Raw genomic sequence first — 90,936 nt, forward strand, 5'->3', positions numbered from 1 at the left:
CAGTGCTACATCGCACTGTACGGTGAGCCGGTATGAGCCCGGCCAGCTCCAAACCGGTGTCGGCGCAGGTGCTGGATGCCGCCATCGCCTGGCAACTGACCCTGGATGGCGGCAACCCGGTCGATCGCGAAGAATTCGCCAAGTGGCACGCCGCCCACGAAGAACATGCCCGGGCCTGGCGCCAACTGGGCATGCTCGATGCGCGCTTCAGCGTTGCCAACGGGCCGGCCCGCGCAGCCTTGCTGCAATCGCGCGAAAGCATTCGCCGACAGGTACGCAAACTGGGCAGCGGCCTGGCGAGCGTCGTGGCCGTGATCGGCCTGGCGCTGTTCGCCGGTGATCGTTATCTGCCGCTCGACTATTGGCTGGCCGACCAGCGCACCGCCACTGGCGAGCAACGCACCCTGCGCCTGAGCGACGGTACGCTGGTCAGCCTCAACACCCACAGTGCCATGGACGTGCGCTTCGATGACAAGCAGCGGCTAATCATTCTGCAGGAAGGGGAAATCCTCGTCGAAACCGGGCATGGCGATGCCCGGCCGTTCATCGTCGAAACCCGCGAAGGCAGCATGCGCGCACTGGGCACGCGGTTCCTGGTCAAGCGCGAGGAACAAGGCACGCGCCTGAGCGTGCTGCAATCGGCGGTGGCCGCCCATCCGCAATCACGCCCTGAAGAACAGATTCTGCGCGAAGGCCAGCAAGTGCTGATACGCAACAACGGCCTCGACCCGATCATCGCCCTCAACCTCGGTGCCGATGCCTGGACCCGCGGCATGCTGGTCGTGGACAACATGAGGCTGGAAGACTTGATCAAGGAACTTGGCCGTTATCGCCGCGGGCATCTGGGCGTTGCGCCCGAGATTGCCGACCTGCGAATCACCGGCAGTTTCCCGCTGCACGACACCGACCTGGCCTTGACCGCCTTGCTGCCGACCCTGCCGGTGCAGATCGAACAGCACACGCCGTGGTGGGTGACAGTGGCGAAGGCTCAAGCCAAGCCCTGAGCAATGTTGTGCCTGCCAAGCCGCTTGTGTCTTGCGGTCAACACCAAACCTGTAGGAGCCGGCTTGCCGGCGAAGGCGTCCTCATTGGCTATGCAAGGCTCGAGGCCGCCTTCGCTGGCAAGCCAGCTCCTACAGGGTTTTGCGTTGAACAGTAACGCTGTGAACATCACAGAACCTGTGGGAGCGTGGCTTGCCCGCGAAGAGGCCGGCAGCTTCACCGCAATTGATGAATCGAAATTATTTTCATCCACCCCTGTCACTTTTGCATTCTCGTTCGGCACCTAGGCAATTGAGAAATATTTACATTCAGGAGCCGCCGTATGTCCCGCTCGCTAGACACCTTGTTGCGCCCCGGTTTGCTGGCCGTCGCCATTGCCCTCTGTGCCCCTCTGGCCAGCGGTCAACTGATCGCCGCCGAACAGGCGTCCAGCGTTCGCGCCTACAACCTGCCGGCCGCGCCACTGGCCAGCACGCTGAACCAGATCGCCAGCCAGGCCGGCCTGGCGCTGTCGCTGAATCCATCCCTGGCGGCAGGCAAAACCTCGGCCCCGGTCCAAGGCCAGTTCGACGCTGCCGGCGCCCTGCGCGAAGCCCTGCGTGGCACCGGCCTGCAGCTGGAACAGAGCAGCGCTGGCACCTATAGCCTGGTGGCCGTGCCCGAGGGGGTGATGGCGCTGCCGGAAACCGCCGTCATCGGCGTGGAAAACACCGAGAGCGCCTGGGGCCCGGTGGAAGGCTACCTGGCCACCCGCACCGCCGCCGGCACCAAGACCGACACCGCCCTGGTCGAAGCCCCGCGTTCGATTTCGGTCGCCACCCGGCAGCAGATGGACGACCGCAAAGTGCAAAACATCGATGATGCCGTGCGCTACATGCCCGGGATCACCGCCAGCAGCTACGGCAGCGACACCCGCGCCGACTGGCTGCGGGTGCGCGGTTTCGAACCGACGCAATTCCTCGACGGCCTGCCGCTGCCCAAAGGCGTGTACGCCAACCCGAAACAGGAAACCTGGAACCTGGATCGCCTCGCCCTGCTGCGCGGCCCGGCTTCGTCGGTGTACGGCCAGACCCCGCCAGGCGGTTTGCTGGACATGGTCAGCCGCCGCCCCAGCGCCGAGTCGAGCAACGAAATCCAGGTGCAATACGGCAGCGACAACCATCGCCAGATCAACTTCGCCAGCACCGGCAAGATCGACGAGGAAGGCCGCTTTCTCTACGGTCTGAGCGGCGTGATACGCGACAGCGGCACCCAGATCGACCACGTCGACAACAAGCGCTACAACATTGCGCCGAGCCTGACCTGGAACATCGACGACGACACCCGCTTCACCCTGCTCACGCAGTTCACCCGTGACGATACCGGAACCACCAGTCAGTTCTATCCCATCCAGGGCACCAAGATCGACATGCCCTTCGGCAAGATCTCCCACCACAAGAATCTGGGTGATCCGAATTACGAATACTACGACCGCACCTACTACGCACTGGGCTATGCCTTCGAACACCGGCTGAACGATGTATGGCAGTTCCGGCAAAACCTGCGCTACACCAAGTCTGACCTGTCGTTCCAGGCAATCACCGTCAACAGCTACTTCCCGGAGTTCGGAATGGTCGTCGACGATGAAGGCAATACCGGGCGGGGCACCACCAATGTGGACGAAGATATCAGCCAGTTCGCGGTGGATAACAATTTCCAGGGCGACTTTGCCACTGGCGATATCCAACATACGCTGCTGATCGGGCTCGACCACCAGCGTAACAACACCAACTACACCTCAATCTTCGGTTCCGCCCCAAGCATCAACGTCAATCACCCGGAATATGGCTTACCGATCACACGCCCACCTCGCTCTGCCGCATTCTATGACTACGACCAAAAAACTCGTCAGACCGGTCTGTACATCCAGGACCAGATGGCTCTGGACCAATGGCGCCTGACCGTGGGTGGGCGTGAGGATTGGGTCCACACCGGGACTAAATTCTTTAACAAAGGCGATGCCACCAACACCGAGCGCGACAAGAAATTCAGCGGCAACGCGGCAATCAGCTACGTGTTCGACAACGGTTTCGTGCCCTACTTGTCCTACGCCGAATCATTCCAGCCGACCAGCAACGCCACGGCGTCACCGACCGACTCGTTCAAGCCGACCGAGGGCAAACAATGGGAACTGGGCATCAAGTACCAACCGCCTGGCAGCAACACCCTGCTGACCGCTGCGGTGTACAACCTGACCCAGAAAAACGTCTCCGTCACTACCACCAACTCGGACAACGTGCCGATCACCAGCCAAACCGGTGAAGTCAAAGTCAAAGGCCTGGAACTGGAAGCCGTTTCAGACGTGACCGACAACCTCAAGGTCATCGCCGCCTACACCCTGGCCAAGTCCGAAGTGCAAAAAGGCGACTTCAAAGGCAACCGCCTGCAACTGATGCCCAACCAACAGGCCTCGCTGTGGGCCGATTACACCTGGCACAACGGCGTGCTGGACGGCTTCGGCATCGGCGCCGGCGCGCGTTACACCGGCAATACCTACGGCGATCAGGGCAATACCTGGCTGGGCAAGGCCGACGCCTACACCGTGTTCGATGCAGCGGTGCATTACGACCTGGGGCGTCTGGATAACAGCCTGAAAGGCGCCTCCCTGGCACTCAACGCGACCAACCTGTTCGACAAGGACTACATCTCCACCTGCGACAGTTTTTATTGCTACTACGGCGACCAACGCAGTGTCGTCGCCAGTGCCACGTACAAGTGGTAATTGCTTGATCTGACACGCTCGATACCCAGGCCGTCCTACGAGGACGGCTTTGGTATTTCTGAAGGCCATGAAATGAAAAGTAAAACAATTCGCCGCTGGTCCTTCGTCCACACCTGGACCAGCCTGATCTGCACCGTGTTCCTGCTGATGCTGGCGCTGACCGGCCTGCCGCTGATCTTCCATCACGAGATCGACCACCTGTTGGGCGATGCCGCCGAGTTGAAGGCAATGCCGGCGGACACCCCGCAGCTGAACCTGCAGCAGTTGGTGCAGGCGGCCGAAAAACATCGTCCCGGCGAAGTCATGCAGTACTTCGGCTTCGAAGAAGACGAGCCCAACGCCGCGATCGCGATCATGGCGGCCACGGCCGGCACCGAGCCGAACTCGTCGCACACCTTCATGCTCGACGCCCGCACCGGCGAAGCGCTGGAGATGCCGTCGGCCAACGGCGGTTTCATGATGGTGATGCTGCGCCTGCACGTGGACATGTTCGCCGGCCTGCCGGGCAAGCTGCTGCTGGCGTTCATGGGGCTGCTGTTCGTGGTCGCGATCGTCTCCGGCACCGTGCTTTACCTGCCGTTCATGCGTCGCTTGAAATTCGCCACCGTGCGCCAGGACAAATCCACCCGCCTGCGCTGGCTCGACTTGCACAACCTGATCGGCGTGGTCACCCTGACCTGGGCCCTGGTGGTCGGCGTGACCGGCGTCATCAGCGCCTGCGCCGACCTGCTGATCGCCGCCTGGCGCAACGACAGCCTCAGCGCCATGATCGCACCGTACCGCGATGCGCCAGCGCTGACGCAACTCGCTCCGGCGACACGTTTGCTCGACATCGCCAAAGACGTCGCGCCCGGCATGCAACCGGACTTCATCGCCTTCCCCGGCACCCGGTTTTCCAGCGAGCACCATTACGCCGTGTTCATGAAAGGCAGCACGCACCTGACTTCGCATCTGTTGACACCGGTGCTGATCGACGCCAGCACCCTGCAAGTCACCGCCGTGGCCGAACGGCCGTGGTACATGGACGCCATGGGCATGTCGCAGCCCCTGCACTTCGGTGATTACGGTGGCATGCCGATGAAAATCCTCTGGGCGACCCTGGATGTGCTGACCATCATCGTGCTCGGCAGCGGTGTTTACTTGTGGGTCGTGCGGCGCAAGGCCGCCAGACCTGTCCATGAAAACGCGGAGGCTCAAGCGTGAAGCCACGGCAGTCGAACTTCTGGAAGGTCTTCGCCACGCCCACGGTCATTGCCCTGCTCAGCGGCGCGGGGTTGTTTGCCGCGTTGCTGGGCGACGGTGTATGGGATGCCTTGAGCTGGCTGGGGCTGGGCGTCCCCGCAATCCTAGCCCTTCGCGGCTTGATGCAACGCCCCTGACGTTTTGCATGGTCATCACATCCCCCCTGTAGGAGCCGGCTTGCCGGCGAAGGCGCCCTAGAGCCTGGCGCAAGATTCGAAGACGCATTCGCCGGCAAGCCGGCTCCTACAGAGTTCGGTTCGCGAAAATTACGCGCTATGCTGCCGACACTGCCACTGACCGAGACGCTGCCATGTCCGCCCCAAGCATGACCCTCTACCACAACCCCCTATCGCCCTTCGTTCGCAAAGTCATGGTGTTGCTCCACGAAACCGGCCAACAAAACCGCGTGGCCCTGCAAAACTGCGTGCTGACGCCAGTCGACCCGGACCTTGCACTGATCGACGACAACCCCCTGGGCAAAATCCCGGCCCTGCGCCTGGCCGACGGCAACGTCATCCATGACAGCCGGGTCATCCTCGACTACCTCGACCACCAACACGTCGGCAACCCCCTCATCCCCCGCGACGGCTCGGCCCGCTGGCGGCGCATGACCCTCGCCTCCATGGCCGACGGGATCATGGACGCGGCGGTGCTGACCCGCTACGAAGTGGCCCTGCGCGCACCGGAAAAACACTGGGACGAATGGCTGGACGGCCAACGCGACAAGATCCGCCGCACCCTGGCGCTGCTGGAAAAAGACGCGATCGCCGAGCTGACCAGTCATTTCGATGTGGCGGCCATCAGCGTGGCCTGTGCATTGGGCTATCTGGACTTGCGCCAACCGGACCTGGACTGGCGCGAGGCGAATCCAAAGCTGGCGGGCTGGTATTTCGAGGTGAGCCAGCGGCCGTCTATGTTGGCGACGATGCCCAAGGTTTGACGCCAGCAAGAGCAGATTTATTGATGAGCATAAACAGCGGGACAGATTTGAACCAAACAAAACTGTCCCGCTTCGTATTCTAAAAAACCGTCCTTACCTGTCATTATTTTTTGTGCTCGCCTCAACTTCCCTGTGGGAGCGAGCTTGCTCGCGATGGCGGTATCACCGTCGCCTAATGACCTGGATCAGACTCAGCTTTCTTCATCCCCAGACAATCAATCGACCGATCAACCATGGCCTTGGCAATCTCCAGCAAATGCCAGACAGAAAACACCATGGCCCTGTCCGCGCCTGTGAGGTGGTCGCCACATTGATAGGCAGTGACCGAGGCACAGCGCAGCAGGTCGGCGACATAGAGTTGGGTGTCTTCGAAACTCACATCATCACTGACGTTGTAGAACCGGAGTTCATCCGGTGCCGACGGTTGTTCGCCGGTCAGGTAGAAATCGATCGCACGGTAAAGTGCGGAGCGGTCTCTGAGGGGATCGTCGTTTCTATTTGAATTGGAGGGTGGATCGGGGACTGGTTTTTTCATTGGTAAAACTCCTGAGCATAAATTGGAGCCAACCGATATCGCGACTAAACGAGAAGAGGTGGCGGCTGCACACAGGTTAGTCGACCGGCCGTCAGGCAAAACCGGCGCACCCGAAGGTGCCCTGCGCACAGCCACCATAAATTTCAGGCGATAAAAAACACCTGAGAAGAGATGACGCTGTACGCCCGACGGAATCCGGGCGACTAAACCCGATCACTGGTAAGCAGTGACGGACGTAGACTAGGCACGGAAATCTGTCGGCGCAAGCGTGCGGAATAATCTAGGAAACGTCCTGCAAAGGGAAGGGATTAGCCCTGTAGGAAGCCTGTTTTTCCTGTAGGAAAACTTACTTTTTTACGAGAGAAATCCTCTGTGCGAAGCAACGACGGAACAGATTTATTTAACCCGTCACCAGGCAGCTCCCCTCACTGACCCCTTGGTGAACAAACCCGCACACACTTCATCTTTGTGGAAGCGAGACCGGCTTGCCGGCGAAGGCACCAAACCGAATCTGCTGGAAACAACATCGCAATCCGCGTCGCCAACGTTTCCCCCTCCCGCTGATCTTCGCGCAATCCCACGGACCGGCTCATTCCACCGCCCCGATGTCGAACGCCAGTGGCTTGGCAGTCTTCTGCCCAACCCCATACCAATCCAGTTTCCGCGTCAGCACCATAAACACGCCCAGCAACCCGAACAGCAACAGCGAGCCCATCAACAGCGCGTAATCCTCTGCACTCAACAACCCATAGAGCAAGCCATACAAGGCCGCCAACCCGGCCGAAAAACTCAGCCCGTGACGCACGCTACGCAGTACGTGGCATACATAGAAGCCGATCAGCAACACACAGGCGCTCGCCGATAACAGATACGCCAAGGCAAAGCCGATATGTTCGGCAAGCGACAACAGCAGCAGATAAAACAACGCCAGGGCCACGCCGACCAGGGCATATTGCACCGGGTGCACCGCCAGGCTTTTCAGCACTTCGAAGAGGAAGAAACCCGCGAACGTCAGGACAATAAACAACAGCGCGTATTTGATCGCCCGATCGCTTTTCAGGTACTGGTCCACCGGGTCGATGAAGCTCACGCCAAAGCTGCGGCCGCTGAATGCTTCGCAACCGCTGCCCGACACGCAGCTGTTCAGGGCTTCTTGCAAGTTGGTGGAGAAAAACGAGGTTTGCCAACTGGCAGTGAACCCCTGGTCGGTGACTTCGCGCTGAGCCGGCAGGTAGTTGCCGATGAAGCTCGGATGCGGCCAGTTGGCGGCCAGCGATACCTTGCTGGTTTTGCCCACCGGCACGACTTGTAACTGACCGGTGCCTTGCAGGCGCAGGTCAAAACCAAAGGTCAGTTCCGTTGGCTGCCCGGCGTCCAGGGCCGGCAGCGTTACGTGTACGCCTTCACCCAACCAGCGAACCTGGGTGCCTGGAATGAAGTCCAGACGTTGGCCGTCCAGCTCCAGTTTCAAGGCGTTCTCGATGCCGCGAATATCGCTGATACCGACGGCAAGGAACGGCTGATCGAACTGGTAATCGTTGAAGTCTTCCTTGATCCCCAATTGCGCTGGCAGCGAAAAATGCCCACTGATGCGATTGTCGGCGTGGAACAGTCGCGCTTCATAAATGCCCCGTTTACGCAATTCAGTCTGAACCTGGCCATCGAGCTCGAAGCGCTCAGGCAGGAAATACAGGCGACCTCGTTCCTCACCGAGTTCCTGATAGCGCTGGTTGGTTTTCTCGTTGAGTTTCCAGGTGCGGACCACCTTGCGATAGGGCACCACCATCAGCGGGCCGCTCAGTAGTTGGCTGTAACTGGAGCTGCGGGCGATGTCTTCGAGCACGCCATCGCGCAGTTGCTGGCGGTCCTGGATTACGCCACTGATCATCAGCAACGGGATGAGCAACAACAGCATCAGCAGGGCAATGGCCCCGAGTTTGAGGGTCAGGCTTCGGTTCATGGGACTCTCCCTGTTTGGATGGGGAGAGTCTGATGTGGGTGTGTGGGGGTTTTATGTGGGGAATATGGAGACTGTGTGGAGACTGGGCCGGCGAAGGGGCGCAACTCGGTCCTAAGCCAGGCGCAACCTGACTTCAACCCCGCCCTCGACGTTACCGATACTCATTTCTGCGTCATGCAGCTTCACCACCTCCGCCACAAAGTTAAGCCCTAACCCGGTGCTTTTACGTCCACTGTCCGGACGCGGCAGCGAGTAAAAACGCTCGCTCAGGCGCGGCAGCGCGAAGTCGGGAATTGGCTCGGCCTGGTTGAACAGCCTGAATTCAACCCGGCCCCCAACCCGCTCGGCGCTGAATCGCAGCAGGCCCTGGGCCGGAGTGAAATCCAGGGCATTTTCAAGCAGATTGCCCAGCGCCTGACGCAACAGGAAAGGTTCGCCAAACAGCTGCAGATCCGGCGTGATCTGCTGCTCGACTCGCAACTGCTTGCCCTCGATCCGCGCCGCTTGCGCGCTCAACAACTCATCGACCAACGCCGCCAACGGCACCCTCACCCGCTCCTCCAACCCCTGCCGCTGCTCCACCTGCGCCAGGTTCAACAAGCGCTCGATCAACTGCTGCATCCGCGCACTTTCGCTGTCGATGTTGCCGACGAACCGTTGCCGCTGCGCTAACGGCATCTCGCCTTGCAGCAGCTCCGCCGCGCCACGAATCGCCGCCAGCGGGCTTTTCAGTTCATGGGTCAGCGTGTGGACATAACGCTCGACGTACGCCTTGCCTTCAAGCTGGATGCGCATCTGCTCCACCGCTGTCGCCAACTGCTCCAGCTCGCCGCCACGATAGTGCGGCACCTCGACACGCCGACCTTCGCTGACCGCCTGCGCGTACATCGTCAACCGGCGCAACGCGGCGCTCAGCCACCACGACAACAGCGCGCCGAACAACAGGCCAAGACCGATCAACCCGGCGCCGTACGCGAGCAATCGCCGTTCGGTGCGATCAACATAAGGCTGCAACGAGCTATTGGGTTTGGCCACGGTAACCACGCCGATGATCTGGTCGTTGTCGCGGATCGCGCGCCGACGTGCATCACCGAGGACTCGGGATCATCCGGATCGCTGCGGCTGGAGCGCGCACCGTATTCACCGCGCAGGGTCAGGTAGACGTCGTTCCAGCGCGAGTAATCCGCCCCCACCGCCACCCCGCTGGAGTCCAGTACCACGATGCCGTTGGCGTCGGTGACGTAAATGCGGTGGTTAACCTGATTCTTCGGCAACCCCCAAATGCTCGCCTTCGGTTGCCGCTCACCGTAGGCCTGGAGCAGTTGCGGCCAGCGGTTCTGATTGAGGGTGCCGGCCTTGAAGTCATCACGCAGAATCTCGGCCATCAGGTTGGCAGTGTCGACCAGGGTTTCTTCGGTGGATTGGCGCACGCCGGGGCGGATTTCCTCCATGACCGTGCTGAGCACGAAGTAACCGGTCAGGCCGATAAACAGCACATAGACCAGGAAGATCCGGATCCCCAGCGGCATCAACTGCGCTCCGGGCTGTAGCTATAACCCAGGCCGCGGTGGGTCTGGATTGGCTCGGCATCAGCCTTCACCAGCCGCAATTTGGCGCGCACGCTTTTGATATGGCTGTCGATGCTGCGCTCATAACCGGCATCTGCGGCGACACCCAGCGCATCGAGCAACTGCTCGCGGCTGAACACACGCTCGGGTCGCTCCAGCAGGCATTGCAGCAGACGAAATTCGTGACGGGTCAGGCTCAGCGACTGGTTGCGATAGCTGATCTGCACACGCTCGCTGTCGATGCGAAACAATGCCGCAGAGGCCTCGGTCACGGCTCGTGGCGCCATGCGCTTGAGAATCGCCCTGACCCGCGCCGCCACTTCACGGGGACTGAACGGCTTGACGACGTAATCGTCCGCGCCGATTTCCAGACCCACCACGCGATCGATTTCCCCATCCCGGGCGCTGAGGAACATCACCGGCACTTCGCTGAACCGCCGTAGCTGCTTGCAGGTTTCGAAACCGCTGATGTCCGGCAAGCCAATGTCGAGAATGATCAGGTCCGCCGGAGTCTGGCGTTGATGCTCAAGCGCCGCCGCGCCGAGACTCAACCAGGTCGTGGTGAAGCCCTCACCCTGCAGGGCGAAAATCAGGGTGTCGGCAATGGCGGCTTCGTCTTCGACTATCAGGATATGGGGCATGGCGTTCGAGCCCGGCAGTTGAGTGGGCGAACGGTGGACCAAGGTTGATGCGACGTCAATCCGCAGCGGAGGGTTAGAGGCTCGGACCTAAAAAACCTGGATAGCCAGTTGAAATAATCTCATTGCGTCCTAAAAAATGGCAAACCCAGTCTGCTCTGGGTTTACGCCATTTTTGCGAACTCTTTATTAATCAACGACTTTAGCAATCCGGCTTGTCCGCCGTAAACCGCCGAGCCGGATTCACCGCCGCCCCAAACTCACGCAACGCCTTCGCCCCAATCAGCAACGGATAGTTAAAGCTGCTGCGATCGGTCAGGTTGACCTCAACCGTGCGTTTAACATTGCCCAGGCACAGCTCCAGATCAACCACTGGCCGCTTGGTGGGTGCAACGTCTTCGTCGTCATCGTCGCCTTCTTCGGAGCGGGTCTTGATCTTGCTGATCCGCGCGACCTTGTGCTCGTAGACCTTGTTGCTCGCGTCCTTGGTGCCGAGGCGGAAGCGCACCCATTCATCGCCGTCGCGGGTGAAGGTTTCGATGTCCTTGGCCGAGAGAGACGCGGTCAGGGCGCCGGTGTCCATTTTGGCCTTGAGCACTTCGCCGCCGATTTCCGGCAAGGCGATGTATTCGTAGCGGCCGTAAAGGGTCGGCTCGGCGGCCAGGATTGGCAGGGCCACCAGGGAGAGCAATGCAAGGAGGGATTTCACGTAATGGGCTTCCTTGGGGAGTTGGGGCAATGGGGTTTTAGACCGTCGCTCTTGAATTCGTTCGGCGTGGTTGAAGATCAAAAGATCGCAGCCTGCGCCAGCGCCTGCATAGGGATGGCGTACACCCTTGGCCAAGGCTGCGATCATACCGCTGCCCAAGTGAAACATTCGTCACCCGATACGGGAAACCATCCAGAACCGGGTCAACCAGCTCTGGATCGAAAAGGACCAGCGCATCGACGCCTTGCGCGTCGAGCGCCGCTGAATCAGCTACCGATGCCGGTGCCGACACCCCAGATTCCGCCCAGGCTTTGCAGCAACGAACCGCCGACGCCCTGCTGACCGAAGTATTGCAGGATAAGCGGGGCAAACTGGGCGATCATGCCGGTGTCCATGCCCAAGGCGCTGAACGCATTGTTCAAGTCGTTGGTGTCCTTGACGGCGCCCAGGGCGTTGTCCAGGCCGGCCGCCTTGCCAGACGAACCCAGCAACCCGGCGAGCGCACCCAATTCACCACCGCCCGACAGTTTGTCGATCCCCGGTACACTTTTCGCCAGCTGCGAATAGTCGGTCGAGCTCAACTGGTTCTTCGCCAACCCCAACATCGCACTGGTGCCGCCAACGGCCTGTTGTGGCGTCACGTTCAATTGGCTGAGCGCGCTCAGCAGACCGGCCGTCTCGGAAGTAGGCGCGGCCGTGGCGGCGGCGTTATCGCCTTTCATGCCGGAAATGGCATTGGCTGCATCGTTCAGGCTGAACTGGGCAAAGACCGGGCTGGCGGCCAGGGTCATGAGCGATGCCAGTGCAAAACCGCGTGAAATCTTCATTCAGACATCCTCTTGTGCCATGAAAACCGCCTGTTGCCAGACGGAAAAACTGCCGGTTTGACCGGCTATTGGTCGACATGTTCCTCGATGCCACGTCCATTTTTGACCCACTCACGTAGATAAAATGTGAAACCCGAAAGCCTCGTGATGAATGGACCTTGTAACGAGGCCTGAACACCCGCGATGTCTCAGCGACCCTATCAGTTCTGCTAGTAGGCAAACCCGGCGAGTTGCAGCACAGTGAAAATCTCAATCGAGGGGGAGCTCAATCCATGCAGATCGACCGCGAAGCCCTGCTCTGCCGTTATCAGTACGACCCGCTGGATCGACTTGTTGATTACACGCAGTCCGCGAAAGCGAATACCCGGCGTTTCTACCTCAAAGATCGACTGGTCACCGAAATTCAAGACGAGATCCAGCGTTCGATCATGCAGCACGAAGATCAATTGCTGGCACAACAACAGCGCCAGACTGGCATCTTGGAAGTCAGCCTGCTCGCCACCGATCAACAGCGCTCGGTGTTGAGCGTACCCGATGCGTCTGGTCCGCGGCCGATCGCTCACACACCTTACGGTCACCGCCCATTAGCCAGCGGTTTGCTCAGCCTGCTTGGCTTCAACGGCGAACAGCCGGATCCAGTGACAGGGTGTTATTTGCTGGGGAATGGGTATCGGGCGTTTAACCCGGTGTTGATGCGATTTAACAGCCCGGACAGTTGGAGTCCGTTTGGAATGGGCGGGTTGAATGCGTATGCGTATTGTGGGGGAGAACCGATACTCAGGAGAGACTCAACCGGGCACTTTTCATTCTTTCCTAAAGGATACAACCCCTTCAAAGGCCTCAGAAATATGCTGCGCTCCAAGGTTTCATCACCGCCTAAAGCCACATCGGTTGCCAGGTCCCCCATTAGCCCTACCAACAAAATGGCCTTAAACCTCGGCAGCGAGCATGAGCTGGTTGGATACCATGGAACATCAGCGGAACATGCCAGAAAAATGCAAGTAACAGGACTGGACTCACGTTACATTGGCACAGGATCAGGAACTTTCTATGGCGACGGGTTTTATGCGACAACTGACATACACAAAGCGCTTCAGTACGCTAATGTTCGATCAGGAGCGTTTAACTCAAGTAACACCGAAGGCTTACTAGGGGTGTATGTAAAAAAACCCTCAGAAAAAATCTTAAACACACATTACAAATTCTTCCCCGAATCACGAGAACTATTAATAGACCCCTCCATATACAGAGATGTGCGAGTTGCCCCCGTCGAGCTTAGCTCTTACTCACCTCAACCAATTATCGAAGACATATTCAACATCCGATCAGGACGACCATCAACAGCAACCTCGCATTACAAATACTAAATAAACACACACCCCACTCACACTAATGTTATTGCGGCGCACTACAAATAATTATTGCAATTGGGCGACTTTAAGTCGCCCAATTGCAACCACAGCCCTTACGCCGCACTAAACAACTTATGCGGATCAATCACAAACTTCTTCGGCACACCCGCATCGAACTCGCCGTACCCACGTGGCGCGTCATCAAGGCTAATAACCTCAACCCCGACAATGTCAGCAATATGAATGCGGTCCCACATGATCGCCTGCATCAACTGGCGGTTGTACTTCATCACTGGCGTCTGGCCAGTGTGGAAGCTGTGGGATTTGGCCCAACCCAGACCGAAACGAATGCTCAGACTGCCCATTTTTGCGGCGGCATCCACTGCACCTGGATCTTCGGTGACGTAGAGGCCAGGGATACCGATCTTGCCAGCAACCCGAACGACGCCCATCAGGGAGTTGAGCACGGTGGCCGGGGCCTCGTGTTTCACGCCGTCATGGCCGTGACCGCGTGCTTCGAAGCCTACGGCGTCGACGGCGCAATCCACTTCCGGCTCGCCCAGCAGTGCGGCGATCTGTTCGTGCAGCGGGGTGTCCAGGGACAGGTCGGCGATTTCAAAACCCTGGGCCTTGGCGTGTGCCAGGCGGACGGTGTTGACGTCGCCGATGATCACCACGGCCGCGCCCAACAGGCGAGCGGAAGCGGCAGCGGCCAGGCCGACGGGGCCGGCACCGGCGATGTACACGGTGCTGCCCGGGCCAACGCCGGCGGTGACTGCGCCGTGGTAGCCGGTCGGCAGGATGTCGGAGAGGCAGGTCAGGTCACGGATCTTTTCCATCGCACGGTCGCGATCGGGCAGTTTCAGCAGGTTGAAGTCGGCGTACGGCACCATGGCGTATTCGGCTTGGCCACCGGTCCAGTCACCCATGTCGACATAACCGTAAGCACCGCCGGGACGGGCCGGGTTGACGCTGAGGCAGACGCCGGTGTGCATCTCCTTGCAGGAACGGCAGCGCCCGCAGGCGACGTTGAACGGTACGGAAACCAGGTCGCCGATTTGCAGGTTTTCGACGTCGCTGCCCTTCTCGATCACTTCACCGGTGATTTCGTGGCCCAGCACCAGACCGGTCTGAGCGGTGGTACGGCCGCGCACCATGTGCTGGTCGGAACCACAGATGTTGGTGGAAACCACACGCAGGATGACAGCGTGGTTAATCTTCCTGCCGCGCGGGTCCTGCATTTTTGGATAGTCGATTTTCTGTATTTCGACTTTGCCATTGCCGAGATACACCACACCACGATTGCCAGACATGCTTTCACCTCGATGTTGTTTTTATGGAGTCGCGTCGCCCGGTATCGGCGGCGCGTTGATTGCTCGGGTTGTTGCCTGTATGTCTTGTGTTGTCTGTTCGGGCCTCTTCGCGGGCAAGCCTCGCTCCTACAGTTGACCGCGTTGCCCTTGTAGGAGCGAGGCTTGCCCGCGAAGGCGATCTAAAGAACGACGGTTCTGTTGGCGTTCAAGAAGACCCTTCGTTCAATGTGATAACCCACGGCCCGCGCCAAGGTCAGCCCTTCGATATCCCGCCCCTTGGCGATCAGATCTTCGGGGTAATGACTGTGGTCCACCGCCTCCACGCCCTGGGCGATGATCGGGCCTTCGTCCAGGTCGTTGTTGATGTAGTGCGCCGTGGCGCCGACCAGTTTCACGCCCTTGTTGTAGGCCTGGTGATACGGCTTGGCGCCCTTGAAACCCGGCAGCAGGGAGTGATGAATGTTGATCGCCTTGCCGTCGAGTTTGCGGCACAGCTCTGGCGACAGGACCTGCATGTAGCGGGCAAGAATGACCAGCTCGGCGCCGGACTCTTCGATCACTTGCCAGACCTGGCGCTCCTGGGACGGCTTGTCGTTCGGGTCCAGCGGGAAATGGTGGTAGGGAATCTGGTGCCAGTCGGCCAACGGCTTGAGGTCCGGGTGATTAGAGACCACGGCGGCCACGTCCATGGACAACTGGCCGATGCGCTGGCGGTAGAGCAAGTCATTGAGGCAGTGATCGGCCTTGGAGACCATGATCACCACTTTCGGCCGGTAGTTCGGCGCGGTCAGTTCGAAGATCATGCCGAAGGCTTGGCCACGTTCTTCCAGGCCGGCGCGGAACGACTGTTCGTCGAAGCCGTCGGGCTGGCGAAATTCCACGCGAATGAAGAAACGGCCCGAGAGCCGATCATCGAAGGAATGGTGTTCGGTGACGTAGCAGCCCTGCTCGAACAGAAAGCGGGTCACCGCGTCCACGGTGCCGAGCACGCTTGGGCAGTCGGCGGTCAGAATCCATGTGTCTGGGGCGCGGCTCATAGTGCGGTGACTCCTGTTGTTATGGGGCAACCGCTGCGCGGTTGATCGCCGGCAAGCCGGCTCCTACAGGTTTGATGTCATCCGTGAAAATCCGGAACAACACGGTCCACTGTAGGAGCTGGCTTGCCAGCGAAGGCGATCTCAGGCCTGGACGCTAAGCCCGTACTCGGCCGAAGCATCCTGCAACCACAACCACCAGTAATCCGAGAAGCTGCGACGGATCAGCAGTTCCCAGGTGTCTTCGGCGGTGTGACGGATCATCAGTTGCGACTTGGCAAACACCGTGCCCACCGCCTTGCCTACCGGAAAGCTGTTGGGGTGCACGTCGTAGCTGGTGGATTTCATCAGTACCTGGCGCACGTTCGGGCCGCTCAGTTCGAGGAGCTGCTGGCCGCCGCTGACGTTGACGATGGCGATGTGCAGGTCGCCCAGCGCTTTACGCAGTTTTTGCTCGACGGCGAATTCTTCGCCAGTCGGCACGATCAGCAACCATTCATCCGGCCCCATCCATTGCAGGCTGGTTTCGCCTTTGACGATGACGGTCAGCGCACCTGGCAATTCGATGCCCAAGGCTTTTTGCACGCCCGCGGCGAAGGCCGCATCGTGGCCGTCGCCACGAATGGTCAGGTGGCCGAGCAGTTTTTTCTCGCGCACGATCACGCCGGCGCTTTTACGGCCCTTGCCCACCAGGCTGGCGAGGTCGGCATGATGCAGCGACGACTCGGCCTTGGCCCCAGTGGTTGGGCGTTGTTGGTACACATTGGCTGCGGTCATAAAGCACCTGTTCCTGAATTCTGTTGGTTCTAGCCTTGGGGTGGCTGAACTACCGCCTTCGCGAGCAAGCCCGCTCCCACATTTGACCGCGCTCCCCTGTGGGAGCGGGCTTGCTCGCGAAAGCGCCAGCCAGCCCACCACAGGAATCGAGATCATCACACGTTCTGGCGATCACCCTTTGGATCGAAGAACACCGAAGAAACGATTTCCGCCTCGATCACGCTGCCGTCGGCCAGCGGTGCGAACACTCGCTCACCCATGCGCTTCAAGCCGCCCTTGACCACGCCCATGGCAAACGAATAGCCGAGGGAGTTGTGCAGGTAACTGGAAGTCACGTGACCAACCATGGTCATCGGGATGGTTTGCTTGGTGTTGAACACCAACTGCGCACCCTCTGGCAGCCATTTGGTCGGATCGATCGGCTTCAGGCCCACCAGCTGCTTGCGCTGATCACGCACGCAGTCTTCGCGGTTCATGCCACGCTGGCCAATCCAGGAGAACGGTTTGGTGCGACCGACACACCAGCCCATGTTCAGGTCGTCCGGGGTCATCGAGCTGTCAGTATCCTGACCGACGATGATGAAGCCCTTCTCGGCCCGCAGCACGTGCATGGTTTCGGTGCCGTACGGGGTCAGGTTGTACTTCTTGCCAGCATCGACAATTTTTTCCAGCACGCCCATGGCGTAGTCGGCTTGCACGTTGACTTCGTACGACAGCTCACCGGTAAACGAAATCCGGAATACCCGCGCCGGCACACCGCCGACCAGGCCTTCTTTCCAGGTCATGAACGGGAAGGCTTCGTTGCTGATATCGATGTCGGTGACTTCGCCCAGCAGCTTGCGGCTGTTCGGCCCGGACAGGGTCATGGTTGCCCAGTGATCCGTCACGGACGTGAAGTACACCTTCAGGTCTGGCCATTCGGTCTGGTGGTAGATTTCCAGCCATTGCAGCACGCGCGCAGCGCCGCCGGTGGTGGTGGTCATCACGAAGTGGTTGTCGGCGAGACAGGCGGTTACGCCGTCGTCGAACACCATGCCGTCTTCTTTGCACATCAGGCCGTAGCGCGCCTTGCCCACGTCGAGCTTGGTCCAGGCGTTGGTGTAGATGCGGTTGAGGAACTCACGGGAATCCGGGCCCTGGATGTCGATCTTGCCCAGGGTCGAAGCGTCCAGCAGGCCGACGCTGTCGCGCACGGCTTTGCATTCGCGCTTGACCGCGGTGTGCAGGTCTTCACCGTTTTTCGGGAAGTACCACGGACGTTTCCACTGCCCGACGTCTTCGAACTCGGCGCCATTCTTCACGTGCCAGTGATGCAGCGCAGTGAAGCGCACCGGCTCGAAGATGTGCCCACAGTGACGACCGGCCACGGCGCCGAAGGTCACCGGCGTGTAGTTCGGACGGAACATGGTGGTGCCCATCTGCGGGATGGTCACGTTCAGCGAACGGGCGGCGATGGCCAGGCCGTTGACGTTGCCCAGCTTGCCCTGGTCGGTGCCGAAGCCCAGTGCGGTGTAGCGTTTGACGTGCTCGACCGATTCGAAACCTTCGCGGGTCGCCAGCTCGATGCCACCAGCGGTGACGTCGTTCTGGAAGTCGACGAATTGCTTCGGCGCTCGTGCAGAGTTCTTTTCATGAGGCACCTGGAACAGCGCCAGCGTCGGTTCTTCGACACGGCCCAGGGCTTTGGGCAAGGTGCCTTCGACCACACTGAAGCCGGCTTCGCTGGCCGCGCGAGCGCCACCCTCGAAACCATCGGCCAGGGAATCGCCGAGGCCGTAGACGCCGTTGATGCCACCGACACACACGCGTTTCTGCGGCGCTTCGCCCGGGACGAAACCGAGGATGTCGTCGCGCCAGATCGGCTTGCCGCCCAGGTGCGAGGCCAGGTGAACCACCGGGCTGTAACCGCCGGAACTGGCAACCAGGTCGCATTCGAGCCATTCACCCGGGCTGGTCACGGCGTGCGCCTTGACGTCGATCGCGGCAACGCGAGCTGCAGTCACGCGCTTGGTGCCGCGAGCCTCGATCACGGCACTGCCGGTCAGGATGCGGATGCCTTTGGCACGAGCTTCTTCAACCAAGGCGCCGCGCGGATTGCTGCGGGCATCGGCGATGGCCACCACTTGCAGGCCGGCATCGAGCCAATCCAGGGCAACGCGGTAAGCGTGGTCGTTGTTGGTCGACAGCACCAGTTTTTTGCCCGGTGCCACACCGTAACGACGGATGTAAGTCGACACTGCGCCGGCGAGCATGTTGCCCGGCACGTCGTTGTTACCGTAAACCAGTGGGCGCTCGTGAGTGCCGGTCGCCAGCACCACACGCTTGGCGCGAACCCGGTGGATGCGCTGACGCACCTGGCCAATCGGTGCGCGATCGCCGAGGTGATCGGTCAGGCGCTCGTGAATGGTCAGGAAGTTATGGTCGTGGTAACCGTTGACCGTGGCGCGCGGCAACAGCAGCACGTCCGGGGTGTCCTTGAGTTCGGCAATGACGCTGGCGACCCACTCGGTGGCAGGCTTGCCGTCGAGGCTTTCGCGGGAATCGAGCAGGCTGCCGCCGAACTCTTCCTGTTCATCCGCCAGAATCACCCGGGCGCCGCTGCGGGCAGCCGCCAGTGCAGCGGCCAGGCCGGCAGGGCCACCGCCGACGATCAGCACGTCGCAGTGCTGGTTCATGTAGTCGTAGGTGTCCGGATCGTTCTCGGTCGGCGAGCGACCCAAGCCTGCGGCCTTGCGGATGTACTTCTCGTAAGTCATCCAGAACGATTGCGGGTACATGAAGGTTTTGTAGTAGAAGCCCGGCGGCATCAGCTTGCCGCCGACCTTGCCGAGAATCCCCATCATGTCGTTGTTCACGCTCGGCCAGCCGTTGGTGCTGGTGGCGACCAGGCCTTGATACAGCGCCTGTTGCGTGGCGCGCACGTTGGGAATCTGGGTGGCTTCGGTGGCGCCGATCTGCAGCACCGCGTTCGGCTCTTCGGCACCGGCGGCGAAGATGCCGCGCGGACGCGAATACTTGAAGCTGCGGCCGATGATATCCACACCGTTGGCGATCAGGGCGGCAGCCAGGGAGTCGCCTTCAAAACCTTTGTAGCTCTGGCCGTTGAAGGTGAAGCTCAGCACTTTGTTGCGGTCGATCCGTCCGCCGTTGGACAGGCGATTGATCTGGCTCATACCTTCTCTCCCAGAGCCGTGGCGGCCGCTTTCGGGCTGTCGGTCTTGTCGGTGAATTGTGGCTTGGTGCCGATCTTGTAGGTTTCGAGAATCTCGTAGGTCACGGTGTCGCGGGTGGCGTTGAAATACTGACGGCAACCGGCGACGTGATCCCACAGCTCGTGGTGCAGACCGCGAGGGTTATCGCGGAAGAACATGTAGTCGCCCCACTCCTCGTCGGTGCAGCTGGCCGGGTCCAGTGGACGCGGGATGTGCGCCTGGCCGGAAGCGTGGAATTCCTCTTCGGAGCGCAGTTCGCCACAGTGAGGACAGAAGATATGCAACATAGGGATTTCTCCTGTTAGTGGGCGACTGCTGCAGCGCCGTGTTCGTCGATCAACGCACCGTTGTGGAAACGGTCGATGGAGAAAGGTGCAGCCAATGGGTGCATTTCACCCTTGGCCAGGCTCGCGGCAAACACGTTGCCCGAGCCCGGTGTCGCCTTGAAGCCGCCGGTGCCCCAACCGCAGTTGAAGAACATGTTCGGTACCGGGGTTTTCGAGATGATCGGGCAGGCATCCGGCGTGGTATCGACGATGCCGCCCCACTGCCGGTTCATGCGCACGCGGGACAACACCGGGAACATCTCGACGATGGCCTGGATGGTGTGTTCGATCACCGGGTACGAACCACGCTGGCCGTAGCCGTTGTAGCCGTCGATACCGGCGCCGATCACCAGGTCGCCCTTGTCGGACTGGCTGATGTAACCGTGTACGGCGTTGGACATGATCACGCTGTCGATAATCGGCTTGATCGGCTCGGACACCAGCGCTTGCAGCGGGTGGGATTCGATCGGCAGGCGGAAACCGGCGAGCTTGGCCATGTGCCCGGAGTTACCGGCAGTGACCACGCCGACGCGCTTGGCGCCGATGAAGCCCTTGTTGGTTTCAACGCCGATGCACACGCCGTTTTCCTTGCGGAAACCGATCACTTCAGTCTGCTGGATCAGGTCGACGCCCAAGGCGTCAGCGGCACGGGCAAAGCCCCAGGCCACGGCATCGTGACGGGCCACGCCGCCGCGACGCTGGACGGTGGCGCCCATTACCGGGTAGCGGGTGTTTTTCGAGCAGTCGAGGTACGGAATCTCGTCAGCCACTTGCTTGGCGTCGAGCAGTTCGCCGTCGACGCCGTTGAGGCGGTTGGCGCTGACCCGACGCTCGGAATCACGAATGTCCTGCAGGGTGTGGCAAAGGTTGTAAACGCCGCGCTGGGAGAACATCACGTTGTAGTTCAGGTCCTGGGACAGGCCTTCCCACAGTTTCATCGCGTGTTCGTACAGGTGCGCCGACTCGTCCCACAGGTAGTTGGAGCGCACGATGGTGGTGTTGCGCGCGGTGTTACCGCCGCCCAGCCAGCCTTTCTCGACCACGGCCACATTGGTGATGCCGTGTTCCTTGGCCAAGTAGTAGGCGGTCGCCAGACCATGCCCGCCACCGCCGACGATGACCACGTCATAGACCTTTTTCGGGGTCGGCGTACGCCACATGCGCTGCCAGTTTTCGTGATGGCTGAGGGAGTGTTTGAAGAGGCCGAAGCCTGAATAGCGTTGCATAGTCATTTACTCCAAAACCGCGCTCAGCGATAAACCGGGAAGTCCGCGCACAGGGCCGACACTTGCTGGGCGACATTGGCCTCGACATCGGCGTCGCCGAGGTTGTCGAGGATGTCGCAGATCCAGCCGGCCAGCTCCGTGCACTGCGCTACCTTAAAGCCGCGAGTGGTCACCGCCGGGGTGCCGATGCGCAGGCCGGAGGTCACGAACGGCGACTGTGGATCGTTCGGCACGGCGTTCTTGTTCACGGTGATGTGGGCGCGACCGAGTGCTGCATCCGCCTCTTTGCCGGTGAGGCCCTGACGGATCAGGCTGACCAGGAACAGGTGGTTATCGGTACCGCCGGACACTACATCGTAGCCGCGTTTGATAAATACGCCGGCCATGGCCTGGGCGTTGTCGATCACTTGTTGTTGGTAGGCCTTGAAACCAGGTTCCAGCGCTTCCTTGAAGCACACCGCCTTACCGGCGATCACGTGCATCAGCGGGCCGCCCTGGCCGCCGGGGAACACGGCAGCGTTGAGTTTCTTTTCCAGCGCTTCGTTGGCCTTGGCCAGGATCAGGCCGCCACGTGGACCGCGCAGGGTCTTGTGGGTGGTGGTGGTGACCACGTCGGCGTACGGCAGCGGGTTCGGGTACAGGCCGGCAGCGACCAGGCCGGCTACGTGGGCCATGTCGACAAACAGATAAGCGCCGACTTTGTCAGCGATCTGCCGGAAGCGCGGGAAGTCCAGGGTCTTCGAGTAAGCGGAGAACCCGGCGATGATCATTTTCGGCTGGTGCTCGACCGCCATGCGCTCGACTTCGTCGTAATCGATCAGGCCGGTGGCGGTGTCGATGCCGTATTGCACCGCGTTATAGAGCTTGCCGGAGAAGCTGACCTTGGCCCCGTGGGTCAGGTGACCGCCGTGGGCCAGGCTCATGCCCAGCACGGTGTCGCCGGCCTGCAGCAGCGCCAGGAATACCGCGGCGTTGGCCTGGCTGCCGGAGTGCGGCTGCACGTTGGCGTAGTCGGCACCGAACAGTTGCTTGGCGCGGTCGATGGCCAGTTGCTCGACCTTGTCGACATGTTCGCAGCCACCGTAGTAGCGCTTGCCCGGATAGCCTTCGGCGTATTTGTTGGTCAGGCCGCTGCCTTGCGCTTGCATGACACGTTTGCTGGTGTAGTTCTCTGACGCGATCAGCTCGATGTGATCTTCCTGGCGTTGCTCCTCGGCATCCATCGCCGCCAGCAGTGCATCGTCGTAGCCTTTGATCTGGTCTTGCTTGCTGAACATCGCGTCTCTCCCAGCGGCGGTGGTGCGCCATTCGTCTCGGTGAGGCACGTACCTTTCGGCAGTGCCCTTTGAATGCGATGGTATGACCGGCGCAGACAGGCCAAATGCCTACGGACGCCACGCAAAGGTGCGTTTACGACATGGCCCGAAATGGCACACTGAACACGATCTCCAATTCAGCAGAGCCCCCCGTAGGAGCTGGCTTGCCAGCGAAGGCGGTGTGTCAGTTAGTACATGTGTCGACTGACACACCGCTTTCGCTGGCAAGCCAGCTCCTACAGGGTTAAGCGGCGAGCTTGCGGATGAGTAGCAGCAATAGAAAATGCAGTGGATACAAGGCATACGCCCAACGCCGCATCGGTGGCGGCTTGAAATGCCCGGCATGTCGCAACAAGACCAGCCCCAGCAATGGCGCGACCAGACAAACGGCGATGCCCAGAATGGCAGTACCATTGCCGAGCCGGGCCGAGTAATACAGCACCTCCCACTGATTGGCCGCCAGGCACACCAGCCCCGGCAACAAGCTCAAATACCAGGGCCGCCGGATCACCAGCAACATTACCCACGGCAACAACACCCCGAAAAAACCGAACATCAGTCGTTCCGGGAACAGTGCCGCCAACACCACGGCAGCGACCGCCAGCAGTCGCGATTGCACGAGCGGTTGCTGCCAGCCACGCGCCACCACCAGGCCCAGTGCCAGCGTGGGCAATACATTGAAGGTGTCGGGATCAGGGATGAACAGCCGGTAGGGAATCTCACTGATGGCACTGAACAGCAGCAACCACCCCAGATAACGCCACTGGCCGTCGGTGGTGGAGCTTGGGGCGCGCGACAGATTGGCCGCCATCGCCAGACAGAACCACGGGAACGCCAGCCTGCCGGGCACATACAGGATATCGACGGAATAACCGACATATCGCAGGTGATCGAGCACCATGCTCAATAGCGCCAGCCACTTCAGCAGATCCAGTGCCCCGTCCCGTTGAGTCATGTGCATAATTGCCCTGTATTTTTCTTACAGAAAGATCCCGTGTGCTCCCCGAACGACCTTCGGTAAAGTACGCACCATCATTGACCACGAAGCTCTTCATCATAAGAGCCTCGTTCACGGAAGCCGGCCATGACCGACAAGAGCCAACAATTCGCCAGCGACAACTACTCCGGTATCTGCCCTGAAGCCTGGGCTGCCATGGAACAGGCCAACCACGGCCACCAGCGCGCGTATGGCGACGATGAATGGACCGCCCGCGCGGCCGATCAATTTCGCAAACTGTTCGAAACCGACTGCGAAGTGTTTTTCGCCTTCAACGGCACCGCCGCCAACTCCCTGGCCCTGTCGTCGCTGTGCCAGAGTTACCACAGCGTGATCTGCTCGGAAACCGCCCACGTCGAAACCGACGAATGCGGCGCACCGGAGTTCTTTTCCAACGGTTCAAAATTGCTCGTCGCCCGTACCGAAAACGGCAAGCTGACCCCGGAATCGATCCGCGAAGTCGCCCTCAAGCGCCAGGACATCCACTACCCCAAACCGCGCGTGGTGACCCTGACCCAGGCCACTGAAGTCGGCAGCATCTACACCCCCGAAGAAATCCGCGCCATCAGCGCCACCTGCAAAGAACTGGGCCTGAACCTGCACATGGACGGCGCGCGCTTCTCCAATGCCTGCGCATTCCTCGGTTGCTCACCCGCCGACCTGACCTGGAAGGCCGGTGTCGACGTGTTGTGCTTTGGCGGTACGAAAAACGGCATGGCGGTCGGCGAGGCCATCCTGTTCTTCAATCACAAACTGGCCGAAGACTTCGACTACCGCTGCAAACAGGCCGGCCAGCTGGCGTCGAAAATGCGCTTTCTCTCGGCCCCGTGGGTCGGGATCCTGGAAAACGACGCCTGGCTCAAATACGCCCGCCACGCCAACCACTGCGCCCAATTGCTGGCGGAACTGGTCAGCGACATTCCGGGCGTGGAACTGATGTTCCCGGTGCAGGCCAATGGCGTATTCCTGCAACTGTCGGAACCGGCCATTGCCGCGCTGACCGCCAAGGGCTGGCGTTTCTACACCTTCATCGGCAACGGCGGCGCCCGCTTCATGTGCTCGTGGGACACTGAAGAAGAACGCGTGCGGGAGCTGGCGGCGGACATTCGCGAAGTGATGTCCCGCTAACCTTCGTCACGACACGCAACCCTGTGTAGGAGCCGGCTTGCCGGCGAAGGCGTCTTCATGGGCGCTGCAAGGCTTGAGGCTTGGCAAAAACCCAAGCCCTGGTCATCCTCGCCCGCAAGCTGTGCCGGGTGGCATTCGCACTCATGAAAAACCAAAGCGAATACCAGCCGAATTTAAGGTTGCAGGGTTCCCCTGCAACATAGAATCTCCCACAGGTTGTGTGGTGTATTAGAACTCGATCCGCACGTCGCCCTTCGGCACGCTGCAGCACGAAAGAATGAACCCTTCCGCTTCGTCTTCCTCGGTGATCCCGCCGTTGTGGTCCATTTCGACCTCGCCACCCAGTTTCAACACCTTGCACGTCCCGCAAATCCCCATGCCGCAGGCTTTCGGAATCAACAGGCCCAACTTGGCAGCAGCGGCGTGCACGGTTTCCCCCGGTGCCACGCGAATGCTCTTGCCGGACGCGGTGAACTCCACCTGATGCAAATCCGCCACGTCGATGTCCGGTGCGTCCGCGGCGATTTCGGCCTGCTCCACCGCATCGGCGCGGGCTTCCGGTGGCGTCGCGCCGAAGGATTCTTCGTGATAACGCGACATGTCGAAACCGATCGATTCGAGCATGCGTTTCACCGCGTTCATGTACGGCGTCGGGCCGCAGCAGAACACTTCGCGCTCAAGGAAATCCGGCGCCATCAACTCGAGCATCTTCTGGTTCAGGTAACCGCGATAACCGGCCCATGGCTCACCCAGGCCATGCTTCTCGCAGATCAGGTGCAGGCTGAAGTTGTCGATCCGCGACGCCATGTGTTCCAGCTCGCGGTGATAAATGATGTCTTTGGGCGAACGGGCGCTGTGGATAAACACCATGTCGACGTTGCCGTTGGTGTCGTAGAACCAGCGCGCCATGGACATGACGGGCGTGATGCCGACGCCGCCACTGAGGTACAGCACTTTCGGCGCAGTGAAGTCCATCGCGTTGAACAGCCCGACCGGTCCGTGCACCGCCAGTTCCTGGCCTTCATGCAGGGTGTCGTGCAACCAGTTGGAGACCTTGCCGCCCGGCACGCGCTTGATGGTCACCGAAAAACTGTACGGCACCGACGGCGAGCTGGAGATGGTGTAGGAGCGCATGATCGGCACGCCTTCGATTTCCAGCTCCAGGGTGACGAACTGCCCCGGTTTGAAGAAGAACAGGATCGGCTGGTCGGCCATGAAGCAGAAGGTGCGCACATCCCAGGTTTCCTGGATGACTTTGACGCAACGGACGATATGTCGACCATTGGCCCAGGTCTGGGTGGTTACCGGATTCAGGAAGCTGTTGGACATGCTGTTCTCCACCGCCGATGGTCGGCCTTATGTTGGCGATTCTGCGTATACCGCGAACCACCCATTTACCTATCTGCGACATTCACATACTTATCGCGACCAGCCCCCAACTACCGGGGGTTGCGCGTCGGGAACAGATTGGGCCATGTCGCCCATGGATAAGGTTCCGGGCAGCGCCGGCCCCACACTCGCCTCAACAGATAAATACTGTTTGTGTCTTGCGTAGCAACCGTATCAGCCACTATTCGCCGGCCACACAGAATGGCCATGAGGATCAAATCGATGGACGTCACCGCAAAAATCAGCCTGGGCGATCCGCTGGAACCCGCACGCAAGGCCACCGCGCAAATGCTGCAGGAGCGCGAGCGCACTTTTTCGCTGCCGCAGCCGTTTTACTCTGACGAGCGGCTGTTTGATATCGACATGCAGGAAATCTTCCAGAAAGAGTGGTTGATCGCCGGCATGACCTGCGAGATCCCGGCCAAGGGCAACTACCTGACCCTGCAAATCGGCAAGAACCCGATCATCGTGATCCGCGGCGCCGAAGGTGTGGTGCATGCATTCCACAACGTCTGTCGCCACCGTGGTTCGCGGCTGTGCACCAGTGAAAAGGGCAAGGTCGCCAAGCTGGTCTGCCACTACCACCAGTGGACATACGAGCTGGACGGTCGGCTGCTGTTCGCCGGTACCGAAATGGGCGCCGACTTCGACATGAAGCAATACGGCCTCAAACCGGTGAGCGTGAAGACCGCCGGCGGCTACATCTTCATCAGCCTGGCGGAGAACCCGCCAGCCATCGATGACTTCCTGGCGACGCTGAACCATTACATGGAACCGTACGACATGGAGAACACCAAGGTGGCGATTACCACCACCTTGATGGAAAAGGCCAACTGGAAGCTTGTGCTGGAGAACAACCGCGAGTGCTACCACTGCAACGCCTCGCACCCGGAACTGCTCAAAACCTTGCTGGAATGGGACGACGTCACCGACCCGCGGGCCGACCAGGCGTTCAAGGACCACGTAGCCGCCTCCGCCGCCGCCTGGGAAGCCGAGAAGATTCCTTACGCCCACGCCAGCTTCGGCTTGCGTAACCGCATCGTGCGCATGCCGCTGCTCAAGGGCACCGTGTCGATGACCCTGGACGGCAAGCAGGGCTGCGCCAAACTCATGGGTCGCATCAAGAACCCGGACCTGGGCTCGATGCGCATCCTGCATTTGCCACATTCGTGGAACCACTGCATGGGCGACCACATCATCGTCTTCACGGTGTGGCCGATCAGCGCCCAGGAAACCATGGTCACCACCAAGTGGGTCGTGCACAAGGACGCGGTCGAAGGCGTGGACTATGACGTGGAGCGCATGCGCCAGGTCTGGGATGCAACCAACGACCAGGACCGTCGCCTGGCGGAAGAGAACCAGCGCGGGATCAACTCCACGGCGTACCAGCCTGGGCCTTATTCCAAGACCTATGAGTTTGGTGTGGTGAATTTTGTCGACTGGTACAGCGAGCGCCTGCTGAACAACCTCGGGGCCGAGCCTGCGCCTTACCTCAAAGGCGTCCCGGTTCAGGGCTAACTGCAAAAACATCGCGAGCTAGCTCGCTCCCACAGGAATTGAAGTCGTTCACAATATTTGTGACACCACCAATCCCCTGTGTGTGAGCTTGCTCGCGACGAGGCCGGCACATTCACTACTTTACTTTGAAGACCACCGCACGCCCCTCCTCCCCACAAACTCCTCGATAATGCTCTCCCCCACCCACCGCACCTTCACATAACCATTCAACACCCGATCCGGGTACGTTGAGGTTATCCATCGCGCGCTCTCCTTGAACCGGATGTGGATTATTGCCAGCTGTCCTTGTGCCGTGTAAGCGAACAGGTGACCGGTTTGAATCAACACATGCCTTAGAACTGTATGAAATCTGATCTATTGCGTTCAGGCCTATGCTGATCGTGGCTTGCAGGGTTTGGCGAACAAGTTATCCACAACTCCACCCACAGCTAATGGGGACAAGTGTGCAATTGGTGGAAATTTTATTCACAGAATGCGAAGAAAAACCGTGACTTATCTGGATACAGGGTTCCTGGCGATAATTGGTTATTTTTTGATCTAAAGCCTGTAAGCCACGGGTTACCTGGCCCCCAGAGGATGGCGAACACCTTATCCACAGAAGCGCCAACAGACTTTGGGGGCAACTATGGCCGATCTGTGGAAAACCACGCAAACCCGCGATAAATCGGGGTTTGCGCATAGTATTCAAGCATAAAACGCTGATTTGGCTGTTTTTTAATCAGACGTCTGAGAAGCCCGGTTTATATAGCCTGTAGCCGACAGCAAACATCTTATCCACAGAAGCGCCAACAGAGATTGGGGGCAAGTATTGGCTCGCCGACAAACTTATCCTCTGGAAAAAGCTCGAAAAAACCGTGAGTTAGGCTGAGTGTTTTTTGTACGACGGGCTGCAGGGCTTGGTTTACATAGGCTGGAGCCAGGGGCGAACAGGTTATCCACAGAAGCGCTAACAGAGATTGTGGGCAAGTAAAGCGCGCCACTGGGATAACTAGCTCTATCGACGTATTGAAGGGACAGCAACCACCCGGTCAGCGCTCACTACTGGCTGATTGACAGTGCCTGCGGATTCCGCCCCGACTCGGCTCAAAGGCACGTCTGGCATTCTGACCGGGACTCGACCAGGCGCTTGTCTGCGGACCAGGTTCCATCCGCTTGCCTCCTTGCTTGCTTCCCACAACACGCGCCATGTCGACTGCCCATTGGCGCGAGCGCTCGTGATCCATTGACTGGCGCTAGTGAAATTCTGCATGACAGCACCCGCACCGGTGGATACCTGGCTAAGAATCGTGCCCGCGTTCGATACCAGTGATCTCGAAGTGCTTGGCATCGCCTGGGCCAACGCTTCAGGTATTCCCACAGTACGAGCTGGCAGGCCTGTGGCGCCCCCCCAAAAACTGAGCGTATTACCAACCCGCGTAAGCCAAGCTGGAGTGGTGTTACTGACGATTGCCGCTGCGGCCCTATTGACCGCTGCACCCGCGAAAATCAGGTTCAACCCGGAACCTACAACACTCCCAAGCACTGACAGCCAGGATTTACCCGATGGATCGACTCGATTGATGGGGGAGCCCGAACAATAGACATAGGGATTCAGCCCGCCACGACCAAACGGACTCAACCGGTCCGGGCTATGAAAGCGCATCAACACCGGGTTATACACACGGTGGCCATTGCCCAGGTGATACCAGCCCGTTGGCCGCTCCATGGGCTGCCCACTGAAGCCAAGGCTGCTTTGCGCTGCAAGCAGGTTGCTCCGGGAACCATAGGGGGTATAGCCAAGACGGTTCGGACCCGTGCAGTCGAGTTCCGCGAGAATGGTCTGTTGCAGATCAGGCGCCAGCAACAGGGTTCGCGAAAAGGCCGCCGCAGGAGAGCGGACAAGACCTCGGGTTTGACGAAGAGCGGGCATCGGCAGCGTCCTTTTGCTGGCGTAATGGACCCGCAGTGTTACAGCAAATTCGCGGGTGAACCGGCGATCACCCCGCTCAGGGTAAGCGGGCATTAACTGTCCAGCAACGTAACAAACCACCCGTAAAACCGACACTAGCAGTTCTGCTAGGATCACCCGCAAACCCGACGAAGAGGAGCCGCACCCCCCATCCTACGGCCGATACATCAGATAGGCCTCACCCGTCACCCGAATCAGCGGATGCGGCGTTATCTGGCAGGTATCGACGATACGAAAGCCATGTCGCTCATAAAATCGGCGGGCGCCGGTGTTCGCGGCGTAATCGATCAGGCTCAAGCCATTGAGGCCGAGCTGGTTGGCACGGTCGTAGGCATAGGCGAGAAATTGCTTGCCCAACCCCTGGTTGCGCCAGCCCTCATGCAGCGCCAGGCTGGAAATGTAGAGGGTGTCGGGGATTTCCATCGTCGCGTAGGGCGCCAGGACCGGGTCCGTGGTCGGCTCCGCCAGCGGATCGTGACGCATCACGTAGCTGTGCATCATGCCAATGACCTGGTCGTTCGACTCGGCGATAAGGCAGTTCTGCCAGGAGAAGTCCACGTCGTCGCGGGCATATCGAATGGCGCCGACATCCAGCAGTTCCTGACCGGGCTGCGCCAATTGGCTCCAGATGTAATCCGCAGCCCCCTCTGATGTGATCTGAAACAAACGGGCTATTTCCCGCGCGTCCGCACGCACGGCCGAACGAAATTCAACTGCCATTTACCTGACTCCACAGGACATCGAACGTCCGTTTTTACACGGACGCTGCAGACGCTACAACGCGCCGAAGGGATGCTTATATATCTGGTTGTTGCTGTTGAAGCTCAACGCTAGCGGACCACGCCTTCTTCGATCAGCAGCTTGAGAATGGCCTCAGCCCCCGCCTCGGGACTCAGCCCTTTGAGCACCTGCCCACCGCCGCCACTGGCCTTGGCCGTGGCCGCCTTCATCCGGTCCGCGCCGCTCTTGGCCTTGATCACCTTCAAGCGCTTGGGCCGTGGCTTGGCCGGTTGCAGCGTCGCAACAGCCAGTAACTCATCATCGACCACTTCAACTTCGTCGGCCTGCAACACGCCACGCCGAGCCGGGCCGTAGGCGCTCTGCCGAGGCTTCGGCGCGGCGTTATCCACAGTGGCGAGAAACGGCAACCGCACTTTCAACCGACGACGCTGACCCCGGGGCAAGGCTTGCAGCACCAGGGCCGAACTGCCGTCGATGGATTCAACCTGGGCCAGCCCCACCACCAGCGGCCAGCCAAGACTTTCGGCCAGCAGGAACGGCAGCATGCCCGAGCCTTCGCCGGTTTCCGCCTGGCTGCCGGTCAATACGACCTGAGCGCCGGCGTCACGCAAATAGGCGGTCAATGCGGGCAGCGCATCGGCGCCTGCAGGTTGCTCCAGTACATGCAGCTGTTCCAGGCCCATGCCCAGATACGCCCGCAGCGCAGGTTCGGCAACATCGCCGGCATGCAGCACTTGCAAGTTATCCCCAGCCAGTTGCAAGCCCAGTTCCACCGCCCGCGCATCCTGCTCCGCGCGACGTGGCCGGCCGGAGGTCGGGTGGGCGCCGATGGACACCAGGCTGATGATTTTCGTGCTCATAACCCTTTCCTTCCCTTAAGCCGCATCGCGCTTGGCTTCGTTGCGGTAGGCCTCTACCGCCGCGATCAAGGCTTGAAGTATCTCGGCGCTCTCGCCGATCACCGACAGGTCGGCCCGTTTGATCATGTCGCAGCCAGGGTCGAGGTTGATCGCCACCACCTTGTCGCAGGCACCGATGCCTTGCAGGTGTTGGATCGCCCCGGAAATCCCCACCGCCACGTAGACCCGCGCAGTGACCCAGGTGCCGGACGCGCCGACCTGACGGTCGCGGGCCATGAAACCATCGTCCACCGCCACGCGGGACGCGCCTTCGGTAGCGCCAAGGGCGGCGGCGGTCTGGTGGAACAGAGCCCAATCCTTGACCCCGTTGCCGCCGGAGAAAATGAATTCCGCTTCGGCCATCGGAATGGCCGCCGGGTCCACCGCCACCGCGCCCAGATCCTCGATGCGCGACAAACTGCGCGCGATGGCTGTGGATAACTCCACCGGCAGCGCCTCATGCCGGGTTTCGCTGACCGGTTCGGCACATTCGACGGCGGCCAGAATCAAGCGCGCCACCGGGCGTGCCAGATCTTGCAGGCCGGCACCGGCGCGGCCGATGCATGCCTGATCCTTGACCTGCCAGATGCGAGTGGCCGGGCGTTCGCCAAGCGCTGCGGCAAAGCGTCGACCCAGTTCGCCGCCACCGGTGCGACTGTCCGGCAGCAACCAGTGGCGCGGGCTGAACTGGTTATCCACAGCCCGCAGGCCCTGGACCCGTTGTTCCGGTGCATAACCGCTGAATTCATCGCCATCGAGCACCAGCAAGCGATCGACGCCCGCGGTGGCGAAGGCATTTTCCTTGTGTTCACCGAAGACCACGGCCAATACCGCGCCGTCCTTGCCGGCCAGTTGATGCGCCAGGCCGAGCAGGTCGCGGTCATGGCTGCTCAAGCGGCCACCGACCATGTCCGGCACCACGCTGATGTAGAACGCAGGTGCAGGCACCTGATGCAACGGCAATTGCACTTCAACCGCGGCCGAGCGTTTGCTCGCCCCGCCTTGCTGGGCGCCGCTGCGGTCGATGCGCTTGATACCGTTGGGACCGATAAAACCGATGCCATGGGGATTCTTGCGGATGATGCCGTTAGGTCCCATCCAGCTGTGTTGCACCGGTTGCATCGCCGCATGCAGCGGATGCAGGCGGTTGCGGGCAATCCATTCGGCGCGTGGGTCGCGGCGGATAATGTCGCTCATCAGTGGGCCTCCGCAGGTTCTTCACGTTTGGCCGGCGCAATGGGTTTGCTTGGGGCACCGTCTTCGAGCAAGGCATCGGCGACCAGTTCGGCGATGTCCTTGATCAACGGACGGGGTTCGACCACGCCTTCGAGCATCGCGGTGCATTGCGGGCAACCCACGGCCACCAGTTCGGCGCCGGTTTCGCGGATGTCGTCCATGCGCATGTCGGGGATCCGTTGCTTGCCCGGAATGTCGGTGATCGGCGCACCGCCGCCACCGCCGCAGCAGCGCGAGCGGAAACCGGAGCGTTGCATCTCTTTCACCTCAATCCCGAGGGCGCGCAGCACTTCACGCGGCGCCTCGTATTCGCCGTTGTAGCGGCCGAGGTAGCACGGGTCGTGATAGGTCACGCTGCTGCCTTTGTGCTGGCCGAGGCTCAGGGCGCCTTCGCCAATGATCTCCGCCATGTAGGTGCTGTGGTGCTGCACGAGGTAGTTGCCGTCGAAGGCGCCGTACTCGTTTTTCAGCACGTGGAAACTGTGCGGGTCGCAGGTCACGATGCGGTTGAAGCTGTATTTGGCCAGGGTCTGGATGTTGCGTTTGGCCAGCAACTGGAAGGTCGCTTCGTCACCCAGGCGGCGGGCCACGTCGCCGCTGTCGCGCTCTTCGAGCCCCAGTACGGCGAAGTCGACCTTGGCCGCCTTCAGCACTTTGACGAAGGCGCGCAAGGTGCGCTGGTTGCGCATGTCGAAGGCACCGTCGCCGACCCAGAACAGCACGTCGACCGATTTCTTCTCGCTGAGCAGGTTCAGGTTCAAGTCCGCCGCCCAGTTCATCCGCCCGCCCGGGGCGAAGCCGCCCGGGTTGTCGGTGGCGATCAGGTTCTCCAGGACTTCGGCGCCCTTGTTCGGGGTCGCGCCTTTTTCCAGGGTCAGATGGCGACGCATGTCGACGATGGCATCGACGTGCTCGATCATCATCGGGCATTCTTCGACGCAGGCGCGGCAGGTGGTGCAGGACCACAAGGTTTCGGCGTCCACCAGGCCGTTGACGATCGGTTGATGCGGGTTACCGGCGTGTTCGCCGATGGCTTTGCCGGGATACGGGCTGCCGGCGAACTTGGCGTCGGTGCCACCGGCCAGGCCGACCACCATATCCTGGATCAGTTTTTTCGGGTTCAGCGGCTGGCCCGCGGCAAATGCCGGGCACGCGGCTTCGCATTTACCGCACTGCACGCAGGCGTCGAAGCCGAGCAGTTGGTTCCAGGTGAAATCCTTGGGTTTTTCCACGCCCAGCGGCGCGCTCGGATCGTTCAGGTCCAGCGGTTTCAAACCGGTGGAACGGCCGCCGCCAAAACGCTCGGCGCGACGGTGCCAGGCCAGGTGCAAAGCACCGGCGAAGGCGTGCTTCATCGGCCCGCCCCAGGTCATGCCGAAAAACAATTCCGATACGCCCCACAGCACACCGACGCCGAGGATCGCCGCCACCACCCAACCGCCGAAGTTTTCCGGAAGGATGCCGGCGACCGGCAGGGTCAACAGGAAGAAGCTCGCCGAGAATGCCAACAGGCTTTTCGGCAGACGCATCCATGGCCCTTTGGACAGGCGAGCCGGTGGGTTGCGACGACGCAGGTACATGAAAATCGCGCCGACGAACATCACCGCCGAGGCAATCAACAGGGCAGCACCGAGAATGCGGCTGTGCAGGCCGAAACCGTGAACCAGAATCGCCAGCACAATGGACGCCACCGCACCACCGGCTGTGGCCACGTGGGTGTTGGCAATGTATTTGTCCCGCGCGACGACATGGTGCAAGTCGACCATGTAGCGCTTGGGCATGGCGAACAGGCCGCCGATCAGGTCGACTTTCGAAGCCCGGCCCCGGCGCCACATAGCCACCCGCCGCAACGCGCCCAGGACAGCCAGGCCCAGGGCAGCGAACAACAGGATTGGAAGAAGGGTGTTCAACATGGTGAAGCTCCCAAAGACCGCACGGTCTTGCAGGCCAAACTACCTGGATGCCTTGCCCGATGCCCTGTGTAGGAGCGAGCTTGCTCGCGAAAAACCTGAGAACGTCGCGTTAAAACAGACTCCCCGCGTCATCGTTCACGTCCATCGCGAGCAAGCTCGCTCCTACAAGGGTTATCCACAAGCTCTTAGAAATCCTTGCACAGCCGCAGGGCGTCGTAGATCGCCGCGTGCACGTTACGCTGCGCCACGCAGTCGCCGATGCGGAACAGCAAGTAGCCGTCGCCCGGTTGGCTCAACGAAGGTTGCGGCTTGATCGCGAACAGGGCTTCGACGTCGATCTGGCCCTTGTTGCGTGAACCTTCCTTCATCGCGTAGTAGATCTCTTCGTCCGGGCGCACGCCGTTTTCGATGACCACCTGGTCCACCACCCGCTCCTCTTTGGCGCCGGTGTATTCGTTTTCCAGTACCGCGATCAGCTTGTCGCCTTCGCGGTAGACCTTCTCCAGCATCATGTCGCCGGTCATGATCACTTCTTTCGGGTACATGCTGCGGTAGTACGTCGGGAACGATGTGCCGCCGATCGCCACGCCGGGCTTGATGTCGTCGGTGACGATCTCGACCTGGCTGCCTTTGTCGGCGAGGAAATCGGCGGTCGACATGCCGGTGAACTCGCAAATGGTGTCGTAGACCAACACGTTCTTGGCCGGCGCAACCTTGCCGTCGAGGATGTCCCAGCTGCTGACCACCAGGCCTTCAGCCGCGCCCCAGTGCTCGTTCTGCTCGATGAAGGGATGACCGCCGACGGCGAGCACCACCACGTCCGGACGCAGATCGAGAATGGTCGGCGCATCGGCCGCCACGCCCAGGCGCAGGTCGACTTTCAAGCGTGCCAGCTCCAGCTGGTACCAGCGCGTGATACCGGCGATCTGGTCCCGTTGCGGTGCTTTCGACGCGGTGGTGATCTGCCCGCCGATGAACTCCTTTTTCTCGAACAAGGTCACGTCGTGGCCACGCTCGGCGGCCACACGGGCGGCTTCCATCCCGGCAGGACCGGCGCCGACCACCACGACCTTGCGTTTCACGCCCGTGGTCTTTTCGATGATGTGCGGCAGGCCCATGTACTCGCGGGATGTCGCGGCGTTCTGGATGCACAACACATCCAGGCCCTGGTATTGCCGGTCGATGCAGTAGTTGGCGCCGACGCATTGTTTGATCTGGTCGATCTGGCCCATCTTGATCTTGGCGATCAGGTGCGGGTCGGCGATGTGGGCGCGGGTCATGCCGACCATATCGACGTAACCGCCTTCCAGGATACGGGTCGCCTGGTTCGGGTCCTTGATGTTCTGCGCGTGCAACACCGGCGCCTTGACCACTTCCTTGATACCGGCCGCCAGGTGCAGGAACGGCTCCGGCGGATAACTCATGTTCGGAATCACGTTGGCCAGGGTGTTGTGGGTGTCGCAACCCGAACCCACGACGCCGATGAAGTCCAGCATGCCGGTATCGTCGTAGTACTTGGCGATCTGTTTCATGTCCTCGTGGGACAAGCCGTCCGGGTGGAACTCGTCACCGCACAGGCGGATGCCGACGCAGAAATCCGGCCCGACTTCGGCCCGCACGGCCTTGAGCACTTCGAGGCCGAAGCGCATGCGATTCTCGAAACTGCCGCCCCATTCATCGGTACGTTTGTTGACGCGCGGGCTCCAGAACTGGTCGATCATGTGCTGGTGCACAGCGGACAGTTCGACGCCATCCAGGCCCCCGGCCTTGGCCCGGCGGGCTGCCTGCGCGTAGTTGCCGATCACCCGCCAGATTTCTTCCGGCTCGATGGTCTTGCAGGTGGCACGGTGCACCGGCTCGCGCACGCCCGAGGGCGACATCAGCGTCGGCCAGTTAAAGCCGTCCCAACGCGAGCGACGACCCATGTGGGTAATCTGGATCATGATCTTGGCGCCGTGCTTGTGCATGGCGTCGGCGAGATTCTGGAAGTGCGGAATGATGCGGTCGGTGGAGAGGTTCACCGAACTCCACCACTCCTGCGGGCTGTCGATGGCCACCACCGAGGAACCGCCGCAAATCGCCAGGCCGATCCCGCCCTTGGCTTTCTCTTCGTAATACTTGACGTACCGGTCGGTGGTCATGCCGCCGTCGGTCGCGTAGACCTCGGCGTGCGCGGTGCTGAGCACGCGGTTGCGGATGGTCAGTTTGCCGATCTGGATCGGCTGGAACATTGCTTCGAAAGCCATGGCGGGATCCTCGACTTACAACGGCTTGACGGTGAATAAACCGTCGTCGTGGCCTTCTTCGGAGCCACCGTAGACTTGTTCGGCAACCGTGCGGATCTGGCTGCCACGGGCTTGCAGGATCTGGTCCATGGCCCCGGCAAACCAGCCCGTGAACATGTAGTCGACCTTGCGCCCGACCTTGCCATACACGTAGACAAATGCGGAGTGCTCGAGCTTGACGCTGGCGGTGCCTTTGTCGAGGTCGATGTCCTGGATCTTGAACAGGCCCCAGCCGCGTTGCGACAGGCGCTTCATGTAGTGCTCGAACACTGCGACGCCTTCCAGGCCATGGCATTCGGCTTCTTTTTCACACCAGTGCCAGGCGGACTTGTAGCCGGCCTTGTAGAGGATGTCGGCGTAGGCGTCGGCGCCCAGCACTTCCTCGATGCCCATGTGGTTGTTGACGAAGAAGTGCCGCGGTACGTACAGCATCGGCAGGGCGTCGGAGGTCCAGACACCGGTCTCGCTGTCGACTTCGATAGGCAATTGCGGGGCGATCTTGGCCATGGAAACTTAACTCCAGAAAAATTTTGGTGTTGCCTGCGGCGCGGATGGCCGCAGGAAAGGATTCAGAAGTGCGGCGGCTTATTCGCCCCAGACATCTTTCAAGACGCTGACCCAGTTCTCGCCCATGATCTTGCGCACCACGCGCTCGGAATGGCCGCGCTTGAGCAGGGTTTCGGTCAGGTTCGGGAACTCGCCGACGGTGCGGATGCCCAGCGGGTTGATGATCTTGCCGAAGCTGGTCAGGCGGCGGGCGTAGCCCTTGTCATGGGTCAGGTATTCGAAAAAGTCCTGGCCATGGCCCTGGGTGAAGTCGGTGCCGATGCCGATGGCGTCTTCGCCGACGATGTTCATGGTGTATTCGATGGCTTCGGCGTAATCGTCGATGGTCGAATCGATGCCCTTGGCCAGGAACGGCGCGAACATGGTCACGCCGACGAAACCGCCGTGATCGGCAATGAACTTAAGCTCTTCATCGGATTTGTTGCGCGGGTGGATTTTCAGGCCCGACGGCAGGCAATGGGAGTAGCACACCGGTTTCTTCGACTCGAGGATGACTTCCTCGGAAGTCTTGGAACCGACGTGGGACAGGTCGCACATCACGCCGACGCGGTTCATCTCGGCGACGATTTCGCGACCGAAACCCGACAGGCCGCCGTCACGTTCGTAGCAACCGGTACCGACCAGGTTCTGGGTGTTGTAGCACATCTGCACGATACCGACGCCCAGCTGCTTGAACACCTCGACATAGCCGATCTGGTCTTCGAAGGCGTGGGCATTCTGGAAGCCGAACAGGATGCCGGTCTTGCCCTGCTCCTTGGCCTTGCGGATGTCGGCGGTGGTGCGCACCGGAATCACCAGGTCGCTGTTCTCGCGGATCAGCTTCTGACTGGCGGCGATATTGTTGACGGTGGCCTGGAAGCCCTCCCACACCGACACGGTGCAGTTGGCCGCGGTCAGACCGCCCTTGCGCATGTCTTCAAACAGCTCGCGGTTCCACTTGGCAATAATCAGCCCGTCGATAACGATGCTGTCGGCGTGCAATTCGGCTGGGCTCATCAGGCTGTCCCCTATTAGCGATTCATGCGCCGAATCGTGTGCCGGCGCTTTGGGGCCAGCATATGCCTCGGTGCCTTGGCAGCCGGGTGCAAAAACGACAGGGGAATTGCCGAAAGCGTCAATCCGCGACAAAGGGCCGTCCACCGGCCGGATAAGCCACCTGTTCAAGCCCGTCCGCTTGCGCCAGAATCCGTTGCATCACTGGGTTTTTTAACTGGATTTAGGGGCGGCGACGCAATGAAATCGATCATCCTCGCTTTGGCACTGATAGCGACCGGCGCGCAGGCGGCTGAAGAGGCCGACGACAACCCCTGCGACGCCGTCGAAAACGACATCCAGACTCTGGAATGCTCGGCCTACAGCAGAACCACTGCCGAAGACCTGCTGAGCGAAAACTACAAAAGCCTGACCGAGCGCATGCAGATGCGCTACGGCAAGAACCCGGCGCAACTGACCGACATCACCGCCAAGCTCAAGGCGGCCCAGCAACAGTGGCTGAAAACCCGGGACACCGATTGCGCCGTCGAGGCGTTTCCGGCGACCAGCGGCAGCAAGGCGTTCACCATTGCGCAGAATGATTGCGTGGCGCGGATGAGTGATGAGCGGTCGGAGTTTCTGGAATCGATCGGGCAGGAGTAATCCTGATGGCCTGTGGGAAGCTGGCGCTATTGTCAGCTTTCAATCTTAGATAAGGCCCTTTTTCCTACGACATCGGTTTACTAAGACTACAAGGCCCCTCCCGCCACTGTCTAACCATACTATTCGGGCACCATGCCGACATGATTCGCTGGTTGGACGCTGTCGAAATATAAGCAAAGATTGGCAAATCTTATAAAAGACTTATATTCTCCTATGAACAGCATCCACTGGACGCGAAAGGCCGTTAAGCAACTGTTGAAATTGCACTCCGCTCATCAGATCCAGGTACGTGATGCCGTCACGGTGCTGGCTGGCATGCCTGATGTAGGCAAAGTCAAAGCACTGGTTGGTCATGACTGCTCCTATCGTCTGCGTGTGGGCAATTATCGGGTTATGTTCGACTGGGACGGCGCAATTAAAGTGATCAGTATTCAAGAGGTCAAAAAACGCGATGAACGCACCTACTGACGTTCAAATCATCAACGACGCAGAGGGAAACCCTGCGTTCGTGGTCATCCCCTACGCCCAGTATGTGGCGCAAAAGATCGAGCCCGATCTGATTCCCCACGAGGTGGTCAGTCGCATCGTCGACGGTGCAACGCCTATTCGCGCCTGGCGCGAACACCTCAGCCTTACACAGGACGAAGTGGCCAAGCGCATGGGCATTTCCCAGCCGGCCTTCGCCCAGCAAGAAACCGTCGCCAAGCCTCGCAGGGCGACCCGTGAGAAAATCGCCGCGGCGTTTGGCATCACCGCCAACCAGTTAGAGCTGTAACCTGCACGCCAGCATCGGAAAAAGGGATTGAAATGATTATCTGCGGCATCGAAATCAAAGGCAGCGAAGCGATTATCGCGTTGGCCTCCCTCGACGGTCTGGCGCTGAGCCATGTCGCCCTGGCCACCAAGAAAATCGCCTTGGAGGATGACGACGAGGCGGCAAACGTCAAAGTGTTTGCGGCTCAAGTGGCGTCGTTTGTGCGCGAACATTCCATCGATCGGATCGCGATCAAGAAACGCAGCAAGAAAGGCGAATTTGCCGGAGGGCCGACCACGTTCAAGATCGAAGGGGTTTTCCAGTTGCTGGAGAATTGCGAAGTGACGCTGCTGTCGCCGCAGACCATCAATGCGCAGAACAAGAAGTTCGATTTCGAGCTGCCGGGGACCTTGAACAAGTATCAGCATGAGGCGTACAAGGCGGCTTGTTCGGCGCTGATGAAGAAGTAAACGACACACATCTGTAGGAGCTGGCTTGCCAGCGAAGAGGCCATCACATTCAACATCAATGTTGACTGTTACGCCGCCTTCGCCGGCAAGCCGGCTCCTACAGGGGGGGGCGTTATGCTTTCTGGGTTTGTCGCCGGTCTTCCCGCGGGCACCGCGCAAACCGCGCCCGATAACTGCGGGTGAAATACGACGGCGACTCAAACCCGCACGCGATACTCACCTCCAGCACGCTCATGTCGGTCTGACGCAACAACTGCCGGGCCTTTTCCAGCCGCAAGCGCAGGTAGAAGTTGCTCGGCGTGTCGTTCAAATGCAGGCGAAACAACCGCTCCAGCTGCCGGCGCGTCACCTTGATCGATTCTGCCAGTTCCAGCGTGCTCAACGGCGGCTCACTGTGCTGCTCCATCTCCCCAATCACCTGCACCAGTTTCTTGTTCCTGATGCCATAACGCGTGGCGACTTCCATGCGCTGGTGGTCTTTGCGCGGGCGGATGCGGCCGAGCACGAATTGTTCGCTGACCTGGATCGCCAGTTCCGGGCCGTGGGCCTGACCGATGAGGTCGAGCATCAGGTCGATGGACGCGGTGCCGCCCGCTGAAGTGATACGCCGCCGGTCGATCTCGAACAGCTCCTGGGTAACGCTGAGCTGCGGGTAGGACTCCTTGAACGCGTCGATGGCTTCCCAGTGCAAGGTCAGGCGATGGCCGTCGAGCAGGCCGGCCTCGGCGAGGACGAAGCTGCCGGTGTCGATGGCGCCGAGTGTCACGCCTTCGTTGTCCAGGCGGCGCAACCAGTGCTCCAGGGCCGGGGTGGCGAATTTCAGCGGTTCGAAACCGGCGACCACCAATAGGGTTGCACCTTTTTTCAGCGGTTCCAGCGCGGCGTCGGCGTTGACCGACATGCCGTTGCTGGCCAATACCGCGCCACCGTCGGCGCTCAGCACATGCCAGCGATACAGCTCGCCGCGAAAGCGATTGGCGACCCGCAGCGGCTCGATGGCCGAGATGAAGCCGATGGCCGAGAAACCCGGCATCAACAAAAAGTAGAAATCCTGGGACATGGAGCGCACTCGACTGGCAGGTAACGAGAGGCGGAAGCGTGTCGACGTTGATACGCCAGTTGCACGCGGCATTCAAGAGCACAGGTCGCTGCAGTGCAAGAGCTGGTCGCCGTAGTGCGCTTCCACGGGGTCTATGCTGCGTAACTTGTCATCACCGGCGCACGAAGATGCCGGAACCCACAATAACGTCTGCCGAGGAACCCGACATGAAACGACTGATCAGCAGCTGTGTTCTTGCACTCAGCGGTACCGCCTTATTGAGCGCCGGTGTCATGGCGGCCGAACCTGCATCGTGCCAGAACGTGCGCATGGGCGTCGTGAACTGGACCGACGTGATCGCCACCAGCGCCATGACCCAGGTGCTGCTCGACGGCCTCGGCTACAACACCAAACAAACCAGCGCATCCCAGCAAATCATCTTCGCCGGGATCCGCGACCAGCGCCTGGACCTGTTCCTGGGCTACTGGAACCCGTTGATGACGCAGACCATCACGCCTTTCGTCCAGGCCAATCAAGTCAAGGTGCTGGAAGCGCCCAGCCTGAAAGATGCCCGCGCCACCCTCGCCGTTCCGACTTATCTCGCCGACAAGGGCCTGAAAACCTTTGCCGACATCGCCAAGTTCCAGAAAGAGCTGGGCGGCAAGATCTACGGCATCGAGCCTGGCTCGGGCGCCAACACCCAGATCAAGGCGATGATCGCCAAGAATCAGTTTGGCCTCGGCAAGTTCCAGCTGGTCGAGTCCAGTGAGGCCGGCATGCTCGCCGCGGTGGATCGCGCCGTGCGGCGCAAGGAAGCGGTGGTGTTCTTCGGTTGGGCGCCACACCCGATGAACGTCAACGTGCAGATGACTTACCTCACCGGCAGCGAAGACGCCCTGGGCCCGAACGAAGGCATGGCCACGGTCTGGACCGTCACCTCGCCGACATACGCCGAGCAGTGCCCGAACATTGGTCGTTTGCTGAGCAACCTGACCTACACCGCCGAAGACGAGAGCCGGATGATGCAGCCGTTGCTGGAGCACAAGGACGCCTTCGAGTCGGCCAAACAATGGTTGAAGGATCACCCGCAAGACAAACAACGCTGGCTCGAAGGCGTGACGACCTTCGATGGCAAACCGGCGGCTGACAACCTGAAATTGACCACCAAATAAACCCGATTGAACCACCGATTCGCAGCCCGACAGGGCTGCGGACGGAATCATCACGCCTGCAAGGAACCCCCCTCATGAACCACGACGTCATCATCACCTGCGCACTCACCGGTGCTGGCGACACGACCGCCAGAAGCCCACACGTGCCGGTCACCCCGAAACAAATCGCCGCGTCCGCCGTGGAAGCCGCCAAGGCCGGTGCCACCGTGGTTCACTGCCACGTTCGCGACCCGCAAACCGGCAAATTCAGCCGCGACGTGGCGCTGTACCGCGAAGTGATGGAGCGCATCCGCGAGGCGGACGTCGACATCATCGTCAACCTCACCGCCGGCATGGGCGGCGATCTGGAAATCGGCGCCGGCGAAAACCCGATGGAGTTCGGCCCCAATACCGACCTGGTCGGCCCGTTGACCCGTCTGGCCCACGTCGAAGCATTGCTGCCGGAAATCTGCACCCTCGATTGCGGCACCCTGAACTTCGGCGACGGCGACACCATCTACGTGTCCACCCCGGCCCAGCTGCGCGCTGGCGCCAAACGCATTCAAGAGCTGGGCGTGAAGGCAGAGCTGGAAATCTTCGACACCGGCCACCTGTGGTTCGCCAAGCAGATGATCAAGGAAGGCCTGCTGGATAATCCATTGTTTCAGCTGTGCCTGGGCATCCCGTGGGGCGCCCCGGCGGACACCACCACCATGAAAGCCATGGTCGACAACCTGCCGGCAGACGCCGTCTGGGCCGGGTTCGGCATCGGCCGCATGCAAATGCCGATGGCCGCACAAGCGGTGCTGCTGGGCGGCAACGTGCGGGTCGGCCTGGAGGACAACCTGTGGCTGGACAAAGGCGTACTGGCGACCAACGGCCAACTGGTCGAACGTGCCACGGAAATCCTCAGTCGCCTCGGTGCCCGGGTGCTGACGCCGGCTGAAGGCCGGGCAAAAATGGGCCTGACCCAGCGCGGCTAAACCCACACATAACCCCTGTAGGAGCTGGCTTGCCAGCGAAGAGGCCGGTACATCCGCCACATCTTCTGTGACAGAAACACCGCCTTCGCCGGCAAGCCGGCTCTACAGGGGATCACCAGATCTTTTCAGGATGTCGCCATGACCTTTATCACCGAAATCAAAACCTTCGCCGCCCTCGGCAGCGGTGTCATCGGCAGCGGCTGGGTCTCCCGCGCCCTCGCCCACGGCCTCGACGTGGTGGCCTGGGACCCGGCGCCCGGCGCCGAGGCGGCCCTGCGCAAACGCGTCGCCAATGCCTGGGGCGCGCTGGAAAAACAAGGCCTGGCCCCCGGCGCATCACAGGATCGCTTGCGCTTTGTCGCCACCATTGAAGAGTGCGTGCGCGACGCGGATTTCATTCAGGAAAGCGCGCCGGAACGTCTGGACCTGAAACTGGAACTGCACAGCAAAATCAGCGCGGCGGCCAAGCCAAATGCCCTGATCGGTTCCAGCACCTCCGGCCTGCTGCCGAGTGAATTCTACGAGAGCTCGACCCACCCGGAACGCTGCGTGGTCGGGCACCCGTTCAACCCGGTTTATCTGTTGCCGTTGGTGGAAGTGGTGGGTGGCAAAAACACTGCCCCTGAAGCCGTGCAGGCCGCCATGAAAGTTTACCAATCCTTGGGGATGCGCCCGCTGCATGTGCGCAAGGAAGTACCGGGCTTTATCGCCGACCGCCTGCTCGAAGCGCTGTGGCGTGAAGCCCTGCACCTGGTCAACGATGGCGTGGCGACCACCGGTGAAATCGACGATGCGATTCGTTTTGGCGCCGGTCTGCGCTGGTCGTTCATGGGTACGTTCCTGACTTATACCCTGGCCGGAGGCGACGCGGGCATGCGCCACTTCATGGCGCAGTTCGGGCCGGCATTGCAGTTGCCGTGGACTTATTTGCCGGCGCCGGAACTGACAGACAAGTTGATCGATGATGTGGTGGATGGCACCAGTGATCAGCTGGGCACGCACAGCATTTCGGCGTTGGAGCGCTATCGTGATGATTGCCTGCTGGCGGTGCTTGAGGCAGTGAAGACCACCAAAGAGAAGCATGGGATGGCGTTCGCCGAATAATTATCCAGCAGGACCGGCCCCTTCGCGGGCAAGCCCGCTCCCACAGGGATTTGCTGTGTGGCATAGATTGTATTCACACCTCAAATCAACTGTGGGAGCGGGCTTGCCCGCGAAAGCGGCAGTCCAGTCACCACACTTCTTGGATTACTCATCATGCCCACCCTCACCACCTACCAAACCGCAATCATCCCCGACTGGGTCGACTACAACGGCCACCTGCGCGACGCCTTCTACCTGCTGATCTTCAGCTACGCCACCGATGCCTTGATGGATCGTCTGGGCATGGACAGCAACAACCGCGAAGCCAGCGGCAACTCGCTGTTCACCCTCGAATTGCACCTCAACTATCTGCACGAAGTGAAGCTCGATGCCGAAGTCGAAGTGCACACGCAGATCATCGGCCACGACAGCAAACGCCTGCACCTCTACCACAGCCTGCACCTGGTGGGCGATGACAAGGAACTGGCGGGCAATGAGCAAATGCTGCTGCACGTCGACCTCGCCGGGCCGCGATCCGCGCCCTTCAGTGCAGAGACCTTGAGCAAACTGCAAGCCATCGTCGCCGAGCAGGCCGACTTGCCCGCCCCCGCCTGCGTTGGCCGCGTGATCGCACTGCCCCCGGCAAAATAACCACCCCCGAACAAGGAGATCGCCCTTGAACACTGCCGCCGCTTTTGCCGACTTCCGTACCTATCCGTTGATCAGCGCGCTGGCTGGCGTGCAGACCCTGGCGGATCGTGTCCTGGTGAAATGGGCCGACGACCGAGTCAGCCCCTTTCATCACCCATGGCTGCGGGACAACTGCCCGTGCCCGCTCTGCGTATACACGGTGACTCGCGAGCAGGTGCTGGAAATCGTCGATGTCGAAGAAGACCTGATGCCTGCAGAGACGAGCGTCGATGCTGAAGGTTGCCTTTGTGTCGCATGGCAGGACGGCCACCGCAGTCGCTTCGATCCGGGCTGGCTGCGCGCCCACGCCTATGACGATGAGTCCCGCTCCGAGCGCCGTGCGGGAAAACCGCAAGCCAGGCTTTGGAACAGCGATTTTCAGTTGCCGGTGTTCGACTACCAGGCATTGATGAACGACAACGACGCCTTGTTGCAGTGGCTGCTGGCGGTGCGCGACATCGGCCTGACCCAGGTCCGTGGCGTGCCCACCGAGCCCGGCTCGCTGAAACTGATCGCCCAGCGGATTTCCTTCATCCGCGAGAGCAATTTCGGCGTGCTGTTCAACGTGCAATCCAAGGCCGACGCCGACAGCAATGCCTACACCGCCTTCAACCTGCCGCTGCACAGCGACCTGCCGACCCGGGAGCTGCAACCGGGGCTGCAATTTCTGCATTGCCTGGTGAATGACGCCGATGGCGGCGAGAGTATTTTTGTCGACGGTTTTGCCATCGCCGAAGCGTTGCGCGAGGAAGACCCCGAAGCGTTCCAGGCCTTGTGTGAAATTCCCGTGGAGTTTCGCAACAAGGATCGTCATAGCGACTACCGCCGTCTCGCCCCGATCATCGCTTTGGATGCTGTTGGACAGGTGTCGGAGATCCGCATGGCGAACTTCCTGCGCGGCCCGTTCGATGCGTCGGTGGAACAGATGCCTAAGCTGTATCGCGCTTATCGGCGCTTTATTGCCATGACCCGCGAGCCTCGATTCCGGTTGATGCAAAGGCTCAATCCCGGGGAGCTGTGGTGTTTCGACAACCGCCGTACCCTCCATGCGCGCAATGCTTTCGACCCGGCCACTGGCGCTCGGCATTTCCAGGGTTGCTATGTTGACCGGGATGAATTGTTGTCGCGGATCCTCGTGTTGCAACGCTAGACCGCGTCATCGTTCTTCGCGGGCAAGCCACGCTCCCACAGGGGATTTGTGAACGACGCAGATCCAATGTGGCAGCGGGCTTGCTCGCGAAGGCGTCAGCCCAGACGCTACCTGCCTCCCCGATTCACAGGCAAAAAAAACCCCGATCAAGCCGTGACAGGATCGAGGCAGAGGTGGGTACTGTTGAGGAGCCGTTGCGCGAGGGTGACCAAACCTTCGTGAAGCCAGCTGAGCCCAGTGTGCCCTCTGCGCTCTTTGGAAAGTTAGCCGAAAACGACATGTTCATAGCCAATGCGGTCATTGCGACAAATTGCCCTTGCCGCCACCTCGAGCCCCAACCAGAATCGAGCCAAGACCACGTTCCCTGAAGAAGGATTTGCGTCATGATGCACGCTGATTTGATTGACCAGGAAGACCTGTTGGGCCACCTAAAGTCGTTGGGTTTTCAAGTACCGAGCGGCTCCACCGCCGAGCAGGCTTGCGAGTGTGCGGTGCGAGGCTTGAACGATGAACGGGCGATAGTGCTGCGGACCATGGTCAAGCAGATGTACACCAGCAGCGCGACCATCCTGCCGGCCGTGCGCCAGGCAATCGACAAGCAATTGCTGCCGGCATTGGCGGAGTATCAGCAAAGCCGTAGCGCCTGACAGAACGCCTTCGCGAGCAAGCCCGCTCCCACATTGACCGAGTTCTCTTAGGGGAATGCGGTCAACTGTGGGAGCGGGCTTGCTCGCGAATGCAGGCGCCTCGGTTTAGAGCCTTACGCTGGCGAAAGTCGACTCGTTACGCGCCTGACTCAACGCCGACAGCGGCCCGGACAACGGCGACAGCACCAGTGCCTGCGGCAGCGGCATCATCGCCACTTGCTGCGTGGTGTTGGAACCGACGCGTTCGTCACGCGGCGGAATACCGAAGTATTCGCGATAGCACTTGGAGAAGTGCGGCGTAGACACAAAGCCGCACACCGACGCCACTTCGATGATCGACATCGGCGTTTGCTTGAGCAACTGCCGAGCGCGGATCAGGCGCAGTTTCAGGTAGTAACGCGACGGCGAGCAGTGCAGATACTTCTGGAACAGCCGCTCCAGCTGACGACGCGACACGGCGACATACACCGCCAGTTCATCGAGGTCGATCGGCTCCTCCAGGTTGGCCTCCATCAGCGCGACGATTTCCTGCAGCTTCGGCTGGTTGGTGCCGAGCATGTGCTTGAGCGGCACACGCTGATGATCCTGCTCGTTGCGGATGCGCTCGTAGACAAACATTTCCGAGATCGCGGCCGACAGTTCACGCCCGTGATCGCGGCTGATCAGGTGCAGCATCATGTCCAGCGGTGCGGTGCCGCCGGAACTGGTGAAACGGTTACGGTCGAGGGTGAACAGACGAGTACTCATGGCCACACGCGGGAAGGCTTCCTGCATCGAGGCCAGGCATTCCCAGTGCACGCTGCAGTCGAAGCCGTCCAGCAGACCGGCGCACGCCAGGGCCCAGCTGCCGGTGCACACCGCGCCGAGACGGCGCGACTGACGCGCCTGGCTTTGCAGCCACGACACGTGTTCGCGGGTAACAGTGCGTTGAATGCCGATGCCGCCGCAGACAATGATGGTGTCCAGGGCGGGCGCTTTGTGCATGGAGCAATCGGGGGTGATCTGCAGACCATCACTGGCCCAGACCTGACCGCCGTCGACGGTGATCGTGGTCCAGCGATACAGCTCGCGACCGGACAATTGGTTGGCCATGCGCAGCGGTTCCACTGCGGAGGCCAGAGAAATAAGCGTGAAATTGTCCAGCAGCAGAAAGCCGATGGATTGAGGCGCACGGTTCTGGGGTTGAGCCCCGGAGTTGAACGTCGTCATCGCAGAATCTCCTCACACAAAGCGGGTGATGGCCTCAGGCGGAGGCTCTTGTTATTGCCATCGTTCTCGCGTGGGAGACGGGCTTTGTAATGACAGAGCAATTGCCATGCCTAAAATTGAATGCGCGTTCAATAACTCCTGAAAACGACGTCGCGATGTGTCTGTATAAGCCGCGCTGCGAGTGGGGGCTATAAGTGCCATTATTGGCGGCAGGCGCTCTGCCCCGTCAGGCGTGAGCAAATCGGTAGCACTTGTGGGAACAGGGCTACAGCGACCTGATGAAGAGTGTCACCACAAGCACAGGTGACAGGCGGTAATGGCCAACCTGGATCCGTGATCCAGGTGAAGGCGCTTATCTGTAAGCGACGCGCCAAAACGTGGCGCGTTTTCATTTCGGTGTTCACTTTGCGCGCAGTTTTGACTGGTCCGACGCTATCTGTAGGAGCCGGCTCGCTGGCGAACCGGACGGCGCGGTGTATCAGATACACCGCCTTCACCTGTAATTGGATGGACCGCCCAAGCCGAGGCGGCGGCACATTCAATATCAATGGCAACTGACACACCGCCTTCGCTGGCAAGCCAGCTCCTACAGGGGGTCGCGGCGTGTCAGCACTCGACGGCGCTAACCGCCAACCCACCCCGCGATGTCTCTTTATATTTGTCATGCATATCAGCCCCGGTATCCCGCATGGTACGGATCACCCGGTCCAGCGAGATAAAGTGCTGACCGTCGCCCCGCAGCGCCATCTGCGCCGCGTTGATCGCCTTCACCGCCGCAATCGCATTGCGCTCGATGCACGGCACCTGCACCAGCCCGCCCACCGGGTCGCAAGTCAGCCCGAGGTTGTGCTCCAGGCCGATTTCCGCCGCGTTGCACAGTTGCTCCGGGGTGGCACCGAGGATCTCGGCCAGTCCAGCCGCCGCCATGGCGCAAGCCGATCCGACCTCGCCCTGGCAGCCGACTTCCGCACCGGAAATCGAAGCGTTCTTTTTGCACAGAATCCCCACCGCCGCCGCACTGAGGAAATAGTCGACCACGTTGGCGTCAGTCACCGCTTCGCTGAACTTCATAAAGTAATGCAGGACCGCCGGAATGATCCCCGCCGCGCCATTGGTCGGTGCCGTGACCATGCGCCCGCCCGCGGCGTTTTCTTCATTGACCGCCAGGGCGAACAGGTTGACCCATTCCATGGCGCTCAGCGTCGAGCCAATCACGTTCGGCTTGTTCAACTCCTGCAGGCTACGGTGCAGCCTGGCGGCGCGTCGACGTACATTCAGGCCGCCGGGCAGGATGCCTTCGTGCTTGAGCCCCTGTTCGACACAATCTTGCATCGCGCGCCAGAGCGTCATCAGGCCGGCGCGGATTTCTTCTTCGCTGCGCCAGACCTTCTCGTTGGCCATCATCAATTCGGCCACACGCAGGTTGTGTTGCTTGCAGAGACTGAGCAGCTCGACGGCGCTGGAGAAATCGTACGGCAACACCGTGCGATCCAGGTCTACCACACCGCTGCTGGCTTGTGCCTCATCGACGACAAAGCCGCCACCGATGGAGTAGTAGGTGTCGCGATGCAGCTCACCGTCATCGCCCTCGGCAACCAGGGTCATGGCGTTGGGGTGGAATGGCAGGTTTTCGTCGATCAGGCGCATGTCCCGGGCCCAGATGAACGACACCGGCAAACGCCCATCAAGCAACAGCGTGTCGGTTTCGCGCAGGGTGGCGATGCGCAGGCCGATCTGCGACGGATCGATCGCATCCGGCCACTCGCCCATCAGCCCCATGATCACCGCGTTATCGCTGCCGTGACCGATGCCGGTGGCCGACAGCGACCCATACAGCTGAACCTCGACGCGCCGCACTTGCTCCACAAGCCCCTGCTCACGCAAACCTTGCACGAACAACGCCGCGGCACGCATGGGCCCCACGGTGTGCGAACTGGAAGGGCCAATACCGATTTTGAACAGGTCGAAAACGCTGATAGCCATTGCTGCCGAACTCCTGGATGTGCCAACTCCAGACGCAAAAGCGCCTGGTGACGGAGCTGCTACGCTCAAGCTGCAATCCGCCGGTATGGCTGCATCATCAGGCTTTTGCCGGGTCATTCGACGTCTGACACCGACGTACTCTTGTCCACAAACGCCGCGTGCGTTTTACGCTGTGTTTTCGCCGTTTTTTTGCAGTTCAGAACAGCAAACAGGGCTGAAAAAAGCTGTAAGCGACGTCACCGACACTGGATGCGACCCTCCCTGTACTGGTTACGACGCACCCTGTAGGCGTCAGATTTTCACTGGTACATGATCGTATCGACTCGATTGCAAGGCGCCGTGGTAGAGATGTCTCCAAAACGCCATCCAACCGCAACCTATAAGTGCGGTGGTCCAGTCGGAACACTGCCAAAAAAAACACCAAGGAGTCCATTCATGAAAGGTTCCCCGCCGTTGTTGTTGGCCGCCATGCTGAGTCTGCCGATTCTGGCGCAAGCCGCCGAACCGGCTCAGTGCAAAACCGTAAACTTCTCCGATGTCGGCTGGACCGACATTACCGTGACCACCGCCACCACCAGCGTCGTGCTCGATGCCCTGGGCTACAAGACCAAGACCACGATGATTTCCGTGCCGGTGACCTACAAATCCCTGGCCGATGGCAAGAACATGGACGTCTTCCTGGGTAACTGGATGCCGACCATGGAAAACGACATCAAGGCTTACCGCGATGCCGGCACTGTGGACACCCTGCGCGCCAACCTCGAAAACGCAAAATACACACTCGCCGTCCCCGAAGAGTTGTATAACAAGGGTCTGAAAGATTTCGCCGACATCGCCAAGTTCAAGAAAGAACTCGACGGCAAGATCTACGGCATCGAACCGGGCAACGACGGCAACCGCCTGATTCAGAGCATGATCGACAAGAACGCCTTCGGCTTGAAAGACGCCGGCTTCAAGGTGGTCGAATCCAGCGAGGCAGGCATGCTCTCGCAAGTCGATCGCGCCCAGCGCCGCAACACCGCCGTGGTGTTCCTGGGCTGGGAACCGCACCCGATGAACACGCGTTTCAAGATGAAGTACCTGACCGGCGGCGACGACTTTTTCGGCCCGAACTTCGGTCAGGCGACCATCTTCACCAACACCCGCAAGGGTTACGCCCAGGAATGCAGCAACGTGGGTCAGTTGCTGAAAAACCTGGTGTTCACCCTCGACATGGAAAGCACGCTGATGGGCAACGTCCTGGACGACAAAATGAAGCCTGACGCGGCCGCCAAGGCCTGGCTGAAAAAGAATCCACAGGTGCTCGATACCTGGCTCGCTGGCGTGACCACCATTGACGGTAAACCAGGCCTGGAGGCCGTGAAAACCAAGCTCGCGCAGCCTTGAATCAGGAAGCATCGCTTACGCCGGGCGAGCCAGCTCGCCCGGGCTGTTTATTCCTTGCATGCGGACGTTCACTACCATGCTGATTGATCAGAAAATACCTTTAGGCCAGTACATCGCAGGCTTCGTTGAATGGTTGACGCAAAACGGCGCCAGCACTTTCGATGCCATCGCCGTGTCACTGGAAACGATGATCCACGGCGTGACTTTCGCGCTGACCTGGTTCAACCCGCTGGCATTGATCGGCCTCATCGCGCTACTGGCACACTTTATTCAACGCAAGTGGGGCCTGACCGTTTTTGTCATCGCCTCTTTCCTGCTGATCCTCAACCTGGGGTACTGGCAGGAAACCATGGAAACCCTTGCCCAGGTGCTCTTCGCGACCCTGGTCTGCGTGGTGATCGGCGTGCCGCTGGGCATCGTCGCCGCGCACAAACCGATGTTCTATACACTGATGCGGCCGGTACTCGATCTGATGCAGACCGTGCCGACCTTCGTCTACCTCATTCCTACCCTGACCCTCTTCGGTCTGGGTGTGGTCCCGGGCCTGATCTCCACGGTGGTGTTCGCGATTGCCGCGCCCATCCGCCTGACTTACCTGGGTATTCGCGATGTCCCGGAAGAATTGATGGACGCTGGCAAGGCCTTTGGCTGCTCGCGACGTCAGCTGCTCTCGCGAATCGAACTGCCCCACGCCATGCCAAGCATCGCGGCCGGTATCACCCAGTGCATCATGCTGTCGTTGTCGATGGTGGTGATCGCGGCACTGGTGGGCGCCGATGGCCTGGGCAAACCCGTGGTCAACGCACTGAACACTGCTGATATCGCCCTGGGCTTCGAAGCCGGCCTGGCGATCGTACTGCTGGCGATCATGCTCGACCGTATCTGCAAACAACCCGAAGCCAAAGTAGGGGGTGACGCATGAGCATTATTCGCTTCGAAGAGGTCGACGTAATCTTCACCAAGGATCCACGCGAGGCACTCAAGCTGCTGGATCAAGGCATGACCCGTAACGAGATCCTGAAAAAGACCGGGCAGATTGTTGGCGTCGAAAAGGCCAGCCTGGATGTCGAAAAAGGTGAAATCTGCGTACTGATGGGCCTGTCCGGCTCCGGCAAGTCCAGCTTGCTGCGTTGCATCAACGGCCTCAACACCGTCAGCCGCGGCAAGTTGTTCGTCGAGCACGAAGGCAAGCAGATCGACATCGCTTCCTGCACCCCGGCGGAACTGAAAATGATGCGCACCAAGCGCATTGCGATGGTGTTCCAGAAGTTCGCCCTGATGCCTTGGCTGACCGTTCGCGAGAACATCAGCTTCGGTCTGGAAATGCAGGGTCGTCCGGAGAAAGAGCGGAAAAAACTGGTCGATGAAAAACTTGAGCTGGTGGGCCTGACCCAATGGCGCAACAAGAAACCCAACGAGCTGTCCGGCGGTATGCAACAACGCGTGGGCCTGGCCCGTGCGCTGGCGATGGACGCCGACATTCTGCTGATGGACGAACCGTTTTCGGCCCTCGACCCGCTGATCCGCCAAGGCCTGCAAGACGAACTGCTGGAGCTGCAAAGCAAGCTGAACAAAACCATCGTATTCGTGAGTCACGACCTCGATGAAGCCCTGAAGCTCGGTAGCCGTATCGCAATCATGAAAGACGGCCGGATCGTCCAGTACAGCAAGCCGGAAGAGATCGTGTTGAACCCGGCGGACGACTACGTGCGGACCTTCGTCGCCCACACCAACCCGCTGAACGTGCTGTGCGGGCGCAGCCTGATGCGCACCCTGGACAACTGCAAACGCATCAACGGTTCGGTGTGCCTCGATCCGGGCGGCGATTCGTGGCTGGACCTGGCCGAAGGCAACACCATTAAAGGCGCACGCCAGAACGGTGCCAGCCTGGACCTGCAGAACTGGATTCCAGGGCAAGCGGTTGAAGGGTTGGGGCGTCGGCCGACATTGGTGGACTCCAACATCGGCATGCGCGATGCGCTGCAGATTCGTTACCAGACCGGCAACAAGCTGGTGCTGCACGATAACAACAAGGTGGTGGGGATCCTGGGCGACAGCGAGCTGTACCACGCACTGCTCGGCAAGAACCTGGGGTAAGGGCCACACACCCAAAAACGCCGCGAAAGGATCGCGGCGTTTTTGTTTTAGCGCCATCTTGAAAGCGACGACTTGTCGTCGGACTTATTTTTTGTTGATTGAACGTTCAATCAAAACAAAATAGACTGGTCGTCAATTCGAGACCTTTTATGTCCGCCGGTAACGCCTAAGGAGTTGTGCAAGATGCCCAAGGTCGGTATGCAACCCATCCGCCGTCAGCAGTTGATCGAAGCCACGCTGCAGGCGGTGGACCAGGTCGGAATGGGGGACGCCAGCATTGCGCTGATCGCCCGTTTGGCCGGTGTCTCGAATGGCATCATCAGTCACTACTTTAAGGACAAGAACGGCCTGATCGCCGCCACGGCGCAGTACCTGATGAGTGTCCTCAGCGTGAACGTCACCGCGCGCCGTCAGGCGCTGGAGGACAGCAGCCCGCGGGCCCACCTCCAGGTAATTATCGAAGGCAACTTCGACGCCAGCCAGGTCAATGGCCCGGCAATGAAAACCTGGCTGGCCTTCTGGGCCACCAGCATGCACCACCCGTCACTGCACAGGTTGCAGCGGATCAACGATCACCGCCTGTATTCCAACCTGTGCTGCCAGTTCCGCCGTGTATTGCCGCTCGATGATGCGCGCAGTGCAGCTCGAGGCCTGGCAGCCCTCATTGACGGTTTGTGGTTGCGCGGCGCCCTGTCGGGAGATGCATTCGACACCGAGCAGGCGCACCGCATCGCTTACGAATACATGGATTTCCAATTGGCCAAACAGGTGAGCTAGCGCACACATAACCGCTCAGCCCCTGAACCGCCACTGACCAGCGCCGCCAACGTCATACGGCACGCCCCAGTGGTTAACGCCAACCAAACTTATGCACTTGCGAGGACTATATGGCCCGTTTCGAACTGCAAAAACTCTACATCGATGGCGGCTACAGTGACGCCAGCAGCGACGCCACCTTCGAAGCCATCAACCCGGCTAACGGTGAAGTCCTCGCAACCGTACAACGTGCGACCAAGGACGACGTCGAGCGCGCGGTGGTCAGCGCCGAAAAGGGCCAGAAAATCTGGGCCGCGATGACCGCCATGGAGCGTTCGCGCATCCTGCGTCGCGCCGTGGACATCCTGCGCGAGCGCAACGATGAACTGGCTGCCCTGGAAACCCTGGACACCGGCAAGTCGTTCTCCGAAACCAAGTACGTCGACATCGTCACCGGCGCCGACGTGCTGGAGTACTACGCAGGCCTGGTGCCGGCCATCGAAGGCGAGCAGATCCCGCTGCGCACCACGTCTTTCGTCTACACCCGTCGCGAGCCGCTGGGCGTCGTGGCCGGTATCGGCGCATGGAACTACCCGATCCAGATCGCCCTGTGGAAGTCCGCGCCAGCCCTGGCGGCCGGTAACGCGATGATCTTCAAGCCAAGCGAAGTCACGTCCCTGACCACGCTGAAACTGGCGGAGATCTACACCGAAGCTGGCGTTCCGGCGGGCGTGTTCAACGTCCTGACCGGCAGCGGCCGTGAAGTCGGCACCTGGCTGACCGAGCATCCGCGCATCGAAAAAATCTCCTTCACCGGCGGCACCGACACCGGCAAGAAGGTCATGGCCAGCGCTTCCGGCTCGTCCTTGAAAGACGTGACCATGGAACTGGGCGGCAAATCCCCGCTGATCATCTTCGACGACGCCGACCTCGATCGCGCCGCCGACACCGCGATGATGGCCAACTTCTACAGCTCCGGCCAGGTCTGCACCAACGGCACTCGCGTGTTCGTGCCAAGCCACCTGAAAGCCGCGTTCGAAGCCAAGATCGTTGAGCGCGTCGCGCGCATCCGCATCGGCAACCCGGAAGACGAGAACACCAACTTCGGCCCGCTGGTCAGCTTTGCCCATATGGAAAGCGTGTTGGGTTACATCGCCAAGGGCAAGGAAGAAGGCGCTCGCCTGCTGTGCGGCGGCACTCGCCTGACCGAAGGCGAATTCGCCAAGGGCGCGTTCGTCGCCCCGACCGTGTTCAGCGACTGCACCGACGAGATGACTATCGTGCGCGAAGAAATCTTCGGCCCGGTGATGAGCATCCTGACGTACGAGACCGAAGATGAAGTGATCCGTCGTGCCAACGACACCGACTTCGGCCTGGCGGCTGGCGTCATCACCAAGGACCTGAACCGCGCTCACCGCGTGATTCATCAACTGGAAGCCGGTATCTGCTGGATCAACGCCTGGGGCGAGTCCGACGCGAAGATGCCGGTCGGCGGCTACAAGCAGTCGGGCGTGGGCCGTGAGAACGGCATCAGTTCGCTGAACAACTTCACACGCATCAAATCGGTACAGGTCGAACTGGGCGATTACGCCTCGGTGTTCTGACCCCGGGTTTTGTATTGCCCGTGAGGCCGCTTTCGCTGGCAAGCCAGCTCCTACAGGTTTGGCGTCGTTCGCCAAATCATCGGCTACCCCGATCCTGTAGGAGCCGGCTTGCCGGCGATCGAGTGCGAAGCACTCGCCATGGCCCGACCTGACCAACTTCAAAGAGGGTGCATTCAATGTCCCAAGAATTCGACTACATCATCATCGGTGCCGGCTCGGCCGGTAACACCCTGGCGGCCCGTCTGACGGAAGACGAAGGCGTCACCGTCCTGCTGCTCGAAGCCGGCGGCCCGGACTACCGTCTCGATTTCCGCACGCAAATGCCGGCCGCCCTGGCGTTCCCGCTGCAAGGCCGTCGCTACAACTGGGCCTACGAAACCGACCCGGAACCACACATGGACGGTCGCCGGATGGAATGCGGTCGCGGCAAGGGCCTCGGTGGCTCTTCGCTGATCAACGGCATGTGCTATATCCGCGGCAACGCCATGGACTACGACAACTGGGCCAAGCTTCCAGGTCTTGAAGACTGGGACTACCTCAACTGCCTGCCGTACTTCAGAAAAGCGGAAACCCGCGACATCGGCCCGAACGACTACCACGGTGGCGACGGTCCGGTCAGCGTGACCACGCCCAAAGCCGGCAACAACCCGCTGTTCCATGCGATGGTCGAAGCAGGCGTGCAGGCCGGTTACCCCGCTACCTCCGACCTGAACGGATACCAGCAGGAAGGCTTCGGCCCGATGGACCGTACCGTGACGCCGAACGGCCGTCGCGCCAGCACCGCCCGCGGTTACCTGGACATCGCCAAGAAGCGCTCGACCCTGACCATCGTCACCCACGCCCTGACCGACAAGATCCTGTTCGAAGGCAAGCGTGCGGTCGGCGTGCGTTACTTGATCGGCGCCGCTGAAGAGCGCATTGAAGCCCGTGCCCGCAAGGAAGTGCTGCTGTGCTCCGGCGCGATCGCGTCGCCGCAAATCCTGCAACGTTCCGGCGTTGGCCCCGCCGAGCTGCTGAAAAAACTCGACATCCCGGTGGTCCACGACCTGCCGGGCGTCGGTGAAAACCTGCAGGATCACCTCGAGCTGTACCTGCAATACGCGTGCACCCAACCGGTGTCGCTGTACCCGTCGCTGCTCTGGTACAACCAGCCGGCCATCGGTGCCGAGTGGCTGTTCAACGGCACCGGCATCGGCGCCAGCAACCAGTTCGAAGCCGGCGGTTTCATCCGCTCCCGCCCGGAATTCGATTGGCCGAATATTCAGTACCACTTCCTGCCGGTCGCGATTAACTACAACGGCAGCAACGGAGTGAAAGAGCACGGTTTCCAGGCGCACATGGGTTCCATGCGCTCGCCGAGCCGCGGTCGCATCCAGGCCAAGTCCAAGGATCCACGCGAGTACCCGAGCATCCTCTTCAATTACATGGCCACCGAGCAGGACTGGCAGGAATTCCGTGATGGCATCCGCCTGACCCGGGAAATCATGCAACAGCCGGCACTGGACGCCTTCCGTGGCCGCGAAATCAGCCCCGGCATCGAGGTGCAAACCGATGAGCAGCTCGACAAGTTCATCCGCGAACACGCCGAAACCGCGTTCCACCCGTCCTGCTCGTGCAAGATGGGCACCGACGAGATGGCCGTGGTCGATGGCGAAGGTCGTGTGCATGGCATGCAGGGCCTGCGTGTGGTCGATGCCTCGATCATGCCGATCATCACCACCGGCAACCTGAATGCGCCGACGATCATGATCGCCGAGAAAATCGCCGACAAGATCCGGGGCCGCCAGCCATTGCCGCGCAGCAAGGCTGATTACTATGTCGCCGGTGATGCACCGGTGCGTGGCAAGCCGGTGCGGGATGTGAGCCTGACTGCTCAGTAAGTCATAACACCGAGGCGCGCCCTTCGCGGGCAAGCCTCGCTCCTACAGGAGAACGCGATCCTTGTAGGAGCGAGGCTTGCCCGCGAAGACGCCAGACCAAGCACCATACCTCCCGAAGTAATCCTTTCCTACACCGCCCCGCCCTTGATATCGCTCCCCGCCCAGGCCTAATCTAGCCCCACGCAATCGTTTCACCCCCCCCTCGCAACACCGATGCTCCATACCAAGGAGGTCCACGAATGTTCGATTTCCACCCCCAGCTCAAGCAGCGCTTTGCTGCCTTGCGCACGGGCGCTGAATTCTTTTCGCTGCGCTATGTGCGCGAGTCCGGCCAGTACCTGTCAGTGCGCAAGAACGTTGCCGAGCCGCCGAGCCTGAGCCGTGACGAAGGCGCGATGCTGACCGTTCGGGTCAACGGTGTGGAGACCTATGCCGCGACCAACGACCTGTCCCAATCCGGTCTGCAAGCCGCGCTGGACAACGCCGAGCAACAAGCCCGCCGACTCAAGCCCCACGCCCTGCTCGACCTGCGCGAGCAAGCCGTTTCCAGTGACCGCGCCGATTACTTCTCGCCGAACCTCGACCAGCCCTTCCCGTCCCTTAGCGATTGCTACCAGCTGCTCGGCGCCGAATCCGCGGCCGTGCCCAAGGACGAGCGACTGGTGAACTGGCAGGTGAGCATCGGCATTACTGACGTCGAGCAGATCTACCTCAACAGCGCCGGCGCCGAACTGCGTCAGGCACAGCGTTTCGTCTATCCGAGCCTGGAAGTCACTGCCTACGACGGCAGCGACAGCCAGACCCGCACCCTCGGCCGCGAGAACTTCGGCCAACAGGGTGGGTTTGATGTGATCAGCCGCTGCGGCCTGGTGGGTGCCGGCCCGAAAATCGCCGACCAGGCGCTGCAATTGTTGCTGGCGCCGAACACCCCGCAAGGCCCGCGCGACCTGTTGTTGATGCCGGATCAGATGATGCTGCAGATCCACGAGTCGATCGGTCACCCCCTGGAACTGGACCGCATCCTCGGCGACGAGCGCAATTACGCCGGCACCAGTTTCGTCAAGGCACAAGACTTCGGCAGCCTGCAATATGGCTCCGAACTGCTGAACGTGACCTTCGATCCGGACATCCCTGAACAGCTCGCCAGCTACGGTCATGACGACGACGGTACCGCCGCCAGCAAGCAATTCCTGATTAAAGAAGGTTTGCTGCTACGGCCACTGGGCGGCGCACTGTCGCAATTCCGTGCCGGCATGAACGGCGTCGCCAACAGCCGCGCCTGCGGCTGGAACCGTCCGCCGATCGACCGCATGGCCAACCTGAACATCGAGCCTGGGGATCAACCGCTGGCGCAACTGATCGGCGGGATCGAGAACGGCATCCTGATGAGCACCAACCGCTCCTGGTCCATCGACGATGCGCGCAACAAGTTCCAGTTCGGTTGTGAGTGGGGCCAGTTGATCGAAAACGGCGAACTCAAGGGCGTGGTGAAAAACCCCAACTACCGGGCGATTTCCGCGCAATTCTGGAAAAGCCTCAGCGCCGTCGGCGACGCCAGCACCGTCAAGGTCCTCGGCACTCCGAACTGCGGCAAGGGTGAACCGAATCAGGTGATCCGCGTCGGTCATGCGTCGCCGGCCTGCGTGTTCAGCAAAGTTGATGTGTTTGGGGGAGACGCCTGATGAGTACGTCCAACAATCAGGCCGAAGCGTTCAAGGCCTTGGTCCACTGGTTGCGCGATGCGGTGCGCGAGCCGGAACAATTCACCCTCAGCTACGCCGCCGAGTCGTCGGCCTTCGTGCGATTCAACCACGCGAAGGTGCGCCAGGCCGGCCAGGTGCTGCAAGCAAGCATCGGCTTCAAGCTGATCGACGATGGGCGCCATGCCGACCTGAACATTACCCTCTCCGGTGATGCGCAGGTCGATGTTCAGCGCCTGGCCGAAGGGTTGCAGCAGCTGCGCGATACCTTGCCGCTGCTGCCGCAGGACCCGTACCTGCTGCTCAACTATACCGGCTGGCAGAGCACCAATGTGCAGGACCACCCGCTGCCGGACACCGCGCAAGTGGTCGCGCAAATCACCCAGGCAGCCGAAGGGTTGGACCTCGTGGGCTTCTACGCCGCCGGCCCGATCAGTCGGGGTTTTGCCAGTTCTTCGGGCGCGTTTGGCTGGCATCAGGCCAACAGCTTCAACTTCGATTTCAGCCTGTTCCATGACAATGGCCAGGCCGTCAAAGCCAGCTACGCCGGGCACGACTGGGACAAAGAAGGGTTCGCCAGACGTTTTGCGCAAGCGCGCGAGCAGCTGGCGTTCCTGGGCAGGCCGCAACGCACCCTGGCGCCGGGTCAGTACCGCGCCTACCTGGCGCCGGCAGCCATGGGTGAAATCATGGATATGCTGGGTTGGGGCGGTTTCTCGGCGCAGTCGATTGCCAGCAAGAACAGTCCGTTGCAAAAGCTTTACGCGGGGGACAGTTCGTTCAGTGCGCTGGTGTCGCTCGAGGAAAAGGTCAGCGGTTCGTTGAGCCCGGCGTTCTCCGGCGAAGGCTATCCGCGCAGCGATCTTGAGTTGATCGTCAAGGGCAAGGCCGGCGCGCAGATGGTCAGCTCCCGCAGCGCTGCCGAATATGGCCTGACGGCCAATGGCGCCAGCGGCGGTGAAATGCCGAACGCGTTGAACATGGCGGCCGGAGAGTTGCCTGATGCAGAGATTCTCAAGCAGCTTGGCACCGGGTTGTACATCAGCAACCTCTGGTACCTGAACTACTCGGACCAGCCGGCGGCACGCCTGACCGGCATGACGCGGTTTGCGACCTTCTGGGTCGAGAACGGCGAGATACAGGCGCCGGTGAGCACCATGCGCTTTGATGACAGTGCTTACAGTCTGCTCGGTTCGCAGCTGGAAGCGTTGACCGAAGAGCGCGAATTGTTGCTGTCGGCCAGTACCTACAGTCAGCGGGACACGGCCTCGGCGTTGTTGCCGGGTGCGCTGATCAGCCGTCTGACGCTAACCCTGTAACCCCGCAAAACCCTTGTAGGAGCTGGCTTGCCAGCGAAGGGGCCGGCACATTCAACATCATTGTTGCCTGATAGCCCGCCTTCGCTGGCAAGCCAGCTCCTACAGGGAGTCGGTGTAACGCAGACACTCCCTGACAAGAGGCCCCATGCCCAACCGCCAACCTCTCGATGCTGTCACTGCCCGCTGGCTGCCCTGGGTTGTTGCCATCGCCTTCTTCATGCAGTCCCTCGACGGGACCATCCTCAATACCGCCCTGCCCGCCATGGCCCGGGACCTGGCGGAGAATCCGCTGCGCATGCAAGGCGTGATCATCGCCTACATGCTCACCGTTGCCTTGTTGATCCCGGCCTCGGGCTGGATCGCCGACCGCTTCGGTACCAAGAAAATCTTCTTTGGCGCGATCCTGCTGTTCAGCATCGGCTCCTTGCTCTGCGCCCTGTCGAACACCTTGAGCATGCTGATCGGCGCCCGGGTGATCCAGGGCCTGGGCGGTGCGCTGATGCTGCCGGTCGGGCGGCTGGTGGTGCTGCGCGCGTACCCGCGCTCGGAGCTGGTGCGGATCATGGGCTTTATCACCATTCCCGGTCTGCTCGGCCCCTTGCTAGGCCCGACCATGGGCGGCTGGATGGTGGAATACCTGACCTGGCACTGGATCTTCCTGATCAATCTGCCGGTGGGCGCCATCGGTTGCTACGCCGTGTGGAAGTTCATCCCTGATCTGCGCGGCACCGAGCGCACCCGTTTCGACAGCCTGGGCTTTTTGCTGTTTGGCGCGGCGATGGTGCTGATCACCATTGCCATGGAAGGACTCGGCGAACTGCACCTGCCGCACCTGCGTGTGATGTTGCTGCTGTTCGGCGGCATGGCGTGCCTGGCCGCGTACTGGCTGCGGGCCGGGCACATCGAGAATCCGCTGTTCGCGCCCTCGCTGTTCAAGACCCGGACGTTTGCCGTGGGCATTCTCGGCAACCTGTTCGCCCGTCTGGGCAGCGGCGCGCTGCCGTTCCTCGTGCCATTGCTGCTGCAAGTGGCGCTGGGTTATTCGCCCTCCCAGGCCGGGATGAGCATGTTGCCGCTGGCTGCCGCGGCGATGGTCGCCAAGTCGGTGGCGCGGCCACTGATTGAGCGCCTGGGCTATCGCATCGTGCTGACCGGCAACACCCTGGCCCTGGGCATGATGCTGGCGAGCATGGGCCTGGTCAGCGAGCAGACACCCTATTGGCTGTTGCTGGGGATGCTGGCGATTCTCGGTGCCATCAACTCGCTGCAGTTCACCGCGATGAATACCGTGACCCTGATCGACCTCGACGACGCCAGCGCCAGCAGCGGTAACAGCTTGCTGTCGGTGGTCGCGCAATTGTCCCTGAGCCTGGGTGTTGCCTGCGCCGGTGCCTTGCTCGGTGGGTTCACTGCGGAGGTCGGAAACGACGGTGTAGACACGGTGCTCGGGGCGTTCCAGCTGACCTTCGTGACGGTAGGAATCATGGCGATGCTGGCCGCGACTATCTTCTCCCAGCTCTCAAAGGAAGACGGACGGCGCGTCAAGCGTCCGGAAGAACACATCGAGCCTTAGGGTGAACGGCCCCGGGACTGATACACTGCGCGACATTTTGTTTTGCAGGCCAGTCCCGTGACCACCATCGCCACCGCTTTTAATACTTTGCCGCTGTCCGCCGCCATGCTGGCTAACCTCGACTCCCTCGGTTATGCCCAGATGACGCCGATCCAGGCGCAAAGCTTGCCGGTGATCCTCAAGGGGATGGACCTGATCGCGCAAGCCAAGACCGGCAGCGGCAAGACCGCCGCCTTCGGCATCGGCCTGCTGAACCCGATCAATCCGCGCTTCTTCGGTTGCCAGGCACTGGTGATCTGTCCGACCCGTGAGCTGGCCGACCAGGTCGCCAAGGAAATCCGTCGCCTGGCCCGCGCTGAAGACAACATCAAGGTCCTGACCCTGTGCGGTGGCGTGTCGTTCGGTCCGCAGATCGGCTCCCTGGAGCACGGCGCGCACATCATCGTCGGTACCCCGGGCCGTCTGCAGCAGCATTTGCGTAAAGGTTCGCTGGTGCTGCATGGCCTGAACACCCTGATCCTCGACGAAGCCGACCGCATGCTCGACATGGGTTTCTACGATTCCATCGAAGAAATCATCGCCCAGACCCCGGAACGCCGCCAGACACTGCTGTTCTCCGCCACGTACCCGACGGGTATCAAGCAGTTGGCGGCGAAATTCATGCGCACTCCTCAGATAGTGAAGGCCGAGGCGTTCCACGACGATACCCAGATCGAGCAGCGCTTCTACGAGATTTCCCCGGAAGAGCGCATGAGCGCCGTGACCAAAGTCCTCGGCCACTTCCGCCCGGCATCTACCGTGGCCTTTTGCTTCACCAAGCAGCAGGTGCAGGAAACCGTTGATCACCTGACCTCCAAAGGCATCTCTGCCGTCGGCCTGCACGGCGATCTGGAACAGCGCGATCGTGACCAGGTGCTGGCCATGTTCGCCAACCGCAGTACCTCGGTACTGGTCGCCACCGACGTCGCCGCACGCGGCCTGGACATCGATGCGCTGGACATGGTGATCAACGTCGAACTGGCCCGTGACTCGGAAATCCACATCCACCGTGTTGGCCGTACCGGCCGCGCCGGTGAGAAAGGCATCGCGATCAGCCTGGTCGCGCCGTCCGAAGCGCACCGCGCCCAAGCCATCGAGCAACTGCAGAAGTCACCGTTGAGCTGGGATCAGCTGGACAACCTCACCTCCCAGGGCGGCGCACCGCTGCTGCCGGTGATGAGCACGCTGTGCATCGGCGCGGGCCGTAAAGACAAGGTGCGTCCGGGTGACATTCTGGGTGCGCTGACGGGCGATGCCGGGATCCCGGGTGCCCAGGTGGGCAAGATTGCGATCTTCGATTTCCAGGCATTTGTAGCCGTGGAGCGCGGGATCGCCAAGCAGGCCCTGCAGCGCCTGAACGACGGTAAAATCAAAGGCCGTTCGCTGCGCGTGCGTATCCTGTAAGAACACCGCCACCCACTTGTAGGAGCGAGCTTGCTCGCGAAAAACCCGAGCTCACCGCGTTCAGCCAGGCTGCCAGCGTTATCGTTGACGTCCTTCGCGAGCAAGCTCGCTCCTACAAGGTCCGGGTTAGCCCTGAGATTTGTAAGAGGACACCGTTTTGCGCTCTACCGAAGTCGTGATCATTGGCGCTGGCGCCGCAGGATTGATGTGTGCGCTGACCGCCGCCGGGCGTGGGCGCAAGGTGATGTTGCTCGATCATGCGAACAAGGCCGGCAAGAAAATCCTGATGTCGGGCGGTGGCCGTTGCAATTTCACCAACATGTACAGCGAACCGGGCAATTTTCTCTCGCAAAACGAGCACTTCTGCAAATCCGCCCTGGCGCGTTACACCCAGTGGGATTTCATCGGAATGGTCGCCAAACACTGCGTGCCGTACCACGAGAAAAAGCTCGGCCAGCTGTTCTGCGATAACAAGTCCAGTGACATCCTCGAGATGCTGCTCAACGAGTGCGAGCAGGTCGGCGTGAGCCTGCACCTGGACACTTCGATCCAGACCATCGAGAAACTCGAACGGGGTTACCTGCTGGACACCACCCTCGGCCAAATCACCTGCGAATCGCTGGTGATCGCCACCGGCGGCTTGTCGATCCCGACCCTGGGCGCCACCGGTTTCGGTTATCAAGTGGCCAAGCAGTTCGGCCACGACTTGTTACCCACCCGCGCCGGCCTGGTGCCGTTCACCATCACCGACCAGCTCAAAGAACTGTGCACCGAGCTGTCCGGCACGTCGGTGGATTGCCTGGTGAGCTGCAACGACCAGAGCTTTCGCGAGAACATCCTGTTCACCCACCGCGGCCTCAGCGGCCCGGCGATTTTGCAGATCTCCTCGTTCTGGGAGTCCGGCGACACGGTGCAGATCAACCTGCTGCCGGATCACGACGTACCAAGCTGGTTGCAACAGCAACAAGCCGAACGCCCGAACAGCGAACTGAAAACCCTGCTCGGTGAACTCTTCACCAAGAAGATGGCCAACCTGCTGGCGGACAACTGGTTCGTCTCCAAGCCGATGAAACAGTACACCCACGCGGAAATTGCCGACATCGCAGAAAAACTGGCGAACTGGGAAGTCGTGCCGGCCGGCACCGAAGGGTATCGCACGGCGGAAGTGACCCTGGGCGGCGTCGACACCCGTGAGGTTTCGTCCAAGACCATGGAATCGCTGAAAAGCCCTGGCCTGTACTTCATCGGCGAAGTGCTCGACGTGACCGGGCACCTGGGCGGTTTCAACTTCCAGTGGGCGTGGGCCTCCGGATACGCGGCCGCGCAATTCGTCTAACCACATCGCCCCCTGTAGGAGCTGGCTTGCCAGCGAAGGGGCCGGCAAATTCACATCGTTGTTGCCTGACAGTCCGCCTTCGCTGGCAAGCCAGCTCCTACAGGGGATCGCATTTCAAATGAGGGGATGGTTCGCACGGAGAAGGGACAGATTTTGCTGTCAGATGTGATCGGCGCCATTGCGTCGACGTCATTACTGGCTCAATTTAGCGTCATTGCCTCGGAAGGCCTTCGCACTTCATGTCATCGACCCCGTTCAGTCAGTCACTGCGGCGCCTCTGGGCGCTGGATAAATTCAGCTACAGCGTGCGGGTGTTCATCGCCCTGACCGGCAGCATGGCGCTGTGTTGGTATCAGGATGAAATGGCGCTGCTGATCCCGTTGTTCCTGGGCATCATCGCCAGCGCCCTGGCCGAGACCGACGACAGTTGGCAAGGCCGTCTCAACGCCCTGGCCGTGACGCTGGTGTGTTTCAGCGTCGCCGCCCTCTCCGTCGAACTGCTCTTCCCGTACCCCATTGTCTTTGTCATTGCCCTCGCGTTGGCCAGTTTCGGCTTGACCATGCTGGGCGCCTTGGGCGAACGATATGGTGCGATTGCGTCGGCAACGCTGATCCTGTCGGTCTACACCATGATCGGTGTCGACCAGCGCGGCGGAGCGGTGACCGACTTCTGGCACGAACCGGTGCTGCTGGTGGCCGGTGCGGCCTGGTACGGCTTGCTCTCGGTGCTGTGGCAGGCGATGTTTTCCAACCAGCCGGTGCAGCAGAGCCTGGCGCGATTGTTCCGTGAATTGGGTTATTACCTGAAGCTGAAATCGTCGCTGTTCGAGCCGATCCGGCAGATGGACGTCGAAGCACAGCGCCTGGAACTGGCCCAGCAGAACGGCCGAGTGGTGGCCGCATTGAACGCCGCCAAGGAAATCATCCTGCACCGGGTAGGCAATGGTCGACCAGGGTCGAAAGTCAGCCGTTACCTGAAATTGTACTTCCTCGCCCAGGACATCCACGAGCGCGCCAGTTCCTCGCATTACCCTTACAACGCCCTGGCCGATGCCTTCTTCCACAGCGACGTGCTGTTCCGCTGCCAGCGCCTGCTGCGCCAGCAAGGCAAAGCCTGCCGCGCGCTGGCCGAGTCGATCCAGATGCGCCAGCCATTCATTTATGACGCCAGTTTTGCCCAGGCCCTGAGCGACCTGCACGCCTCCCTCGAACACCTGCGCAACCAGAGCAACCCGGCCTGGCGCGGCCTGTTGCGGTCATTGCGCGCACTGGCGGCCAACCTCGGCACCCTGGACCGCTTGCTCAGCGATGCCAGTAACCCCGACGCGCTGGCCGATGCCACCGACAGCAGCCTGCTCGACCGTTCGCCACACAGCCTCAAGGATGTGTGGATACGCTTGCGCACCCAACTGACACCGACCTCGCTGCTGTTCCGCCACGCCCTGCGATTGCCCCTGGCCTTGAGCATCGGTTACGGCATGGTGCATTTGATCCACCCGTCCCAGGGGTACTGGATCATCCTCACCACGCTCTTTGTCTGTCAGCCGAACTACGGCGCCACAAGACTCAAGCTGGGTCAGCGGATCATCGGCACCGGCATCGGCCTGACTGTGGCCTGGGCGTTATTCGATCTGTTCCCCAACCCCTTGATCCAGTCGTGCTTCGCGATCGCGGCCGGGGTGGTGTTCTTTATCAGCCGCACCACCCGCTACACCCTGGCGACGGCTGCGATCACCCTGCTGGTGTTGTTCTGCTTCAATCAGGTCGGGGACGGCTACGGGCTGTTCCTGCCGCGACTGTTCGATACCTTGCTCGGCAGCCTGATCGCCGGGCTGGCGGTGTTCCTGTTCCTGCCGGACTGGCAGGGTCGACGCCTGAACAAAGTGCTGGCCAACACCCTGACCTGCAACAGCGTTTATCTGCGCCAGATCATGCAGCAATACGCCGTCGGCAAAAGCGACGACCTGGCGTATCGCCTGGCCCGACGCAACGCCCACAACGCCGACGCCGCGCTGTCGACCACCTTGGCGAACATGCTGATGGAGCCGGGGCATTTCCGTAAGGAGGCGGATGTCGGGTTTCGGTTTCTGGTGCTGTCGCACACCTTGCTCAGCTATTTGTCAGGTCTGGGCGCGCATCGCGAAACCCGGCTACCGCCGGAGGTGCGCGAGCATTTGATCGAGGGAGCAGGGGTGAGACTGGCGGCCAGTATCGATGAGATCGCCCAAGGGCTGGCGAGCAAACTGCCGATTGCGATTCAGAGCGATGAGGAAGAGGCGCTGGCCAATGAGCTGGAACACATGCCGGATGAGATCGATGAAGGGCAGCGGCTGGTGCAGACACAGCTGGGCTTGATCTGCCGGCAACTGGGACCGTTACGCACGTTGGCGGCGCATTTGATCAAGGATACGAACGAGGCGTGAGAGGTACGAAATGCCCAGTGACATTTAGCCCCTTTGTCACTGATTTGTTCGCCATAAAGACATCTTTGGCCTGGGCGCTTAGTATCGGAGCGAGTTGATCAAGGAATGTGAAGATGACAATCGATTGGGTCTGCAAACACCACAGTGACTTGGGCAAAGAGCAGCTGTACGCCATTCTGCAGTTGCGTGCGCAGGTGTTCGTTGTCGAGCAGAAATGCGTCTACCAGGACGTGGACGGCCAGGATCTGGAAGGCGACACCTGCCATTTGATGGCGTGGGACGGTGATCGGCTGGTGGCGTACCTGCGGTTGCTTGACCCGGAGCTACAGGGTGGCGATGTAGTGATCGGACGGGTGATTACCGCACCAGAGGCACGAGGCCAGGGACTGGGTCACGAGTTGATCAATCAGGCATTGAAGCAAGCTGAAAAGCGCTGGCCTGAAGTACCGATCTATCTGTCGGCCCAGTCGCACTTGCAGGGTTACTACGGGCGGTACGGGTTTGTGGTGGCGGGGGAGGAATTTCTGGAAGATGACATTCCGCATATCGGGATGCGTCGTTCCTGAGGGCCCCTTCGCTGGCAAGCCAGCTCCCACAGGTTCCGGGCTGGATTACAAATTTGTATTCCATCCGCGATCCCTGTAGGAGCTGGCTCGCCAGCGAAGGCGTCAAATCAAACGCCGCAGAAGCTAGGGGTAATCCAACACCGCCTTGATCTGCCGCAAATGACGCTCGATCCACCCCCGGTCAATCGCCCCCCACTCGCGAATCCGGTAACGCCCGGCATGATTGCGCGCGCCTTCTTCCTGTTCGAACTCGCAAACAATATCCAGATCCGCCAGCGCCGCGATGGTGTCCTGCGCGGTGCGCCGGGGCATTCCGGTCACGTCGGTCAACGCCGGGACGCTGCTCGCCAGGCCACTGTCGATCAGGTACGCCACGTACAACCGGCGGTAGAAGCTGCTTTTAGTCTTGCTGACATCCATCCCTGCGCTCCGCATTACAGAAGATCAAAAGATCGCAGCCCGCAGGAGCTGCCGAAGGCTGCGATCTTTTGATCTTGATCCTTATTGCATATCCCGCCAAGTCAGGTACACCCGCAAGTCAAACTCCACCTGGTGATACCCCGGCAACATGTGTTCGCACAACTGGTAGAACGCCTTGTTGTGATCCGACTCTTTGAAATGCGCCAGCTCATGCACCACGATCATTTTCAAGAACTCCGATGGTGCCTCCTTGAACAACGAGGCCACGCGAATTTCTTTCTTGGCCTTGAGCTTGCCGCCCTGCACCCGGGAGATAGTGGTGTGCAGGCCGAGGGCACGATGGGTCAGGTCCAGGCGATTGTCGAACAAGACCTTGTCGATGGCCGGTGCGTTACGCAAGAACGCCTGCTTCAAGTCCAGCGCGTACGTATACAGCGCCTTGTCGCTCTGCACGTCGTGCTTCTGCGGGTAACGCTGGCTCAGATAGGCATCCAGACGACCTTCGGCGATCAGCTGGCGCACCTGGTCCTGCAATGCAGCAGGATAGGCCTGGAGGTATTTCAACACGGTCATCGGGACGGACAACATCAGAACGAACAGGTCGCCAGTGTAGCGAATTCAGCGGACCAGCGTGCTCCAGTCGAACGGCTGCACAAAATCGCCGACGTCCTCGGCCATCATCGGCCGCGCGACCAAAAACCCCTGTACGTACTCGCAGCCATTGGCGTGCAGCCACTCATATTGCGCAACGGTTTCTACGCCCTCGGCAACTACCAGCATTCCGTATTGCCTGCACAGGTCGATCACATTGCGCACCAGCGCCGCATCCCGTGAAGACGCCGGCAGCCGAGAGATCAAGTGCCGGTCGAGCTTGAGTGTGTCCAGTTCCAGGTCGCGCAGATGAGACAGCGAACACGGCCCGGTGCCAAAGTCATCCAGGGCCACCCGCACCCCCAGGTTGCGCAGCAAGCGCAGCTGTTTGCGGGTTTCGTCGGGATTGTGCATCAAGGACTCTTCGGTGATCTCGACTTCCAGATGGCGTGCCTGCAAACCGTTGCGCTCCAGCACCTGGCGCAACTCGGCGACCAGATTGGGCATGCCGAACTGCGTGCCGCTCAAACTGACACCCAGCACCAGGTCCTCGGCAAACAAGGTTTCCCAGGCCTTGCGCTGGCCTGCCCCGCGCTGGTAGATCCAGCTGCCCAACCGACTGATCAACCGCGCCTCTTCCAGCAACGGCAAAAACAACCCTGGCGGCACATCGCCGACACTCGGATGGTGCCAGCGCAGCAGCGCTTCAAAGCCACGAATCTGTCCGCTGGCAATGGCCACCTGAGGTTGATACACCAGATTGAAATCACGGTTATCGATGGCCGTGCGCACACTTTCTTCGAGCATCAACCGCGAGCGTGCCCGGCCATTCATTTCGTGATCGTAGAAGCGATACTGCTGGCGGCCGGCACGCTTGGCTTCATACATGGCGATGTCCGACGCTCGCAGCAAGCCGTCGAGATTGGCCCCGCAATCCGGGAAGGTGGCAATACCGATGCTCGCGCCCAAGGCAATATCCAGGCCGTCGATCTGTTGGCGGATCGACACACGCTCAATCAGCTTCTCGGCGATCTTTGCCGCCTGCTCGGGGAACTCCAGGTCCAGTAACGCCGTGAACTCGTCGCCGCCCATGCGCGCCAGAATGTCGAAAGATCGCAGACAGGCTTTCAACTGTTCGGAGACCCAACGCAGTGCCCGGTCACCGGCATCGTGACCGAGGGAGTCATTGACCCGCTTGAAGCCGTCGAGGTCCAGATACAGCAATACCCAGACACTGTCAGTACGTTCGCCCCGCAGCAGAAGGTTTTCCACCGTCTGGTAGAAACCCCGACGATTGAGCAGCCCGGTCAGCGGGTCGGTGACCGCTTGATACTCCAGCTGTTGGTGCAAATGACACACGACCGACATGTCCAGCACCGTCACCACCATGGCCTGTTGCTCGGCGGGTAAAGGTGCGCAGGACAGCGCGACCGGCACTTGTTGGCCGGGCGCCGTGCGCAGCAATGCATCATGCAGGCGCAGGGTCTCACCGCGCCTGTAACCGCGGAGCAATTCGGAATCGGCCCAGACCGGGATGTGTGGCTTTTGCAGGAAATCCAGGAACTCCTTGCCCTGCAGGTCTTGCACCGTGGCATTGAGCAGCCGCGACATCGCTGGATTGGCAAAGCGGATCAGCCCCTCCTCACCCACCACCAGGATGCCTTCGGCGGCGTTGTCCAAAACCGAGGCATTAAACGCGCGAGCGAGTTCCAGATCATGGCTCAGGCGCTGCAATACGCGGCGATTGCGCTGATGTTCAAGCAGCGCCTGGATTTTCGGCTTGAGGATTTGCGGGTCGAACGGTTTGAACAGGTAATCCACCGCGCCACTGGCATAGCCCTTGATCACGGCGGCCTGCGACTGTTCGTTGGCGGTGAGGAAAATGATCGGCGTGTGGCAGGTACGCTGACTGCCGCGCATCAGCCGCGCGACTTCAAAGCCGTCCATCCCTGGCATCTGCACATCCAGCAGCACCAGGTCGACATCGTATTCGAGCAACAGGTCGAGGGCTTCGAAGCCCGAGGCGGCGGTCAAGATCTGCCAGTCCTGGCGCTGGAGCAACGCGCGCATGCTGATCAGGCTTTCGGGGTAGTCATCGACGATTAAAAGAATTGAGCTGGCTTCGGCTGGCGTCGCTTGCGCGCATTCCATGCTGCTTCTCTTTTTTGGGGCGGCAGGCCGGCTTCTGATGAAAGCCGGACCGGTACTAAGCCTTCACTCTAGACCGGGATCTGTGAAAGCAGAAGGTGTCAGTACGCCATCATTTAACCATTGCGTACATTTGCCGACTAACGGTCGCCCCTACAGGCCCCTGAAACCGGGAAAGATGGCATTTCGACAGGATGTTGACGCCAATCATCTGCCCGACGGGCATTAACAAATCAGCCTGCTGCGATTATAAAGACCGCCCTCCAAGGCGCGTACTAGAGCATCTGGCACGTGCGTGCAGCAAAAAAATCGTGGAAGCTTTTTGACTATGATCGATCTCGCAACCTGGAACCTGAGTGTTCCCGTCGGCAATCCGCCGTACACCGTCGACACTCCAAAACTGGTGAACGGCTTCAAGGATCAATACTTCCACTCCAATACCGGCACACTTTTTTTCTGGTCGCCGGTGACGGGTACGCGCACTGAAAACGCAAAATATCCCCGCACTGAATTGCGCGAAACCTATAGCAACGGAACCCTGCGCAACTGGCTCTACCCGGACGCCGACAACTCCCTGCGTGCCACGCTGGCCGTCAACCAGGTACCCAGTTCCGGCAAGATCGTCATCGGCCAGATTCACGCTTATAAAAGCCAGAAGCCCCTGGTGAAGGTCGAGTACCAGTACAAGACCAGCACGAAGACAGGCAACATTGTCGCCAAAGTGCGCATGCGCCCCGATGACGGCGACGGTCGGGTGATCACCATTGCCACCGGCGTGAAACTGGATCAGCAATTCTCCTACATGATTCACCTGAGCCCTCGCGGCGCATTGGGCATCAGTGCCGCCGGTTACCAGTGGGACACCGACATCAGCAAGACCTGGAGCGTCAAGCCGCTGTACTTCAAGGCCGGGGTGTATGTGCAGGACCACACCGGGTACACCAGTGAAGGCGGGAAGGTAACGTTCACAAAGCTGGATATTGATCACGACAAGTAACTGGATCGCACAATCCAAAATAATAAAAAACCCGCATTAATGCGGGTTTTTTAATACTGCTAAAACGCTGAGGACTTAGTTGACCTTGGCGTTCAACTCACCCTTCAGGTAACGCTGATACATCCCTTCCAGCGAGATCGGCTTGATCTTCGAAGCATTGCCAGCCGTACCGAAGGCTTCGTAACGAGCGATACACACGTCGCGCATTGCAGTCACGGTCGCGCCGAAGAACTTGCGCGGGTCGAATTCGCTAGGGTTGGTGGCCATCAGGCGACGCATCGCACCGGTGGACGCCAGGCGCAGGTCGGTGTCGATGTTGACCTTGCGCACGCCGTGCTTGATGCCTTCGACGATTTCTTCAACCGGCACGCCGTAGGTTTCTTTGATGTCGCCGCCGTACTGGTTGATGATCGCCAGCCAGTCTTGCGGTACCGAAGACGAACCGTGCATCACCAGGTGAGTGTTCGGGATGCGCTTGTGGATTTCCTTGATGCGGTCGATGGCCAGCACGTCACCGGTCGGTGGCTTGGTGAACTTGTAGGCGCCGTGGCTGGTGCCGATGGCGATGGCCAGGGCGTCGACCTGCGTGCGCTTGACGAAGTCGGCGGCTTCTTCCGGGTCGGTCAGCATCTGGCTGTGATCCAGAACGCCTTCGGCGCCGATGCCGTCTTCTTCACCGGCCATGCCGGTTTCCAGCGAACCCAGGCAGCCCAGCTCGCCTTCTACCGAGACGCCGCAGGCGTGAGCCATGGCCACGGTTTGCTGGGTAACGCGGATGTTGTAGTCGTAGTCGGTCGGCGTCTTGCCGTCTTCGCCCAGGGAGCCGTCCATCATCACCGAGCTGAAGCCCAGTTGGATGGAGCGCTGGCAGACGTCAGGGCTGGTGCCATGGTCCTGGTGCATGCACACCGGGATGTGCGGGAACTCTTCGATTGCCGCCAGGATCAGGTGACGCAGGAACGGGGCGCCAGCATATTTGCGAGCACCCGCCGAAGCCTGGACGATCACCGGGGAGTCAGTCTTGTCAGCGGCTTCCATGATGGCGCGCATCTGCTCAAGGTTGTTGACGTTGAAGGCTGGAACGCCGTAGCCGAATTCGGCTGCGTGGTCCAGCATCTGGCGCATGCTGATAAGTGCCATTGTGCGTGTCTCTCCCGGTTTGGGTCGTTAATCGTGCCAGCCTGCCGGAGCGGCGGCGGCTATTCAAGTTTTTGCAGATCGGGGGTTGGTCCGGGCTGCGAATTCGGATGATGCATCAACTCTAAACGTCAGCCCTTCTGTTGGAGCGAGCTTGCTCGCGATGGTGGCCCAGACAACGCGGACACTCTGGTATCCAGCGTCATCGTTAACGACCATCGCGAGCAAGCTCGCTCCTACAAGTGGCAACCGCGGCCAATCAGATCATTGGTGGCGACCCAGTACACCAGGCCTTCCTCACCTTTTATGTGAAACGCCAGCATGTCGTTGCTGTACAGCGAACCTTCGGCGCCCGGTTCAAGCTTCAAACGGTAGACCTGATCGGCACCTCCCAGGCGAACGTCGACGTCCTTGCGGGCCGCGTCGGTGTAGCGCCAAAGCACCTTGGCCTGGCTGTCGCAGGTCCAGGTGGTCCAGCTGTCCGTCGATTCGGCAGGCTTGAACAGGTTCAGACTGGAGCAACCTGCCAGCAGGGCCAGCGCCGTAATGGCGATAAAACCTTTCATCCATGTTCCTCGACTGACGGCGCACGCCGCCAGTCCTGAGTAAAGTGTCAGACCCGTCAAGGGCAACCATGTTCCTTGGCCGGGGTCTGGGTCTCGTATTTTTCCAGGCCATCAGGCCCGGAACGCTTGTTGATCACCGGGTTGGTTTCGGCCTGCCAGTCGGCCTGGTAGCAGCCTTTGTCCTGTTCAGGCGTCTCGGGCACCGACGGGGCTTTCGGGTTACTCCCGCAAGCCGCCAGCATCCCCGCAGCGATCAACAGCGCTAACGTCTTGACCATGTGAACACTCCTTTGCCTGGTCAGATCGGCAGTCTCAGGCCTTGGCCCGGCTTTCAAGCACTTCAACGGCCGGCAGTACCTTGCCTTCGACGAATTCGAGGAACGCGCCGCCACCGGTAGAAATGTAGGAGATCTGATCAGCTACGCCATATTTATCGATGGCTGCCAGTGTATCGCCGCCACCCGCGATGGAGAACGCCGAGCTTTCTGCGATGGCCTGGGCCAGGACCTTGGTGCCGTTACCAAACTGATCGAATTCGAATACGCCCACCGGGCCGTTCCACAGGATGGTCTTGGACGACTTCAGCAGCTCGGCGAAATTCGCCGCGGTCTGTGGGCCGATGTCCAGGATCATGTCGTCTGCGGCCACGTCGGCAATCAGCTTGACGGTAGCGGTGGCGCTTTCAGCGAATTCCTTGGCCACGACAACGTCCACCGGCAGTGGCACGCTGACTTTGGCGGCGATTTCGCGCGCGGTGTCGAGCAGGTCCGGCTCGTACAGGGACTTGCCGACCGGGTGACCGGCAGCGGCCAGGAAGGTGTTGGCAATGCCGCCGCCGACGATCAGTTGATTGCAGATCTGGCTCAGGCTGTTGAGTACGTCGAGTTTGGTCGAGACCTTGGAGCCGGCAACGATGGCCGCCATTGGCTGAGCCGGGGCACCCAGGGCCTTGCCCAGTGCATCCAGTTCGGCCGCCAGCAGAGGGCCGGCAGCGGCGACTTTGGCGAACTTGGCCACGCCGTGGGTCGAACCCTCGGCACGGTGAGCGGTGCCGAAAGCGTCCATCACGAACACGTCGCACAGGGCGGCGTATTGCTTGGCCAGTTCGTCGGCGTTCTTTTTCTCGCCCTTGTTGAAGCGCACGTTTTCAAACAGCACGATGTCGCCGGCCTGCACGTCAACGCCGCCCAGGTAATCGGCCACCAGCGGCACTTCACGACCCAGCGCCTTGCTCAGGTAGTCAGCGACTGGCTTGAGGCTGTTCTCGGCCGAGAACTCGCCTTCGGTCGGACGGCCAAGGTGCGAGCAGACCATCACCGCCGCGCCTTTTTCCAGGGCCAGCTTGATGGTCGGCAGCGAGGCCAGGATTCGCGCATCGCTGGTGACAACACCGTCCTTGACTGGGACGTTGAGGTCTTCGCGGATCAGTACGCGCTTACCTTGCAGATCGAGGTCGGTCATCTTCAACACGGTCATGGGTCGCATTTCCTGGGTTACTGTTTTTAAGAAACTGAAAGCTTGGTAGCTGTTTGCAGATAGTGCTCGGCAACGTCCAGCATTCGGTTGGCAAAACCCCATTCGTTGTCGAACCAGGCCAGGATGTTCACCAGCCGTGGGCCGGAAACTCGGGTCTGACTGGCATCGACGATGGCCGAATGGGGGTCATGATTGAAATCACAGCTTGCGTGAGGCAACTCGGTGTAGGCCAGCAGGCCTTTGAGCGGGCCATGGGTGGCGGCCTCGCGCAGAATCCGGTTGACCTCGGTGGCGTCGGTGTCGCTGACGGTCTGCATCGTAATATCGAGGCAAGACACGTTAACCGTCGGCACCCGTACGGCTTTGGCCTGAATTCGCCCGGCAAGTTCCGGCAACAGGCGTTCGATGCCACGCGCCAGACCAGTGGACACCGGAATCACCGACTGGAATGCCGATCGGGTGCGGCGCAGGTCTTCGTGATGATAGGCATCGATCACCGGCTGGTCGTTCATCGCCGAATGAATGGTGGTGATCGATACATATTCCAGACCAATGGCCTGATCCAGCAGGCGCAACAGCGGCACGCCGCAGTTGGTGGTGCAGGATGCATTGGACACCAGCAACTCGTCGCCGGTCAGGCAATCCTGGTTCACGCCATAGACGATGGTGGCGTCGACATCCGCCTCGCTGGCCATCGGCTGGGAAAACAGCACCCGCGGTGCGCCCGCGTCGAGGAAACGCTGGCCATCTTCACGGGTGTGGTAAGCGCCGGAGCACTCCAGCACCAGATCGACGCCGAGCGACGCCCAATCGATGCCTTCGGGGGTGGCACTGCGCAGGACTTTCACGCAGTCGCCATTAATATGCAGACAATCGCCATCGACCTTCACTTCGCCGGGAAAGCGCCCGTGGGTGGAGTCGAAGCGTGTCAGGTATTCGATGCTGGCCATGTCAGCCAGATCGTTGATCGCGACAATTTCAAACCCGGCCGTCGAGCCTCGCTCAAACAACGCACGCAAGACGCAACGACCAATCCGGCCGTAGCCGTTGAGTGCAACTTTGTAGGGACGCGGTTGAGGCATGGGGTTCTCGATAATGCGCAGCCAGACGAAATTCTCATGTGCAACACAACCCTTGTAGGAGCTGGCTTGCCAGCGAAGGGGCCGGTACATCCATCACATATTCTGTGACAGAAACACCGCCTTCGCTGCAAGCCAGCTCCTACACAGGGACCGCGGCAGCCTGGGCAACCGCGTCGTGCTTTAGTCTTCCAGCAGCTCTTCAGCCTGACCCAGGATGTTTTCCAGGGTAAAGCCGAACTCTTCGAACAAGGCTGGCGCAGGCGCCGACTCGCCGTAGGTGGTCATGCCGATCACGCGGCCTTCCAGGCCCACGTACTTGTACCAGTAGTCCGCATGCGCGGCTTCGATCGCGATACGGGCGCTGACCTGCAACGGCAGGACCGCTTGCTTGTAGCCGGCGTCCTGGGCATCGAACACGCTGGTGCACGGCATCGAAACAACACGCACCTTGCGACCTTGCTCGGTCAGCTTGTCGTATGCCTGAACCGCCAGGCCGACTTCCGAACCGGTGGAGATCAGGATCAGCTCTGGCTCGCCGGCGCAGTCCTTCAACACGTAACCGCCACGCGCGATCTCTTCGATCTGAATCGCATTGCGGGTCTGGTGCTGCAGGTTCTGCCGGGAGAAGATCAACGCCGACGGACCGTCGTTACGCTCCAGGGCGAGCTTCCAGGCCACGGCCGATTCAACGGCATCGGCTGGACGCCAGGTGTCGAGGTTCGGCGTGCTGCGCAGGCTGGTCAGTTGCTCGATCGGCTGGTGAGTCGGGCCGTCTTCGCCCAGGCCGATGGAGTCGTGGGTGTAGACGAACACCACGCGCTTCTTCATCAGCGAAGCCATGCGTACCGCGTTGCGCGCATATTCCATGAACATCAGGAAGGTCGCGCCGTACGGCACCAGACCGCCGTGCAGGGTCACGCCGTTCATGATCGCGCTCATGCCGAATTCGCGAACGCCGTAGTACATGTAGTTGCCGCTGGCATCTTCAGCCGTGACACCTTTGCAACCTTTCCACAGGGTCAGGTTGGAACCGGCCAGGTCAGCCGAACCGCCCAGCAGCTCCGGCAACAGCGGGCCGTAGGCATTCAATGCGTTCTGGCTGGCTTTACGGCTGGCGATGGTTTCGCCCTTGGCCGCCACTTCAGCGATGTAGGCATCGGCCTTCTCGGAGAAGTCAGCCGGCAGTTCGCCGCTCAGACGACGCACCAGCTCGTTGGCCAGCTCAGGGAAGGCGGCGGAGTAGTCCGCGAAACGCTGATCCCATTCGGCTTCGGCCGCGTGACCGGCTTCCTTGGCGTCCCACTCGGCGTAGATGTCGGCCGGGATTTCGAACGGACCGTGGTTCCAGTTCAGTGCCTTGCGGGTCAGGGCGATTTCCGCGTCACCCAATGGGGCGCCGTGGCAATCTTCCTTGCCTTGCTTGTTCGGCGAACCGAAACCGATGGTGGTCTTGCAGCAGATCAGGGTCGGTTGCTCGCTTTTGCGCGCAGTCTCGATCGCAGTCTTGATTTCTTCCGGGTCGTGACCGTCGACGTTGCGGATCACCTGCCAGTTGTAGGCTTCGAAACGCTTGGGCGTGTCGTCGGTGAACCAGCCTTCGACTTCGCCGTCGATGGAGATACCGTTGTCATCGTAGAAGGCGATCAGCTTGCCCAGGCCCAAAGTTCCGGCCAGGGAGCCGACTTCGTGGGAAATGCCTTCCATCATGCAGCCATCACCGAGGAACACGTAGGTGTGGTGATCGACTACGTTATGGCCAGGACGGTTGAACTGCGCCGCCAGGACTTTTTCTGCCAGGGCGAAACCCACGGCATTGGCCAGACCCTGGCCCAGTGGACCGGTGGTGGTTTCCACGCCCGGGGTGTAGCCGAATTCCGGGTGACCCGGGGTGCGGCTGTGCAGCTGGCGGAAGTTTTTCAGGTCATCGATCGACAGGTCGTAGCCGGTCAGGTGCAGCAGCGAGTAGATCAACATCGAGCCGTGACCGTTGGACATCACGAAGCGGTCACGGTCGGCGAACGATGGATTGCTCGGGTTGTGCTTGAGGTAGTCACGCCAAAGTACTTCGGCGATATCCGCCATACCCATAGGGGCACCGGGATGGCCGCTGTTGGCTTTTTGCACGGCATCCATGCTGAGGGCACGAATGGCGTTGGCACGCTCACGACGGCTGGGCATCGCTGTTCTCCTGCGGGTTCTGAATCGAGAGTGAATAAAACGAAACGGAAAAAAGGCGAGCATTTTCCCTCACCGACACGCCTCGGGGCAATGACAGATAATCATCTGAGGAGGTTTTTCCAATGGATAACCGCGTATTCGCCTGATGAAACCTTTCCGCTATCCGTCTATTGAGTGAACCTGGGCCTGAGAAGTGCCATCTATCGAGCAATATCAAAACTTTTTGATATTGGCCTTGCGATGCTTTCTGAGCGTCACTAGACTGCCGGCCTATGAACTTACGCGCGCGCTCCATTCGACATGACCCTTGCGATGAGCTGTCGGCCCTGTGCAAGGCCGGTGGCGATCCTCTGCGCCTGACGGTATTGCGCGCGCTGGCCAATGACTCGTTTGGCGTACTGGAACTGGCGCAGATCTTCGGCATCGGCCAATCGGGCATGAGTCATCACCTCAAGGTGCTGGCCCAGGCCGACCTGGTGGCCACCCGCCGAGAAGGCAATGCGATTTTTTACCGTCGCGCCCTGCCCCACACCGACCTGCCGGGCGGCAAGCTGCATGCCGCGCTGCTGGATGAGGTGGATAACCTGAGCTTGCCTGCCGACGTGCAGTCGCGCATCGCTCAGGTCCATGGACAACGAGCCGCGGCCAGCCAGGACTTTTTTTTCACGGGTAGCGGAGAAGTTTCGCGCCCAGCAAGACTTGATCGCCGGCCTGTCGCAATACCGCGAAAGCGTGGTGGCATTGCTCGACAAGCTGAGTTTCAACCCAGGCGCCACGGCCATTGAAGTCGGCCCCGGCGACGGCGCCTTTCTGCCGGAACTGGCGCGCCGCTTCACTGGGGTCACGGCGCTGGACAACAGCCCGGCCATGCTCGAACTGGCGCGCCAGGTCTGCGAGCGCGAGTCCCTGCTCAACGTCAGCCTGCAACTGGCCGATGCATTGAATGGTGTGAGCCTCAAGGCCGATTGCGTTGTACTGAACATGGTGCTGCACCACTTTGCCGCGCCGGCCGATGCGCTCAAGCACATGGCCAGCCTGCTGCACCCCGGCGGCAGCCTGTTAGTGACCGAGTTATGTAGCCACAACCAGAGTTGGGCCAGGGAGGCCTGCGGTGATCTCTGGTTGGGGTTTGAACAGGACGATCTCGCCCGTTGGGCCACCGCCGCGGGACTCGTTCCCGGGGAAAGCCTCTATGTAGGCTTACGTAATGGTTTCCAGATTCAGGTCCGCCACTTTCAGCGACCGACTGGCGACACTCACCATCGGTAAATTCAGGAAAAAATCGAGATGAGCGAATACTCCCTCTTCACCTCCGAGTCCGTGTCTGAAGGGCATCCGGACAAAATCGCCGACCAGATTTCCGATGCAGTGCTGGACGCCATCATTGCTGAAGACAAGTTCGCCCGCGTGGCGTGCGAAACCCTGGTGAAAACCGGCGTGGCAATCATTGCCGGTGAAGTCACCACCTCGGCCTGGGTTGACCTGGAGCAGATCGTTCGTGACGTCATCACCGACATCGGCTACACCAGCTCCGACGTCGGGTTCGACGGTGCGACCTGCGGCGTGATGAACATCATCGGCAAGCAGTCTCCCGACATCAATCAGGGCGTCGACCGTGCCAAGCCTGAAGATCAGGGCGCCGGTGACCAGGGCCTGATGTTCGGCTACGCCAGCAACGAAACCGACGTGCTGATGCCCGCACCGATCACCTTCTCTCACCAGTTGGTACAGCGCCAGGCCGAAGCCCGTAAATCCGGCCTGTTGCCGTGGTTGCGTCCAGACGCCAAGTCCCAGGTCACCTGCCGTTACGAAAACGGCAAGGTGGTGGGCATCGACGCGGTCGTGCTGTCGACCCAGCACAACCCTGAAGTGTCGTACAAAGACCTGCGCGAAGGCGTGATGGAGCTGATCGTCAAGCACGTGTTGCCTGCTGAACTGCTGCACAAGGACACCCAGTTCCACATCAACCCGACCGGCCAATTCATCATCGGTGGCCCGGTAGGCGACTGCGGCCTGACCGGCCGCAAGATCATCGTCGACACCTACGGCGGCATGGCTCGCCACGGTGGCGGTGCGTTCTCCGGCAAAGACCCGTCGAAGGTTGACCGCTCGGCCGCCTACGCCGGTCGTTACGTGGCCAAGAACATCGTTGCTGCCGGCCTGGCCGAGCGTTGCGAGATTCAGGTGTCCTACGCCATCGGAGTGGCCCAGCCAACGTCGATCTCGTTGAACACCTTCGGCACCGGCAAGATCAGCGATGAGAAAATCATCAACCTGGTCCGCGAAGTGTTCGACCTGCGTCCCTACGCAATCACCACCATGCTCGACCTGCTGCACCCGATGTATCAGGAAACCGCTGCGTACGGCCACTTCGGTCGCACGCCGGCGACCAAGACCGTGGGTGACGATACGTTCACCACCTTCACCTGGGAAAAAACCGATCGCGTCGACGCCCTGCGTTCGGCTGCCGGCCTGTAAGACTTTCCTGGCAGTACAAAAAGCCCCGCCCGGTTCGCCGTGCGGGGCTTTTTATTGTCTTGCACTTGAGGCCGTGTCGCCGCTTTCGCGAGCAAGCCCGATCACTACAGAAACACCAGGCAAAACACCCGCCCATCGCGCCAGCCAATACTGACTAACCTTCGAGCATCACCCACGAGCAAGGACGCTCTCGATGCTCCCCGACCTGCGTGCATTACTCGGTTTTGTACTGAGTTTCCTCTGTCTGACCACCCACGCCACCGAATGCCCGGATTGGCCGCCGACTCGCGCCCAGGCCGAAATCAGCGCACTGCAAAAACAGATCGACCTCTGGGACGACAGCTATCATCGCGACGGTCGCTCATTGGTCGCCGACGAACTCTACGACCAGGCCCGTGTTCGACTGGACGAATGGCGAGAATGCTTCGCCGCCGGCTCCTCCCCCGAACCGTTGCGCACGGCAGGTGGCCCCGTTGCTCACCCCATCGCCCAGACCGGCCTGGGGAAACTGCATGACAGTCGCGCCGTCGAAGCCTGGCTGCAAGGTCGCAACGATGTCTGGATTCAGCCCAAGGTCGACGGTGTGGCGGTGACACTGATCTACCGCAAAGGCCTGCTGGCCCAGGCGATCAGTCGCGGCGACGGACTCACTGGCCAGGACTGGACCACCCCGGCACGCCAGATTGCCGGCATCCCCCAGCAATTGACACAACCACTGGATCTGCTGGTGCAAGGCGAACTCTATTTGCGCGTGACCGACCACGTACAAGCGCAGGCTGGCAGCCTCAGTGCCCGCGGCACCGTGGCCGGCCTGATGGCCCGCAAGGTACTGAGTGCCGAGCACGCTGCCGGGGTCGGCCTGTTTGTCTGGGACTGGCCCCAAGGGCCGGCCAGTTTGACCGCACGCACGGCAGCACTGGATGAATTGGGGTTCTCGAGCACTGCGCCCTACAGTCAACCGATCAAGACATTCGCCGATGCTGAACGCTGGCGCGATCACTGGTACCGCTCCCCCCTGCCCTTTGCCAGCGATGGCATCGTCCTGCGCCAGGAGCAACGTCCACCCGCCGAACGCTGGCAGGCCAAGGCACCTTACTGGATCGTTGCCTGGAAATACCCCTTTGCCCAGGCGCTGGCCGAGGTGCGCAGGGTCGACTTCAAGATCGGCCGGACCGGGCGCATCACGCCGGTGCTGGAACTGACGCCGCTGAGGCTCGATGACCGGCAGGTCAAGCGAGTCAGTGTGAGCTCTCTGCAACGCTGGGAAGCAATGGACATCCGGCCAGGCGATCAGGTCGCCATCAGCCTGGCGGGCCTGACCATTCCCAGGCTCGATGGTGTGGTCCTGCGCAGCACCGAACGCACTGAGTTGAAGGTGCCGCTGGCAGCGGACTTTCATCCGCTCAGTTGTTGGCAGCCGACTCCGGGGTGCGAAAGTCAATTTCTTGCACGCCTGGCCTGGCTCAGTGGCAACCAGGGGCTGGCCTTGCCCCATGTCGGTACGGGCACTTGGGAGAAACTTCTCGAAACAGGCCACCTGAACGGACTGCTGGATTGGTTAACCCTCGATGCCCAAGAGCTTGCTAACATTGACGGCTTCGGCGAGCGCAGCAGTGCGCGCCTGTTGAACAGTTTCAGCATCGCCCGGCAACGTCCGTTCGTGCGCTGGCTCAAAGCCCTGGGCATGCCGCCGACCGGCCAGGCACGCCTCGCCGACTCATGGCAGGTACTGGCGCAACGCAACACCGAACAATGGCAGGCCGAAACCGGTATCGGTCCGGGACGCGCGGCGCAATTGAGCGCATTTTTCCGCGATCCGCAGGTCCTGGCCTTGAGTGAAACATTACGTGTGGCGGGGATTGACGGGTTCTAGCGGCCGTTGATGCCCGCCACACCTGGAACCCAATGGTGTCGGCGGGCTCAAACATCCCATCGCCACATCGACCCGATTGCCTTCACATGGAGCTTTTATGAAATTTCTTTCACCCCTCGCCCTGTTGACCCTATGCAGTGTGATGGCCGCTCCGCTGATGGCCGCCGAAGAAGCTCCGGGCCTGACCGGGTGCGCCGCCAAGAAACAGGGCATCATCAACCAGATCGAACTGGCCAAGTCTCGCGGCAACGCCGATCAACAGGCTGGCCTTGAAACGGCCCTGAGCGAAGTCACCGCCCATTGCACCGAGGCATCCCTGAAGAAAGAGCGGGAGAACAAAGTGCTCGACGCCAAGCACGAAGTGAGCAAGCGCCAGGCCGACCTCGACAAGGCGATGAAGAAGGGCGATGCCGAGAAAATCAACAAGCGCAAAGACAAACTCGCCGAGTCCCGCAAGGAACTGCAGGAAGCGCTCGACGAACTGGACAAGTGACCCTGTCGGCGCCGGGCTTGCCCCGTAGGAGCTGGCTTGCCAGCGATTACGTCAGTTAGAGCACCGCAACTCAGTGATCCCGAAATTCTTTATGGCAAGCACTGCAGGCATCTTCGACTTTCTGCACGGCCGGCCCCAGGTTACTGGCCTTGTAGGGCTGGACCTTGCTGGCAATCACCAGGTCACCGGTGGCGGCTTCAAGGCTGCGGGCCAATTCCTGGAAGCGTGCCTGCTGCTGCCAGACATCGTCCTTGGCGCTGGTGTGATCTTCTTCGCGCACCTGCGGAAAATGTTTCCACGGCTCGCGGGACAGCGCATCAAGTTTCACCGCCCCGTCAGCGAATCGCCCGCCGTCGAACGCAATACGGCCACGCAACATGCCGCCAAGGTCTTCACTGGTCTTGAGCATTTGCTTGAAGATCGCCTTGCGCTGGCCCAGCGGCGAGTTGGGGTCCACACCGCCGCACGCGGACAAGGTCAGGCAGGCCAGCAATACAATGGAAAGTCTTTTGAAAGTCATGGTGGCTTCAGGTCACTGGAAACGGCCGCCAGTATCCCCGTGTCACCCGCAAACACCAATAGCCCTATTATCAATACGGGTCGCATGAGCGCAGCGAGCACTCGGGCAACCGGCAAAGGAATTACTTCATGAACAGCCGTTACAAGGCATGGCGTCACAGCCTGGCCTGGACCCTTCCAATGATTGCCGTGCTGGCGGGCTGCACCGGCGGCGAACCCGACAAACCGAAAACCCACGCCCTGGCGACCTACTCCAGCGCCACCTGGGAAGCGCTTCCCGTGGTGTCCGACACTGACCTGGTGGCCGGCTTCGGTTCGTGGCGCAGTGCATGTACCCGACTCAAGGCCGACCCGGTCTGGGGTTCGACCTGCGCCGCTGCCGCCAACGTGCCACAAACCGCCGGCGAGATTCGCGGGTTCCTCAAGCAGAACCTGGATGTCTATGGCCTGCGTGCGGCCAATGACAACCCCAACGGCCTGATCACCGGCTACTACGAACCGGTCTATCCAGGCAGCCTGACCCAGACCGACGTGGCGAATATCCCGGTGTACGGCGTACCCGAAGACATGATCATCGTCTCCCTGGACAGCCTCTACCCGGAACTGAAGGGTAAACGCCTGCGCGGCCGGCTCGAAGGACGCGTGCTCAAGCCCTACGACGATGCGGCCACGATCGAGACCAACGGGGTCAAGGCACCGGTCGTCGCCTGGCTGACTGACCCGATGAACCTGCAATTCCTGCAGATCCAGGGTTCGGGACGCATCCAGCTCGACAGTGGCCGGCAGTTGCGCATTGCGTATGCCGACCAGAATGGTCATCCCTATCGGCCCATCGGCCGTTGGCTCGTCGAACAGGGCGAGCTGAAGAAAGAAGACGTGACCATGGGCGCCATCAGCACCTGGGCCAAGGCCAACCCGACGCGCATTCCCGAACTGCTCGCCAGCAACCCCAGCTACGTGTTCTTCACCCGCAACCCGGACAGCAATGAAGGGCCTCGCGGCTCGCTGAACGTACCGCTGACCGCCGGCTACAGTGCGGCAGTGGATCGTAAAGTGATTCCGTTGGGCAGTCTGTTGTGGTTATCGACCACCAAACCGGACGGTTCGGCACTGGTTCGTCCGGTGGCGGCTCAGGACACCGGCGGCGCGATCGCGGGTGAAGTCCGGGCGGACCTGTTCTGGGGCACCGGCGAGGCGGCCGGGCAGCTGGCCGGCGACATGAAACAGCAGGGGCAGATCTGGATGCTGTGGCCCAAAGGCGCGGCACTACCGCAAGTGCCGCAGGTTGCCGACAAGCTTTAAAAGCAAAGATCGCAGCCTTCGGCAACGCCTACACTTGAACGCATTCACCGCTATATCGCGGATGGATTACGGCATCTGCAGGCGCTGCCGCAGGCTGCGGTCTTTTGATCTTGCCTCTAAGCCGACACCACAAACAAACTGACGATCAACCCCATCCCCACAAACCACACCAACGACCGCAAAATCGCCCAGTCCGCCAGGTAGCAAATGATGTACAGCAGCCGGCTGGTGATGAACAACACAGCCAGCACATCGATCGTCACCAGTTCGGCATTTTCGGCCAGGTACGCCACGATCACGGCCGCGGCGAACGCCGGGGTCACTTCAAAACCGTTCAGTTGCGCCGCATGGGCACGCCGGCCCAATCCGTTTAGCGACTCGAGAAAATCCCGGGGATCATGGTTGTCGTTCAACCCGAACCCGCCACTGATCTTGGCCACGCCCGTGCACAGGTAAGGCAGGAAAATCGCGATCAAAATGCACCAAAAAGCAACCGTCATAAAGCCATCCCTTCTTCAAGTTTCGTGCGTCGATGTTTTCGTCGACAGTGAGCCAGTCAAAACTTCATCACCAGCATGCCGATCAATACCAGCCCACAGGCTAAGAGCCGCGGCCCGCCGAAAGGTTCTTTCAGGTAACGCATGCCGAACAGCACCACCAGAATCACACTGATCTCGCGCAATGCCGCCGCTTCGGCAATCGAGCCCAGCTGCATCGCCCACAGCACCAGAGCGTAGCTGAACAACACGCAAAACCCGACCGACAGCCCCAGTCGCCACTGTTCCCGCCAGAACAACATGAACGCCGGCCGCTTGCGCACCAACGCCAGCAATGGGAATGGCCACGCGCTGAGTAACGTCACCCAGACCAGGTAGTCCAGTGGATGGGACCAGCGCCGCAACGCCTGGCCATCGATGAAGGTGTAGCAGCCGATGCACAGGCCGATCAACGCCACCACCGGTAGCATCGACCACGGCAGCCGTGCGCCGCCACCCCCCTGCCATAGCAGACAAAGCATGCCGAGCGGGATCAGCAGGATTCCGAAAATCTGCTGGTTCGTCAGCACTTCGCCGGCAAAGATCAGCGTCAGCGCCAGCACCACCAAGGGCGACAAACCACGCATCAACGGATAAACCAGCCCGAGATCGCCCACCCGATAAGCCTGGATCAGCAAGTAGCGATAGAGCAGTTCGAACGCCGCCGATGCCAGGATCCACGGCCAGAGCTCCATGGGTGGCAACGCTACGAACGGCAGCATCACCGCGACGAAGAGCATCGCCACACTGTCCATGCAGGCGACCACCAGCAGGCGTTCAGCACTGAATTTGATCAGGGTATTCCACGCCGCATGCAACAGCGCCGCCACTAACACCAAAGCCGTTGCTAGCACGGCACACTCCTTTTGTTGTCTCCGCCCCTCCTGTAGGAGCTGGCTTGCCAGCGAAAAAACGCCAGGACACCGCGTTTAAGCAGAAAAACACGCGTTATCGTTGACGACCTTCGCTGGCAAGCCAGCTCCTACAGGGTCCCGGTAGAGAATTGATTCGCCATATGTCCGCAGCTGTTTATACTGCAAGCGACCACGCCGCACTCAGTTGCGCACAGACTAATTCCAATAATTCCTGCCACCGCCCGCTCTCGTCGAGAACGGTCATCGGCATGCGTACGCCTGATCAAAGCGTCAAGACTACCGACAGAGACCTTGCGCATGCCACTCGCCTTGCTTGCCCTCGCTGTTGCCGCGTTCGGCATCGGCACCACTGAATTCGTCATCATGGGCTTGCTGCCCGACGTCGCCCGGGACCTTGCCGTGAGCATTCCCCACGCCGGCCTGCTGATCACCGGCTATGCCCTGGGCGTGGTGTTCGGCGCACCGATCCTCGCGGTCGGTACCGCCAATATGCCGCGCAAAGCGACGCTGCTGGGCATGACGCTGATGTTCATCCTGGGCAATATCCTCTGCGCCCTGGCCCCGAACTATGCCACGCTGATGGCCGCGCGCGTAATCACTGCGCTGTGCCATGGCGCCTTCTTCGGCATCGGCTCGGTCGTCGCGGCGGGGCTGGTGGCGCCGAACAAACGCGCCCAGGCGATCGCCATGATGTTTACCGGCCTGACCCTGGCCAACGTGCTCGGCGTGCCCTTGGGCACCGCGCTCGGACAATACGCCGGCTGGCGTTCGACCTTCTGGGCAGTGTCGGTGATCGGCGTGATTGCGGCGATCGCACAGTGGGCCTGGCTGCCGAAAGACATCACGATGGACAAGGCCAACCTGGCCAGTGAGTTCAAAGTGCTGGGCAAGGTCAATGTGTTGCTGGCGCTGGGCATGAGTGTGCTGGCGTCGACCAGCCTGTTCAGCGTGTTTACTTATATCGCCCCCATTCTTCAGGACATCACCGGCGTCAGCCCTCACGGGGTGACGATCATGCTGCTGTTGTTCGGGGTCGGTCTGACGGCGGGCAGCATGCTCGGTGGGCGGCTGGCGGACAGTCGCTTGCTGCCATCACTGGTGGGTATGGCGCTGGCGGTAGTCGTGGTCCTGGCGGCTTTCACCCAGACCAGCCATTCAGTCATTCCTGCGGCGATCACGCTGGTGTTGTGGGGGATTTTCGCGTTTGCGCTGTGCCCGATCCTGCAACTGCTGATCATCGACCAGGCGCATGAGGCGCCGAACCTTGGCTCGACGCTGAATCAGAGTGCATTCAATCTGGGTAATGCGGCTGGCGCATGGATTGGCGGGCTGGTGGTGGCCAGCGGTGCGGATCTGGCGGACTTGCCGTGGACCGGCGCGCTGGTCAGTGGGTTGACGGTGCTGACGGCGCTTTTCTTTATCTATCTGCAACGTCGCGGTGTCGCTGCGGTCAATGTGTCCGGCTGAATGGTGCGTCGCCAGTGACATTGCTTTCGCGGGCAAGTCGGATCGCCGCACCGCTCGCTCCTACGGTTTTGGGGTCGGTCATACATTACGTGTTCGACGCTAACCCTGTAGGAGCGAGGCTTGCCCGCGAAGAAGCTCACACGGTGCAACTGCCAAAACAACCAATCCACCTCCCATCCAAGGACCCCGGATGCTTGAACTCGTCGCTGCGTTTATCTGCCTCACCACACTGCTCACCTACGTGAATTTCCGCTTCATCGGCCTGCCCCCGACCATCGGCGTCATGGTCACGGCGCTGATGTTCTCCCTGCTGCTGCAAGGCCTGAGCTTTATCGGCTATCCGGGCCTGGAGGAACGAGTGCAACAGTTGATCGGCCAGATCGACTTCGGCGATCTGCTGATGAACTGGATGCTGTCCTTCCTGCTGTTCGCCGGCGCCCTGCACGTCAACCTGAATGATCTGCGCAGCTACCGCTGGCCGATCGGCCTGCTGGCAACGTTCGGTGTGTTGATTGCGACCGCCGTGATCGGCAGCCTGGCGTATTACATTTTTGCCCTGTTCGGCTGGCACGTCAGCTTTCTCTATTGCCTGTTGTTCGGTGCGCTGATTTCCCCCACCGATCCGATCGCGGTGCTCGGTGTGCTACGGACCGCCAATGCGTCCAAGCCACTGAAAACCACCATCGTCGGCGAGTCGCTATTCAACGATGGCACCGCCGTCGTGGTGTTCACCGTTCTGCTCGGTATCGCACAACTGGGCGAAACCCCGACCCTGGGCGCCACCGCCATGTTGTTCGCCCACGAGGCGCTTGGCGGCGTGCTGTTCGGCGGGCTGATCGGTTATCTGGTGTACCTGATGATCAAGAGCATCGAGCAGCACCAGATCGAGGTCATGCTGACCCTGGCGCTGGTGATCGGTGGCTCGGCCATGGCTTCGGAGCTGCACGTTTCGGCACCGATCGCGATGGTCGTCGCCGGCCTGATCATCGGTAACCTGGGCCGCAACCTGGCGATGAACGACATGACCCGCAAGTACCTGGACGGTTTCTGGGAGCTGCTCGACGACATGCTCAACGCGCTGCTGTTCGCCCTGATCGGCATGGAGCTGTTGCTGCTGCCGTTCAACTGGCTGCACGTGCTGGCGGCGAGTTTGCTCGCGTTGGCGATTCTGCTGTCGCGCCTGCTGACCGTGGCGCCGGCCATCGTCTTGCTGCGACGCTGGCGCACCGTGCCGCGCGGAACGATCCGGATCCTGACCTGGGGTGGTTTGCGTGGCGGTGTTTCGGTGGCGCTGGCCCTGGCCCTGCCGCTGGGTCCTGAGCGCGATTTGCTGCTGAGCATCACTTACATCGTGGTGCTGTCGTCGATCCTGTTGCAGGGCTTGAGCATCGGCAAGCTGGTCAAACATGTCACCCGTGATGAGCCTGCGCCAGAGGCACAGGCCGGGCATCACTGATTACTTCCTGCTCTTCTGCGGGTCAGGGTCAGGGTCCTGGCCTTGATCTGCAGATTCCTTCGGCGGCCCGCTTTCACTGCGGATCTGCGCGTGGCTGATCAGCGCGAAGATAAAGCTGCCGCCGATGATATTGCCCGCCAATGTCGGCCCGGCGAATATCAGCCAGAAATCCTTCCACGGCAACTCGCCGGCAAACACCAGATACGACACCTCGGCCGAACCGACCACGATGTGGGTGAAGTCGCCCAGCGCCATCAGGTAGGTGATGAGGATGATGATCCACATCTTGGCGCTCTCCATGGACGGAATCATCCAGACCATGGTCGCGATCATCCAGCCTGACACGATGCCCTTGGCGAACATCTGGCTGGCGTCGTTTTCCATGATCTTGCGGCCGATATCGAGGAAGGCCAGGTCGGTCTTGCTGTCGAAAATCGGCAGGTGCAGCATCACATACGCCACCAGTATCGTGCCGCACAGGTTGCCCACCAGCACCACCGACCACAGACGCAGCAATCGCCCGAAATTGTTCAATGAGGGTTTGGTCATGACCGGCAGCACAGCCGTCAGGGTGTTCTCGGTGAACAATTGCTGACGAGCGAGAATCACCGCCAGGAAGCCCGCGCAGTAACCGAAACTGGCAATCACCTTGAAGCCTTCGCCGTCCGGCAGGCGGGAGTTGAGCAAGCCCATGGCCATCAGTGACAGCCCCATGGTCAGGCCGGCAGCCAGGGCCGACCACCACAAGGCGGCGACACTGCGTTCGAGCTCCAGGTCGCCCTGGGTGCGGATGATTTCGTGCAGTACCGCGGCGCGCGGTGGCTGGCTCTTGTCGACTTCCTTCTTCTCTTGCGCCGACAGGTTCGGGGTCTTGCCGTCTTTTTGCGTGTCCATATAGCTCCGGAACCGGTGGCGTGTCATGTAGATACGACACGCGGGGGGCGGAGCTGTTCACTGCTCGTATAAACAAACCGGCTGTAGGAGCCGGCTTGCTGGCGAAGGGGGCGATTCGGTTTTTGGGATTCTTAGGTTTCTGGGGTTTCTGGGGTTTCTGGGGTTTCTGGGGTTCTGGGTTTCTGGGTTCTGGGTTCTGGGCTTATGGTACG

77 protein-coding genes and 3 pseudogenes (1 of these 80 running past the window's edge) are annotated in these 90,936 nt (G+C 60.7%); 41 read left to right on the top strand and 39 right to left on the bottom strand.

Translation table 11 applies throughout. The features are described from left to right. The 6 genes from BZ163_RS30530 to BZ163_RS30560 form a co-directional block, all read left to right on the top strand. On the top strand, positions 1 to 36 hold the 3' portion of the coding sequence (locus BZ163_RS30530; RefSeq protein WP_128874027.1) for an RNA polymerase sigma factor. 483 nt of this gene lie to the left of the window's left edge; only the last 36 of its 519 coding nucleotides appear in the window; its start codon lies off the left edge, out of view; the stop codon is at positions 34 to 36. After that, entirely contained in the window at positions 33 to 1,004 is a 972-nt protein-coding gene (locus tag BZ163_RS30535; protein ID WP_128874028.1) for a FecR domain-containing protein, read from the top strand. The genes BZ163_RS30530 and BZ163_RS30535 overlap by 4 nt, the downstream gene beginning before the upstream one ends. 320 nt (positions 1,005 to 1,324) lie before the next feature. After that, entirely contained in the window at positions 1,325 to 3,763 is a 2,439-nt protein-coding gene (locus BZ163_RS30540; protein WP_128874029.1) for a TonB-dependent siderophore receptor, read from the top strand. Between the two features lie 72 nt (positions 3,764 to 3,835). Further along, positions 3,836 to 4,966 (top strand): PepSY domain-containing protein, encoded by a 1,131-nt coding sequence (locus BZ163_RS30545; RefSeq protein ID WP_128874030.1) that lies wholly within the window; start codon positions 3,836 to 3,838, stop codon positions 4,964 to 4,966. Further along, on the top strand, positions 4,963 to 5,142 hold the full coding sequence (locus tag BZ163_RS30550) for a hypothetical protein (protein ID WP_128874031.1): 180 nt from the start codon (positions 4,963 to 4,965) through the stop codon (positions 5,140 to 5,142). The genes BZ163_RS30545 and BZ163_RS30550 overlap by 4 nt, the downstream gene beginning before the upstream one ends. 173 nt (positions 5,143 to 5,315) lie before the next feature. Continuing rightward, the gene (locus tag BZ163_RS30560) at positions 5,316 to 5,945 is read left to right on the top strand and encodes a glutathione S-transferase (RefSeq protein ID WP_128874032.1); all 630 of its coding nucleotides are present in this window, start codon (positions 5,316 to 5,318) and stop codon (positions 5,943 to 5,945) included. 172 nt (positions 5,946 to 6,117) lie between these two features. Here BZ163_RS30560 and BZ163_RS30565 read toward each other — a convergent pair whose 3' ends face one another. From BZ163_RS30565 to BZ163_RS30590, 6 genes and pseudogenes are all read right to left on the bottom strand, one after another. Next, positions 6,118 to 6,480 (bottom strand): DUF6124 family protein, encoded by a 363-nt coding sequence (locus BZ163_RS30565; protein WP_128874033.1) that lies wholly within the window; start codon positions 6,478 to 6,480, stop codon positions 6,118 to 6,120. Positions 6,481 to 7,069: 589 nt separating this feature from the next. Further along, the gene (creD, locus tag BZ163_RS30570) at positions 7,070 to 8,440 is read right to left on the bottom strand and encodes a cell envelope integrity protein CreD (RefSeq protein WP_128874034.1); all 1,371 of its coding nucleotides are present in this window, start codon (positions 8,438 to 8,440) and stop codon (positions 7,070 to 7,072) included. 111 nt (positions 8,441 to 8,551) lie between these two features. After that, positions 8,552 to 9,969 (bottom strand): annotated as a pseudogene (gene creC, locus BZ163_RS30575) (two-component system sensor histidine kinase CreC). Beyond that, the gene (creB, locus tag BZ163_RS30580) at positions 9,969 to 10,649 is read right to left on the bottom strand and encodes a two-component system response regulator CreB (RefSeq protein WP_128874035.1); all 681 of its coding nucleotides are present in this window, start codon (positions 10,647 to 10,649) and stop codon (positions 9,969 to 9,971) included. Before creB ends, creC begins: the two are co-directional and overlap by 1 nt. A gap of 199 nt (positions 10,650 to 10,848) precedes the next feature. Further along, a complete protein-coding gene (locus BZ163_RS30585) occupies positions 10,849 to 11,355 on the bottom strand; it encodes an ATP-dependent zinc protease (protein ID WP_064680154.1) in 507 nt (168 codons plus the stop codon). Between the two features lie 266 nt (positions 11,356 to 11,621). Further along, on the bottom strand, positions 11,622 to 12,182 hold the full coding sequence (locus tag BZ163_RS30590; protein ID WP_128874036.1) for a DUF2780 domain-containing protein: 561 nt from the start codon (positions 12,180 to 12,182) through the stop codon (positions 11,622 to 11,624). A gap of 272 nt (positions 12,183 to 12,454) precedes the next feature. On the opposite strand from BZ163_RS30590, the gene BZ163_RS30595 reads away from it, so the two are divergent. Beyond that, a complete protein-coding gene (locus BZ163_RS30595; protein ID WP_128874037.1) occupies positions 12,455 to 13,549 on the top strand; it encodes an RHS repeat-associated core domain-containing protein in 1,095 nt (364 codons plus the stop codon). Between the two features lie 98 nt (positions 13,550 to 13,647). Here BZ163_RS30595 and fdhA read toward each other — a convergent pair whose 3' ends face one another. The 8 genes from fdhA to BZ163_RS30635 form a co-directional block, all read right to left on the bottom strand. Further along, positions 13,648 to 14,847, bottom strand: a complete 1,200-nt coding sequence (gene fdhA, locus BZ163_RS30600; protein WP_007947729.1) for a formaldehyde dehydrogenase, glutathione-independent — start codon at positions 14,845 to 14,847, stop codon at positions 13,648 to 13,650. A 179-nt stretch (positions 14,848 to 15,026) separates the two neighbouring features. Beyond that, positions 15,027 to 15,884: a formyltetrahydrofolate deformylase gene (gene purU, locus BZ163_RS30605; RefSeq protein WP_128874038.1), complete on the bottom strand. Its 858-nt coding sequence runs from the start codon at positions 15,882 to 15,884 to the stop codon at positions 15,027 to 15,029. A gap of 141 nt (positions 15,885 to 16,025) precedes the next feature. After that, on the bottom strand, positions 16,026 to 16,658 hold the full coding sequence (locus tag BZ163_RS30610) for a sarcosine oxidase subunit gamma (RefSeq protein WP_128874039.1): 633 nt from the start codon (positions 16,656 to 16,658) through the stop codon (positions 16,026 to 16,028). A 155-nt stretch (positions 16,659 to 16,813) separates the two neighbouring features. After that, positions 16,814 to 19,831 (bottom strand): sarcosine oxidase subunit alpha, encoded by a 3,018-nt coding sequence (locus BZ163_RS30615; protein ID WP_128874040.1) that lies wholly within the window; start codon positions 19,829 to 19,831, stop codon positions 16,814 to 16,816. After that, positions 19,828 to 20,157: a sarcosine oxidase subunit delta gene (locus BZ163_RS30620; RefSeq protein ID WP_028619944.1), complete on the bottom strand. Its 330-nt coding sequence runs from the start codon at positions 20,155 to 20,157 to the stop codon at positions 19,828 to 19,830. The genes BZ163_RS30615 and BZ163_RS30620 overlap by 4 nt, the downstream gene beginning before the upstream one ends. Before the next feature lie 14 nt (positions 20,158 to 20,171). Next, positions 20,172 to 21,422, bottom strand: coding sequence for a sarcosine oxidase subunit beta (locus BZ163_RS30625; protein ID WP_007980419.1), 1,251 nt, complete (start codon positions 21,420 to 21,422; stop codon positions 20,172 to 20,174). 23 nt (positions 21,423 to 21,445) lie between these two features. Continuing rightward, on the bottom strand, positions 21,446 to 22,699 hold the full coding sequence (gene glyA, locus BZ163_RS30630; RefSeq protein ID WP_128874041.1) for a serine hydroxymethyltransferase: 1,254 nt from the start codon (positions 22,697 to 22,699) through the stop codon (positions 21,446 to 21,448). Positions 22,700 to 22,982: 283 nt separating this feature from the next. Then, positions 22,983 to 23,699, bottom strand: a complete 717-nt coding sequence (locus tag BZ163_RS30635; RefSeq protein ID WP_128874042.1) for a TraX family protein — start codon at positions 23,697 to 23,699, stop codon at positions 22,983 to 22,985. Between the two features lie 123 nt (positions 23,700 to 23,822). On the opposite strand from BZ163_RS30635, the gene BZ163_RS30640 reads away from it, so the two are divergent. Both BZ163_RS30640 and BZ163_RS36150 read left to right on the top strand, forming a co-directional pair. Continuing rightward, positions 23,823 to 24,863: a low specificity L-threonine aldolase gene (locus BZ163_RS30640; protein WP_128874043.1), complete on the top strand. Its 1,041-nt coding sequence runs from the start codon at positions 23,823 to 23,825 to the stop codon at positions 24,861 to 24,863. A gap of 77 nt (positions 24,864 to 24,940) precedes the next feature. Beyond that, positions 24,941 to 25,066, top strand: a pseudogene (locus BZ163_RS36150) (IS110 family transposase); the annotation flags it as partial. 25 nt (positions 25,067 to 25,091) lie between these two features. On the opposite strand, the gene gbcB reads toward BZ163_RS36150, so the two are convergent. Further along, a complete protein-coding gene (gbcB, locus tag BZ163_RS30650) occupies positions 25,092 to 26,192 on the bottom strand; it encodes a glycine-betaine demethylase subunit GbcB (RefSeq protein ID WP_128874044.1) in 1,101 nt (366 codons plus the stop codon). A 282-nt stretch (positions 26,193 to 26,474) separates the two neighbouring features. Here gbcB and gbcA point away from each other — a divergent pair, with 282 nt between their 5' ends. Then, complete coding sequence (gene gbcA, locus BZ163_RS30660) at positions 26,475 to 27,770, top strand: glycine-betaine demethylase subunit GbcA (protein ID WP_128874099.1); 1,296 nt, start codon at positions 26,475 to 26,477, stop codon at positions 27,768 to 27,770. A 994-nt stretch (positions 27,771 to 28,764) separates the two neighbouring features. Here the strand turns inward: gbcA and BZ163_RS30670 are convergent. The 8 genes from BZ163_RS30670 to BZ163_RS30705 form a co-directional block, all read right to left on the bottom strand. Then, a complete protein-coding gene (locus BZ163_RS30670) occupies positions 28,765 to 29,772 on the bottom strand; it encodes an RHS repeat-associated core domain-containing protein (RefSeq protein ID WP_128874046.1) in 1,008 nt (335 codons plus the stop codon). A gap of 99 nt (positions 29,773 to 29,871) precedes the next feature. Further along, on the bottom strand, positions 29,872 to 30,438 hold the full coding sequence (locus BZ163_RS30675) for a GNAT family N-acetyltransferase (protein ID WP_128874047.1): 567 nt from the start codon (positions 30,436 to 30,438) through the stop codon (positions 29,872 to 29,874). A 110-nt stretch (positions 30,439 to 30,548) separates the two neighbouring features. After that, positions 30,549 to 31,319 (bottom strand): electron transfer flavoprotein subunit beta, encoded by a 771-nt coding sequence (locus tag BZ163_RS30680; RefSeq protein WP_128874048.1) that lies wholly within the window; start codon positions 31,317 to 31,319, stop codon positions 30,549 to 30,551. A gap of 15 nt (positions 31,320 to 31,334) precedes the next feature. After that, positions 31,335 to 32,555 (bottom strand): electron transfer flavoprotein subunit alpha/FixB family protein, encoded by a 1,221-nt coding sequence (locus BZ163_RS30685; protein WP_128874049.1) that lies wholly within the window; start codon positions 32,553 to 32,555, stop codon positions 31,335 to 31,337. Further along, complete coding sequence (gene dgcB / locus BZ163_RS30690; RefSeq protein WP_128874050.1) at positions 32,555 to 34,507, bottom strand: dimethylglycine demethylation protein DgcB; 1,953 nt, start codon at positions 34,505 to 34,507, stop codon at positions 32,555 to 32,557. Before dgcB ends, BZ163_RS30685 begins: the two co-directional genes overlap by 1 nt. 185 nt (positions 34,508 to 34,692) lie before the next feature. Further along, positions 34,693 to 36,753: a dimethylglycine demethylation protein DgcA gene (dgcA, locus tag BZ163_RS30695; protein ID WP_128874051.1), complete on the bottom strand. Its 2,061-nt coding sequence runs from the start codon at positions 36,751 to 36,753 to the stop codon at positions 34,693 to 34,695. Positions 36,754 to 36,768: 15 nt separating this feature from the next. Next, positions 36,769 to 37,299 (bottom strand): DUF5943 domain-containing protein, encoded by a 531-nt coding sequence (locus BZ163_RS30700; protein ID WP_128874052.1) that lies wholly within the window; start codon positions 37,297 to 37,299, stop codon positions 36,769 to 36,771. 78 nt (positions 37,300 to 37,377) lie between these two features. After that, positions 37,378 to 38,355 (bottom strand): dipeptidase, encoded by a 978-nt coding sequence (locus BZ163_RS30705; RefSeq protein ID WP_128874053.1) that lies wholly within the window; start codon positions 38,353 to 38,355, stop codon positions 37,378 to 37,380. 237 nt (positions 38,356 to 38,592) lie between these two features. Here BZ163_RS30705 and BZ163_RS30710 point away from each other — a divergent pair, with 237 nt between their 5' ends. From BZ163_RS30710 to BZ163_RS30725, 4 genes are all read left to right on the top strand, one after another. After that, a complete protein-coding gene (locus BZ163_RS30710; protein ID WP_128874100.1) occupies positions 38,593 to 38,994 on the top strand; it encodes a lysozyme inhibitor LprI family protein in 402 nt (133 codons plus the stop codon). Between the two features lie 213 nt (positions 38,995 to 39,207). Continuing rightward, complete coding sequence (locus tag BZ163_RS30715) at positions 39,208 to 39,462, top strand: type II toxin-antitoxin system RelE/ParE family toxin (RefSeq protein WP_128874054.1); 255 nt, start codon at positions 39,208 to 39,210, stop codon at positions 39,460 to 39,462. Then, a complete protein-coding gene (locus BZ163_RS30720) occupies positions 39,446 to 39,769 on the top strand; it encodes a helix-turn-helix domain-containing protein (RefSeq protein ID WP_128874055.1) in 324 nt (107 codons plus the stop codon). The genes BZ163_RS30715 and BZ163_RS30720 overlap by 17 nt, the downstream gene beginning before the upstream one ends. Before the next feature lie 32 nt (positions 39,770 to 39,801). Beyond that, positions 39,802 to 40,218 carry a DUF3010 family protein gene (locus tag BZ163_RS30725; RefSeq protein WP_128874056.1) on the top strand — a complete coding sequence of 139 codons (417 nt, stop codon included), beginning with the start codon at positions 39,802 to 39,804 and terminating at the stop codon, positions 40,216 to 40,218. A gap of 112 nt (positions 40,219 to 40,330) precedes the next feature. On the opposite strand, the gene BZ163_RS30730 is transcribed toward BZ163_RS30725, so the two are convergent. Beyond that, entirely contained in the window at positions 40,331 to 41,278 is a 948-nt protein-coding gene (locus BZ163_RS30730) for a GlxA family transcriptional regulator (RefSeq protein ID WP_128874057.1), read from the bottom strand. Between the two features lie 206 nt (positions 41,279 to 41,484). Between BZ163_RS30730 and choX the strand changes: the two genes are divergently transcribed. From choX to BZ163_RS30765, 6 genes are all read left to right on the top strand, one after another. After that, positions 41,485 to 42,429 carry a choline ABC transporter substrate-binding protein gene (gene choX, locus BZ163_RS30735; RefSeq protein ID WP_128874058.1) on the top strand — a complete coding sequence of 315 codons (945 nt, stop codon included), beginning with the start codon at positions 41,485 to 41,487 and terminating at the stop codon, positions 42,427 to 42,429. Between the two features lie 74 nt (positions 42,430 to 42,503). Further along, complete coding sequence (locus BZ163_RS30740) at positions 42,504 to 43,391, top strand: 3-keto-5-aminohexanoate cleavage protein (RefSeq protein WP_128874059.1); 888 nt, start codon at positions 42,504 to 42,506, stop codon at positions 43,389 to 43,391. Positions 43,392 to 43,529: 138 nt separating this feature from the next. Further along, positions 43,530 to 44,495 carry an L-carnitine dehydrogenase gene (locus tag BZ163_RS30745; RefSeq protein ID WP_128874060.1) on the top strand — a complete coding sequence of 322 codons (966 nt, stop codon included), beginning with the start codon at positions 43,530 to 43,532 and terminating at the stop codon, positions 44,493 to 44,495. Between the two features lie 153 nt (positions 44,496 to 44,648). Further along, on the top strand, positions 44,649 to 45,125 hold the full coding sequence (locus BZ163_RS30750; RefSeq protein ID WP_128874061.1) for a thioesterase family protein: 477 nt from the start codon (positions 44,649 to 44,651) through the stop codon (positions 45,123 to 45,125). A gap of 25 nt (positions 45,126 to 45,150) precedes the next feature. Next, positions 45,151 to 46,314: a gamma-butyrobetaine dioxygenase gene (locus BZ163_RS30755; RefSeq protein WP_128874062.1), complete on the top strand. Its 1,164-nt coding sequence runs from the start codon at positions 45,151 to 45,153 to the stop codon at positions 46,312 to 46,314. Between the two features lie 383 nt (positions 46,315 to 46,697). Beyond that, positions 46,698 to 46,961 carry a hypothetical protein gene (locus BZ163_RS30765; RefSeq protein WP_128874064.1) on the top strand — a complete coding sequence of 88 codons (264 nt, stop codon included), beginning with the start codon at positions 46,698 to 46,700 and terminating at the stop codon, positions 46,959 to 46,961. A gap of 105 nt (positions 46,962 to 47,066) precedes the next feature. Here BZ163_RS30765 and BZ163_RS30770 read toward each other — a convergent pair whose 3' ends face one another. Both BZ163_RS30770 and BZ163_RS30775 read right to left on the bottom strand, forming a co-directional pair. Further along, complete coding sequence (locus BZ163_RS30770; protein WP_046029844.1) at positions 47,067 to 48,170, bottom strand: GlxA family transcriptional regulator; 1,104 nt, start codon at positions 48,168 to 48,170, stop codon at positions 47,067 to 47,069. Positions 48,171 to 48,776: 606 nt separating this feature from the next. Continuing rightward, positions 48,777 to 50,153 (bottom strand): L-serine ammonia-lyase, encoded by a 1,377-nt coding sequence (locus BZ163_RS30775; protein ID WP_128874065.1) that lies wholly within the window; start codon positions 50,151 to 50,153, stop codon positions 48,777 to 48,779. Positions 50,154 to 50,588: 435 nt separating this feature from the next. Here BZ163_RS30775 and BZ163_RS30780 point away from each other — a divergent pair, with 435 nt between their 5' ends. The 13 genes from BZ163_RS30780 (at position 50,589) to BZ163_RS30840 (ending at position 68,236) form a co-directional block, all read left to right on the top strand. After that, positions 50,589 to 51,539, top strand: a complete 951-nt coding sequence (locus BZ163_RS30780) for a choline ABC transporter substrate-binding protein (protein ID WP_128874066.1) — start codon at positions 50,589 to 50,591, stop codon at positions 51,537 to 51,539. 76 nt (positions 51,540 to 51,615) lie between these two features. Beyond that, positions 51,616 to 52,461 (top strand): choline ABC transporter permease subunit, encoded by an 846-nt coding sequence (choW, locus tag BZ163_RS30785; RefSeq protein WP_008151932.1) that lies wholly within the window; start codon positions 51,616 to 51,618, stop codon positions 52,459 to 52,461. Beyond that, positions 52,458 to 53,636, top strand: a complete 1,179-nt coding sequence (gene choV, locus BZ163_RS30790; protein WP_128874067.1) for a choline ABC transporter ATP-binding protein — start codon at positions 52,458 to 52,460, stop codon at positions 53,634 to 53,636. Before choW ends, choV begins: the two co-directional genes overlap by 4 nt. Before the next feature lie 183 nt (positions 53,637 to 53,819). Beyond that, a complete protein-coding gene (gene betI / locus BZ163_RS30795; protein WP_128874068.1) occupies positions 53,820 to 54,413 on the top strand; it encodes a transcriptional regulator BetI in 594 nt (197 codons plus the stop codon). Between the two features lie 110 nt (positions 54,414 to 54,523). Next, a complete protein-coding gene (betB, locus tag BZ163_RS30800; protein WP_128874069.1) occupies positions 54,524 to 55,996 on the top strand; it encodes a betaine-aldehyde dehydrogenase in 1,473 nt (490 codons plus the stop codon). A gap of 176 nt (positions 55,997 to 56,172) precedes the next feature. Beyond that, on the top strand, positions 56,173 to 57,876 hold the full coding sequence (betA, locus tag BZ163_RS30805; protein ID WP_128874070.1) for a choline dehydrogenase: 1,704 nt from the start codon (positions 56,173 to 56,175) through the stop codon (positions 57,874 to 57,876). 239 nt (positions 57,877 to 58,115) lie between these two features. After that, positions 58,116 to 59,558 carry a TldD/PmbA family protein gene (locus tag BZ163_RS30810; protein ID WP_128874071.1) on the top strand — a complete coding sequence of 481 codons (1,443 nt, stop codon included), beginning with the start codon at positions 58,116 to 58,118 and terminating at the stop codon, positions 59,556 to 59,558. Beyond that, positions 59,558 to 60,895, top strand: coding sequence for a TldD/PmbA family protein (locus BZ163_RS30815; RefSeq protein ID WP_128874072.1), 1,338 nt, complete (start codon positions 59,558 to 59,560; stop codon positions 60,893 to 60,895). Before BZ163_RS30810 ends, BZ163_RS30815 begins: the two co-directional genes overlap by 1 nt. Before the next feature lie 145 nt (positions 60,896 to 61,040). After that, positions 61,041 to 62,468, top strand: a complete 1,428-nt coding sequence (gene mdtD, locus BZ163_RS30820; protein ID WP_128874073.1) for a multidrug transporter subunit MdtD — start codon at positions 61,041 to 61,043, stop codon at positions 62,466 to 62,468. 105 nt (positions 62,469 to 62,573) lie between these two features. Beyond that, positions 62,574 to 63,911: an ATP-dependent RNA helicase DbpA gene (dbpA, locus tag BZ163_RS30825; RefSeq protein ID WP_228761663.1), complete on the top strand. Its 1,338-nt coding sequence runs from the start codon at positions 62,574 to 62,576 to the stop codon at positions 63,909 to 63,911. A 157-nt stretch (positions 63,912 to 64,068) separates the two neighbouring features. Further along, positions 64,069 to 65,247 carry an NAD(P)/FAD-dependent oxidoreductase gene (locus tag BZ163_RS30830; protein WP_128874075.1) on the top strand — a complete coding sequence of 393 codons (1,179 nt, stop codon included), beginning with the start codon at positions 64,069 to 64,071 and terminating at the stop codon, positions 65,245 to 65,247. 239 nt (positions 65,248 to 65,486) lie between these two features. Further along, positions 65,487 to 67,670 (top strand): YccS family putative transporter, encoded by a 2,184-nt coding sequence (gene yccS, locus BZ163_RS30835; RefSeq protein ID WP_128874076.1) that lies wholly within the window; start codon positions 65,487 to 65,489, stop codon positions 67,668 to 67,670. Positions 67,671 to 67,783: 113 nt separating this feature from the next. Continuing rightward, complete coding sequence (locus tag BZ163_RS30840; protein ID WP_128874077.1) at positions 67,784 to 68,236, top strand: GNAT family N-acetyltransferase; 453 nt, start codon at positions 67,784 to 67,786, stop codon at positions 68,234 to 68,236. 123 nt (positions 68,237 to 68,359) lie between these two features. On the opposite strand, the gene BZ163_RS30845 is transcribed toward BZ163_RS30840, so the two are convergent. The 3 genes from BZ163_RS30845 to BZ163_RS30855 form a co-directional block, all read right to left on the bottom strand. Beyond that, positions 68,360 to 68,656: a helix-turn-helix domain-containing protein gene (locus BZ163_RS30845; RefSeq protein ID WP_128874078.1), complete on the bottom strand. Its 297-nt coding sequence runs from the start codon at positions 68,654 to 68,656 to the stop codon at positions 68,360 to 68,362. A gap of 81 nt (positions 68,657 to 68,737) precedes the next feature. Further along, positions 68,738 to 69,229 carry a M48 family metallopeptidase gene (locus BZ163_RS30850; RefSeq protein WP_128874079.1) on the bottom strand — a complete coding sequence of 164 codons (492 nt, stop codon included), beginning with the start codon at positions 69,227 to 69,229 and terminating at the stop codon, positions 68,738 to 68,740. A 45-nt stretch (positions 69,230 to 69,274) separates the two neighbouring features. Next, positions 69,275 to 71,398 carry a bifunctional diguanylate cyclase/phosphodiesterase gene (locus BZ163_RS30855; protein ID WP_128874080.1) on the bottom strand — a complete coding sequence of 708 codons (2,124 nt, stop codon included), beginning with the start codon at positions 71,396 to 71,398 and terminating at the stop codon, positions 69,275 to 69,277. A 325-nt stretch (positions 71,399 to 71,723) separates the two neighbouring features. Between BZ163_RS30855 and BZ163_RS30860 the strand changes: the two genes are divergently transcribed. Further along, positions 71,724 to 72,392 (top strand): polysaccharide lyase family 7 protein, encoded by a 669-nt coding sequence (locus BZ163_RS30860; RefSeq protein ID WP_128874081.1) that lies wholly within the window; start codon positions 71,724 to 71,726, stop codon positions 72,390 to 72,392. A gap of 75 nt (positions 72,393 to 72,467) precedes the next feature. On the opposite strand, the gene fba is transcribed toward BZ163_RS30860, so the two are convergent. The 6 genes from fba to tkt form a co-directional block, all read right to left on the bottom strand. Beyond that, the gene (fba, locus tag BZ163_RS30865; protein ID WP_008151974.1) at positions 72,468 to 73,532 is read right to left on the bottom strand and encodes a class II fructose-bisphosphate aldolase; all 1,065 of its coding nucleotides are present in this window, start codon (positions 73,530 to 73,532) and stop codon (positions 72,468 to 72,470) included. A 233-nt stretch (positions 73,533 to 73,765) separates the two neighbouring features. Next, positions 73,766 to 74,095, bottom strand: coding sequence for an MliC family protein (locus tag BZ163_RS30870; protein ID WP_128874082.1), 330 nt, complete (start codon positions 74,093 to 74,095; stop codon positions 73,766 to 73,768). Positions 74,096 to 74,151: 56 nt separating this feature from the next. Continuing rightward, entirely contained in the window at positions 74,152 to 74,373 is a 222-nt protein-coding gene (locus tag BZ163_RS30875) for a hypothetical protein (protein WP_128874083.1), read from the bottom strand. A gap of 34 nt (positions 74,374 to 74,407) precedes the next feature. After that, the gene (locus BZ163_RS30880; protein ID WP_128874084.1) at positions 74,408 to 75,571 is read right to left on the bottom strand and encodes a phosphoglycerate kinase; all 1,164 of its coding nucleotides are present in this window, start codon (positions 75,569 to 75,571) and stop codon (positions 74,408 to 74,410) included. Positions 75,572 to 75,597: 26 nt separating this feature from the next. Beyond that, positions 75,598 to 76,653, bottom strand: coding sequence for an erythrose-4-phosphate dehydrogenase (gene epd / locus BZ163_RS30885; protein ID WP_128874085.1), 1,056 nt, complete (start codon positions 76,651 to 76,653; stop codon positions 75,598 to 75,600). A gap of 180 nt (positions 76,654 to 76,833) precedes the next feature. After that, complete coding sequence (tkt, locus tag BZ163_RS30890; protein ID WP_128874086.1) at positions 76,834 to 78,831, bottom strand: transketolase; 1,998 nt, start codon at positions 78,829 to 78,831, stop codon at positions 76,834 to 76,836. Between the two features lie 272 nt (positions 78,832 to 79,103). On the opposite strand from tkt, the pseudogene BZ163_RS30895 reads away from it, so the two are divergent. The 4 genes and pseudogenes from BZ163_RS30895 (at position 79,104) to BZ163_RS30910 (ending at position 83,675) form a co-directional block, all read left to right on the top strand. Continuing rightward, a pseudogene (locus tag BZ163_RS30895) lies at positions 79,104 to 80,100 on the top strand (ArsR/SmtB family transcription factor). An 18-nt stretch (positions 80,101 to 80,118) separates the two neighbouring features. After that, positions 80,119 to 81,309, top strand: a complete 1,191-nt coding sequence (gene metK, locus BZ163_RS30900; RefSeq protein WP_128874087.1) for a methionine adenosyltransferase — start codon at positions 80,119 to 80,121, stop codon at positions 81,307 to 81,309. A 193-nt stretch (positions 81,310 to 81,502) separates the two neighbouring features. Beyond that, complete coding sequence (gene ligB / locus BZ163_RS30905; RefSeq protein WP_128874088.1) at positions 81,503 to 83,182, top strand: NAD-dependent DNA ligase LigB; 1,680 nt, start codon at positions 81,503 to 81,505, stop codon at positions 83,180 to 83,182. Between the two features lie 97 nt (positions 83,183 to 83,279). Then, positions 83,280 to 83,675, top strand: a complete 396-nt coding sequence (locus BZ163_RS30910; RefSeq protein ID WP_128874089.1) for a DUF1090 domain-containing protein — start codon at positions 83,280 to 83,282, stop codon at positions 83,673 to 83,675. Positions 83,676 to 83,745: 70 nt separating this feature from the next. Here BZ163_RS30910 and BZ163_RS30915 read toward each other — a convergent pair whose 3' ends face one another. Beyond that, positions 83,746 to 84,195 (bottom strand): cytochrome c, encoded by a 450-nt coding sequence (locus tag BZ163_RS30915; protein WP_128874090.1) that lies wholly within the window; start codon positions 84,193 to 84,195, stop codon positions 83,746 to 83,748. A 128-nt stretch (positions 84,196 to 84,323) separates the two neighbouring features. Between BZ163_RS30915 and BZ163_RS30920 the strand changes: the two genes are divergently transcribed. After that, the gene (locus BZ163_RS30920; RefSeq protein ID WP_128874091.1) at positions 84,324 to 85,496 is read left to right on the top strand and encodes a murein transglycosylase A; all 1,173 of its coding nucleotides are present in this window, start codon (positions 84,324 to 84,326) and stop codon (positions 85,494 to 85,496) included. 116 nt (positions 85,497 to 85,612) lie between these two features. Here the strand turns inward: BZ163_RS30920 and BZ163_RS30925 are convergent, their stop codons facing one another. Both BZ163_RS30925 and BZ163_RS30930 read right to left on the bottom strand, forming a co-directional pair. Then, positions 85,613 to 85,996: an MAPEG family protein gene (locus tag BZ163_RS30925; protein ID WP_128874092.1), complete on the bottom strand. Its 384-nt coding sequence runs from the start codon at positions 85,994 to 85,996 to the stop codon at positions 85,613 to 85,615. 56 nt (positions 85,997 to 86,052) lie between these two features. Continuing rightward, positions 86,053 to 86,886, bottom strand: coding sequence for an EamA family transporter (locus BZ163_RS30930; protein WP_128874093.1), 834 nt, complete (start codon positions 86,884 to 86,886; stop codon positions 86,053 to 86,055). Between the two features lie 318 nt (positions 86,887 to 87,204). Between BZ163_RS30930 and BZ163_RS30935 the strand changes: the two genes are divergently transcribed. After that, positions 87,205 to 88,374: an MFS transporter gene (locus BZ163_RS30935; RefSeq protein ID WP_128874094.1), complete on the top strand. Its 1,170-nt coding sequence runs from the start codon at positions 87,205 to 87,207 to the stop codon at positions 88,372 to 88,374. 190 nt (positions 88,375 to 88,564) lie between these two features. Next, positions 88,565 to 89,830, top strand: a complete 1,266-nt coding sequence (locus tag BZ163_RS30940; protein ID WP_128874095.1) for a sodium:proton antiporter — start codon at positions 88,565 to 88,567, stop codon at positions 89,828 to 89,830. On the opposite strand, the gene BZ163_RS30945 is transcribed toward BZ163_RS30940, so the two are convergent. Next, positions 89,831 to 90,724 carry a formate/nitrite transporter family protein gene (locus BZ163_RS30945; protein WP_128874096.1) on the bottom strand — a complete coding sequence of 298 codons (894 nt, stop codon included), beginning with the start codon at positions 90,722 to 90,724 and terminating at the stop codon, positions 89,831 to 89,833. Positions 90,725 to 90,936: the final 212 nt, after the last annotated feature.

Source organism: Pseudomonas sp. VI4.1, from assembly GCF_002029345.1.
GTDB lineage: Bacteria > Pseudomonadota > Gammaproteobacteria > Pseudomonadales > Pseudomonadaceae > Aquipseudomonas.

Coding starts and splice junctions, on each gene's coding strand:
- BZ163_RS30535 (WP_128874028.1), top strand. CDS start 33: ATGAGCCCGGCCAGCTCCAAACCGGTGTCGGCGCAGGTGCTGGATGCC.
- BZ163_RS30540 (WP_128874029.1), top strand. CDS start 1,325: ATGTCCCGCTCGCTAGACACCTTGTTGCGCCCCGGTTTGCTGGCCGTC.
- BZ163_RS30545 (WP_128874030.1), top strand. CDS start 3,836: ATGAAAAGTAAAACAATTCGCCGCTGGTCCTTCGTCCACACCTGGACC.
- BZ163_RS30560 (WP_128874032.1), top strand. CDS start 5,316: ATGTCCGCCCCAAGCATGACCCTCTACCACAACCCCCTATCGCCCTTC.
- BZ163_RS30565 (WP_128874033.1), bottom strand. CDS start 6,480: ATGAAAAAACCAGTCCCCGATCCACCCTCCAATTCAAATAGAAACGAC.
- creD (WP_128874034.1), bottom strand. CDS start 8,440: ATGAACCGAAGCCTGACCCTCAAACTCGGGGCCATTGCCCTGCTGATG.
- creB (WP_128874035.1), bottom strand. CDS start 10,649: ATGCCCCATATCCTGATAGTCGAAGACGAAGCCGCCATTGCCGACACC.
- BZ163_RS30590 (WP_128874036.1), bottom strand. CDS start 12,182: ATGAAGATTTCACGCGGTTTTGCACTGGCATCGCTCATGACCCTGGCC.
- BZ163_RS30595 (WP_128874037.1), top strand. CDS start 12,455: ATGCAGATCGACCGCGAAGCCCTGCTCTGCCGTTATCAGTACGACCCG.
- fdhA (WP_007947729.1), bottom strand. CDS start 14,847: ATGTCTGGCAATCGTGGTGTGGTGTATCTCGGCAATGGCAAAGTCGAA.
- purU (WP_128874038.1), bottom strand. CDS start 15,884: ATGAGCCGCGCCCCAGACACATGGATTCTGACCGCCGACTGCCCAAGC.
- BZ163_RS30610 (WP_128874039.1), bottom strand. CDS start 16,658: ATGACCGCAGCCAATGTGTACCAACAACGCCCAACCACTGGGGCCAAG.
- BZ163_RS30615 (WP_128874040.1), bottom strand. CDS start 19,831: ATGAGCCAGATCAATCGCCTGTCCAACGGCGGACGGATCGACCGCAAC.
- BZ163_RS30620 (WP_028619944.1), bottom strand. CDS start 20,157: ATGTTGCATATCTTCTGTCCTCACTGTGGCGAACTGCGCTCCGAAGAG.
- BZ163_RS30625 (WP_007980419.1), bottom strand. CDS start 21,422: ATGCAACGCTATTCAGGCTTCGGCCTCTTCAAACACTCCCTCAGCCAT.
- glyA (WP_128874041.1), bottom strand. CDS start 22,699: ATGTTCAGCAAGCAAGACCAGATCAAAGGCTACGACGATGCACTGCTG.
- BZ163_RS30635 (WP_128874042.1), bottom strand. CDS start 23,699: ATGCACATGACTCAACGGGACGGGGCACTGGATCTGCTGAAGTGGCTG.
- BZ163_RS30640 (WP_128874043.1), top strand. CDS start 23,823: ATGACCGACAAGAGCCAACAATTCGCCAGCGACAACTACTCCGGTATC.
- gbcB (WP_128874044.1), bottom strand. CDS start 26,192: ATGTCCAACAGCTTCCTGAATCCGGTAACCACCCAGACCTGGGCCAAT.
- gbcA (WP_128874099.1), top strand. CDS start 26,475: ATGGACGTCACCGCAAAAATCAGCCTGGGCGATCCGCTGGAACCCGCA.
- BZ163_RS30670 (WP_128874046.1), bottom strand. CDS start 29,772: ATGCCCGCTTACCCTGAGCGGGGTGATCGCCGGTTCACCCGCGAATTT.
- BZ163_RS30675 (WP_128874047.1), bottom strand. CDS start 30,438: ATGGCAGTTGAATTTCGTTCGGCCGTGCGTGCGGACGCGCGGGAAATA.
- BZ163_RS30680 (WP_128874048.1), bottom strand. CDS start 31,319: ATGAGCACGAAAATCATCAGCCTGGTGTCCATCGGCGCCCACCCGACC.
- BZ163_RS30685 (WP_128874049.1), bottom strand. CDS start 32,555: ATGAGCGACATTATCCGCCGCGACCCACGCGCCGAATGGATTGCCCGC.
- dgcB (WP_128874050.1), bottom strand. CDS start 34,507: ATGTTGAACACCCTTCTTCCAATCCTGTTGTTCGCTGCCCTGGGCCTG.
- dgcA (WP_128874051.1), bottom strand. CDS start 36,753: ATGGCTTTCGAAGCAATGTTCCAGCCGATCCAGATCGGCAAACTGACC.
- BZ163_RS30700 (WP_128874052.1), bottom strand. CDS start 37,299: ATGGCCAAGATCGCCCCGCAATTGCCTATCGAAGTCGACAGCGAGACC.
- BZ163_RS30705 (WP_128874053.1), bottom strand. CDS start 38,355: ATGAGCCCAGCCGAATTGCACGCCGACAGCATCGTTATCGACGGGCTG.
- BZ163_RS30710 (WP_128874100.1), top strand. CDS start 38,593: ATGAAATCGATCATCCTCGCTTTGGCACTGATAGCGACCGGCGCGCAG.
- BZ163_RS30715 (WP_128874054.1), top strand. CDS start 39,208: ATGAACAGCATCCACTGGACGCGAAAGGCCGTTAAGCAACTGTTGAAA.
- BZ163_RS30720 (WP_128874055.1), top strand. CDS start 39,446: ATGAACGCACCTACTGACGTTCAAATCATCAACGACGCAGAGGGAAAC.
- BZ163_RS30725 (WP_128874056.1), top strand. CDS start 39,802: ATGATTATCTGCGGCATCGAAATCAAAGGCAGCGAAGCGATTATCGCG.
- BZ163_RS30730 (WP_128874057.1), bottom strand. CDS start 41,278: ATGTCCCAGGATTTCTACTTTTTGTTGATGCCGGGTTTCTCGGCCATC.
- choX (WP_128874058.1), top strand. CDS start 41,485: ATGAAACGACTGATCAGCAGCTGTGTTCTTGCACTCAGCGGTACCGCC.
- BZ163_RS30740 (WP_128874059.1), top strand. CDS start 42,504: ATGAACCACGACGTCATCATCACCTGCGCACTCACCGGTGCTGGCGAC.
- BZ163_RS30745 (WP_128874060.1), top strand. CDS start 43,530: ATGACCTTTATCACCGAAATCAAAACCTTCGCCGCCCTCGGCAGCGGT.
- BZ163_RS30750 (WP_128874061.1), top strand. CDS start 44,649: ATGCCCACCCTCACCACCTACCAAACCGCAATCATCCCCGACTGGGTC.
- BZ163_RS30765 (WP_128874064.1), top strand. CDS start 46,698: ATGATGCACGCTGATTTGATTGACCAGGAAGACCTGTTGGGCCACCTA.
- BZ163_RS30770 (WP_046029844.1), bottom strand. CDS start 48,170: ATGACGACGTTCAACTCCGGGGCTCAACCCCAGAACCGTGCGCCTCAA.
- BZ163_RS30775 (WP_128874065.1), bottom strand. CDS start 50,153: ATGGCTATCAGCGTTTTCGACCTGTTCAAAATCGGTATTGGCCCTTCC.
- BZ163_RS30780 (WP_128874066.1), top strand. CDS start 50,589: ATGAAAGGTTCCCCGCCGTTGTTGTTGGCCGCCATGCTGAGTCTGCCG.
- choW (WP_008151932.1), top strand. CDS start 51,616: ATGCTGATTGATCAGAAAATACCTTTAGGCCAGTACATCGCAGGCTTC.
- choV (WP_128874067.1), top strand. CDS start 52,458: ATGAGCATTATTCGCTTCGAAGAGGTCGACGTAATCTTCACCAAGGAT.
- betI (WP_128874068.1), top strand. CDS start 53,820: ATGCCCAAGGTCGGTATGCAACCCATCCGCCGTCAGCAGTTGATCGAA.
- betB (WP_128874069.1), top strand. CDS start 54,524: ATGGCCCGTTTCGAACTGCAAAAACTCTACATCGATGGCGGCTACAGT.
- betA (WP_128874070.1), top strand. CDS start 56,173: ATGTCCCAAGAATTCGACTACATCATCATCGGTGCCGGCTCGGCCGGT.
- BZ163_RS30810 (WP_128874071.1), top strand. CDS start 58,116: ATGTTCGATTTCCACCCCCAGCTCAAGCAGCGCTTTGCTGCCTTGCGC.
- BZ163_RS30815 (WP_128874072.1), top strand. CDS start 59,558: ATGAGTACGTCCAACAATCAGGCCGAAGCGTTCAAGGCCTTGGTCCAC.
- mdtD (WP_128874073.1), top strand. CDS start 61,041: ATGCCCAACCGCCAACCTCTCGATGCTGTCACTGCCCGCTGGCTGCCC.
- dbpA (WP_228761663.1), top strand. CDS start 62,574: ATGCTGGCTAACCTCGACTCCCTCGGTTATGCCCAGATGACGCCGATC.
- yccS (WP_128874076.1), top strand. CDS start 65,487: ATGTCATCGACCCCGTTCAGTCAGTCACTGCGGCGCCTCTGGGCGCTG.
- BZ163_RS30840 (WP_128874077.1), top strand. CDS start 67,784: ATGACAATCGATTGGGTCTGCAAACACCACAGTGACTTGGGCAAAGAG.
- BZ163_RS30845 (WP_128874078.1), bottom strand. CDS start 68,656: ATGGATGTCAGCAAGACTAAAAGCAGCTTCTACCGCCGGTTGTACGTG.
- BZ163_RS30850 (WP_128874079.1), bottom strand. CDS start 69,229: ATGACCGTGTTGAAATACCTCCAGGCCTATCCTGCTGCATTGCAGGAC.
- BZ163_RS30855 (WP_128874080.1), bottom strand. CDS start 71,398: ATGGAATGCGCGCAAGCGACGCCAGCCGAAGCCAGCTCAATTCTTTTA.
- BZ163_RS30860 (WP_128874081.1), top strand. CDS start 71,724: ATGATCGATCTCGCAACCTGGAACCTGAGTGTTCCCGTCGGCAATCCG.
- fba (WP_008151974.1), bottom strand. CDS start 73,532: ATGGCACTTATCAGCATGCGCCAGATGCTGGACCACGCAGCCGAATTC.
- BZ163_RS30870 (WP_128874082.1), bottom strand. CDS start 74,095: ATGAAAGGTTTTATCGCCATTACGGCGCTGGCCCTGCTGGCAGGTTGC.
- BZ163_RS30875 (WP_128874083.1), bottom strand. CDS start 74,373: ATGGTCAAGACGTTAGCGCTGTTGATCGCTGCGGGGATGCTGGCGGCT.
- BZ163_RS30880 (WP_128874084.1), bottom strand. CDS start 75,571: ATGACCGTGTTGAAGATGACCGACCTCGATCTGCAAGGTAAGCGCGTA.
- epd (WP_128874085.1), bottom strand. CDS start 76,653: ATGCCTCAACCGCGTCCCTACAAAGTTGCACTCAACGGCTACGGCCGG.
- tkt (WP_128874086.1), bottom strand. CDS start 78,831: ATGCCCAGCCGTCGTGAGCGTGCCAACGCCATTCGTGCCCTCAGCATG.
- metK (WP_128874087.1), top strand. CDS start 80,119: ATGAGCGAATACTCCCTCTTCACCTCCGAGTCCGTGTCTGAAGGGCAT.
- ligB (WP_128874088.1), top strand. CDS start 81,503: ATGCTCCCCGACCTGCGTGCATTACTCGGTTTTGTACTGAGTTTCCTC.
- BZ163_RS30910 (WP_128874089.1), top strand. CDS start 83,280: ATGAAATTTCTTTCACCCCTCGCCCTGTTGACCCTATGCAGTGTGATG.
- BZ163_RS30915 (WP_128874090.1), bottom strand. CDS start 84,195: ATGACTTTCAAAAGACTTTCCATTGTATTGCTGGCCTGCCTGACCTTG.
- BZ163_RS30920 (WP_128874091.1), top strand. CDS start 84,324: ATGAACAGCCGTTACAAGGCATGGCGTCACAGCCTGGCCTGGACCCTT.
- BZ163_RS30925 (WP_128874092.1), bottom strand. CDS start 85,996: ATGACGGTTGCTTTTTGGTGCATTTTGATCGCGATTTTCCTGCCTTAC.
- BZ163_RS30935 (WP_128874094.1), top strand. CDS start 87,205: ATGCCACTCGCCTTGCTTGCCCTCGCTGTTGCCGCGTTCGGCATCGGC.
- BZ163_RS30940 (WP_128874095.1), top strand. CDS start 88,565: ATGCTTGAACTCGTCGCTGCGTTTATCTGCCTCACCACACTGCTCACC.
- BZ163_RS30945 (WP_128874096.1), bottom strand. CDS start 90,724: ATGGACACGCAAAAAGACGGCAAGACCCCGAACCTGTCGGCGCAAGAG.